The 109,359-nt window shown below is 71.5% G+C and carries 113 protein-coding genes, 1 tRNA gene, 3 pseudogenes and 1 riboswitch (1 of these 118 only partly in view); of the genes and pseudogenes, 59 read left to right on the top strand and 58 right to left on the bottom strand.

Annotated features, from left to right (window positions below):
- Positions 1–874, bottom strand: the 5' portion of a protein-coding gene (locus tag IF28_RS0122790) for an NAD(P)-dependent oxidoreductase (RefSeq protein ID WP_030223527.1). 14 nt of this gene lie to the left of the window's left edge; 874 of the gene's 888 nt are visible here — the first part of the coding sequence; its start codon is at positions 872–874; the stop codon falls past the left edge of the window.
- 50 nt (positions 875–924) lie between these two features.
- Here IF28_RS0122790 and IF28_RS0122785 point away from each other — a divergent pair, with 50 nt between their 5' ends.
- Both IF28_RS0122785 and IF28_RS0122780 read left to right on the top strand, forming a co-directional pair.
- Positions 925–1,269 (top strand): winged helix-turn-helix transcriptional regulator, encoded by a 345-nt coding sequence (locus IF28_RS0122785; RefSeq protein ID WP_030223526.1) that lies wholly within the window; start codon positions 925–927, stop codon positions 1,267–1,269.
- Positions 1,270–1,420: 151 nt separating this feature from the next.
- Entirely contained in the window at positions 1,421–2,671 is a 1,251-nt protein-coding gene (locus tag IF28_RS0122780; RefSeq protein WP_420713791.1) for an aminotransferase class V-fold PLP-dependent enzyme, read from the top strand.
- Between the two features lie 31 nt (positions 2,672–2,702).
- On the opposite strand, the gene IF28_RS0122775 is transcribed toward IF28_RS0122780, so the two are convergent.
- The 3 genes from IF28_RS0122775 to IF28_RS0122765 all read right to left on the bottom strand — a co-directional run bounded on the left by IF28_RS0122775 (position 2,703) and on the right by IF28_RS0122765 (position 4,397).
- The gene (locus tag IF28_RS0122775) at positions 2,703–3,290 is read right to left on the bottom strand and encodes a DinB family protein (protein ID WP_030223522.1); all 588 of its coding nucleotides are present in this window, start codon (positions 3,288–3,290) and stop codon (positions 2,703–2,705) included.
- A 78-nt stretch (positions 3,291–3,368) separates the two neighbouring features.
- Positions 3,369–3,836 (bottom strand): hypothetical protein, encoded by a 468-nt coding sequence (locus tag IF28_RS0122770; RefSeq protein WP_158713708.1) that lies wholly within the window; start codon positions 3,834–3,836, stop codon positions 3,369–3,371.
- Between the two features lie 36 nt (positions 3,837–3,872).
- Positions 3,873–4,397, bottom strand: coding sequence for an AAA family ATPase (locus IF28_RS0122765; protein WP_030223518.1), 525 nt, complete (start codon positions 4,395–4,397; stop codon positions 3,873–3,875).
- 96 nt (positions 4,398–4,493) lie between these two features.
- Here IF28_RS0122765 and IF28_RS36500 point away from each other — a divergent pair, with 96 nt between their 5' ends.
- From IF28_RS36500 to IF28_RS0122750, 3 genes are all read left to right on the top strand, one after another.
- Positions 4,494–4,970, top strand: a complete 477-nt coding sequence (locus IF28_RS36500) for a helix-turn-helix domain-containing protein (protein WP_051713837.1) — start codon at positions 4,494–4,496, stop codon at positions 4,968–4,970.
- 40 nt (positions 4,971–5,010) lie between these two features.
- A complete protein-coding gene (locus IF28_RS0122755) occupies positions 5,011–5,628 on the top strand; it encodes a hypothetical protein (RefSeq protein WP_030223514.1) in 618 nt (205 codons plus the stop codon).
- 123 nt (positions 5,629–5,751) lie between these two features.
- Positions 5,752–6,084 (top strand): DUF2516 family protein, encoded by a 333-nt coding sequence (locus IF28_RS0122750; RefSeq protein WP_030223512.1) that lies wholly within the window; start codon positions 5,752–5,754, stop codon positions 6,082–6,084.
- A gap of 10 nt (positions 6,085–6,094) precedes the next feature.
- Here the strand turns inward: IF28_RS0122750 and IF28_RS0122745 are convergent, their stop codons facing one another.
- From IF28_RS0122745 to IF28_RS0122735, 3 genes are all read right to left on the bottom strand, one after another.
- On the bottom strand, positions 6,095–7,465 hold the full coding sequence (locus IF28_RS0122745) for a PP2C family protein-serine/threonine phosphatase (protein ID WP_030223509.1): 1,371 nt from the start codon (positions 7,463–7,465) through the stop codon (positions 6,095–6,097).
- 366 nt (positions 7,466–7,831) lie between these two features.
- A complete protein-coding gene (locus IF28_RS0122740; protein WP_030223507.1) occupies positions 7,832–8,917 on the bottom strand; it encodes a C40 family peptidase in 1,086 nt (361 codons plus the stop codon).
- Between the two features lie 215 nt (positions 8,918–9,132).
- On the bottom strand, positions 9,133–9,930 hold the full coding sequence (locus tag IF28_RS0122735) for a class I SAM-dependent methyltransferase (RefSeq protein WP_030223505.1): 798 nt from the start codon (positions 9,928–9,930) through the stop codon (positions 9,133–9,135).
- A gap of 207 nt (positions 9,931–10,137) precedes the next feature.
- Between IF28_RS0122735 and mshA the strand changes: the two genes are divergently transcribed.
- Both mshA and IF28_RS0122725 read left to right on the top strand, forming a co-directional pair.
- Positions 10,138–11,475, top strand: coding sequence for a D-inositol-3-phosphate glycosyltransferase (mshA, locus tag IF28_RS0122730; protein ID WP_030223502.1), 1,338 nt, complete (start codon positions 10,138–10,140; stop codon positions 11,473–11,475).
- On the top strand, positions 11,468–11,986 hold the full coding sequence (locus IF28_RS0122725) for a YbjN domain-containing protein (RefSeq protein ID WP_030223500.1): 519 nt from the start codon (positions 11,468–11,470) through the stop codon (positions 11,984–11,986). Before mshA ends, IF28_RS0122725 begins: the two co-directional genes overlap by 8 nt.
- Here IF28_RS0122725 and IF28_RS0122720 read toward each other — a convergent pair.
- Positions 11,940–12,749 carry a helix-turn-helix transcriptional regulator gene (locus IF28_RS0122720; protein ID WP_030223497.1) on the bottom strand — a complete coding sequence of 270 codons (810 nt, stop codon included), beginning with the start codon at positions 12,747–12,749 and terminating at the stop codon, positions 11,940–11,942. The two genes, IF28_RS0122725 and IF28_RS0122720, sit on opposite strands and share 47 nt — an antisense overlap.
- On the opposite strand from IF28_RS0122720, the gene IF28_RS0122715 reads away from it, so the two are divergent.
- Together IF28_RS0122715 and IF28_RS0122710 are read left to right on the top strand one after the other, a co-directional pair.
- On the top strand, positions 12,748–13,215 hold the full coding sequence (locus IF28_RS0122715; protein WP_078621341.1) for a DUF2000 domain-containing protein: 468 nt from the start codon (positions 12,748–12,750) through the stop codon (positions 13,213–13,215). The genes IF28_RS0122720 and IF28_RS0122715 overlap by 2 nt on opposite strands.
- 148 nt (positions 13,216–13,363) lie before the next feature.
- Positions 13,364–14,815, top strand: a complete 1,452-nt coding sequence (locus IF28_RS0122710) for an FG-GAP and VCBS repeat-containing protein (protein WP_030223492.1) — start codon at positions 13,364–13,366, stop codon at positions 14,813–14,815.
- A gap of 315 nt (positions 14,816–15,130) precedes the next feature.
- Here the strand turns inward: IF28_RS0122710 and IF28_RS0122705 are convergent, their stop codons facing one another.
- Positions 15,131–16,105, bottom strand: a complete 975-nt coding sequence (locus tag IF28_RS0122705) for an alpha/beta fold hydrolase (RefSeq protein WP_030223491.1) — start codon at positions 16,103–16,105, stop codon at positions 15,131–15,133.
- Between the two features lie 206 nt (positions 16,106–16,311).
- On the opposite strand from IF28_RS0122705, the gene IF28_RS0122700 reads away from it, so the two are divergent.
- A complete protein-coding gene (locus IF28_RS0122700; RefSeq protein WP_030223488.1) occupies positions 16,312–17,703 on the top strand; it encodes a hypothetical protein in 1,392 nt (463 codons plus the stop codon).
- Between the two features lie 31 nt (positions 17,704–17,734).
- Entirely contained in the window at positions 17,735–18,337 is a 603-nt protein-coding gene (locus tag IF28_RS0122695) for a hypothetical protein (RefSeq protein ID WP_030223486.1), read from the top strand.
- A gap of 52 nt (positions 18,338–18,389) precedes the next feature.
- On the opposite strand, the gene IF28_RS0122690 is transcribed toward IF28_RS0122695, so the two are convergent.
- Entirely contained in the window at positions 18,390–19,214 is an 825-nt protein-coding gene (locus IF28_RS0122690; protein WP_030223485.1) for a hypothetical protein, read from the bottom strand.
- Positions 19,215–19,725: 511 nt separating this feature from the next.
- On the opposite strand from IF28_RS0122690, the gene IF28_RS39935 reads away from it, so the two are divergent.
- The 4 genes from IF28_RS39935 to IF28_RS0122670 all read left to right on the top strand — a co-directional run bounded on the left by IF28_RS39935 (position 19,726) and on the right by IF28_RS0122670 (position 22,251).
- Positions 19,726–20,223: a DUF6928 family protein gene (locus IF28_RS39935; protein ID WP_234325325.1), complete on the top strand. Its 498-nt coding sequence runs from the start codon at positions 19,726–19,728 to the stop codon at positions 20,221–20,223.
- A gap of 732 nt (positions 20,224–20,955) precedes the next feature.
- Positions 20,956–21,204, top strand: a complete 249-nt coding sequence (locus IF28_RS0122680) for a hypothetical protein (RefSeq protein ID WP_199809028.1) — start codon at positions 20,956–20,958, stop codon at positions 21,202–21,204.
- Between the two features lie 320 nt (positions 21,205–21,524).
- A complete protein-coding gene (locus IF28_RS0122675; protein ID WP_030223479.1) occupies positions 21,525–21,794 on the top strand; it encodes a type II toxin-antitoxin system Phd/YefM family antitoxin in 270 nt (89 codons plus the stop codon).
- Complete coding sequence (locus IF28_RS0122670; protein WP_030223477.1) at positions 21,784–22,251, top strand: type II toxin-antitoxin system VapC family toxin; 468 nt, start codon at positions 21,784–21,786, stop codon at positions 22,249–22,251. The genes IF28_RS0122675 and IF28_RS0122670 overlap by 11 nt, the downstream gene beginning before the upstream one ends.
- Positions 22,252–22,864: 613 nt before the next feature.
- Here the strand turns inward: IF28_RS0122670 and IF28_RS39930 are convergent.
- Positions 22,865–23,053, bottom strand: coding sequence for a hypothetical protein (locus tag IF28_RS39930; RefSeq protein ID WP_078621339.1), 189 nt, complete (start codon positions 23,051–23,053; stop codon positions 22,865–22,867).
- A 155-nt stretch (positions 23,054–23,208) separates the two neighbouring features.
- Between IF28_RS39930 and IF28_RS0122665 the strand changes: the two genes are divergently transcribed.
- Positions 23,209–23,481 (top strand): DUF6928 family protein, encoded by a 273-nt coding sequence (locus tag IF28_RS0122665; RefSeq protein WP_199809027.1) that lies wholly within the window; start codon positions 23,209–23,211, stop codon positions 23,479–23,481.
- Here IF28_RS0122665 and IF28_RS0122660 read toward each other — a convergent pair whose 3' ends face one another.
- Entirely contained in the window at positions 23,482–24,711 is a 1,230-nt protein-coding gene (locus IF28_RS0122660; RefSeq protein ID WP_030223473.1) for an MFS transporter, read from the bottom strand. It abuts the gene before it with no gap.
- Positions 24,712–24,851: 140 nt separating this feature from the next.
- Positions 24,852–24,986 (bottom strand): annotated as a pseudogene (locus tag IF28_RS37970) (IS5/IS1182 family transposase); the annotation flags it as partial.
- On the opposite strand from IF28_RS37970, the pseudogene IF28_RS0122655 reads away from it, so the two are divergent.
- Both IF28_RS0122655 and IF28_RS0122650 read left to right on the top strand, forming a co-directional pair.
- Positions 24,975–25,760, top strand: a pseudogene (locus IF28_RS0122655) (tyrosine-type recombinase/integrase); the annotation flags it as partial. The pseudogenes IF28_RS37970 and IF28_RS0122655 overlap by 12 nt on opposite strands.
- 492 nt (positions 25,761–26,252) lie before the next feature.
- Positions 26,253–26,414 (top strand): hypothetical protein, encoded by a 162-nt coding sequence (locus IF28_RS0122650; RefSeq protein ID WP_234325324.1) that lies wholly within the window; start codon positions 26,253–26,255, stop codon positions 26,412–26,414.
- Positions 26,415–26,513: 99 nt separating this feature from the next.
- Here the strand turns inward: IF28_RS0122650 and IF28_RS0122645 are convergent, their stop codons facing one another.
- Entirely contained in the window at positions 26,514–27,275 is a 762-nt protein-coding gene (locus IF28_RS0122645) for a phosphoglyceromutase (RefSeq protein WP_030223465.1), read from the bottom strand.
- Positions 27,276–27,422: 147 nt separating this feature from the next.
- Between IF28_RS0122645 and IF28_RS0122640 the strand changes: the two genes are divergently transcribed.
- Positions 27,423–28,694, top strand: coding sequence for an MDR family MFS transporter (locus IF28_RS0122640; protein ID WP_030223461.1), 1,272 nt, complete (start codon positions 27,423–27,425; stop codon positions 28,692–28,694).
- 67 nt (positions 28,695–28,761) lie between these two features.
- On the opposite strand, the gene IF28_RS39490 is transcribed toward IF28_RS0122640, so the two are convergent.
- Positions 28,762–28,917 (bottom strand): hypothetical protein, encoded by a 156-nt coding sequence (locus IF28_RS39490; RefSeq protein WP_199809026.1) that lies wholly within the window; start codon positions 28,915–28,917, stop codon positions 28,762–28,764.
- Positions 28,918–29,048: 131 nt separating this feature from the next.
- Positions 29,049–29,738 carry a phosphate signaling complex protein PhoU gene (gene phoU, locus IF28_RS0122630; protein WP_030223459.1) on the bottom strand — a complete coding sequence of 230 codons (690 nt, stop codon included), beginning with the start codon at positions 29,736–29,738 and terminating at the stop codon, positions 29,049–29,051.
- A gap of 201 nt (positions 29,739–29,939) precedes the next feature.
- Here phoU and IF28_RS0122625 point away from each other — a divergent pair, with 201 nt between their 5' ends.
- A complete protein-coding gene (locus IF28_RS0122625; protein WP_030223457.1) occupies positions 29,940–31,232 on the top strand; it encodes a sensor histidine kinase in 1,293 nt (430 codons plus the stop codon).
- Positions 31,229–31,909 carry a response regulator transcription factor gene (locus tag IF28_RS0122620; RefSeq protein ID WP_030223454.1) on the top strand — a complete coding sequence of 227 codons (681 nt, stop codon included), beginning with the start codon at positions 31,229–31,231 and terminating at the stop codon, positions 31,907–31,909. The genes IF28_RS0122625 and IF28_RS0122620 overlap by 4 nt, the downstream gene beginning before the upstream one ends.
- A 245-nt stretch (positions 31,910–32,154) precedes the next feature.
- On the opposite strand, the gene IF28_RS0122615 is transcribed toward IF28_RS0122620, so the two are convergent.
- On the bottom strand, positions 32,155–32,841 hold the full coding sequence (locus IF28_RS0122615) for a hypothetical protein (RefSeq protein WP_030223451.1): 687 nt from the start codon (positions 32,839–32,841) through the stop codon (positions 32,155–32,157).
- Between the two features lie 608 nt (positions 32,842–33,449).
- Between IF28_RS0122615 and IF28_RS0122610 the strand changes: the two genes are divergently transcribed.
- From IF28_RS0122610 to IF28_RS0122585, 6 genes are all read left to right on the top strand, one after another.
- Positions 33,450–33,932, top strand: coding sequence for a CarD family transcriptional regulator (locus tag IF28_RS0122610; protein WP_003953493.1), 483 nt, complete (start codon positions 33,450–33,452; stop codon positions 33,930–33,932).
- A gap of 323 nt (positions 33,933–34,255) precedes the next feature.
- Positions 34,256–35,041 (top strand): 2-C-methyl-D-erythritol 4-phosphate cytidylyltransferase, encoded by a 786-nt coding sequence (gene ispD / locus IF28_RS0122605; protein ID WP_030223449.1) that lies wholly within the window; start codon positions 34,256–34,258, stop codon positions 35,039–35,041.
- The gene (ispF, locus tag IF28_RS0122600; protein ID WP_030223446.1) at positions 35,031–35,528 is read left to right on the top strand and encodes a 2-C-methyl-D-erythritol 2,4-cyclodiphosphate synthase; all 498 of its coding nucleotides are present in this window, start codon (positions 35,031–35,033) and stop codon (positions 35,526–35,528) included. Before ispD ends, ispF begins: the two co-directional genes overlap by 11 nt.
- Before the next feature lie 180 nt (positions 35,529–35,708).
- A complete protein-coding gene (gene cysS / locus IF28_RS0122595; RefSeq protein ID WP_030223443.1) occupies positions 35,709–37,109 on the top strand; it encodes a cysteine--tRNA ligase in 1,401 nt (466 codons plus the stop codon).
- 127 nt (positions 37,110–37,236) lie between these two features.
- The gene (gene rlmB, locus IF28_RS0122590) at positions 37,237–38,181 is read left to right on the top strand and encodes a 23S rRNA (guanosine(2251)-2'-O)-methyltransferase RlmB (RefSeq protein ID WP_030223441.1); all 945 of its coding nucleotides are present in this window, start codon (positions 37,237–37,239) and stop codon (positions 38,179–38,181) included.
- A gap of 260 nt (positions 38,182–38,441) precedes the next feature.
- Positions 38,442–40,082 (top strand): DoxX family protein, encoded by a 1,641-nt coding sequence (locus IF28_RS0122585; protein ID WP_030223439.1) that lies wholly within the window; start codon positions 38,442–38,444, stop codon positions 40,080–40,082.
- Between the two features lie 104 nt (positions 40,083–40,186).
- Here IF28_RS0122585 and IF28_RS0122580 read toward each other — a convergent pair whose 3' ends face one another.
- From IF28_RS0122580 to IF28_RS0122570, 3 genes are all read right to left on the bottom strand, one after another.
- Entirely contained in the window at positions 40,187–40,918 is a 732-nt protein-coding gene (locus tag IF28_RS0122580) for a nucleotidyltransferase family protein (protein ID WP_030223435.1), read from the bottom strand.
- Between the two features lie 389 nt (positions 40,919–41,307).
- Entirely contained in the window at positions 41,308–41,763 is a 456-nt protein-coding gene (locus tag IF28_RS0122575) for a hypothetical protein (protein ID WP_030223434.1), read from the bottom strand.
- Between the two features lie 183 nt (positions 41,764–41,946).
- Positions 41,947–43,035 (bottom strand): ABC transporter ATP-binding protein, encoded by a 1,089-nt coding sequence (locus tag IF28_RS0122570; RefSeq protein WP_030223433.1) that lies wholly within the window; start codon positions 43,033–43,035, stop codon positions 41,947–41,949.
- A 290-nt stretch (positions 43,036–43,325) separates the two neighbouring features.
- Here IF28_RS0122570 and IF28_RS0122565 point away from each other — a divergent pair.
- Positions 43,326–43,399 (top strand) — tRNA-Thr (locus IF28_RS0122565).
- A gap of 42 nt (positions 43,400–43,441) precedes the next feature.
- Here IF28_RS0122565 and IF28_RS0122560 read toward each other — a convergent pair.
- The 3 genes from IF28_RS0122560 to IF28_RS0122550 are packed head-to-tail and all read right to left on the bottom strand — an operon-like array spanning position 43,442 to position 46,544.
- Positions 43,442–44,338: an aminoglycoside phosphotransferase family protein gene (locus IF28_RS0122560; protein ID WP_030223431.1), complete on the bottom strand. Its 897-nt coding sequence runs from the start codon at positions 44,336–44,338 to the stop codon at positions 43,442–43,444.
- Between the two features lie 14 nt (positions 44,339–44,352).
- On the bottom strand, positions 44,353–45,327 hold the full coding sequence (locus tag IF28_RS0122555; protein WP_030223428.1) for a zinc-binding dehydrogenase: 975 nt from the start codon (positions 45,325–45,327) through the stop codon (positions 44,353–44,355).
- Between the two features lie 56 nt (positions 45,328–45,383).
- Entirely contained in the window at positions 45,384–46,544 is a 1,161-nt protein-coding gene (locus IF28_RS0122550) for an FAD-dependent oxidoreductase (RefSeq protein WP_030223425.1), read from the bottom strand.
- Positions 46,545–46,675: 131 nt separating this feature from the next.
- On the opposite strand from IF28_RS0122550, the gene IF28_RS0122545 reads away from it, so the two are divergent.
- A complete protein-coding gene (locus IF28_RS0122545) occupies positions 46,676–47,353 on the top strand; it encodes a pentapeptide repeat-containing protein (protein WP_078621362.1) in 678 nt (225 codons plus the stop codon).
- 12 nt (positions 47,354–47,365) lie between these two features.
- Here IF28_RS0122545 and IF28_RS0122540 read toward each other — a convergent pair whose 3' ends face one another.
- The gene (locus IF28_RS0122540) at positions 47,366–47,866 is read right to left on the bottom strand and encodes a hypothetical protein (RefSeq protein ID WP_030223421.1); all 501 of its coding nucleotides are present in this window, start codon (positions 47,864–47,866) and stop codon (positions 47,366–47,368) included.
- Between the two features lie 50 nt (positions 47,867–47,916).
- On the opposite strand from IF28_RS0122540, the gene IF28_RS0122535 reads away from it, so the two are divergent.
- On the top strand, positions 47,917–49,329 hold the full coding sequence (locus IF28_RS0122535; RefSeq protein ID WP_030223418.1) for a M1 family metallopeptidase: 1,413 nt from the start codon (positions 47,917–47,919) through the stop codon (positions 49,327–49,329).
- 66 nt (positions 49,330–49,395) lie between these two features.
- Here IF28_RS0122535 and IF28_RS0122530 read toward each other — a convergent pair whose 3' ends face one another.
- On the bottom strand, positions 49,396–49,971 hold the full coding sequence (locus IF28_RS0122530) for a TerD family protein (protein WP_030223415.1): 576 nt from the start codon (positions 49,969–49,971) through the stop codon (positions 49,396–49,398).
- Positions 49,972–50,141: 170 nt separating this feature from the next.
- Here IF28_RS0122530 and arfB point away from each other — a divergent pair, with 170 nt between their 5' ends.
- Positions 50,142–50,570 carry an alternative ribosome rescue aminoacyl-tRNA hydrolase ArfB gene (gene arfB, locus IF28_RS0122525; RefSeq protein WP_030223412.1) on the top strand — a complete coding sequence of 143 codons (429 nt, stop codon included), beginning with the start codon at positions 50,142–50,144 and terminating at the stop codon, positions 50,568–50,570.
- Positions 50,571–50,834: 264 nt separating this feature from the next.
- On the opposite strand, the gene IF28_RS0122520 is transcribed toward arfB, so the two are convergent.
- Positions 50,835–51,416 carry a flavin reductase family protein gene (locus tag IF28_RS0122520; protein WP_078621337.1) on the bottom strand — a complete coding sequence of 194 codons (582 nt, stop codon included), beginning with the start codon at positions 51,414–51,416 and terminating at the stop codon, positions 50,835–50,837.
- 316 nt (positions 51,417–51,732) lie between these two features.
- Here IF28_RS0122520 and cdgB point away from each other — a divergent pair, with 316 nt between their 5' ends.
- Together cdgB and IF28_RS0122510 are read left to right on the top strand one after the other, a co-directional pair.
- On the top strand, positions 51,733–53,430 hold the full coding sequence (gene cdgB, locus IF28_RS0122515; protein WP_030223407.1) for a diguanylate cyclase CdgB: 1,698 nt from the start codon (positions 51,733–51,735) through the stop codon (positions 53,428–53,430).
- A gap of 117 nt (positions 53,431–53,547) precedes the next feature.
- The gene (locus IF28_RS0122510) at positions 53,548–54,486 is read left to right on the top strand and encodes a carbohydrate-binding protein (RefSeq protein ID WP_030223405.1); all 939 of its coding nucleotides are present in this window, start codon (positions 53,548–53,550) and stop codon (positions 54,484–54,486) included.
- A gap of 7 nt (positions 54,487–54,493) precedes the next feature.
- On the opposite strand, the gene IF28_RS0122505 is transcribed toward IF28_RS0122510, so the two are convergent.
- The 3 genes from IF28_RS0122505 to IF28_RS0122495 form a co-directional block, all read right to left on the bottom strand.
- On the bottom strand, positions 54,494–55,423 hold the full coding sequence (locus IF28_RS0122505; protein WP_030223403.1) for a 1-phosphofructokinase family hexose kinase: 930 nt from the start codon (positions 55,421–55,423) through the stop codon (positions 54,494–54,496).
- A gap of 119 nt (positions 55,424–55,542) precedes the next feature.
- Positions 55,543–56,727, bottom strand: coding sequence for an N-acetylglucosamine-6-phosphate deacetylase (nagA, locus tag IF28_RS0122500; RefSeq protein WP_030223401.1), 1,185 nt, complete (start codon positions 56,725–56,727; stop codon positions 55,543–55,545).
- Positions 56,727–57,680, bottom strand: a complete 954-nt coding sequence (locus tag IF28_RS0122495) for an ROK family protein (RefSeq protein ID WP_030223398.1) — start codon at positions 57,678–57,680, stop codon at positions 56,727–56,729. Before IF28_RS0122495 ends, nagA begins: the two co-directional genes overlap by 1 nt.
- A 156-nt stretch (positions 57,681–57,836) precedes the next feature.
- Here IF28_RS0122495 and IF28_RS0122490 point away from each other — a divergent pair, with 156 nt between their 5' ends.
- Both IF28_RS0122490 and IF28_RS0122485 read left to right on the top strand, forming a co-directional pair.
- A complete protein-coding gene (locus IF28_RS0122490) occupies positions 57,837–59,069 on the top strand; it encodes an extracellular solute-binding protein (RefSeq protein ID WP_420713792.1) in 1,233 nt (410 codons plus the stop codon).
- Between the two features lie 10 nt (positions 59,070–59,079).
- Complete coding sequence (locus tag IF28_RS0122485; protein WP_030223394.1) at positions 59,080–59,319, top strand: DUF3263 domain-containing protein; 240 nt, start codon at positions 59,080–59,082, stop codon at positions 59,317–59,319.
- 162 nt (positions 59,320–59,481) lie between these two features.
- On the opposite strand, the gene otsB is transcribed toward IF28_RS0122485, so the two are convergent.
- The 3 genes from otsB to IF28_RS0122470 are packed head-to-tail and all read right to left on the bottom strand — an operon-like array spanning position 59,482 to position 62,771.
- Positions 59,482–60,321, bottom strand: a complete 840-nt coding sequence (gene otsB / locus IF28_RS0122480; RefSeq protein WP_030223391.1) for a trehalose-phosphatase — start codon at positions 60,319–60,321, stop codon at positions 59,482–59,484.
- Between the two features lie 10 nt (positions 60,322–60,331).
- Complete coding sequence (locus IF28_RS0122475; protein ID WP_030223387.1) at positions 60,332–61,741, bottom strand: alpha,alpha-trehalose-phosphate synthase (UDP-forming); 1,410 nt, start codon at positions 61,739–61,741, stop codon at positions 60,332–60,334.
- Between the two features lie 58 nt (positions 61,742–61,799).
- Complete coding sequence (locus tag IF28_RS0122470) at positions 61,800–62,771, bottom strand: glucosyl-3-phosphoglycerate synthase (RefSeq protein WP_030223384.1); 972 nt, start codon at positions 62,769–62,771, stop codon at positions 61,800–61,802.
- Positions 62,772–62,912: 141 nt separating this feature from the next.
- A riboswitch (SAM riboswitch) is annotated at positions 62,913–63,060 on the top strand.
- A 17-nt stretch (positions 63,061–63,077) separates the two neighbouring features.
- On the opposite strand from IF28_RS0122470, the gene thrC reads away from it, so the two are divergent.
- From thrC to groL, 4 genes are all read left to right on the top strand, one after another.
- Complete coding sequence (gene thrC / locus IF28_RS0122465; protein ID WP_030223382.1) at positions 63,078–64,364, top strand: threonine synthase; 1,287 nt, start codon at positions 63,078–63,080, stop codon at positions 64,362–64,364.
- An 81-nt stretch (positions 64,365–64,445) separates the two neighbouring features.
- Positions 64,446–64,721 (top strand): MoaD/ThiS family protein, encoded by a 276-nt coding sequence (locus IF28_RS0122460; RefSeq protein ID WP_030223379.1) that lies wholly within the window; start codon positions 64,446–64,448, stop codon positions 64,719–64,721.
- Between the two features lie 430 nt (positions 64,722–65,151).
- Positions 65,152–65,355, top strand: a complete 204-nt coding sequence (locus tag IF28_RS0122455; protein WP_004929928.1) for a cold-shock protein — start codon at positions 65,152–65,154, stop codon at positions 65,353–65,355.
- Positions 65,356–65,748: 393 nt separating this feature from the next.
- Positions 65,749–67,371: a chaperonin GroEL gene (groL, locus tag IF28_RS0122450; RefSeq protein WP_030223375.1), complete on the top strand. Its 1,623-nt coding sequence runs from the start codon at positions 65,749–65,751 to the stop codon at positions 67,369–67,371.
- Positions 67,372–67,460: 89 nt separating this feature from the next.
- Here the strand turns inward: groL and IF28_RS0122445 are convergent, their stop codons facing one another.
- The 4 genes from IF28_RS0122445 to IF28_RS0122430 form a co-directional block, all read right to left on the bottom strand.
- Entirely contained in the window at positions 67,461–68,141 is a 681-nt protein-coding gene (locus IF28_RS0122445; protein ID WP_234325323.1) for a Uma2 family endonuclease, read from the bottom strand.
- A 59-nt stretch (positions 68,142–68,200) separates the two neighbouring features.
- Positions 68,201–69,034: a hypothetical protein gene (locus tag IF28_RS0122440; protein WP_030223370.1), complete on the bottom strand. Its 834-nt coding sequence runs from the start codon at positions 69,032–69,034 to the stop codon at positions 68,201–68,203.
- A gap of 277 nt (positions 69,035–69,311) precedes the next feature.
- Positions 69,312–70,760 carry a serine/threonine-protein kinase gene (locus IF28_RS37960; protein ID WP_267883064.1) on the bottom strand — a complete coding sequence of 483 codons (1,449 nt, stop codon included), beginning with the start codon at positions 70,758–70,760 and terminating at the stop codon, positions 69,312–69,314.
- Between the two features lie 136 nt (positions 70,761–70,896).
- Complete coding sequence (locus IF28_RS0122430) at positions 70,897–71,253, bottom strand: hypothetical protein (protein ID WP_030223364.1); 357 nt, start codon at positions 71,251–71,253, stop codon at positions 70,897–70,899.
- A gap of 157 nt (positions 71,254–71,410) precedes the next feature.
- Between IF28_RS0122430 and IF28_RS0122425 the strand changes: the two genes are divergently transcribed.
- Together IF28_RS0122425 and IF28_RS0122420 are read left to right on the top strand one after the other, a co-directional pair.
- Positions 71,411–72,541, top strand: coding sequence for an NADH:flavin oxidoreductase (locus tag IF28_RS0122425; protein WP_030223361.1), 1,131 nt, complete (start codon positions 71,411–71,413; stop codon positions 72,539–72,541).
- Between the two features lie 136 nt (positions 72,542–72,677).
- Entirely contained in the window at positions 72,678–74,147 is a 1,470-nt protein-coding gene (locus tag IF28_RS0122420; RefSeq protein WP_030223359.1) for an MFS transporter, read from the top strand.
- Positions 74,148–74,260: 113 nt separating this feature from the next.
- On the opposite strand, the gene IF28_RS0122415 is transcribed toward IF28_RS0122420, so the two are convergent.
- The 3 genes from IF28_RS0122415 to IF28_RS0122405 form a co-directional block, all read right to left on the bottom strand.
- Positions 74,261–74,821 carry a hypothetical protein gene (locus IF28_RS0122415; RefSeq protein ID WP_030223356.1) on the bottom strand — a complete coding sequence of 187 codons (561 nt, stop codon included), beginning with the start codon at positions 74,819–74,821 and terminating at the stop codon, positions 74,261–74,263.
- 49 nt (positions 74,822–74,870) lie between these two features.
- Complete coding sequence (gene murQ, locus IF28_RS0122410) at positions 74,871–75,800, bottom strand: N-acetylmuramic acid 6-phosphate etherase (protein ID WP_030223354.1); 930 nt, start codon at positions 75,798–75,800, stop codon at positions 74,871–74,873.
- A 124-nt stretch (positions 75,801–75,924) separates the two neighbouring features.
- Positions 75,925–76,863 carry a MurR/RpiR family transcriptional regulator gene (locus IF28_RS0122405; RefSeq protein ID WP_030223349.1) on the bottom strand — a complete coding sequence of 313 codons (939 nt, stop codon included), beginning with the start codon at positions 76,861–76,863 and terminating at the stop codon, positions 75,925–75,927.
- Between the two features lie 56 nt (positions 76,864–76,919).
- On the opposite strand from IF28_RS0122405, the gene IF28_RS0122395 reads away from it, so the two are divergent.
- Complete coding sequence (locus tag IF28_RS0122395; protein ID WP_037893770.1) at positions 76,920–77,324, top strand: hypothetical protein; 405 nt, start codon at positions 76,920–76,922, stop codon at positions 77,322–77,324.
- Positions 77,321–77,599, top strand: a complete 279-nt coding sequence (locus IF28_RS0122390; RefSeq protein ID WP_030223342.1) for a DUF4031 domain-containing protein — start codon at positions 77,321–77,323, stop codon at positions 77,597–77,599. Before IF28_RS0122395 ends, IF28_RS0122390 begins: the two co-directional genes overlap by 4 nt.
- Here the strand turns inward: IF28_RS0122390 and IF28_RS0122385 are convergent.
- Positions 77,581–78,666, bottom strand: a complete 1,086-nt coding sequence (locus tag IF28_RS0122385; protein ID WP_234325322.1) for a GNAT family N-acetyltransferase — start codon at positions 78,664–78,666, stop codon at positions 77,581–77,583. The genes IF28_RS0122390 and IF28_RS0122385 overlap by 19 nt on opposite strands.
- Positions 78,667–78,676: 10 nt before the next feature.
- Positions 78,677–79,339, bottom strand: coding sequence for a hypothetical protein (locus tag IF28_RS0122380; RefSeq protein ID WP_030223340.1), 663 nt, complete (start codon positions 79,337–79,339; stop codon positions 78,677–78,679).
- Between the two features lie 47 nt (positions 79,340–79,386).
- On the opposite strand from IF28_RS0122380, the gene IF28_RS0122375 reads away from it, so the two are divergent.
- Positions 79,387–80,067, top strand: coding sequence for a maleylpyruvate isomerase family mycothiol-dependent enzyme (locus IF28_RS0122375; RefSeq protein WP_030223338.1), 681 nt, complete (start codon positions 79,387–79,389; stop codon positions 80,065–80,067).
- A 116-nt stretch (positions 80,068–80,183) separates the two neighbouring features.
- Positions 80,184–80,873, top strand: a complete 690-nt coding sequence (locus IF28_RS0122370; protein WP_030223337.1) for a copper homeostasis protein CutC — start codon at positions 80,184–80,186, stop codon at positions 80,871–80,873.
- 230 nt (positions 80,874–81,103) lie between these two features.
- On the opposite strand, the gene IF28_RS0122365 is transcribed toward IF28_RS0122370, so the two are convergent.
- Together IF28_RS0122365 and IF28_RS0122360 are read right to left on the bottom strand one after the other, a co-directional pair.
- Entirely contained in the window at positions 81,104–83,191 is a 2,088-nt protein-coding gene (locus IF28_RS0122365; RefSeq protein WP_030223335.1) for a HelD family protein, read from the bottom strand.
- 180 nt (positions 83,192–83,371) lie between these two features.
- Complete coding sequence (locus IF28_RS0122360; protein ID WP_030223333.1) at positions 83,372–84,259, bottom strand: helix-turn-helix domain-containing protein; 888 nt, start codon at positions 84,257–84,259, stop codon at positions 83,372–83,374.
- Positions 84,260–84,352: 93 nt separating this feature from the next.
- Between IF28_RS0122360 and IF28_RS0122355 the strand changes: the two genes are divergently transcribed.
- Positions 84,353–85,225 (top strand): aldo/keto reductase family oxidoreductase, encoded by an 873-nt coding sequence (locus tag IF28_RS0122355; protein WP_030223331.1) that lies wholly within the window; start codon positions 84,353–84,355, stop codon positions 85,223–85,225.
- A gap of 165 nt (positions 85,226–85,390) precedes the next feature.
- Positions 85,391–85,573 (top strand): hypothetical protein, encoded by a 183-nt coding sequence (locus IF28_RS0122350; protein ID WP_030223330.1) that lies wholly within the window; start codon positions 85,391–85,393, stop codon positions 85,571–85,573.
- Between the two features lie 13 nt (positions 85,574–85,586).
- On the opposite strand, the gene IF28_RS0122345 is transcribed toward IF28_RS0122350, so the two are convergent.
- The gene (locus tag IF28_RS0122345) at positions 85,587–86,321 is read right to left on the bottom strand and encodes a helix-turn-helix domain-containing protein (protein ID WP_030223326.1); all 735 of its coding nucleotides are present in this window, start codon (positions 86,319–86,321) and stop codon (positions 85,587–85,589) included.
- A 224-nt stretch (positions 86,322–86,545) separates the two neighbouring features.
- Here IF28_RS0122345 and IF28_RS0122340 point away from each other — a divergent pair, with 224 nt between their 5' ends.
- The 4 genes from IF28_RS0122340 (at position 86,546) to IF28_RS0122325 (ending at position 89,456) form a co-directional block, all read left to right on the top strand.
- Positions 86,546–87,208 carry a DUF4097 family beta strand repeat-containing protein gene (locus tag IF28_RS0122340; protein ID WP_030223322.1) on the top strand — a complete coding sequence of 221 codons (663 nt, stop codon included), beginning with the start codon at positions 86,546–86,548 and terminating at the stop codon, positions 87,206–87,208.
- A 20-nt stretch (positions 87,209–87,228) separates the two neighbouring features.
- Positions 87,229–88,185, top strand: a complete 957-nt coding sequence (locus IF28_RS0122335) for an ATP-binding cassette domain-containing protein (protein ID WP_030223321.1) — start codon at positions 87,229–87,231, stop codon at positions 88,183–88,185.
- Positions 88,182–88,976, top strand: a complete 795-nt coding sequence (locus tag IF28_RS0122330; protein WP_030223318.1) for an ABC transporter permease — start codon at positions 88,182–88,184, stop codon at positions 88,974–88,976. The genes IF28_RS0122335 and IF28_RS0122330 overlap by 4 nt, the downstream gene beginning before the upstream one ends.
- A 123-nt stretch (positions 88,977–89,099) precedes the next feature.
- A complete protein-coding gene (locus IF28_RS0122325; RefSeq protein WP_051713832.1) occupies positions 89,100–89,456 on the top strand; it encodes a hypothetical protein in 357 nt (118 codons plus the stop codon).
- A gap of 4 nt (positions 89,457–89,460) precedes the next feature.
- On the opposite strand, the gene IF28_RS0122320 is transcribed toward IF28_RS0122325, so the two are convergent.
- Together IF28_RS0122320 and IF28_RS0122315 are read right to left on the bottom strand one after the other, a co-directional pair.
- Entirely contained in the window at positions 89,461–91,104 is a 1,644-nt protein-coding gene (locus IF28_RS0122320; protein ID WP_030223313.1) for a DNA repair helicase XPB, read from the bottom strand.
- Positions 91,105–91,261: 157 nt separating this feature from the next.
- Positions 91,262–93,787 carry a helicase-associated domain-containing protein gene (locus IF28_RS0122315; RefSeq protein WP_030223310.1) on the bottom strand — a complete coding sequence of 842 codons (2,526 nt, stop codon included), beginning with the start codon at positions 93,785–93,787 and terminating at the stop codon, positions 91,262–91,264.
- A 96-nt stretch (positions 93,788–93,883) separates the two neighbouring features.
- On the opposite strand from IF28_RS0122315, the gene IF28_RS0122310 reads away from it, so the two are divergent.
- The gene (locus tag IF28_RS0122310; protein WP_030223307.1) at positions 93,884–94,771 is read left to right on the top strand and encodes a hypothetical protein; all 888 of its coding nucleotides are present in this window, start codon (positions 93,884–93,886) and stop codon (positions 94,769–94,771) included.
- A 377-nt stretch (positions 94,772–95,148) separates the two neighbouring features.
- The gene (locus IF28_RS0122305; RefSeq protein WP_030223304.1) at positions 95,149–95,772 is read left to right on the top strand and encodes an HAD family hydrolase; all 624 of its coding nucleotides are present in this window, start codon (positions 95,149–95,151) and stop codon (positions 95,770–95,772) included.
- Here the strand turns inward: IF28_RS0122305 and IF28_RS0122300 are convergent.
- Complete coding sequence (locus IF28_RS0122300) at positions 95,757–96,026, bottom strand: hypothetical protein (RefSeq protein WP_030223302.1); 270 nt, start codon at positions 96,024–96,026, stop codon at positions 95,757–95,759. The genes IF28_RS0122305 and IF28_RS0122300 overlap by 16 nt on opposite strands.
- A 164-nt stretch (positions 96,027–96,190) precedes the next feature.
- On the opposite strand from IF28_RS0122300, the gene IF28_RS40280 reads away from it, so the two are divergent.
- Positions 96,191–96,574 carry a cold-shock protein gene (locus tag IF28_RS40280; protein WP_030223300.1) on the top strand — a complete coding sequence of 128 codons (384 nt, stop codon included), beginning with the start codon at positions 96,191–96,193 and terminating at the stop codon, positions 96,572–96,574.
- A 4-nt stretch (positions 96,575–96,578) separates the two neighbouring features.
- Here the strand turns inward: IF28_RS40280 and IF28_RS0122290 are convergent, their stop codons facing one another.
- From IF28_RS0122290 to IF28_RS0122275, 4 genes are all read right to left on the bottom strand, one after another.
- Entirely contained in the window at positions 96,579–97,436 is an 858-nt protein-coding gene (locus tag IF28_RS0122290; protein WP_030223297.1) for a 1,4-dihydroxy-6-naphthoate synthase, read from the bottom strand.
- Positions 97,423–98,133, bottom strand: coding sequence for a futalosine hydrolase (locus IF28_RS0122285; RefSeq protein WP_078621333.1), 711 nt, complete (start codon positions 98,131–98,133; stop codon positions 97,423–97,425). Before IF28_RS0122285 ends, IF28_RS0122290 begins: the two co-directional genes overlap by 14 nt.
- A gap of 23 nt (positions 98,134–98,156) precedes the next feature.
- The gene (locus IF28_RS0122280) at positions 98,157–98,657 is read right to left on the bottom strand and encodes a DUF2771 domain-containing protein (protein ID WP_234325321.1); all 501 of its coding nucleotides are present in this window, start codon (positions 98,655–98,657) and stop codon (positions 98,157–98,159) included.
- 153 nt (positions 98,658–98,810) lie between these two features.
- Entirely contained in the window at positions 98,811–100,247 is a 1,437-nt protein-coding gene (locus tag IF28_RS0122275; protein ID WP_030223288.1) for an MFS transporter, read from the bottom strand.
- Positions 100,248–100,600: 353 nt separating this feature from the next.
- Between IF28_RS0122275 and IF28_RS0122270 the strand changes: the two genes are divergently transcribed.
- Positions 100,601–101,506 (top strand): DUF3027 domain-containing protein, encoded by a 906-nt coding sequence (locus tag IF28_RS0122270; protein WP_030223286.1) that lies wholly within the window; start codon positions 100,601–100,603, stop codon positions 101,504–101,506.
- Positions 101,507–101,560: 54 nt separating this feature from the next.
- On the opposite strand, the gene IF28_RS37955 is transcribed toward IF28_RS0122270, so the two are convergent.
- The 3 genes from IF28_RS37955 to IF28_RS0122255 all read right to left on the bottom strand — a co-directional run bounded on the left by IF28_RS37955 (position 101,561) and on the right by IF28_RS0122255 (position 103,536).
- Complete coding sequence (locus IF28_RS37955) at positions 101,561–101,818, bottom strand: hypothetical protein (protein ID WP_030223284.1); 258 nt, start codon at positions 101,816–101,818, stop codon at positions 101,561–101,563.
- 174 nt (positions 101,819–101,992) lie between these two features.
- The gene (locus IF28_RS0122260) at positions 101,993–102,862 is read right to left on the bottom strand and encodes a helix-turn-helix domain-containing protein (protein WP_030223282.1); all 870 of its coding nucleotides are present in this window, start codon (positions 102,860–102,862) and stop codon (positions 101,993–101,995) included.
- 242 nt (positions 102,863–103,104) lie between these two features.
- Entirely contained in the window at positions 103,105–103,536 is a 432-nt protein-coding gene (locus IF28_RS0122255) for an ATP-binding protein (protein WP_078621331.1), read from the bottom strand.
- Positions 103,537–103,696: 160 nt separating this feature from the next.
- On the opposite strand from IF28_RS0122255, the gene IF28_RS0122250 reads away from it, so the two are divergent.
- The 3 genes from IF28_RS0122250 to IF28_RS37945 are packed head-to-tail and all read left to right on the top strand — an operon-like array spanning position 103,697 to position 104,993.
- Positions 103,697–104,581 (top strand): helix-turn-helix domain-containing protein, encoded by an 885-nt coding sequence (locus tag IF28_RS0122250; protein ID WP_030223277.1) that lies wholly within the window; start codon positions 103,697–103,699, stop codon positions 104,579–104,581.
- Positions 104,578–104,787: a DUF397 domain-containing protein gene (locus tag IF28_RS37950; protein ID WP_078621329.1), complete on the top strand. Its 210-nt coding sequence runs from the start codon at positions 104,578–104,580 to the stop codon at positions 104,785–104,787. The genes IF28_RS0122250 and IF28_RS37950 overlap by 4 nt, the downstream gene beginning before the upstream one ends.
- The gene (locus IF28_RS37945) at positions 104,784–104,993 is read left to right on the top strand and encodes a DUF397 domain-containing protein (protein WP_078621327.1); all 210 of its coding nucleotides are present in this window, start codon (positions 104,784–104,786) and stop codon (positions 104,991–104,993) included. Before IF28_RS37950 ends, IF28_RS37945 begins: the two co-directional genes overlap by 4 nt.
- Here the strand turns inward: IF28_RS37945 and IF28_RS0122245 are convergent.
- From IF28_RS0122245 to IF28_RS0122235, 3 genes are all read right to left on the bottom strand, one after another.
- Positions 104,937–105,968 carry a fatty acid desaturase gene (locus IF28_RS0122245; RefSeq protein ID WP_063829349.1) on the bottom strand — a complete coding sequence of 344 codons (1,032 nt, stop codon included), beginning with the start codon at positions 105,966–105,968 and terminating at the stop codon, positions 104,937–104,939. The genes IF28_RS37945 and IF28_RS0122245 overlap by 57 nt on opposite strands.
- 197 nt (positions 105,969–106,165) lie before the next feature.
- On the bottom strand, positions 106,166–107,173 hold the full coding sequence (dapF, locus tag IF28_RS0122240; RefSeq protein WP_030223270.1) for a diaminopimelate epimerase: 1,008 nt from the start codon (positions 107,171–107,173) through the stop codon (positions 106,166–106,168).
- 203 nt (positions 107,174–107,376) lie between these two features.
- Positions 107,377–108,864 carry a Fic family protein gene (locus tag IF28_RS0122235; RefSeq protein ID WP_078621321.1) on the bottom strand — a complete coding sequence of 496 codons (1,488 nt, stop codon included), beginning with the start codon at positions 108,862–108,864 and terminating at the stop codon, positions 107,377–107,379.
- 80 nt (positions 108,865–108,944) lie between these two features.
- On the opposite strand from IF28_RS0122235, the pseudogene IF28_RS40275 reads away from it, so the two are divergent.
- A pseudogene (locus IF28_RS40275) lies at positions 108,945–109,140 on the top strand (DUF397 domain-containing protein).
- 75 nt (positions 109,141–109,215) lie between these two features.
- Here IF28_RS40275 and IF28_RS0122225 read toward each other — a convergent pair.
- The coding region (locus IF28_RS0122225) for a M23 family metallopeptidase (RefSeq protein ID WP_030223264.1) at positions 109,216–109,359 on the bottom strand (144 nt) is incomplete at its 5' end.

Below are 109,359 nucleotides of genomic sequence, written 5' to 3'. Positions count from 1 at the left end.
GGAGTTCGGTGACGCGGGTGAAGCCGTCCGCGCCGTGGCCGAGGGCGATGACCCGGCGGGCCTGGCCCTCGATCACGCGCATCACGCCCGCGTCGATGCCGTGGGACTCGGCGGCGTGGACGACGTGGGCCATCGTCGAAGCGGCCGAGGTGACCGGGTTCAGCTCGCCCGAGTACGTGCCCGCATCGGCGTCGGCCGCGAACTCGGTGAACAGCGGCGGCAGGATCGCGGCGATCCCCTGGGCGAAGGGGGCGAGTTCCGTCGCGGCGACGCCCTCCGCGCGGGCCAGGGCGAGGGCGTGCGTGTAGCCGGCCATCGCCGTCCAGAAGACGTCGAGCAGCGCGATGTCGTAGGCCGCCGCCCGGCCGATGTCCTCCCCGAGATGGGTGTGGGTGCCGCCGAGCGCCGCGAGGACGGGCCGGTGCTCCCGGTACAGCTCCTCGGGGCCGCTGAGGAGGAGGACCGCGTCGTCCGTACCGATGGACGGGGTCGGGGTCATGATCGCGCCGTCCAGGTAGCGGATGCCGTGCCCGGCGGCCCAGTCGGCGGTGTCGCGGGCCCGGCCGGGGACGTCGGCGCTCAGATTCACCACCGTACGGCCCTTGAGCGCGGCGGCGACGGCGTCCCCGCGCAGGACGGCGTCCGAGGCGTCGTAGTTCACCACGCAGACGACGGTGAGCGAGGAGGCGGCGACCGCCTCCTGCGGCGACGGCGCCGGGACCGCGCCCCGGGCGCTCAGCTCGGCGTCCCGGCCGGGCGTGCGGTTCCAGACGGTGGTGCGCACGCCCGCGTCCAGGAAGGCGCCGGCCAGCGCCCGGCCCATCGGGCCGAGCCCGAGGACGGTGACGGACGGCTGCCGCGGATGTTCGGTCATGGTGTGACTCCCTTAATATTCAAGGCAATTGATCGGGAAAGGGGCATGGCATGGTGCACCGGCGCCACGATCCGGACGTCTGCGGGGTGACCGCCGCGATCGCCGTGATCGAGGGCAAGTGGAAGACCACGCTGCTGTGGCTGCTGGAGTCCGGGCCGCACCGGCCGGCCGCGCTGCGCCGGCAGGTGCCCGGCCTCACCGAGAAGGTGCTGACGCAGGCGCTGCGGGAGATGGAGGCGGACGGACTCGTGCACCGGGAGGTGTACGACGTGCTGCCGCCGAAGACGGTCTACTCCCTGACCGCGTTCGGCCGTGAGCTCGCCGAGGCGCTCGGACCGCTGTCCGACTGGGGCCACCGCCGCCTGTCCCGGCTCACCGGGGCCCCGGCCTCCTGACGGCCGGGTCGTCTCCGCTCCCTCCCTGTCCCCGCGTCCAGGTTCGCCGCACGCGGCCGCACTGCCAAGTACGCACTTTTTTGTGCGTACGGCTGTGACCTGTGCCCCGGAAGCGGGGCGGCCGGGCGGGTGGTGTCGAATGGGTGCCCCGATGTTCCTCGCGGATGGGAGTCATGTGAGCGAGTCCGAGGTCACCGCCGTCCCGCCCCGCCCCCTGCTGCTGCCCGACGGCCGGCCTGCCGCACGGGCGTGGACGCTGGACCCCGCGCTGCGCCATCTCAACCACGGCTCCTTCGGCGCCGTACCGCTGGCCGCCCAGGAGCGGCAGCGGGAGGCGCGGGAGCGGATGGAGAGCGCCCCGGTGGTGTGGTTCCCCGAACTGCCGGGACGGCTCGCGGCGGCCCGCGCCGAACTCGCCGCCTTCCTCGGCACCGACGCCGGTGACCTCGCCCTGGTGCCGAACGCGAGCGCCGGCGCGAGCGTCGTGTACGCCAACCTGGAGCGCCGGGGCGGCGGGGAGATCGTCGTCACCGACCACGGCTACGGCGCCGTCACGATGGGCGCCGAACGGCTGGCCCGCCGCTGGGGCGGCCGGGTGCGCACGGCCGGGGTGCCGCTGGACGCCGGCGAGGAGGAGGCGTACGAGGCGGTGCTGGCCGAGGTCGGCGCGGACACCGGGCTCGTCGTCCTCGACCAGATCACCTCGGCGACCGCCCGCCGGCTGCCGGTGCGGCGGATCGGCGCGGAACTGCGGCGGCGCGGCATCCCGCTGCTCGTGGACGGCGCGCACGCGCCCGGTCTGATCGCCGCGCCGCTCGAGGGGCTGGCCTGCGACTTCTGGACGGGCAATCTGCACAAGTGGGGCTGCGCCCCGCGCGGTACCGCGGCCCTGGTGGCGCGCGGCCCGCTGCGGGACGGGCTGTACCCGCTGATCGACTCGTGGGGCGCCGGTGATCCGTACCCCGAACGCTTCGACCAGCAGGGCACGGTCGACGCGACCGGCCCGCTGGCCGCACCCGCGGCCCTCGACTTCATCGACGCGGCCTGGGGGTGGGCGGCCGCCCGCCGCTACATGGACGAGCTGGTCGCCTACGGTGCGCGGGTCGTGGGCGACGCGCTCGCCGCACTGACCGGCACGGACGCCTCCGTCGACGTCGGCATGCCCGTCCCCGGCATGCGGCTGGTGCGCCTGCCCGACGGCCTGGCCGGCACCCGCCTCGCCGCCGACGCCCTGCGTGACCGGGCACCCGCGGAACTGGGCGTGGAGACGGCGTTCACCAGCTTCGGCGGCGTGGGCTACGTACGGCTGTCCGCGCACGTCTACAACACGGCGGAGGATTACGAGTACTTCGCCGAGAAGTGCGTTCCGGTGCTGGGGGAGTGGGCTCGCGCGGCGGGATGAAGGGCCTCGGCCGGTTCTTGGAGCGGGCCGGTCACGCCTCCCGGGCGACGCGCTCCAGCCGGTCCCGGTAGGCCGCCCACCACGCCGGATCGTGCGACGGCAGGCTGGTGTCGGTCTCGCTCATCCCCGCCGCGCCGTCCATGAGTTCGCGCAGGACGTCGGCCTGCCCGGCGTGCCGCTGGGTGTCGGCGACGACCCGGACCACGGCGTGGTGCAGCGTCAGTTCGTCCTTTCCGTCCGGCCACCACGGCACCCGGCCGGTCGTGTCCAGCGGCAGCGCCTCGATCGTCGCGTCCGCGTGCGCCCACGCCCGCCGGTACAGGCCGGTGATGTCGTCCCGGGACTCCTCGGCGGTGGCCCACATGTCCCCGTTGGTCTCGGTGGCGTCCGCGAGCCAGGGCATCGCCTCACCGGACGGCCGGCCGAAGGTGTCGCCCAGATACCCCAGTTCGATACCCGCCACATGCTTCACCAGCCCGAGCAGATTGGTCCCGGTCGGCGTCATCGGCCGCCGGACGTCGTACTCGGACAGCCCGTCGAGCTTCCAGAGCAGGGCGTCACGGGCGGACTGGAGGTAGAGGCGGAGGTCGCTCCCGGCGGCACCGGTCGGTGAAGTCATACGCCCCAGTCTCCCGCCCGCGCCCGCACCCTCACCACAGTTCGCGAGGCCCGAAGGACGGTCGCGGTCCCGGGGCGGTCATCGCGCACGGGCTCGACGGCGCCACCGTGCGCGGGGGCGGGCCGGCTGCAGGCCCAGGCCCATCGCGTAGCCGATGAGGCTGTCCTCGTAGCCGTGCTGGAAGCGTTTGAGTATGCGCTGGACGGGCCAGATGACCGAGCCGTCGGGGAGACGGAGTCTGATGTCGGCCTCGCCGGGCGGGGCGTCGTCGTCCGCCTCCCAGCTCCCGCCGGCGCTGCGCCGGACCGTCTCCCCGAGATAGGCGCCGAGGGCGAACAGGCGGGGTCCGAGGCCGGTCGCGAGGAGGCCTCCCTCCACCGCGATCCCGTGGTCGCTGTGTTCGGCCATGAAGCGCTCGACGTCCCGCAGGCTCATCGGCGTGAAGTCCGCCCGGTATCCGGAGCTTTCCAGCACGCGGGCGATCCGGACGGCGCTGGTGCGCACCTCGTCCGCGAGGCGTGGTGCGTCGGCGGTGGTCGCAGTCATGCCCGGGATCATCGCCGACGCCACTGACAACGGGGGTCAGTCCTTGACGGCCTCCGCGATCCGCAGCGCGGTCTCGGCGGGGGTGAGGCGGGTGGTGTCGACGACCTCGGCCTCGGCGTGCAGCCAGGTACGGGCCGCCTGCGCGTACGGCTCCAGGTGGGCGAGGCGGAACGGGGAGTCGGGGCCGAGGACGGTGTCACCCGCGATACGGCCGCGCAGGGTCTCCTGGTCGGCGTGCAGGACGAAGTGGCGTACGGGGATGCCGTACCGGTCGAGACCCGCGCCGATCTCCCGCCAGTACTCCTCGACGAGCACGGTCATGGGCATCACCAGGGTGCCGCCGGTGTAGTCGAGCACATGCCGCGCGGTCTCGACGACGAGCGGCCGCCAGGGCGGCCAGTGCTGGAAGTTCCCGGTCTCGGGCAGCGACGGCGAGATGTCCATCAACGCCTCGCCGACCTTCTCGGCGTCGAACACCCGGGAGTCCGGAAGCAACCGTTGCACCAGCGCGGCGGTCGTCGTCTTCCCCGCGCCATGAGTCCCGTTGATCCATACGATCATGCGCCCACGCTAGCGTCACGCGTGTGTGCGTGTGCCGTGGCGCACTATTGCAAGCAGGTGCTTGCAATAGTTAGCGGGGTGCGGCAGGGTGGGGGCATGGCCTCGCTCAACGTCGGGAATCTCGGTGAGTATCTGCGCGAGCAGCGGCGCAACGCGCAGTTGTCGTTGCGGCAGCTCGCCGATGCCGCCGGGGTGTCGAATCCGTATCTCAGCCAGATCGAGCGCGGGCTGCGCAAGCCGAGCGCGGAGGTGCTGCAGCAGGTCGCCAAGGCGCTGCGGATCTCCGCCGAGACGCTGTACGTCCGCGCGGGCATCCTCGACGCCGAGCGTGACCGCGACGAGGTCGAGACGCGGGCCGTCGTCCTCGCCGACCCCACGCTGACCGAGCGGCAGAAGAACGTACTGCTCCAGATCTACGAGTCGTTCCGCAAGGAGAACGGGTTTGCGGGAGACGAGGACGGTGAGGCGACGCCCGTCCCGGCCGACGACGCCGACGACAGTGACAGCGATCCGCGGCGGACGCGGCCGGCTGAGCCGGACCGGGGCACCGGCCGCCCGCCGCGGATCACATAAAACCCTCAGCCGAAAGAAACGATCCGGGAGGACCATCACCATGGCCATCACCGACGACCTGCGCAAGACCTTCAGCGACCCGACCCCGCTGTACTTCGCCGCCGGCACCGCCGACCTGGCGCTGCAGCAGGCCAAGAAGGTGCCCGCCCTGGTGGAGCAGCTGCGCACCGAGGCCCCGGCCCGTATCGAGGCCGTGCGCAACACCGACCCCAAGGTGGTCCAGGAGCGGGCGACCGTCCGGGTCCGGGAGACGCAGGAGAACCTGCAGAGCAAGGTCGGCGAGCTCATCGGCTCGCTCGACACGGACCTGAAGAAGCTCGGTGAGAACGCCCAGGACCTCGCGCTGCGCGGCGTCGGCATCGCCGCCGAGTACGCGGTCAAGGCCCGGGAGGCCTACGAGAAGGTCGCCGAGCACGGCGAGCAGGCCGTGAAGACCTGGCGCGGCGACGCCGCCGAGGGCATCGAGGACATCGCCGTGGCCGTCGAGCCCGCGGCCGAGCCGAAGCCCGCCCCCCGTCCGGAGCCGGTCAGGCCGGTCGAGCCCGTCGAGGTCAAGGACGGCAGGCCCGCCGAGGCCGCGGTGAAGAAGCCCGCCGCCGCCAAGAAGGCCCCGGTGCGCAAGAACACCGCGAAGAAGCCGACTCCGCCCGCGAAGTAGAAGCGGGCCGACGGGCCGGGCACTCTCGTGGTGCCCGGCCCGTTGTCCGGGTAGCCGACCGGGGTATGCGGGTACGGTGACGGCGTAGAGGACGAGCCTAGTCGGGTGGTGGACGTAGTGCTGATGCAGGGTTTCGCCGGGTTCATGTGGCTGCTGAGCCTGGCCCTGATCGTGTTCAGCGGCTTCGCGCTGCTCGACGCCGCGACGCGCCGCGAGGACGCCTACCGCGCGGCCGACAAGCAGACCAAGCCGTTCTGGCTGATCATTCTGGCCATCGCCTTCGTGGTGAACCTGATCTTCAACATCCTGTCGTTCCTGCCGATCATCGGACTGATCGCGACCATCGTGTACATGGTCGACGTCCGCCCCGCGCTGCGCGGCCTCTCCGGCGGCGGGCGCCCCCGCAGGGGCTCCAGCAGCGACGGCCCCTACGGCCCGTACAACGGCGGCCGCTGAGGCGGGGGCGTCACACCGCCCGGTCCAGCAGCAGTACCGCCACGTCGTCCGTCAGCTCGCCGCCGTTGAGGTCCCGGACCTCGTTGACGGCGGTGCGCAGCAGTTCCTCCCCGCGCAGCCCCTCGGAGAGCTGGCGGCGGATCATCTCCACCATGCCGTCCTGGCCGAGCCGCTCCCCGGTGTCGCCGACCCGGCCCTCGATCAGACCGTCGGTGTAGAGCATCAGGCTCCACTCGCCGCCCAGCTCCACCTGCGTCCGCGGCCAGCGGGCCCCCGGCAGCAGGCCGAGCGCCGGGCCGTTGTTGTCGTACGGCAGCAGTCGCGCGGGCAGGCCCGGGCGGACGAGCAGCGGTGACGGGTGGCCGGCCAGGCACAGGCCGGCCCGGCGCCCGTCCGGCGCGATGTCCACCGCGCACAGCGTCGCGAAGATCTCGTCGTCGGACCGCTCGTGCTCCAGCACCTCCTGCAGCGTGCCGAGGAGCTGGTCCCCGCAGAGGCCCGCGAGGGTCAGCGCGCGCCAGGCGATGCGCAGCTCCACCCCGAGGGCGGCCTCGTCCGGGCCGTGCCCGCAGACGTCGCCGATCATGGCGTGCACGGTGCCGTCCGGGGTGCGGACGACGTCGTAGAAGTCACCGCCGAGCAGGGCGCGGGAGCGGCCGGGGCGGTAGCGGGCGGCGAACCGCAGCGGGGAGCCGTCCAGCAGCGGCGTCGGCAGCAGGCCGCGCTCCAGCCGGCGGTTCTCCTGGGCGCGCACGCGGCCCTCCGCGAGGCGCCGCTCGGCCGAGTCGGAGCGCTTGCGCTCCACCGCGTACCGGATCGCCCGGCTCAGCAGCCGGCCGTCGAGCTCGTCGCGGACGAGATAGTCCTGGGCGCCCACCCGGACCGCCTCCGCGCCGCGCTCGGCGTCGTCGGCTCCGGTGAGGGCGAGCACGGCGTGCCGGGGCGCGAGCTCCAGGACGTGCTTGAGCACGGCCAGCTCGTCACCGCCGTCGCCCGCCCGGCCCGGCGCGGGCAGCGCCAGGTCCAGCAGGATGCAGTGCACGTCGTCGGTCAGCAGCCGCTCGGCCTCGGTGAGGTTGCGGGCGGTGCGGACGCGGATCGGCCTGCCGGACTGGTCGACCGGCTCCGGCACGATCGACGACCCGCCGGGGTCGTCCTCGATCAGCAGCAGGGTGAGGGCGGTGGGCGTGGCGGCCGTCCCGGACCCGCCCGGCGCGATGCCGGCCCGGTCCGTGGTGTGCTCGGACGGGTCCGCCGCGCGGGGGGCCGGCGCCCTGGTCTCCGAGGAGTCCTGGGCGGAGCCGCCGTTCGGTGAAGCGGCCGGCGCCTGACCACTTTCCGCGGCCGGGATCGCTCTCTGCCGCGGTACGGGTGCGGGCATTGTTCCGGGTTCCTTCCCTCCCCCCGAGGGCACGGTGGGGGCGACGGCCATGGGCCCTGTGCCCCGCTCCCACCTCCGTGTGCGAGCGAAGGACGCCCCCTTCGAACGGGGACCATAGCGGGTGACGGCGCCGCAGCGGAATGGCGTGAGCCACCCGGCTGCGCCATCGACCGCTGTCATATGCCGCGTTTGCTGCCGCAGTTGGACAGGCCGCGGACGCGGGGGGAATGACGAACGTCACGTCCGCACGGGATTTGACGCCAAGATCGACGTGCGATGGGTCACGTGGGCCAGGTCACCGGGCAGTTGAGGGGCCGGCCAGAGGACCGACCGGCGGCGACCAGGGGGGCGAACCCTCCCCTTCGCCTACGCGTCCGGCCGTACCACCCCGAGGATCGGCATCGATCCGGCCCCCGCGAGCGTCACCGTCCGCCCCGGGCGCGGGGCGTGGACGATGGTGCCGTCGCCGACGTACATCCCCACATGGCTGGCGTCGTCGAAGTAGATGACCAGGTCACCGGGGCGCATGTCCTCGACGGCGACGCGCGTCAGCTGCTTCCACTGCTCCTGCGACGTCCGCGGGATGCCCTGGCCGGCCGATATCCAGGCCTGCGAGGTCAGTCCGGAGCAGTCGTACGTCTTCGGGCCCTCGGCGCCCCACTGGTACGGCTTGCCGATCTGGGCGGTGGCGTAGGCGACGGCCTTCTTGCCCCGGGGCGTCGCCTCGCCCTTGATGTCGTCGAGGATGCCGGAGCTCAGCCAGGAGGCCTGCGCGGCGTCGGCGGCCCGGCGCTCCAGCCGGGCCAGGCGCTCCTTCTCCTCCTTCGCCAGCGCGGACTCGAGCTTCTCGGCTTCCTCGATCCGCTTCTCGATCTTCTTCTGTGCCGTGGCCTTGGCCTTGCGGCCCGCCTCCAGCTTCTTCATCTGCCCTTCGGCGTCCTGCGCGTACTGCTCCAAGTCCTCCTGTGTACGCGTCAGTTCTCCGAGCAGTCCATTGGTCGCGCGCTCCCCCTGGAGGACCCGGCCGGCGCCGTCGAGGAAGTCCTGCGGGTCGTCGCTCAGCATCAGATGCGCCTCGGGCGGAAGCCCGCCCCCGCGGTACTGGGCGGCTGCCGCGGCGCCCGCGCGGCTCTTCAGCTCGTCGAGTCTCTCCCGGCCCTCGACGATCTTCTTCGCCAGCGCGACGATCTGGGCGGACTGCTGCCGCGCCTTCTCATCGGCGGCGTTGTACTCGTCGGTGGCGACGGCCGCCTCGCGGTAGAGCTTCTCCAGCTTCTCGCGTACGGCCTCGAGCGCCGTGTCCTCCTCGTCGACCACGGTGACGCTCGCGGCCGTACCGGGGGGTGGCGGGGGAGTGGGAGCCGCGAACGCCGTGCCGGGCAGTGCCAGTACGGTGACCGCGCAGACCACGGTCACGGCCGCTGTGAGCAACCCGTGCTTGCCCGGTCCCATGATTCACTCCCCCGTTGATTAACCGTCAGTAACATCCTGTCACCCGGGGGATGCTGCCATGCCCGCGCGCGAAACGACAGGGGGAGTACTTCCCTTCCGTCCCTTCCCGGCATTCCCCGGCACAGCGATCATCCCGTACGTGTGACGAACGACTCAGGGAGATCGTTCCCGATGTCTCCGCCTGGCGGGAGATCCACCGGCAGGCATCCACCGCGTCACCCCCGAGGCGCCAACGCCTCCCACCTCACCGTCACTTCCCCCTGCCGCCACCGCGCCGGCCCGTCCGTCACCGGCCAGCCCGCGGTCACGAGATCCCGTACCGCCCGGATCCACCGCTGCCGTGCGCCGTACGAGGCATAGGGCGCCGCGCTCGCCCACGCGCGGTCGAAGTCACGCAGGAAGGCGTGCACCGGCTCACCCGGGACGTTGCGGTGGATGAGCGCCTTCGGCAGGCGTTCCGCCAGGTCGGAGGGGCGTTCCAGCGAGCCCAGCCGGGTCGCGAAGGTGACGGTGCGCGGACCTCGCGGACCGAGGGCGACCCACACGTGCCGGCGCCCGATCTCGTCGCAGGTCCCCTCGACCAGCAGCCCGCCGGGGGCGAGCCGCCCGCACAGCCGCGCCCATACGGCGGCCACCTCGGCCTCGTCGTACTGGCGCAGCACGTTCGCCGCGCGCACCAGCACCGGCCGCCCGGCCACCGGGAGCTCGAAGCCGCCGTGCCGGAAGGTCAGCCCGTCGCGCTCGTACGGCCGTGCCGCCGCGACCCGGGCCGGTTCGATCTCGACGCCCGTCACGCGCGTGCGGGGTGCGACGGTCCGCAGCCGGTGCAGCAGCTCGACCGCCGTCCAGGGCGCCGCCCCGTAGCCGAGGTCGACCGCGACGGGGTCGGCCGCGCGGCGCAGCTCCGCGCCGTGCGTGGCCGCGATCCAGCGGTCCATGCGGCGCAGCCGGTTGGGATTCGTGGTCCCGCGTGTCACCGTGCCGACGGGGCTGGAGGCGGTGCGGGCGGTCATAGGGACGAGTATGCGGGTACCCGGAACCGTCACCGACGGGGGTGACGCGGCCCACACTCGAACGGTTGAGCGACCCCCGGTAATGATTTGGCAAAAAGCCGGAACCGGGGACGTCGTCCGGAAATGGGAACGGACGCTTCCGGCGTTGACCCCGCCGAGGGTCGGACACCCTCCGTCAGCCATGCCCGCAGCGAGGAGGAACGCCACGTGAGCCAGTACATCGCGAGGCTCGGACGGCGTTCCCCCGCCGCGCCCGCGCGGCTGCGGCTGCACCGCAAACCCCGCCGCGTGGCGATGCTCTCCGTGCACACCTCCCCGCTCCACCAGCCGGGCACCGGCGACGCGGGCGGCATGAACGTCTACATCGTCGAACTCGCGCAGCGCCTCGCCGCGATCAACATCGAGGTCGAGATCTTCACGCGCGCGACCACCGCCGCCCTCCCGCCCGCCGTCGAGCTCGCCCCCGGCGTCCTCGTCCGGCACGTCGACGCGGGCCCCTACGAAGGCCTCGCCAAGGAGGAGCTGCCCGCCCAGCTGTGCGCCTTCACCCACGGCGTGATGCAGGCCTGGGCCGGCCACCGCCCCGGCCACTACGACCTGGTCCACTCGCACTACTGGCTCTCCGGCCACGTCGGCTGGCTCGCCGCCCAGCGCTGGGGCGTCCCCCTCGTCCACGCCATGCACACCATGGCCAAGGTCAAGAATGCCAACCTCGCCGTCGGCGACACCCCCGAGCCCGCCGCCCGCGTCATCGGCGAGACCCAGATCGTCAACGCCGCCGACCGGCTCATCGCCAACACCGCCGAAGAGGCCGACGAGCTCGTACGGCACTACGCCGCCGACCCCGGCAAGGTCGCCGTCGTCCACCCCGGCGTGAACCTGTCCCGCTTCCGCCCGGCCGACGGCCGCGCCGCCGCGCGGGCCCGCCTCGGCCTGCCCCCCGACGCGCTGATCCCCCTCTTCGCCGGCCGCATCCAGCCCCTCAAGGCCCCCGACGTGCTGCTGCGCGCGGTGGCCGCCCTCCTCGGCGAACGCCCCGAGCTGCGCTCCCGCCTCTGCGTCCCCGTCGTCGGCGGCCCCAGCGGCAGCGGCCTCGCCAAGCCGGAGGGGCTGCAGAAGCTCGCCGCGCGGCTCGGCATCGCCGACGTCGTACGGTTCCGGCCGCCCGTCGGGCAGGAACAGCTCGCGGACTGGTTCCGCGCGGCGTCCGTGCTCGTCATGCCGTCCTACAGCGAGTCCTTCGGCCTGGTCGCCATAGAGGCGCAGGCCGCCGGCACCCCCGTCCTCGCGGCCGCGGTCGGCGGCCTCCCCGTCGCCGTACGGGACGGGCACACCGGTTTCCTCGTCCAGGGACACGACCCCGACGCGTACGCGCGCGTGCTGCGCGACTTCGCCGACCACCCGCACCTCGCCGACCGCATGGGCGAGGCCGCCGCCCGGCACGCCCAGTCCTTCGGCTGGGACACCGCCGCCGGCGCCACGGCCGACGTCTACGCGGCCGCGACCCAGGCCCACCGCCGTCACGTACGCTCGCACCATGGCTGACAGGGCGACGGAGGCGGAGCGGGTCATCGAGGGCGTCCTGAAGGACGCCGAGCTGGAGTGGGAGAGTCCCGCGCCCGGCAGCTACGTCGTGAAACTCCCCGGCACCCGCAAGCTCTCCACCACCGTGTCCCTGATCGCAGGCCGGCACACGCTCTCCCTGAACGCCTTCGTCGTCCGCCACCCCGACGAGAACGAGGCGGGCGTCCACCGCTGGCTCCTCGAGCGCAACCTCAAGCTCTTCGGCGTGAGTTACGCCGTCGACCCGCTCGGCGACATCTACGTCACCGGCCGCCTGCCCCTCTCCGCCGTCACCGCCGACGAACTCGACCGCCTCCTCGGCCAGGTCCTGGAGGCCGCCGACGGCAGCTTCAACACCCTCCTGGAGCTGGGCTTCGCCTCGGCGATCCGCAAGGAGTACGACTGGCGCGTCTCACGCGGCGAGTCCACCCGCAACCTGGACGCCTTCACCCACCTGCTGCGGCGCCCGTCGCCCGGTAACGACCCGGAGTGACCCCCACCAGCCTGCGGAAGTGCCGGGTGAGATGCGCCTGGTCGTAGAACCCGGCGGCGACGGCGACCTCGCTCGGTGAGCGTCCCTCCAGCAGCAGCCGCCGGGCCCTGCCGACCCGCCGCGACATCAGGTACTGGTGCGGCGCGATGCCGTACGCCCCGCTGAACGCCCGTACGAGATGCGCCGGATGGGCCGACAGCGTCCCGCCCGCCTCCGCCAGGGCGACGCCCTCCACGATCCGCTCGTCGAGCAACTCCCGCAGCCGCCGCGCCAGTACGGGATCCCGCCGGGGTACGCCGACGGCCTCCCGGGACCGCAGATGCTCCCGCAGCCGCTCCCCGACCAGCGTCAGCCTGCTCTCCGCCTCCAGCTCGTCCCCCGGCCGTACGAGCGCGGAGTGCACCTGTCCGACTCGCCGCCGCAGCAGCGGATCGCGCAGATCGGGCCGGTCGACCGCGGCCCCGATGAGCCCCTCGGCGAGATGACTCCCGTCGAGATACAGCACCCGCTTGCGGAAACCGCCGGCGGTGGCGGGAGCCCCGTTGTGCGGGACGTGCGGCGGCAGCAGGGACACGGTGTCGTGCGGGGTGCCGTGCTCATGCCGGTCGAGGTCGTACCGTACGGCGCCGTCGTCCACGATGAGCAGCGTCCACGCGTCGTGGACGTGCATCGGATAGGCGTACTCGGTGAAGCGGGCGTGGAACACCTCGACGACACCCGGAACACGGGGCCGCCAGGCGGAGACGCTCGCCTGTGAGGCCATGCAAACAACGTACAAGACGCGGCCCCGGCCCGATCGGCAGTCTCATCCCATGAGCACTCGCTTCGACACGAAGATCGCCGTACTGCTGCGTGAGGACCTGGAACCCTGGCAGCGCCTCAACGTCACCGCGTTCCTGGTCAGCGGCCTGGGCACCGAGCTCCCCGAGCTGATCGGGGAGCCCTACGCGGACGCGGACGCGGTGCCGTACCTGCCGATGTTCCGCCAGCCCGTCCTGGTCTTCCAGGGCCCGAAGGAAGTCCTGCGGTCGGCCCACACCCGCACCCTCACCCGCTCCCTCCCCCGAGCGGTCTTCACCTCCGACCTCTTCACCACGGGCCACGACGAGGCCAACCGAGCGGCGGTCCGCGCCGTACCCACGACGGACCTGGACCTGGTGGGCCTCGCGGTCCACGGCCCGAAGAACGCGGTGGACAAGATCCTCAAGGGCGCGCGGATGCACCCGTGAGCGCCGGCCGGGCCGGGGCGTCCCGCCGTGATGCCGAAGAGGACGGAAAGACGGGAGCGTCGGCGTACAACCATTGAGGCTCCGCGGGCGTCCAAGGTCCCAGTTCAAGCGTCCCGTCCACAGGACGCTTCCGGGACCTCGGAGAACCATGCGATCCTCACGCACCGTCCTCGCCGCCTCGGCGGCACTCGCGACGGCCCTGTGCACCCCGCTCCTCATGGCCCCCACGGCGTCCGCGGCGCCCTCCGGGCTCGCCGACGACTTCAACGGCGACGGCTACCGCGATCTGGTCATGCTGGGCGGGACGCACGGCAAGGACGGCCGCGTCACGGTCGTGTACGGAACGTCGAGCGGCCCGGGCACGCGCGTCCAGGTCATCCACCAGGACTCGGCGGGCATCCCGGGCGCGGTGGAGGAGGGTGACCAGTGGGGCTTCGCCGCGACGAGCGCCGACCTCGACCGTGACGGTTACGCCGATCTGGTCGTCGCCTCGCCGGGTGAGGCCGTCGGCGACATCCAGATGCGCGGCGGACTGACCGTCGTGTGGGGCGGGTCGAAGGGCCTGGGCTCCGGCACCGTCTTCCACTCGCCCATCGCGCCGGAGTACGCGGGCTCGGGCGACTCGTTCGGTGAGGACGTCGTGGCGGGTGACTTCGACGGCGACGGCGACCAGGACCTCGCGGCGGTCAGCCACAGCCGGGCCGGAGCGATCCTGTTCGAAGGCCCGTTCACCCGCAGCGGAGGCAAGGCCGGCTGGCAGAGCCTCGGCGAGGACTATGAGTACCTGCACGCCTCCCAGCTCGCCACGGGCCGGGTCACGGCGGACGCCGCCACGGACCTGTACGTCCTCGGCTCCGACCTCGGGGACGACGACGGTGCCATGGGTGCCTTCTTCCACCGCGGAGGCGCGGGCTTCGCCCGGCTGGCCGGTCAGCTGCGCGTACCGGACGACCTCGGCCATCAGGTCGGCGGCGGTACCGTCACCACCGTCGGCGACTTCGACAAGGACGGGTACGGCGACCTCGCCATCGGACGCGGCTACGAGAACCCGGACAACGGGCGGGGATACGTCACGGTCCACTACGGCGGCCCCTCCGGCCCGAACACCGCGCGCAAGCCCGTGAAGTTCACGCAGAACACCGCGGGCGTGCCCGGCGGTTCGGAGGACGACGACCACTTCGGCGCCTCCGTCTCGGCGGGCGACGTCAACGGCGACGGCTACGCCGACCTCGCCGTCGGCGCCCCCGGCGAGGACCTCGTGGGCAAGCGCGACGCGGGCATGGTCACCGTGCTGCTGGGCCGCGCGGGAGGCCTGTCCGGCACCGGAGCCAAGGCGTACGACCAGAACACCTCCGGAGTCGCGGGCGGCATCGAGGACGACGACTACGTCGGCTGGAGCGTCAAGCTCGCGGACTACACCCGCGACGGCCGCTCCGACCTGCTCATCGACACCAACGACTGGCTGGACAGCAGCCGCCACGGCATGATCCACCTGCTGAAGGGCACGGCCTCCGGTACCACCGGCTCGGGCTCGAAGACCTTCACGGTGAACACCCTCAAGATGACGTACAAGTCGCTGTCCGGCCCCTTCACGCACTGACGGACCCCGGCGCGGCGCGGTGACGGACCCCGGCGCGGTGACGGACCCCGGCGCGGTGACGGACCCCGCGCGGTGACGGCCGGTGAAACGGCCTGGCGGAGGCGGACTCCCCACGACCGGTGGTGTCGCGCTCTTCGCCAGGCCCCCTGCGCGGGGTTGTGCGGCAGGCCGGCATGTCCGCGCCCGATCCGTATCCCTGCCGCGCCACGCGCTCGCCGAGGCCGACCGCGTCCTCGCTTCCGCGGCGCGGTGAGCGCGGTCCTCTCATGGCGTCCTCCCCGCAGGGGGATACCCGGTGCACGGGACGCGAGGCCGTCAGAGCGCGGCCAGCCAGTCGACGAGGATGCGGTTGACGTCGTCGGGGCGCTCCTGCTGGATCCAGTGGCCGCAGCCGTCGAGGAGGTGGGAGGAGACCAGTCCCGGCAGGGTGACCGGGTACGCCTCGATCGCGTCGGCCAGCCAGGTCGTGGAGGCGTCCAGGCCGCCGCCGATGAACAGGGACGGCAGGCTGATCGGGGCACCGTCGAAGCCGGCGAGGTCCTCCCAGTCGCGGTCCATGCTGCGATAGCGGTTGAGCGCCCCCGTGAGCCCCGTCCGCTCGAACTCCCCGGCGTACACGTCGAGATCGTGCTCGCTCAGCCAGCCGGGCAGCCCTCCCTTCGGGAACCGGTCGCGCAGTGTCCCGCCCTTGCCGACGAAGTGCGGATCCGGGGCGCCGGGCGCGGGCATGGTGCCGGCGGACAGCGCCGCGTAGAACCCCGCGAGCCAGCCCCGTACATCCGGCTCGATCTCCGCCTCGGCACGGCCCGGCTCCTGGAAGTACGAGACGTAGAACTCCTCGTCCCCGCCCATCCGGGCGAAGATGTCCGTGGGCCGGGGGCCGCCGCGCGGGGTGTACGGAACGCTCAGCAGCCCCACCGCGCGGAACACGTCCGGCCGGACCAGCGCGGAGTTCGCGGCGATGTTCGCCCCCCAGTCGTGCCCGACGACGACCGCGGACTCCTCGCCGAGGGCGCGCACGACGGCGACGTTGTCCTCCACGAGGTCGAGCATCCGGTACGCCTCCGTCGCGGCGGGCCGGGACGAGCGGCCGTATCCGCGCACATCGATCGCGACCGCGCGGTACCCCGCCGCCGCGAGTACCGGCAGCTGATGCCGCCACGAGTACCAGGACTCCGGAAACCCGTGCACGAGCAGCACGAGCGGCCCGGCCCCCTGCTCCACGAGATGGACCCGCCCGGCGGCCGAGGGCACCAGCCGGTGCGTGATCTCCGTGGCGTTGCTGTTCATGCGCCCTCCTCCGGGTGCGGTGGTCGTACGCCGATGATGCGGACGCCGGCGTCGAAAGCCCGAGCGGGCTTGCCGACTCGGCAAACCGTTCTTCGGGGAGCCATGGCATGCGTGATGCGTTCACAACAGCCATGGGTTGCCTCGAGCGCCTATCCTGAGCCGCGAGCGGCCGAGGCCAAGGCCGGTTGTCGAGGGACGGGGCGGTCATGTCGTTTCGGGGGGCGAATCCCGAGGATCTGGAGCAGTTGGCGAAACTCCTGGACGGGCGCGGTGGTGTGGAGGACCGCCTCGACGAGGCATTCACGCGAGCGGCCGGGCTGGGAGTGAGCGGGCATCTGGCACCGCTGAAGCCGATGCGCCCCTGGACCCGCGACGAGGCGAAGGACCTGCGTAAACGCGCGGTCCTCCTGCGGCTGGAGAACGGCGACCCGCTGGCGGGGCTGCTGTGGGCCGGCTTCACGGCGAAGGACCTGGAGACGTACCAGGGCGAGGGGATCAAACCGGAGACCCTGCTGCTCGCCAACTCGGTGGCGGCGAGCGGCGACCCGAACGCGAAGGACCTGGCGCGACAGCCGGGCGAGAAGCTCGGCGACTGGGTCGCACGGCTCGAGGCGCACGCGCTGTCGAAGATCCCGGGCCTGGAGCCGCACGAAGAGACCCTCACCGAGATGATCAAGTTCGGCAGCGACGCGTTCAACGTGGTGGCCGCGGGCCAGGTCTCACTGGCGAGCGGCTTCTCGGGGACCAAGATCCTGCTGGGCAACGCGGTGAAGACGGGCAGACTCGGCCCGATGAAGGACGCCCTCGCGGCACGCTGGACCGCGGCCGGCAGCAACCCCATCATGCGCTGGGCCGGCACCAAACTCGGCAGCTACAACCCGCCGATCCGCTCGCTGTCCGCCCCCGGCAGCTGGCTCCCCGGCCAGCTCGGCAACATGGCCTCCCGGAGCCCGCGGTACCAGCGGGTCGCCAACGTGCCCTTCAGCTCGGGCTTCCTGGGCGACCGCTGGGGCGGCGGCTGGGACGCGCTGCGCGGACGCGGCTTCATGAACGCCAAGATCCTGGGCTTCACCCCCAACCAGGCCATCAACTTCTTCGCCGGCTCCGACGACATGGCCCGCATGTACGGCGGACTGACCCACTCCGGCCAGGCGGTCACCCGCGCGGGTCAGGCCAGCCTGTTGACGGTCGGCAAGGCCGGCGGGTTCAGCGCGGCGGCGAAGACCGCCGGACTCTGGCGCGGAGCCGGCATCGTCGGCTCCGCGGGCGCGACGGCGTTCTCCGTCGCCAACATCGCCACCATGGACCACGCCAAGGAGTGGGAGAAGAGCAAGGCCGGCTACCTGGCCAACTACGCCGAGGTCGGCTTCAACGCCTCCCTCACCGCGGCGATGGTCGCCCCCAACCCGGTCACCATCGGCCTCGCCGTCGGTACCGGCCTCGTCTACGGCGGCCTGAAGGTCGTCGAGCACTGGGACGACATCACGGAGGGCGCCGACAAGGCCGCCGAGTGGGTGGGCGACAAGGCGAGCGACCTCGGCAACGAGATCGCCGACGGCGCCAAAAAACTGGGCAGCGCGCTCAACCCGTTCGACTAGCACCACGCGAGAGAGGAGGGGCTTGGCCACCATGGGAACGAGTACCGAGTCCTTGGAATTCGAGCTGCTGCCGTACAAGCACACCCCCAAGAAGGAGCTGCCGACGGCCGGACTCAAGGGGGAGGTCGGACACTTCGGCTCCGTCACCGTCGAGCGCTGCCCGCTCCACCGGCCGCTCGCCAAGGGAATGGACACCGCCCGGCTGAGCGGTCCCGCCTTCCCGGAGACGGTCTTCCGCGGCAAGCGCCGGTCGGGACAGCCGTCGCTGTTCAAGGCCGAACTCACCCTCGACGGCCGGAACGCGAAGCTGCGCTTCAACGCCAAGGCCCTGAAGCGCGATGACCGGGTCCTGCGCATCGCCTACGACGGCCGGGAGTACGTCTACTCCTCCGAGGGCCTGGGCAAGGCGAACGTCCTGGAGCGAGAGGGCGTCCGGATCTCGGTCGCCCTCGGCCGGCAGATCCCCCCGGCCGATCTCGCCAGAGCCTGCACGGCCACCGGCCCGGTGGACGCCGTGGACCTCGCCATCGCCATCGTGCTGGAGGAGGTGGACACCGACGTCCTCACCCTGACCGGCGCGGCGCTGTCGTCCCCCTTCGCCCTGATGCAGCACTTCTCGGACCGGGCGGAGTAGCGGCGACCCCTCTCAGGCCCTCTCAGGCCCTCTCAGGCTCGCCCAGGCCCTCTCAGGCCCGCGAACCCAGCTCCGCCTTCTCCGGAATGAGGCCGGTCAGCTTCCGCCAGACCTCCCCGGCGTCCGACCGCACCAGCTCCAGCGGACTGTCGGGTGTGACCTGGCCGGGCAGGATCGGCTCCTCCGGCTGCTCACGGATCCAGTAGCCCCGGGAGCCGCAGTCCCAGACCGCGAGGCTGCGGAACATCGGCGCGTGGCCGCCGTCGTGCTCCCCGTCCCAGGCGACGGTGACACGCCAGTACGAGTTCAGGGCGAGGATCAGCTCCGTCAGGGTGTCCGCCGACTCCCCGGAGGTACCGGCGTCGGTGACGGCCTTGTGCACCGTGTCCCGGTCCTGCCCGGCATCGCCGGACGGAGCGTCCAGCCCCGCGAAGGCGGCGTCCAGCGCTTTCACGGTCGACACGACACGGTCCGCCGCCGGCTGCTCCTCACCGCCGCGCCGCAGAGACACCATGCGGGCGAGTTCGAAGACAAGGGTGCTGGGCTCGACGGGGATGTACTCCGACTCCTCGTCACCCGGCCAGCCCTCGTGCGCGATCACCGTGTTCGCCCCGACGACGACACCGTGGTGCACGGGACCGGCCTCGCCGGTGATCTCGACGCTGATGTTGAGCACGGGAGCGGCAAGAGTCTCCACCAACTCCCGCAGCAGCGGCGAGAGTTCCCCCTCCTCACCGACCAGCCCGAGCTCCTGCAGCTCCCCGAGCGAGGGGAACAGCTCAGGGCTCGGCGTCTCCCTCTCGGCGAGCCGGGCGATCACCCGCACATGACGATCGGCCAACCGCAGCCGGGACCTCGAACTGTCGTAACCGGGCATGAACACATCCTCCACGACTGACCTCCCCCGAGGCTAGCCCAGACCCACCCCACCAAAAAGCGCCCCCCACCAGCGCGGAACGCGGACGGGGGGCGCTGTGGAGCAAGCTACTTCTTCTTGCCGGGGGTCTTGGGGGAGCAGGGTTTTTGCTGGTCAGGGGCGATGGGAGCGTGCGCCTGGTGGCCGTCATTGGTCGTCGTCGGCCATTGTCGAGCAGCCTCGGCCGGCCCAGAGACGGCCCAGTCGGGCAGGTGGGTTGAGCCGGCTTGTCAGTGCGGGTGGCTAGGGTGCGCCCACTGTCAGGCGTAACGCTCTGGGGAGGGGCTTTGGGAGCCAAGACGGGGCTGCTGGTGTACGCGGACGGCGACGTGCCTGGGTTGCCGCTGCGCGTGAGGTAGGCGGGCCTAGACCGGACAGTCACCATGATGCGGCGGCTCTACCCGGGCCGGAAGATCGAGCAGTGCGGGGGCACGAACCTCTGGGACGGCGTGTACCCGCCGGAGGGGACGGTGTGCGCACCAGCTGGCCGGGCGTGGAGGTCATCGGTGATCAGGAAGTGATGATCGACGCCCCTTCCCAGCTTCCGGAACACCTCGTGGCGGCAAGCGCCGGCCGACGGCTCGTCCTGCACGCCATGCACAGCGTCGTCGACTGGCTGGCGTTCGCCGTGTGGGAGGACGGGCGCCTTGTCCGCTCCCTGAGCCTGTCGCCGGACAGCGGCATCATCGAGAACATCGGCGAACCGCTTCCCTTCGAACTGAACTACTGGGCCGGAGACCGCCCGCCGTACGTCATTGCCTGGCCGGACAAGGACGAAGAACCGTACCCACTGCCGTTCCACCCTCCCTCCCGTACGGAGCCGCGGAGCGCGCGCAGGGCGTCTTCGCCCAGTTCCAAGGGAGGTGCGGGGAGACGTTGTCACAGGCGATCGCGATACGGACTTCGGGTGGGTGCTGATTCAGGGCGCATGCTTTCCAACTGTGGTGGTGTGGTCGTGGGGTTTGTATAGGGGCGTTCACTAGCGTCCATAGGCGGCCGGCTGTCGACGTGGGGACGGCTGAGGGTCTCACCTGAACGGCCGCCTGTGGTCCTAGAGCTGACCTTGCCACCACGGCACGTCCAGGCTGTCAGCCGGGATGACCTTGGCCCTTGCCAGAATTTTCCCGTCGAGGGCCCACACGAGAGCGCGCAACTCACGCGCGCTCTTCCTGGGCAGTGCGTGAAGCACGGCTTCGAGGTGCTCACGGAAGCCGGCGCCGTAACACCCGCACTCCGGGATGCCGCAATCGGTACCTATGAGTGGGTCTACAAGTTGTCTGAGGGGGCCATGGGCATAGGCCTGCCAGTGCCAGAACGCTTCTTCTGTGGCTTCGGGCCAGAAGCGGCTCCGCTCTAGCCGACGCAGGTCAGCTATGCAAGATCCTGAAAGGCGATCAATGAACGGGTACCGTCGCCGCCTCCAGGGGCGGATAGGGAGTTCGGCCCGCAGGGCTGACGGGCGCCTACGCGGCATTGCCCCTTTGGTTGTCGGTCATGGGGGGCAAGCTACAGAACCATGCGTCAGGTGGCCACTGCGTATCCGGTGGCGGCCGAAGCCCTGAGCTTGGGAAGCTCGGGTCTTCTGACGGTGGTCGCACCGGCAGCACACAGTTCTGATCAAGCGGAGGGGTGCCGATGACCACAGCTCCTGGCGGTGCGCCTCACCCACCGCCCTTGTCGCCGCACCCGCTGCGGACCATCCGTGACATCCGGGATTCCCTGCCGGAGGAACAGCGTCGGCATTTTGATGCCGATCGGTGAACAGGAAGCGGCTGCCTACCTGACCATCCACAAGGCGCTCAAGGCCGCAGGCACCAGCATCGACCCACCGGCCGCACTGATCGCCGCCACCGCTCTGGCCAACGGGTGGACAGTCGCCACCCGCAACATCAAACACATGGCCCGAACCGGCGGGGCCCTGGTGGTCAATCCATGGGAAGAGAAGCTGTAGGCGGTGCTCAGGGCACGAGCCACCCTGCGGACACCGCCCCGGAGTTGGCGCTGATTCTCTTCTTGTCTTCAACCGCCTTCGATCCGAGCCCGCTCCGGCTGCTGTCGGCGACTGGAGGGACGGGCTGACGGAGTCGCTGGCGTGTGTCCCCGTCCGACGTCGTTGATGTCAGCTGTGGATGTCAGACGCCTTCTCTCACCCGTAGTCCAGCCGTATCGACCAGCGAAGGCCATACCCGGCCGTTACGGCCGAAGGATTGTCGGCGCAAGCCTTCAGTCGTCATGTGTCACCTGGTAGCACCGGGTGCTACCTTGGTCGGTATGAGCGTTCAGCCCGAAATTACCCAGCGGGATCTGCGCAGCCGGTCCCGAGAGATCATGGATGCCATACAGGGCGGTCAGTCGTTCACCGTCACCCGCGACGGACATCCGATCGGCCAGCTCGTCCCGCTGCGTCGACGCCGTCGGTTCGTCTCCCGCCAGGAGTTTGCCGCGATGTCCAGGACCGCCCCCGGCATCGACCTCGACACGTTCCGCGCCGACCAGGACGCCACGGCCGACACCTACCTCGACGATCCCTATGACCGCTGACCGCTCGACGCATCAGCAGGGCCTCCTCGACACCAACATCATGATTCTGCGCCGGTGGGTGGCTCCCGAGGAGCTGCCGGACGAAATGGCGATCACCGCCATCACCCTGGCCGAGTTGTCCGCCGGTCCGCACGAGGTTCGTCGCAACGACGAACAGAGCAGCTACGACGAACACGCCGAACGCGCCCGCAGGCTCGACGTCCTGCAACGCGCCGAGAACGAGTTCGACCCCATCCCCTTCGATGCCGACGCGGCCCGCATCTACGGCCGTATCTGCGCCGCAGTGATCAGCGCCGGCCGCAAGCCACGCCGCCGGGTGGCCGACCTGATGATCGCTGCCATCGCCGTGGCTGAGAACCTTCCCCTCTTCACCACCAACCCCGACGACTTCAAAGGGCTGGACGACCTCCTCACCGTCGTGCCGGTCACCCGCCCGAGGGTGCCCCACGAAGGCTGACGGCAGGGCACTGGTGCGGTGGGAGCGCGCAGGACTCCATGATCCGCGCGTGGCACGGGTGTGGGCATGCAGCAAAGCCGGTTCGAAGGATCAACCCCTTCGAACCGTCCCGTGTGGTGTGCCCCCGGCAGGATTCGAACCTGCGACACCCGCTTTAGGAGGGAGGCGGGGGAGTGGGGGCGCTGACCTGTAGCTTCGATACCTGGCCGGGCCACCGAGAACTCGACCACGAGACGCCCCCGTTGACCGTGACTGACCCCTGGATCTGGCACGGCAGTGGCACGAACCTCAGCCGACGACAGTCAGCCACGACGGCGAGCGCGCCGAACGACCACGCACGCGTGTGCCTCGCTGTACCCCCCAGCGGCCTCAGCCACGCTATCGGGGTTTGTCTGTCGTCGACCAGAGCAAGCGGCCATGGCCGGCCGTGACGACGGCCGGAGCCCTCAGCCTGGGAAGCTGCGATCATTCGCGGCCGACTCGGTCGCTGACCTGCGCGAACGGTCCGGGCGCCGCCTCGTCGGCCTCGGCGGCTTTCACCGTGGTTCCCCGCTGTTCCCCGCTCGATCTGGTGCGCTTGTGGTGCGCGCCGTCATCGAGTACTCGACGGTGTCTATCGTTTCTGCGCTCTGTAGCGCTTCATCAGCGCGACGATCCGCGCTTGGTCCGCCTGACCGTTGAGCTCGGTCAGGAGATCGTCAGGGCACAACTCGTAGAGGTCGCCCCACCAGCGGCGTCCTCGGTTGTCCCAGATTCGGTAACCACCTGGCACACCCCTGGCAACGTAGCGCCTCCTGCTCACCGTCCCCCTGCCCTGGTACGTCCGGTGCCCTTGTTCAACCGAGTCGTCTCCGGCGAGGAACCATACGCGGGCGGTGGCCGTCCAGCGAGGTGCTGGGCAGCCTGCCGGCTACCTGGGAGACTGCCGACGGAGCTGTGATCGGCCCAAGGCGGCGCGTGGGGGCGGCGGACCTTGACTGGACGGTCACCATGATGCGGCGGCTCTATCCGGGCTGGGAGATCGAACAGTGCAAGGGCTCGAACCTCGGGGACGGTGTCTACCCCCCGAAGGGGACGGTCTACGCAGCGAGCTGGCCGGGCGTGAAGGTCATCGGTGATCAGGAAGTGGTGATCGACGCCCCTTCCCGGCTCCCGGAACACCTTGTGGCGGCAAGCGCTCGGCGTGGGGACGTCGGCGTGGTTGTGTCGGCTGGGACCGTGCTCGCCTAGCTACTCGTGCGCGTCTGCGCTTCCTGGCCAGGTGAGACGCCTGGTGAAGTGGGCTCCCGCTGTCAGGGTCATGATTACCGCAGTGCAGCCGCCGAGCACCATGACCGCGGATGGAGAGGTGCGGTCCAGGACCATTCCCCCCAGTAGCGCGCCGATGGAGATCGTGGCTTGGAAGGAAGCCGTGAACAGAACCGATGCCGCTTCGGGGGCAGACGGTGCCGCCTTGGAAAACCAGGTCTGCGAGGCGACCGGCACAGCGCCATAGCCGATGCCCCACACGATCAGCAGGGCAATAGCACCAGCCTCCCAGCGGCCCACCATGGGAAGCAGAAGGGTCGCCGCTGCAATGAGTCCGGCCGCAAGTCCGAAGACGGTCCGCGGATACTGTGCCACCCGAGCACCCCCGAGAAAGTTGCCGAGGATACCGGCAGTGCCGTAGATCAACAAGAACATGGTGATCAGGCCGTCGCCGGCATGGGTGACCCGTTCCAGGAACGGCGTCACATAGGTGTAGGTCCCGAAGTGGGCGAGCACGATCAGGAACGTCAGCAGGAGCGCGAAGCGGGTATTGCTACTGCGGAACATGCCCCTGAGATCGCTCAGCCGGGTGGCCTGGACGGGAGGTAACGGGGGCACGACCAGGAGCAGCATGATCAGTACCCCCACCGTCAGCGCACCCATGACCGCGAATGCCGTACGCCACCCGGCGAGATCCCCGAGGAGGGTGCCGGTCGGTACCCCGAGGACGGATCCCAACGGAACAGCGGAGAAAATTACGGGGGTTGCCCTGCTGACCGAGGTCGGCGGCACCAACCGTTCTGCCAGCCCAGCGCCTATCGACCAGAACCCACCGATCGTGATCCCCACCATGACCCTGGAGACCAGCACGAGCCAGTAGTCGGGTGCTGCAGCAGCGAGGAAATTCGCCAGGGCCAGCAGGAGCATGAAGGCGCACAGCATCAGGCGACGGTCGATGCGTGCCGTGGCCACAGTGACCAGAGGAGCAGAGACCGCCGCGAGAAAACCCGGCATGGTCATCATCAGCCCGGCCATCCCATCCGAGATGGTGAAACTGGAGCCGATCGAGGTCAGCAGACCGATAGGCAGGATCTCGGTGGTGACCATGGCGAAGATTCCCAGCATCACCGAGACCACGGCCAGCCAGCCGGTCAGCGGCGATGGGGTCGGCAGAGCTGCGGCGTCGACTGGGTTGGTAGTGGTGGGGGACATGAGCTCCGTCCTGCGATGGGCAGTGCATTGGCTAACAGCTCATCAGGCGGTGTCCCCGGTCGGCTGGCAGAACTACGACAGCACCCTCGTGCTCCGAGGTTGATGTCGCATTCTTGCCAGGGCAACGGCACTTGCAACGGTCAACGCCGCGAGTTGAGTTGTCGGTGGGTGATGAGGCAGCAAGCGAGTTTGAGGAACGCTTCGTGGCTACCGGCCCGCCGTTCCCATCGGATGCGCGGACGGTGGAAGCCGTGCAGCCACGCAACGTGCGCGCGGCGCTCAGCGCGGCCGTGGACGACGGGCACCTTCCCCGGAACCCTTGTGCAGCTCGGTCCGTCCGTCCGCCGACCGTCGACAACATGCGTGTCGGGCCCTGGACGCCCGAGCGGGTCTTCGTCGTCCGGGCTGCCATGCCCGAGCGCTACCAAGCCATGGTTGACCTGGGCGGCGGCTGCGGGCTCCGCCAGGGCGAGATCCTGGGCGTGGCCGTCGACGCGATCGACTTCGACTCGGACACGCTCCACGTGGTCCAGCAGCTGAAACTAAGCCGTAGCAAGGCCGTGTTCGCGCCGCCGAAGGGCGGCAAGCTGCGGGACGTGCCGCTTCCCGGCCCCGTCGCCGATGCGCTCCGGGCGCACGTGAAGCGGTTCCCGCCGGTCGAGATCACCTTGCCGTGGAAGGTGGCCGACGGTCCTCCGGTGACCAAGCGGCTCATCTTCACCGGGCCGCGCGGCGGGCACGTCTGGCGCACGTCGCTCAACGAAGAGGCGTGGAAGCCGGCGCTGGCCGCGGCGGGCGTCATCCCTGTGCCTGATCGCGGCCAGCCATACGCGGAGTCCAGGGAGAACGGCATGCATGCGCTGCGGCACTTCTACGCGTCGGTGCTTCTTGACGCTGGAGAGAACATCAAGGCTCTCGCCGAGTATCTGGGGCACTCAGATCCGGGACTGACCCTTCGCGTTTACGCACATCTCATGCCGTCCAGCCAGGAGCGTACACGGAAGGCAATCGCAAGCGCTTACGGGAATCGTGTTCCGATCACGGAATAAAAAAGGGGGATGGAACGCGTAATTCAGAAAACGTAATCACTGGCCGAATCCCCTTCCCTTATGAGGGAGGGGATTTTTCACTGGTTAGCAACAACGGTGATGCCCCAGAGGGCAGGGTGGCGACGCGAGGTGACACAGGGCGTCACCTGACAGCATGAGGCGACACGGGGCAGCACGGGACGAGGTGGGGCGGCACCGGACGGCACAGGGTGACACGAGGTGACTCCTGGAAAGATTGGAAGAACTTAGAAGTCTTCCAGGAAGTTTGGAAGGCTCTAGCTGTCCACGATCGTGGACAATCCGTCTACGCGAACACGCGGGGTGGCATTTAGCTGCACGTTTGTCTGGTGCGTGATGACTATGGGAAAGTTCCCGCGGCATGCGAATGCCGCCCGGCCAGGGGCGGCATTCGCTTCCGTTGCCGCGCCCAAGAAATCACGATGCCAAGTGAACCGAGCACAGCTGGAGGGCCCTATGGTCCCACGCGTTGGCGTGACCGTCGACATCCATCCCCGCGATCTGCCGACCGCACTCATCGGCATGGCCGGCGGTGCACTCGCCCTCTGGGCCGACGCCCCCGCCGGGGTCGTCATCCCCACGGCCCTGCTGATCGTCCTCGACATCCGCATTCGCCGCTGGCCTCGTCGCACCTGACGGCCCAATCAGCACCTGACGGCCCAGAGGCGGCCCCAGGGCAGCAGAGAGCCCCCTACCCGCAGGAAAACCGCAGGCAGGGGGCTTGCTCGTGCGGGCTTACTTCTTCTTGCCCTGGTTCTTGACTGCCTCGATGGCCGCTGCCGCGGCGTCCGGGTCGAGGTACTTGCCGCCGGGGGTGACCGGCTTGAAGTCTGCGTCGAGCTCGTAGGAGAGGGGGATGCCCGTGGGGATGTTCAGGCCCGCGATGTCGGCGTCCGAGATGCCGTCGAGGTGCTTGACCAGGGCGCGCAGGCTGTTGCCGTGGGCGGCGACCAGGACCGTGCGGCCGGTGAGGAGGTCGGGGACGATCGCGTCGAACCAGTACGGGAGCATGCGGACGACGACGTCCTTCAGGCACTCCGTCCGCGGGCGCACCTCCGGGGGGAGGGTCGCGTAGCGCGGGTCGGTGAACTGGGAGTACTCGGAGTCGTTGTCGAGCGGGGGCGGCGGGGTGTCGTAGGAGCGGCGCCACAGCATGAACTGCTCCTCGCCGAACTCCGCGAGGGTCTGCGCCTTGTCCTTGCCCTGCAGCGCGCCGTAGTGACGCTCGTTCAGGCGCCAGCTGCGGTTCACCGGGATCCACAGACGGTCGGCGGACTCCAGCGCGAGCTGCGCGGTGCGGATCGCGCGCTTCTGGAGGGAGGTGTGGAGTACGTCGGGCAGCAGGCCGGCGTCCTTGAGCAGCTCGCCGCCGCGCGTCGCCTCCTTCTCGCCCTTCGCGGTGAGGTTGACGTCCACCCAGCCGGTGAACAGGTTCTTCTCGTTCCACTCGCTCTCGCCGTGGCGGAGGAGGATCAGCTTGTACGGTGCGTCGGCCATGGTCCCGAGCGTAATCCACGGCCCGCGAGGGCCGCGCGCCCTGCCCGGCTGGCGGACGGTTGACGGGATCTGTTAATTGAGTGGCCCCCCGATGGCGGCGTTTGTAAGTTGTGCCTGCCGCTTCAGACGCTTACATACGGGGGTTCCATGTCGGTCGCCGGAGTGCGACGTGCCGCGCGCGAGTCCGTGTCGGGGCTTCCCCGCGAGTTCTGGTGGCTGTGGACCAGCACCCTCGTCAACCGGCTCGGGGGCTTCGTCGCCACCTTCATGGCGCTGTACCTGACCATCGACCGCGGCTACTCCGCCTCGTACGCCGGTCTCGTCGCCGCGCTGCACGGGCTCGGCGGGGTGATCGCGTCGCTGGGCGCAGGGGTGATGACCGACCGGCTGGGGCGGCGGCCCACGATGCTGATCGCGCAGACGGCCACCGCCTTCTCCGTGGCCCTGCTCGGGTTCATGCAGCATCCGGTGGCAATCGCCGCCGTCGCCTTCCTCGTCGGCATGGCCTCCAACGCCTCCCGGCCGGCCGTGCAGGCGATGATGGCCGACATCGTGCGGCCCGAGGACCGTATCCGGGCCTTCTCCCTCAACTACTGGGCCATCAACCTCGGCTTCGCCGTCTCCGCCGCGGGGGCCGGGTTCATCGCCGAGTACAGCTATCTCGCCGGGTTCCTGATCGAGGCGGTCATGACCCTGGTCTGCGCGGTGCTCGTCTATGTGAAGCTGCCCGAGTCCCGGCCGGGGGAGGACACTTCGGGCGCCGCCGCCGACAGCGCGGCCGTCTCCCTCGGGACCGTGCTGCGCGACGGCCGGTACATGGTCGTCGTCGGGCTGTCCTTCCTCATCGCCCTCGTCTTCCAGCAGGGCTATCTCGCGCTGCCGGTCGCCATGGGGGAGGCCGGGTTCACGCCCGCGGACTTCGGTACGGCCATCGCCGTCAACGGCGTACTCATCGTCGTCCTGCAGATTCCCGTCACCCGGTTCATCGAGCACCGCGATCCCGGCCGGCTGCTGGTGCTCTCCTCCCTGCTCGCCGGCTACGGCTTCGGCCTCACCGCGTTCGCCGGGTCGGTGGGCGTCTTCGCCCTCACCGTGTGCGTGTGGACGCTGGCCGAGATCGTCAACGCGCCGACCCAGACCGGGCTCGTGGTCCGGCTCTCCCCGGTGCACGGGCGCGGGCGCTACCAGGGGATGTACACCATGTCCTGGGCCGTCGCCTCCCTCGTCGCCCCGCTGATGTCCGGCTTCGTCATCGACCACTGGGGCGCCGAGTGGCTGTGGGGGATGTGCGCCGTCGTCGGCACCGTCGCCGGCCTCGGCTACGGGCTGCTGATGCGGCGGCTTCCGGAGGAGGAGAAGAAGGAGACGGTGGGCGAGGCCGTGGTGGGGGAGAAGGCCCGGGCCGCCGTTCAGCCGTAGGCCGAGGATCCCGGCGCCCGTCGTGGGCACCGGGATCCCCGGCCGGTCGCGGGCCGCGCGTACGGCGTCAGCCGCACTGGCAGGCGCTGCCCGACTGGCAGCCGCAGCCGCAGCCCGAGCCGCAGCCGCAGGCGGCGATCAGCGTGAGGTTCCTGATCTCCGCCGGCTGCTCGGTCTCGCGCTCCGCCGCGGGGTCGGGAGTCGTGCTCGGGGAATCGGCCATGGGTCCCTCCTCGGGGCTGTGCCTGTGCACACCTCCGACCATTGGACGCCCGGCCCGCCGGGCGCATCAACGGCGCATTGAGGCTCGTACGCGCCCTGACCGACTTCCCCGCGCGGGGGCACGCCCCCTGGTCAGGCCCCCTCCGCCCCCGGCACCGTCTGGATCTCCGGCTGGATCTCGTCCGCGTGCTCACCCGTGACCAGGTACACCACCCGCTTCGCGACCGAGACCGCGTGGTCGGCGAAGCGCTCGTAGTAACGGCCCAGCAGCGTGACATCGACGGCCGTCTCGATGCCGTGCTTCCAGCGGTCGTCCATCAGGTGCTGGAACAGGGTGCGGTGCAGCAGGTCCATCGCGTCGTCGTCCTGCTCCAGCTGCAGCGCCAGATCGACGTCCTTGGTGATGATCACCTCGGCCGCCTTCGCCATCAGGCGCTGCGCGAGCTGGCCCATCTCCAGGATCGTGGCGTGCAGATCGTGCGGCACCCCGCGATCGGGGTAGCGCAGCCGGGCCAGCTTCGCCACATGCTGGGCCAGGTCGCCCGAGCGCTCCAGGTCGGCCGACATCCGCAGCGACGTCACGACTATGCGCAGGTCGGTCGCCACCGGCTGCTGGCGCGCCAGCAGGGCGATGGCCCGTGCCTCCAGGTCGTGCTGCAGCTCGTCGACCCTCTGGTCGGCCTCGATGACGGCCTCCGCCAGCTTCAGATCGGCGTCGAGGATGGCCGTCGTGGCGCGTCCGATCGCCGACCCGACCAGCCGGGCCATCTCCACCAGACCGTCGCCGATCGAATCAAGTTCCTCGTGGTACGCGTCCCGCATCAGGGTTCCTCTCGTGCGTCACTGTCCGGGCTTCAGGGGCCGGGTCTCCTCCCCACGCTCCCACGGTGCGACCCGTACGCGTCCGGATCCGACCCCTCAAATGAACCATCCCTGGCTCCAAGGTGAACTCTGGGCGACGAGTGTTCGAGCTCGCACTCCGACGGCTGTGGGCACCGCCCGCGTCATGCCTAACCTGGACGCATGGACGTGAACGCGGCGGTCGCCGCAGTGGCAGCGATCGCCGGAGTGCTCACCGGCGTCATCGCCATGCTGGCGTTCCGCTTCAGCGAGCGCGAACAGCGGCGCCCCACGCGCACCTCCCTGCACACGGACCCGGTGCTTCCGCCGGGTGTGGACACCGTCCTGTCCGTGCTGCGCTCGTCCGCCGTCGTCCTCGACGAGGCCGACGGCGTGGTCAAGGCCAGCTCCGCCGCGTACGCCCTCGGACTGGTCCGCGGCGGCAAGCTCGCCGTGGAACCCATGATGCAGATGGCACGTGACACCCGGCGCGACGGCGAGATACGGCAGGTCGAGCTGGACCTGCCCCGCCGGGGGACCGGACGCGGCGAGGCCCTCGCGGTGTCCGCGCGGGTGGCGCCGCTCGGCTCCCGGCTCGTCCTGCTGCTCGTCGAGGACCTCACCGAGGCCCGCCGCATAGAGGCCGTACGACGCGACTTCGTCGCCAATGTCAGCCATGAGCTCAAGACCCCCGTCGGCGCCCTCTCCCTGCTCTCCGAGGCCGTGATGGACGCCGCCGACGACCCGGAGGCGGTGGAGCGGTTCGCCGGACGGATGCAGATCGAGGCGACCCGCCTGACCAACCTCGTGCAGGAGCTCATCGACCTCTCCCGGGTGCAGAACGACGACCCGCTGGAGGACGCCGAACCCGTCCGCGTCGACGAACTCGTCGCCGAGGCCATCGACCGCTGCCGGCACCAGGCCGGCGCCAAGGAGATCACCATGGCCGCGGGAGGCACCGCCGACCTGCACGTATGGGGAAACCGTGGCCAGCTCGCCGCCGCGCTCGGCAATCTCGTCGAGAACGCGGTCAACTACTCACCCGCCCGTACCCGCGTCGGCATCGCGGCCCGTACGGTCGTACAGCCCGGCGGGGACCTGATCGAGATTGCGGTGACCGACCAGGGCATCGGCATCTCGGAGAAGGACAAGGAGCGCGTCTTCGAGCGCTTCTACCGGGTCGACCCGGCCCGCTCCCGCGCCACCGGCGGTACGGGGCTCGGCCTCGCCATCGTGAAGCACGTGGCCGCCTCGCACGGCGGGGAGGTCACGGTGTGGAGCGCCGAGAACCAGGGTTCCACCTTCACCCTGCGGCTGCCGGAGGCCGGCGCGGCCCGCGGCCGCGCCCACCAGATGTCCCACCGGGACGACACCGAGGGCTTCGACGATGAGGCCGGAGGGGCGTCCCACACATCCCCCCACTCTCCCGATCCATCCGCGTACGAAACGCTTCCCTCCCCGGAGGTCCTTCCGTGACCCGAGTGCTCGTCGTCGAGGACGAGGAGTCCTTCTCCGACGCCCTGTCGTACATGCTCCGCAAGGAGGGCTTCGAGGTCGCGGTCGCGACCACCGGGCCCGACGGACTCGACGAGTTCGAGCGCAACGGCGCCGACCTCGTCCTCCTCGACCTGATGCTGCCCGGGCTGCCGGGCACGGAGGTCTGCCGCCAGCTGCGCGGCCGTTCCAACGTCCCCGTCATCATGGTGACCGCCAAGGACAGCGAGATCGACAAGGTTGTCGGGCTGGAGATAGGGGCCGACGACTACGTCACCAAGCCGTTCTCCTCACGGGAGCTGGTCGCCCGTATCCGCGCGGTGCTGCGGCGGCGCGGGGAGCCGGAGGAGGTCACTCCGGCCGCGCTCGAGGCGGGGCCGGTGCGGATGGATGTCGACCGGCATGTGGTGACCGTGAGCGGGACGAAGGTCGATCTGCCGCTGAAGGAGTTCGATCTGCTGGAGATGCTGCTGCGGAACGCGGGGCGGGTGCTTACGCGTATGCAGCTGATCGACCGGGTGTGGGGGGCCGATTATGTCGGTGACACCAAGACGCTGGATGTGCATGTGAAGCGGCTGCGGGCGAAGATCGAGCCGGATCCGGGGGCTCCGCGGTATCTGGTGACCGTGCGGGGGCTGGGGTACAAGTTCGAGCCCTAGGCCTGCGGCGGCTGGCTGCGGCTGTAGTGCCGGTGCTTGTGGGTGTGGCGGCGTTGGGCTGGGCGGGGGGTGTCGCGCAGCCCGGCGATTGCGGGGTGCCGTCGCGCCCACCCGTGCCGCCCCAGCGGCACGATTGCCCGCGGTTACGCGGCGGGTTGGCCGCCGTTACGCGGCGGGTTGCCCGCGGTTGCGCAGCAGGTGAAGGGCGGGACCCCTTGGGTTCCGCCCTTCAGGTCGTGCGGGGGTCAGCCGTTGGACTGGGTGCTGGCCGAGGCCGCGTCCGTCGGGGTGGTCGACTCCGGGTCGGTCTCCGTCGAGGGGTCGGTTTCCGGGGTGTCCGCGGGCTTGTCCGCCGAGGTGTCCGCCGGCTCGTCCGAGGACTCCGCCGACGGCTCCGTGGAGGCGCCGGGGGCGGCCGGGACGTCGCTCGGGCCCCACTTCTCGAAGAAGTGCTCGGCCGGGACGACGAACGCGCGCAGGCTCACGTCACCGGTCTCGCTGAACGCGAAGGTCACCTTCTGCGCGTTGCCGTCCTGGACGGACTCACGGCTGCTGGGCAGCACGGCGGCCGCGTTGCCCTCGCCGCCGAGGATCAGCGAGCCGCCGGCCGGGACGGTGAGGCTGCCGCCCTCCGCGGGGGTCAGCTCGGCGGTCTTGCCGGTGCCGGGGAGGGTGATCGAGTCCAGGGTCTGGTCGGTGTCACCCGTGTTGAACAGCGTGGCGGAGACGACGGCCGGGCCGGTCGACTCCAGGTCCGGCTGGGTGATGACCGTAGCGTTCTGGACCTTGATGTCGCCGACGGTCGTCGACGCGTTGTCCGGCTGGACCTGCAGGGTCTGGGCGTTGTGGCCGGCCGCGCACGCGGAGAGCGAGGCGATCGAGAACGCGATGGCGGCGGCGGCAAGAGCACCGCGTCGAAGGCTGCTGCTCACGGCGGCGGCAACTCCTCTTGACTCGAGCGTTTGGCGACCGGTTAAAGCCGCCCTAAGTGTCTGTCAGCGGCCTCAGGTTACCGAGCCGTTCCCACGCCGCCGCACCCGACCCTCCCGAGACGCCCCGCGATGCCCCTGGACGGCGTGACCGGCGCACCCCGGTCACAAGTGACTCACCGGTCACTTGAGTCACTTTGGCATCGCGGTCCCACGCCATTCCCATAGTGATCGGGTATTTCCCGTGAAGGAATGAGCGGAGGGCCACGGAATTGATCACCGGGCGCTCATCCTCACACCCCGTGATCAATTCCGGATTCGGCCGGAACCCGGCTCCGCGCACCGAACGGAGTAGCGGAACTCGAGCACGTGGAACCGGACATTTGGGGATGTTCAACCGCTCGTGTCGCGCTCCGGATGCGTGTAACGTACGCGTTTCGCTCGCGCCGAAGAGCCGCTCCGACCTGCGAATACCTGCTTCCGCTACCCGTCCGAAGCACGTTCCTGTTGCTGTTGTCAAGCCCCGAGAATGGCCCTGACCTGCGAAAACGCCATTCAGAACACGCCGTATCCGTGTTACTCTGGATAGCCACGGAAGGGGTACCTGTCACATGACGTTCAAGGTTGGCGACACCGTGGTCTATCCCCATCACGGGGCCGCGCTGATCGAGGCTATCGAAACTCGCCAGATCAAAGGCGTGGACAAGACCTACTTGGTGCTGAAGGTCGCCCAGGGTGACCTGACGGTACGTGTGCCAGCGGACAATGCGGAGTTCGTCGGCGTACGTGATGTGGTCGGTCAGGACGGGCTGGACCGGGTCTTCGAGGTGCTGCGCGCTCCCTATGCCGAGGAGCCCACGAACTGGTCCCGTCGTTACAAGGCAAACCTGGAGAAGCTCGCTTCGGGTGACGTCATCAAGGTCGCGGAAGTCGTGCGTGACCTGTGGCGTCGTGAGCGCGAGCGCGGACTCTCCGCAGGTGAGAAGCGCATGCTCGCCAAGGCGCGTCAGATCCTGGTCAGCGAGCTCGCCCTCGCGGAGAACACCAACGAGGACAAGGCGGAGGCCCTGCTCGACGAGGTCCTCGCCTCCTGAGATTCCTGAGTCGCTCAGCACTCAGTGCGCTCAGCGCTCAGCACATCGAAATGCCGCGGTGCCCGATGACATCATGGATGTCGCCGGGCGCTGCGGCATCTTCGTACCCGGACACCTTTCGTAGGCTGCACCTGCGCCTCACCGGGGACCGTGTCACGACTCACGTCCCCGATCCGGCGTGCCGGGCCCGGGCGGTCGACTCGACCAGAATCACGGAAGGGGCTGGTCAAGGCGGAACGCCCGGCACTCCCCCCGCTCCGGGAGCAGGGGGTACGCCCAGGCCATACCCACGTAGGCCGAGCACACAAACCTGACAGGAACCGATGTCTGCCGATCCGCTTCCCCCGCCGTCGCCGACCCCCGCGTCCGGCCCCACGACCGGCCCCACGACCAGCCGCACGGCGGCCGTGATCCCGGCCGCCGGCCGTGGTGTACGCCTCGGCCCGGGCGCCCCCAAGGCACTCCGCGCGCTGGGCGGCATGCCCATGCTGATCCACGCCGTCCACGCCATGGCCGACTCCCGTGCCGTCTCCCTGGTCGTCGTCGTGGCCCCGCCCGACGGCGCACCCGAGGTCAAGTCGCTGCTCGACGCGCACGTCCTGCCCGACCGCACCGACATCCTCGTGGTCCCCGGCGGTGAGAGCCGCCAGGAGTCCGTGAAACTCGGCCTGGACGCGCTCCCGCCCGGCTACGACATCGTCCTGGTCCACGACGCCGCCCGCCCGCTCGTCCCCGTGGACACCGTCGACGCCGTCATCGAGGCCGTACGCCACGGCGCACCGGCCGTCGTCCCCGCGCTGCCCCTCGCCGACACCGTCAAGCAGGTCGAGCCCGCCGCCCCCGGCGAACCGGAGCCCGTGGTCGCCACCCCCGACCGCTCACTGCTGCGCGCCGTGCAGACCCCGCAGGGCTTCGACCGGGCAACCCTCGTACGCGCCCACGAGACCGTGACGGACGACGTCACCGACGACGCGAGCATGGTCGAACAGCTCGGCCTCACCGTCGTCACCGTCCCCGGACACGAGGAGGCCTTCAAGGTCACCCGCCCCCTCGACCTCGTACTCGCCGAGGCGGTCCTCGCCCGCAGGAGGCTCAACGATGGCTTCTGAGCAGCCGTACCCCCTGCCCCGCGTCGGCATCGGCACCGACATCCACGCCTTCGAGGACGGCCGCGAACTGTGGTGCGCCGGCCTGAAGTGGGAGGGCGAGGGCCCCGGCCTCGCCGGACACTCCGACGCGGACGTCGTCGCCCACGCCGCCTGCAACGCCCTCTTCTCCGCCGCCGGCCTCGGCGACCTCGGACAGCACTTCGGCACCGGCCGCCCCGAATGGTCCGGCGCGTCCGGCATCACCCTCCTGACCGAGGCCGCGAGCATCGTCCGCGCCGCGGGCTTCCGCATCGGCAACATCGCCGTCCAGGTGGTGGGCCCCCGCCCGAAGATCGGCAGACGCAGGGAGGAAGCACAGAAACTCCTCTCGGAGGCGGCGGGCGCCCCGGTCTCGGTGTCGGGCGCGACAACGGACGGCCTGGGCTTCCCGGGAAGGGACGAGGGGCTGATGGCAGTGGCGACAGCCCTGGTCGTACAGGACGGGTGAGTGTCCCGGCCCAAGGGGCTCGTACCGTGTCGATCTGCGGCTCCGCCGCGTGAGCGCGACCGGCCCCCACCGGCCCGCGCGTGACGTACGCGCGACCGGCCCCACCGGCCCGCGCGTGACATACGACGTCGAAACCGCCAGAGGCGCACCGCACACCCCGGGGCCTACTACCCTGGTCCCGTGACTATTCGCCTGTACGACACCAGCGCCCGGCAGATCCGTGACTTCACCCCGCTCCAGCCGGGCTGTGTCTCGATCTACCTCTGCGGTGCCACCGTGCAGGCCGCCCCGCACATCGGCCACATCCGCTCGGGCCTGAACTTCGACATCATGCGCCGCTGGTTCGAGTACCGCGGACTGTCGGTGACGTTCATCCGCAACGTCACCGACATCGACGACAAGATCATCGCCAAGTCCGCCGAGCAGCACCGCCCCTGGTGGTCCATCGGCTACGACAACGAGCGCGCCTTCACCGACGGCTACCACGCCCTCGGCTGCCTGCCCCCGACCTACGAGCCGCGCGCCACCGGCCACATCACCGAGATGGTCGAGATGATGCGCGGCCTCATCGAGCGCGGCCACGCCTACGAGGCCGACGGCAACGTGTACTTCGCCGTCACCTCGTTCCCCGAGTACCTGAGCCTGTCCAACCAGGAACTCGACAACCTGCTCCAGCCGTCCGCCGACGGCGAGACCGGCAAGCGGGACCCGCGCGACTTCGCGATGTGGAAGTCGGCCAAGCCCGGCGAGCCCAGCTGGGAGACCCCGTGGGGCCGCGGCCGCCCCGGCTGGCACCTCGAGTGCTCGGCGATGGCGCACAAGTACCTCGGCAGCGCCTTCGACATCCACGGCGGCGGCCTCGACCTGATCTTCCCGCACCACGAGAACGAGATCGCCCAGGCCAAGGCGTACGGCGACGAGTTCGCCCGCTACTGGGTGCACAACGCGTGGGTCACCATGAGCGGCGAGAAGATGTCGAAGTCGCTCGGCAACAGCGTCCTGGTCTCCGAGATGGTCAAGCGCTGGCGTCCCATCGTGCTCCGCTACTACCTCGGCACCCCGCACTACCGGTCGATGATCGAGTACAGCGAGGAGGCCCTGCGCGAGGCCGAGTCCGCGTTCGCGCGGATCGAGGGCTTCGTGCAGCGTGTGATGGAGAAGGCCGGCGGAGTCGTCGAGCCCGCCCCCGAGGTGCCGCCCGCGTTCGCCGAGGCGATGGACGACGACCTGGGTGTCCCGCAGGCGCTCGCGATCGTGCACACCACCGTCCGGCAGGGCAACAGCGCGCTGGCCGCCGACGACAAGGAGGAGGCCGTCGCCCGCCTCGCGGAGGTCCGCGCCATGCTCGGCGTGCTCGGCCTCGACCCGCTGGACCCGCACTGGGCCGGCGAGAGCGACCGCGGCGACGACCTCCACGGCGTGGTCGACACCCTCGTACGCATGGTCCTCGACCAGCGCGAGGCCGCCCGGGTCCGCAAGGACTGGCCCACCGCGGACGCCATCCGCGACCAGCTGGGCCAGTCCGGCCTGGTCATCGAGGACAGCCCGCAGGGACCGCGCTGGAGTCTCGGCCCCCGCTGAGGCCTCCGGCCACGGTGCCTGAAGATCGATTGTGCCGTCCGGGCCTCCGGGCGGCACACTTCTTGGGCACACCTCACAGACCCAGACACCCAAGCACCACCCACGACACAACGGAGACGGATACCTCATGGCCGCGAACAACCGCCGCATGTCCGGCAAGAAGGGCGCGCAGGTCGGCAGTGGCGGCCAGCGACGCCGGGGCCTGGAAGGCAAGGGCCCGACGCCGCCCGCCGAGATGCGCAAGGGGCACGCCAAGCAGCGCGCCGCCCAGGCGAAGGTCCGCCGCGCCCAGGGCGGCCGCCCGCAGCAGCGGCGCGGTGGCGGCCGCTCGACCTCGGAACTCGTCGTCGGCCGCAACCCGGTCGTCGAGGCGCTGCGCGAGGGCGTACCCGCGACCATGCTGTACGTCCAGCAGTTCATCGACAACGACGAGCGGGTGCGCGAGGCGCTCCAGCTCGCGGCCGAGCGCGGCGGCATCAACCTCATGGAGGCCCCGCGTCCCGAGCTCGACCGGATGACCAACGGGCTGAACCACCAGGGCCTGGTGCTCCAGGTCCCGCCGTACGAGTACGCGCACCCCGAGGACCTCGTCGCCGGCGCCCACGACGAGGGTGAGGACCCGCTGATCGTCGCCCTCGACGGGGTCACCGACCCGCGCAACCTCGGCGCGGTCGTCCGCTCCGTCTCCGCGTTCGGCGGCCACGGCGTCGTCGTGCCCGAGCGGCGGGCCGCCGGCATGACCGCCGGCGCCTGGAAGACCTCCGCCGGCGCGGCCGCCCGTACGCCCGTCGCACGCGCCACCAATCTGACGCGTGCGCTGGAGGCGTACAAGAAGGCCGGGATCACGGTCGTCGGCCTGGCCGCCGACGGTGAGGCCGAGATCGGCGAGCTGGCCGCGCTCGACGGCCCGGTCGTCATCGTCGTCGGCAGCGAGGGCAAGGGACTCTCCCGGCTGGTCGGCGAGACCTGCGACCACCGGGTGCGGATCCCGATGCCGGGCGGCGCCGAATCGCTCAACGCCGGTGTGGCGGCGGGCATCGTGCTGTACGAGGCGGCACGCCGGCGGGGCTGACCTTTCAGGTCCGGTGGGGGACGCCGGTCGGAGGCCGGCGCGGCCGTGCGATGCCGCGCAGCGTGCGAGTGCGGCAGACGGAGGTGCCGCCGGTGTGGCGGCGGGCATCGTGCTGTACGAGGCGGCACGCCGGCGAGCCTGAACGGGTGTTCTGTCGGGTCACCCACATGGAGTGTTGCGGGTGGTCCGGACCGGCTTGACGCGGTCCGGACACATCCGCCGGGTCAAGGCAGTGTCCTAACGGCATGTCACTCGGTTAGATGAGTGTGGACACCAGAACACCCCGCACACCCACGGGGGACCGCTCGTCGGCACTCGACGACGTTCCCGCGCTGAGCATGGTGAAGGTGCCGAGCGATCCGGCGCAGGTCATCGTCAATCACGCCAGCTTCCGCGTGCAGCTGGGCGTCTCGGCGCGGCGGGCCTCGTCACCGCGGATCGCACGGCACATGAGCGCCGCCGAGGACACCGCCCGCATCCCCGTCGTCACCACCGTGGGCACGCCCGGCCAGGCCGCCCGCCGACGGCCCGTCGTCTGGAGCGGCCGGTCCGCGCCCGACGACACCGGCGCCCACCGGCTCCTCCAGGCCGTACGGCACGAAGGCGTCCGCCCCGCCGACGAGCGGCTCACCGACTCCGGCGCCACCCGGCTCGTCCCGCGCCCCGGCACCGGCTACGACGACCCCGTCACCCAGACCCTCGAGACCCCGCTCGTCGGCGCCCAGCGCGGCCCGGCCGACGGACCGCTGCTGCCCCCGATGCGGCCGGTCGGCAGCGCCTACGACGAGCCGGCGTACGCCGGGCCGGACGATCCCGCGTACGACTCCTACGGGTCCTACGACTCCTACGACGAGGCGGAGGGGGCCGGCCGACGCGGCAGACGGCACGGCGGCGACGACCCGGCCCGCCACGCCTACTACCCCGGCCGCCGGATGAACCTCGGCGTCGTCCTGCTCCCCCTCCGTGTCTTCCTCGGCGGTATCTCCGTCTACGCCGGCATGGGCAAACTGTGCGACCCGCTCTACTTCGACGGCGGTCAGCGCGGCTCCATGGTCAAGTGGCTGCACACCCTGCACCCGTGGGAAGTCGCCGAGCCGCTGCGCCAGTTCGCCCTCGAACACCCCATCGGCTCCGGACTGGCCATCGCCTTCGCCCAGATCGTCGTCGGCGTCCTCACCGTCCTCGGCTGCTGGCAGCGCGTCGCCGCCGTCGTCGGGGCGACCCTCTCCGCGGCCCTGCTGGTCACCGTCAGCTGGAAGAGCGTCCCCGCCTACGAGACGCCCGACATCATCTACCTCGCCGCCTGGTCACCGCTGATCATCGCGGGCGCCCCCGTCTACTCCGTCGACGGCCGCCTCGCCGGCGGGGCCTGGCGCCGGCTCGGCCCCCGCGCCGACATCTGGGACCTGCGCCGCTACGTCCTGCGGCGCGGCGCCCTCGTCGCGTTCGTCGTCTGCGGATTCAGCATGCTCGCCGGCTCACTCCTCGGCGGCGCCGTCCGCGACACCGACCGGGTCGTCGTCCCCGGGCCCGGCGAGGCCCCGCGCAACGAACTGCCCGGCTCCCCGCTGCCGGACGACTCCGGCGAACGCCCGAAGGAGAAGCGGACCCCGTCCGCCTCCACCTCGCCCACCCAGGGCGCCACCTCCGGTACGACGAGCCCGTCCGCCGGCACCACCAGCCCCGGCGCGACCCAGGGCGCCGGAGCGGCCACCACCGGCGCGCCCGGCCAGACCCAGGGCAGCACCGGCCAGGCCCCGCCCCAGCAGTCCACCCCGGCCGGCCAGGCCCCGAGCACCACCTCCGGGCCCACCTCGGGCGGCGGCGCCTCCGGCAGCCCGAGCGGCGGCAGCGGCGGCACGCCGGGCGAGCCGGGGCTGGTGGGCGGGCTTCTGGGCTAGCTCGCATACGACGACGGGGGTCCCGCACGGATGTCGTGCGGGACCCCCGTCGTCGTACGGCGGTGTGCGGTGGCGCTGCGCGGGCCCGGTGGCCCCGCGGCGCTCTAGCGGCCCTGGGCCGAGAGTTCCTTCGCGGCCTCCGTCAGGTCCTTCGCGGTGTCGATCGCCCGCCAGTAGGAGCCCTGCGGGATCGGGAAACCGGCCAGTCGCCGCTCGCGCGCGAGATGCGGGAACGTGGTGCGCTCGTGGTCGCCGCGCTCCGGGAGGAGGCCGGCGAACTCGGGGGAGAAGACGTACACGCCCGCGTTGATCTCGAAGGTCGACGGGGGCGCCTCGATGAAGTCCGTGATGTGCCCGAAGCCGTCGGTGCGCACCGCGCCCCACGGGATGCGCGGGCGGGCCAGGGCGAGCGTCGCGACGGCGTCCCGCTCGGTGTGGAAGTCGGCCATGTCGCGCAGCGAGAAACGGGTCCAGATGTCGCCGTTGGTGGCGTACCAGGGGCGGTCCGGGTGCGGAAGGCGGGCTGCGGCGTACTTCAGGCCGCCGCCGCGGCCGAGGGGTTCCGTCTCGACGACCGTGGTGACCGAGAGGGGGAGGTCCGCGGTCTCCAGCCACTTCTGCAGCACCTCGGCGAGGTGGCCGCAGGAGACCACGACATCGGTCACGCCCTCCTCGGCGAGCCAGGTGAGCTGGTGGCCGATGATCGGGGTTCCCGTGCCGGGGATCTCGACCATCGGCTTGGGGCGGTCGTCGGTGTACGGGCGCAGCCGGGATCCCTGGCCTCCGGCCAGGACTACGGCTTGGGTGGGGCGGGCGACGGCGCGCGGATCGGTCATGCCCGCACTTTACGCGGCGCTTGCGGGGGGTTGGGGGGTGGTGTGCGGGTGCCTCGCGTGTGGGGGGTGGGGGGTGTGGGCCGGCGGCTGTGCGGGCTCCCCGCGCCGGTTCCGGGCGGGGTGGGAGCGCGGCCCGGCGCTTGCGGGGTGCTCCGCGGTGGGGTGGCCGGGGGGTGTTCGCGCAGCCCGGCGCCGGCGGGGTGCCGTCGCGCCCACCCGTGCCGCCCTGCGGCACGATTGCCCGCGGCTGCGGGGCACCGTGCCCGCGGCTGCGGGGGATCAGCTCGCCGCGTGCCGTCGCGCCCACCCGTGCCGCCCCAGCGGCACGACTGCCCGCGCAGGGCGGAGGGTGGAGGGTGGAGGCGTGGTGGTCGTGCCGGCGGTGGGGGTCAGCGGTTGGCTGTGGTGATGCCGGAGGCGAAGGAGGTGTCGCAGACCGGGCGGGCGTAGGACTGGGCCTCGGTGGGGCCGTAGACACGGACCGCCGCCTTGCCGAGGGCGCGGGCGATGGACGTGCAGTGCTTCGCCAGCGACGGGCGGTCGTTCACGGCCTGCTGGAGGTGGGTGAGTGCCACACCCGGGTCCTTCTCCCGCATCTCCACCAGCAGCATGTCCCGCAGCACATGCTGCGGCGCACGCTCACCGGCGCGCGAGGACGCACCGGAGGCGGAGGTGTCCGAGGCGGCGAGCACGGGGCTCGACGGGCTCCCCGACCAGTTGACCCGCGCGACCGCGAGTGTCCCGGAGAGCACCAGGACGACGGGCAGGACGAAGGCGAGGGAGCGGCCGATCCGGCGGGCGGGGCCCCGGCCGCGACGCGTCTGACGGTTAGTGGAGTGCTTCACGCGTGTGAGGGTAGCGCCCGGTAGCGGTGAGAAAACATTCCGTCACCGTTACGGGTGACACGGAGCCCCGTACTCCGGCCGACGTGTTGACGTACGGGGTCGAAATGCCCGTTGTGCCGGGGTATTTGTCGACAACGCGAAGGGCCCCGCAGCGCACTGCGGGGCCCTTCGCGAAAAACGGCGTCAGTCGGACAGGCGCGCACCGGTCGACGTCGAGAACACGTGGGTCTCACCCGCGCGCGGCACGACGTGCAGCTGGCTGCCCTTCTCCGGGACCTCACGGCCGCCGACGCGGACGACGATGTCCTTGGACTCGCCGCCGACCTGGGCGGTGCCGTACACGAACGCGTCGGAGCCGAGCTCCTCGACGACGTTCACGGTGACCGCGAGACCCTTGTCGGCCTCGGCGCCGGCCACGTCGAAGTGCTCGGGGCGCACGCCCACGGTGACGGTCTTGTCGCTGGTGGCGGAGAGCGCGTCACGCTGCACCGGCACCACCGTGTTGCCGAACTTCACACCGCCGTCGGCGACCGGGACCTCGACCAGGTTCATGGCCGGGGAGCCGATGAAGCCGGCGACGAACAGGTTCGCGGGCTTGTCGTACATGTTGCGCGGGGTGTCGACCTGCTGGAGCAGACCGTCCTTGAGGACCGCGACACGGTCACCCATGGTGAGGGCCTCGACCTGGTCGTGGGTGACGTAGACCGTGGTGATGCCGAGACGGCGCTGCAGCGAGGCGATCTGCGTACGCGTGGACACACGGAGCTTGGCGTCCAGGTTGGACAGCGGCTCGTCCATGAGGAACACCTGCGGCTCACGCACGATCGCGCGGCCCATCGCGACACGCTGGCGCTGACCGCCGGAGAGCGCCTTCGGCTTGCGGTCCAGGTACTCGGTGAGGTCGAGGATCTTCGCGGCCTCCTCGACCTTCTGCCGGATCTCCGCCTTGTTGACGCCGGCGATCTTGAGCGCGAAGCCCATGTTGTCGGCGACCGACATGTGCGGGTAGAGCGCGTAGTTCTGGAACACCATGGCGATGTCCCGGTCCTTCGGCGGCAGGTGCGTGACGTCGCGGTCACCGATGCGGATGGCACCGCCGTTGACGTCCTCGAGCCCCGCGAGCATGCGGAGCGAGGTGGACTTGCCGCAACCGGACGGGCCGACCAGGACGAGGAACTCGCCGTCCGCGATGTCGATCTCGAGGGCGTCGACGGCGGGCTTGGTGGAGCCGGGGTAGATCCGGGTCGCCTTGTCGAACGTGACAGTGGCCATGGTGAATGGTCCCCTTCTACCGGCAGGAACGTGCCGGACGATCCGAGTAGGAAGGTGGTGCCACGACGGATGTCCCGTTGTGGTGTTGGTCCACATGAGTGAACTGGCTCAGGACGGTACCTGCCGTTCACCTGCTTGTCAGTAGTTCCAGGGCTGTGAATTTCGCGGAAACTTTCGACCATGGGGATGTCTGTTCGGTTTCGTGCGTGATCATCGCACTGCCGGAAGTGCGTGGCTGGGCGAAACCCGCTCTGTGTACAGTGGACCAGCCTTCGCGCGCGCAGCGCGGCGCCTCCTTAGCTCAGTTGGCCAGAGCAACGCACTTGTAATGCGTAGGTCGTCGGTTCGAATCCGACAGGGGGCTCTGTCGAGATCCCGGGTCGGACCCCTTCCGGCCTGGGATCTCTCATGTCGTACGGCCGCGTAGCCGGCGGGCGGTCTCCAGGTCCGCCTCGTCCAGGGGGCGGCCGTCCTCGGTTTCCCACAGGCAGTTCTGCAGGAGGCGGCCGTAGGTCCACGCGCGCGCACGCGTGCGGTCGAGGGCGAGGACGTCGGTCATGGCGTCGAAGCGCCAGGTGATGTCGGCCGGGTCGAAGCGGTTGTTCAGGGCGGGCCAGAGGTCGAAGGCGGGGTCGCCGGCGAGGGGTTTGGGGTCGATGGCGAGCCAGGGGGCGCGGTCGGCGGCCAGGACGTTGTCGAAGTGCAGGTCCCAGTGGAGGAGCCGGTCGCCGGGTTCGTCGGCGACCTCGCGTACGGCGGCGGCGCAGTCGGCGACGAGGCGGCGGGCGGCCGGGTCGGGGATGCGGGCCAGGGCGGCGGGGGTGCGTTCCAGCATGGCGCGTGTGATGTCGCCGAGGCGGCGCATGTCCGCGGGGGCGGGGGTGGTGTGGAGGTGGGCGAGAAGGCGGGCGATGACCAGGACGGCTTCGTGGGTGTCGTCCTGATGGGAGAGCATCCGGGAGGCGTCCAGGCGTTCCAGGAGCATGGTGCCGGTGGGTTCGTCGTGGTCGAGGAGGCGGACGGCGCCGTCGCCGTTCCACAGGCGCAGGGCGATCGGTTCGCCCTCGCTCTCGTGGTCGCGGATCTGGAGTTTGAGCACCGCGTGTGTGCCGTCCGCGCGGGTGACGGGGAGGACCAGGGCGCTCACGCCGTGCATGGGCGCCCCGGTGACGCGCAGCCGCCAGCGGTTCAGGAAGGCCGTGGTCAGGTCGGGGAGGGCGGCGATGAAGGCGCGGCCGGCCTCTTTGTTGTACTTCTCCTGGGCGGCGGCGAGTTCCGCCGGGATGTCGATCACTTCTCGCACGGTAGTGGTGTCGGCTACGGCTCCAGTACGACTTTTCCGGTCGTGGCCCTGTTCTCCAGGGCGCGGTGGGCCGCGGCGGCCCGGGCGAGGGGGAAGCGGTGGACGGCCGGGGTGAGGCGTCCTTCGGCGGCCTGGGCGAGGGCGCGCAGTTCGAGGGTGCGGACGGGGTCGGGGCCGCCCGCTCTGCGCATCATCTCGGGGCCGAGGACGTTGACGGTGGTGCCTTCGACGACGTACGGGCTGTCGCTGCTGATGCCCTGGGAGGTCCAGCCGAAGACGACGTGCCGGCCGTGCGGGGCGAGCAGGGCGACCGTCGCGCGGGCGACGTCCCCGCCGACGCCGTCGTAGACGATGGTGACCTTGCCCTGGTGGGCGGCGAGGTGTCCGGGCCAGTCGGGGGCGGTGTAGTCGATGGCGTGGTCGGCGCCGTTCGCCGTCACGCGTGCGGTCTTCCGAGGGCCGCCGGCGAGGCCGATGACGGTGGCGCCGGCGTTCTTGGCGTACTGCACGAGCAGGGTGCCGATGCCGCCGGCGGCCGCCGGGACGACGACCACGTCACCGGGGCCGGGTTCGGCGAACTGGACGATCCCCATCGTCGTACGGCCGGTGCCGATCATGGCGACGGCTTCGGCGAAGTCGAGGCGTTCGGGGATCTCGTGCAGGCGGTCGGTGTCGGTGACGGCGAGTTCGGCGTAGCCGCCGGGGACGAAGCCGAGGTGGGCGACGACGCGGGTGCCGAGCAGGTCTTCGGGGGCGCCGTCGCCGAGTGCGTCGACGACTCCGGCGACTTCGCGGCCGGGGACGGTCGGGAGGGTGGCGGGGGCCGGGCCGGGGCCTTGTGCGCCCTCTCGCAGGGCCGCGTCGAGGAGGTGGACGCCCGCCGCGCGGACGGCGATCCGGACCTGGCCGGGGCCCGGCCGCGGGTCGTCGGTCTCCTCGTAGGTGAGGTGGTCGGCGGGGCCGAAGGCGTGGAGGCGGATGGCGTGCATGTGGAATCCCCCAGGGGTGTGGTGTCCGGTGTCGCTGCGGCTCCCACCCTTCGACCTCAAGCGTGCTTGAGGTCAAGCGCGTTCCGGCCGAGGGCGAGGGAGACGGCGGTCAGCGCGCTGTTGAAGGAGACCTCGGAGAGGACGCCGGGCGCGGCGACCTGGTCGCCGGCGAGGTACAGGCCGTCGCCGCGGTCGATGGCGGGGCGGTCGCGCCAGGTGGTGCCGGGCAGGTCGACGGCGCCGGTGCGGCCGTTCGCCACGGCGTCCCGTCGCCAGGTGACGCGTGAGCGCCAGCCCTCGAAGGCGAGGTCGAGGAGTTCCTCCGCGCGGGCGGTGCCGTCGGCCTTGGACCGGCCGGGGGCGATGGGGATCTGGCCCTGGATCAGCTGTTCGCCGGCGGGGGCGAGGGTGCGGTCCTGGGCGGTGAACCGTTCCAGCCAGCCGGGGGCGTCCAGGTCGGACACGGCGAAGGCGTCCTTGCGCCGGGTGCGTACGGCGAGGTCGACCAGGACGGTGCGGCCGCTGGGCCAGGTGAGGGTGGGGTCGCCGAGGAGGCGGCGGGCGGAGTCGAGGGACGTGGCCACGACGACGGGGGTGCCGGTGGGCAGGGTGTCCACGCGGGAGAGGGTTTCCATGCGTACGCCGAGGTTCCACGCGCGGGCGGCCATCCGGTCGATGAGTCCGCCCCAGCCGCCGCGCGGGTAGTGCGCCTCCGGGGGCAGCTTGGTGGCGCGGCGCAGGCGCTCCTGGACGAACGCGGCGGACAGCGAACCCGGATCGTGGTGGAAGACGGCGACGGCCGCGTAGTGGGCGGCGGCCCGTGCGCCGTCCTCGCCGGCGATCCGGGTGGCCCAGGTGAGGAAGTCGGTGTCGGCGGGTGCCTCGGCGACGCTCCGGCGCAGCAGTCTCAGCATGGCGAGGGGCGGGGTGCGGCGCAGCGTGCCGCGGTGGCGGAGGCGGAGCCGGGCGGCTTCCAGGGGCGGGAGCGGGGCGAGGGGGCCGATGAGGCCGCGCTGCCGGAGCCAGGTCCAGTGGGGGCCGCCGTTGTAGAGGGCGTGCGGTCCCTCGTTGGTGCGGTAGGTCTGCTCGGCGGTGCGGGCGCGGCCGCCGAGGGTGTGGTGGGCCTCGTGGACGGTGACCTTGGCGCCCGCCTCGGCGGCGGTGATGGCGGCGGTGAGGCCGGCGAAGCCGCCGCCGACGACGGTGATGCGGTGCATGGCTGGGGTCTCCCTCGGTCGGGGTCGCCTTCCGGCTTTGGGGATACGACGAGGGGGTGCGCGGGAATGTGACATGCGGGGCGTTTTCGCAGGTCGGGGGGATTGTCAGTGGGCGGGTGCAGCATGGGGTCATGGCGAGGAGAGCGGTGGGTGGTCCGGGAGTGAAGGGGGCGCGGCGCCCCGAGCTGCGGCTGCCCGCGTTGGAGCGGTTCGAGGGGGGTGGGCTGGAGCCGGACGGGGATTACGACGGGCTGGAGTTCCTGGAGGCGGATTTCGCGGGGCAGGACGGCGGCGGGGCGCGTTTCATGGACTGCGCGCTGACGGGGTGTGCGCTGGACGAGGCGCGGCTGTCCCGGGTGCGGGTGCTGGACTCGGTGCTGGCCGGTGTCCGGGGGGTGGGCACCGATCTCGCGGAGGCGACGCTGCGGGATGTGGAGCTGACGGAGGCGCGGCTGGGCGGGGCGCAGTTGCACGGGGCGGTGCTGGAGCGGGTGCTGGTCCGCGGCGGCAAGCTCGACTTCCTGAACCTGCGGTCGGCCCGTCTGAAGGACGTCGTCTTCGAGGGCTGTGTGCTGGTCGAGCCGGACTTCGGCGGTGCCCGGCTGGAGCGGGTGGAGTTCGTGGACTGCGCCCTGAAGGGGGCGGACCTGTCGGGGGCGACGCTGAAGGACGTGGATCTGCGGGGCGCCGCCTCGCTGGAGATCGCGAGGGGGGTGGACCGGCTGTCGGGTGCGGTGATCAGCACGTCCCAGCTCCTGGACCTGGCCCCGGTGCTGGCGGGGGAGCTGGGGATCAGGGTCGAGGGCTGAGGGAGGAGGGGGTTACGGCAGCCGGGGGAAGCGGGCCTGGAGGGTCCAGACGGCGGGGTTCTCGGCGAGGTCCTCGTGGAGGTCCGTGAGGTCGGCGAGGAGGTCGTGGAGGAAGTCGCGGGCTTCGCGGCGGAGTTCGGTGTGGGAGAAGGTCAGCGGGGGTTCGTCGGCCGGCTGCCAGTCGGCCTCGATGTCCACCCAGCCGAAGCGGCGCTCGAAGAGCAGGCGGTCGGTGGATTCGGTGAAGTCCAGTTCCGCGTGCTGGGGGCGGGAGGCGCGGGAGCCGGCGGGGTCCCGGTCGACGTGCTCGACGATGTCGCACAGGGCCCAGGCGAAGTCGAGCACCGGCACCCATCCCCAGGCTGTGGACAGTTCGCGGTCCGAGGCGGTGTCGGCGAGGTAGACGTCTCCGCAGAACAGGTCGTGGCGCAGGGCGTGGACGTCCGCGCGGCGGTAGTCGGTCTGCGGAGGGTCGGGGAAGCGGTTGGAGAGGGCATAGCCGATGTCGAGCACGGGGGTGATGGTGTCACGCCCCGACGGGGCGGTCCTCATAGGATCCGGGGGTGCGCTTTTCTCGCCCCTGGTCCCGTGGTGCCGTCGCCGCCCTGCTCGCGGTCTCCGTGGCCGCCTGCGACGGCGGATCCGGGGATGTCGCCGGGGGTGCCGGGGGTGCCGGGCTGGGGGATCCGTATTTCCCGAAGGCCGGTAACGGCGGCTACGACGTCCGGCACTACGCCCTCGACCTCGCCTACGACCCCGGCGCGCACCGTCTCACCGGCACCGCGACGATCACCGCCCGGGCGACGCGGAGTCTGCCCGCGCTGAACCTCGACCTCGAGGGCCTCGACGTCGAGGAGGTCACGGTCGACGGTGCGGCCGCGCGCTGGAGCCGTGACGGGCAGGAGCTGACCGTCCGCCCGCGCGAGGCCGTGGACGGCGTCTTCCGGGTGGCGGTCCGCTACGGCGGCGCCCCGGTGACCCTCACCGACCCGGACGGCTCCGAGGAGGGGTGGCTGCGTACGGCGGACGGGGCGCTGGCGCTGGGGGAGCCGGTGGGGTCCATGACGTGGTTCCCGGGCAACCACCACCCCTCCGACAAGGCGACGTACGCCGTGGCGGTGACCGTGCCGAAGGGCTTGCGGGTGGTGTCCAACGGGGAGCCGGCCGGTGAGGAGCGCGCGGGGAGCCGTACGACGTACCGCTGGCGCACCGGTGAGCCGATGGCGAGCTATCTCGCGACGCTGGCCATCGGCGGATACGAGGTCGGGCGCACGGTGACCGCGGGCGGGCTGCCGGTGTACACGGCCGTCGATCCGGAGCAGGCGGAGGCGAGCCGTGCGGTCCTGGCGCGGATTCCCGAGGTGGTGTCCTGGGCGGAGAAGGTCTTCGGGCCGTACCCGTTCTCCTCCACCGGCGCGATCGTCGAGCGCCCCGAGGACGCCGGATACGCGCTGGAGACGCAGAACCGGCCGGTCTTCCCCGGCGCGCCGGACCTCCCGCTGCTGGTCCATGAGCTCGCCCACCAGTGGTACGGCGACTCGGTCACCCCGGCGTCCTGGCGGGACATGTGGCTCAACGAGGGGTTCGCGACCTACGCGGAGTGGCTGTGGCGGGAGGACCACGGCGGAGACAGCGCTCAGCGGACCTTCGACGCGCTGTACGCGGGGGAGTACTTCCCGGACGCCGGGTCCAACCGGGAGCTGTGGTCCTTCGCGCCCGCCCGGCCGCCGGGGGCGGAGCAGATCTCCGGTGTCCCGGTCTACTGGCGTGGCGCGATGGTGCTGCACAAGGTGCGGCAGACGGTCGGTGACGACGCGTTCCGCGCGCTGCTGCGGGGCTGGGCGCGCGAGCACCGGCACGGCAACGCGGACACCGGCGACTTCACGGCGTACGTCGAGGGGGCGGCGCCGGACAAGGACTTCGCCGGGATCTGGGAGGAGTGGCTGTACGGCGCGGGGCGGCCGCGGCGGCCCTGAGCGGGCGCGCCGGAGCCCCCTCGCCCTGACGGGTCCGGGGGCTCCGGTACGGGTGCGGGGTGACCGTCAGACGCTCACGCCGAAGTCCTGGGCGATGCCCACGAGGCCCGAGGCGTAGCCCTGGCCGACGGCGCGGAACTTCCACTCGGCGCCGTTGCGGTACAGCTCGCCGAAGACCATGGCGGTCTCGGTGGCGGCGTCCTCCGACAGGTCGTAGCGGGCGATCTCGGCGCCGCCGGCCTGGTTGACGATACGGATGTACGCGTTGCGCACCTGGCCGAAGTTCTGGCTGCGGTTCTCGGCGTCGTAGATCGACACCGGGAAGACGATCTTGTCGATGTCGGCGGGGAGGGCGGCGAGGTTGACGTTGATCGCCTCGTCGTCGCCGGCGCCCTCACCCGTGCGGTTGTCACCGGTGTGGACGATGGTGTTGTCCGGGGTCTGCTTGTTGTTGAAGAACACGAAGTGGCCGTCCGAGTAGACCCGGCCCTGCGTGTTGACCGCGATCGCCGAGGCGTCGAGGTCGAAGTCCGTGCCGGTGGTGGTGCGGACGTCCCAGCCGAGGCCCACGGTGACGGCGGTCAGGCCCGGAGCCTCCTTGGTGAGCGAGACGTTGCCACCCTTGGACAGGCTTACAGCCATTGTTGGGAGTCCCTTCCCTCGTTTGCGTACGGCTACGTACGGCCTAGAAGCTACAGCTACCACCTTGAACGCGGAGAGGGGTGCGTGAGGTTCCAGGTCGCTTTACTTTCTTTACCGGGATCCGAATATTCGGATGACGTGACCGGGTCAGGAGCGGGAACCTGTACGTCATGTCCGGTCCCTATGTCATCCGCGGCTCCGTCTCCCTGCCCGAGGCCGAGCTCATGTGGCGATTCTCGCGGTCGTCCGGGCCGGGCGGGCAGCATGTGAACACGAGCGACTCGCAGGTCGAACTGCGTTTCGATCTCGCGCGTACGGAAGCGCTGCCGGAGGTGTGGAAGGAGCGGGCGCTGGAGCGGCTGGCGGGGCGGCTGAACGGCGGGGTGATCACTGTTCGCGCTTCGGAGCACCGGTCGCAGTGGCGCAATCGTGAGACGGCGGCGGTGCGGATGGCCGCGCTGCTCGCGGAGGCGAGTGCGCCGCCGCCGAAGCCGCGGCGGGCCACGCGGATTCCGCGGGGGATCAACGAGCGGCGGCTGCGGGAGAAGAAGCAGCGGTCGGAGACGAAGCGGGGGCGCTCCGCGCGGGACTGGGGGTGACCCCGCCGGTCCCCCCGGGGGTTACCCCGGGCCCCGGCGCCCCCCGTGGGGGTGGGTTCGCGCCTTCGGCGGGTGCGGGTGCGTCGTGGCTGGTCGCGCAGTTCCCCGCGCCCCTTCAGGGCGTGCGGCGTCCGTCGGCTGCCGAGCTTGACGGCGCCCCGTGGGCGCCGGGCTGCGCCCGGTGCGGTCGCGCGCGGTGAATTTATGGACCGAGGGGGGAAATCCCGTTAGGGAAACGGGATTTCGACTGCCCGCGCATTGCGGTCAGCCCAACTGGCGGTAACGGCCGCGGAAATAGGTCAGGGGGCCGCCCTCCGCGCTCGGGATGTGGGCCGTCAGGACGTGCCCGATGACCAGGGTGTGGTCCCCGGCCGGGACGCGCCGTTCCGTGCGGCATTCCATCGTCGCCAGCGCCCCGCCGACCAGCGGTGAGCCGCTGTGTTCGCCGCGCCGGTACGGAATGTCCGCGAAGAGCAGCCGGTCGCTGACCCGCCCCTTCATCGCGAAACGACCCGCGACATGGCGCTGGCTCTCGGAGAGGACGGACACCGCCCACAGGGGCTGTTCGTCGAGGAGTTCGTCCATGCGGGAGCCGTTGCGCAGACTGACCAGCACCAGCGGCGGGTCCAGCGAGACCGACATGAACGCGGTGGCCGTCATGCCGACGTCCTCGCCGGCCGGCGCCGAGGGGTCGTCGGGGTCCAGCGGCGGCTCCTGCGCGGTCACCAGGACCACGCCGGCGGCCAGCCGGGACAGGGCGGCACGGAACTCGTCGTTGCTCACCCCCTCAGCATGCCGGGCGGCGGGCACAACGGTGATCGTGGACGGGGCGGAAGTGTTCGGCACGCCGGAAACGCTAATGTCCGCTCCACAGGCACCGCATCGGGCCCCGGCCCGAGACGGGACCTAGGACCAACGCCCGAGACGGGCACAGTCCATGCACAAGCACCACAAAAACTGCGTTCCGTAAGCACACCCGTAAAGCGCGGAAAGAACACGCAATTGTTCACGTTTAGTTGTGACTTGAGTCACAAGGGGCAATAATTGTTGACCCTGTGTACCGAGTGAGCAGCGCGCTGTGATTCAGTGGCGGGGAAACTGCTGGGACGATACGCCGAAGAGAACGCTTGATTCGCTGCGAGGTCTCGGGAGGAGGGCGAGGATGGAGACCGAGTCGGAACCCTACGTCCGCCTTGCGTCGCTGCGGCAACTCCACTCGGCCATGGCCGACATGAACACGGCCCGCAGCCTCGCGGACACCCTGCAGACCGTCGCCGACGGCGTCGTGGACGCCCTCAACTACGAACTCGCGTGTGTCAATCTCGTACGCCCCGACGGTGATCTCGTCGTCGCCGCCCTGGCCGGGAACTCCGCGGCCGAGGCCCTCATCACCGGCCGGACCGGCTCCCGCGAGTCCTGGGACCGCCGGCTGCACATGGGCGAGCGCTGGGGCGACCTGGTGTTCATACCGCACACCGAGGGCTGGGTCCTCGACGACGACGACGTACCGCAGTGGTACACCGACGGGCCCGCGCCCCGCTTCGAGGACGAGTGGCACCCCTCCGACCGGCTCTTCGCCCCGATGTACGCCCCCGGCCCGCAGGGCGGCGGCACCTCCGGCGAACTGGTCGGCATCCTGTCCGTGGACCGCCCGCGCAACGGCCGCCGGCCCGGAGCCTGGGGCCGCGAGGCCCTGCAGATGTACGCCTTCCAGGCCGCCATCGCCATCAGCAACGCGCGTCTGCGTGCCAACATGCAGCGCGCCCTGGTCCGTCTGGAGCGCGAGCAGCAGGCGCTGCGGGCCAGCGAGGAGAGCTTCCGGCAGGCCTTCGAGTACGCGCCCTCCGGCATGGCCATCGCCGAGATGGGCGGTGACCAGCACGGCCGCATCCTGCGCACCAACGACGCCCTGTGCCGCCTCCTCGGCCGCCCCGCCTCCGCGATGCGCCGCTACTCCTTCTCCGACCTGGTCCACCCCGAGGACATAGGCACCCTGCTCCGCACCTCCGCCGAGGGCGGCCGGGCCGAGCTGCGCCTGTGCCGCCGCGACAGCACCTACGTCTGGGTGTCCCTGCGCAACAGCGTGGTCGCCGACGCCGCCGACGGGCCGCGCTTCCTCCTCACCCACGTCGAGGACATAGAGGAGCGCAAGCGCCGCGAGCTCCAGCTCGCCCACCGCGCCTCCCACGACTCGCTCACCGGGCTGCCGAACTCCGCCGAGCTGCGCGCCCGGCTGTCGTCCCGGCTGTGCCGGCAGTCGCCGCAGCACGTGCTGCCCGCCACCGTCGACTCCATGGAACCCTTCGAGTCCTTCGACTCCGTGGACGGCTTCGACGCCGCCTACGGCCCGCCCGCCTTCGACCGGGGCCACGACTTCGACTTCCCGCCGGGCGCCGAGAAGTACGACGGCTTCGACCACCATGTGCACCTGGTCGCGCCCGCCGCCGAGTTCGACGACGGCGCCAAGGGGCTCGCGGTGCTCTTCTGCGACCTCGACGGCTTCAAGTCGATCAACGACCGGTTCGGGCACAACGCGGGCGACGCCGTGCTCATCGAGGTCGCCCGCCGGCTCGGCAACGGCGTGCGGGACGGCGACACCGTCGCCCGGCTCGGCGGCGACGAGTTCGTGATCCTCGCCGACGGTCTCGGCCGGGCCGACGCCCAGGACCTCGCCGTACGGCTGCGCAACGAGATCATCCAGCCCATCCGGGCCGAGGGGCGGGCCGTCAGGGTCGGCGCCAGCTTCGGCATCGGGTGGGCGCACTGCGGGATGACGGCGGACGAAGTGCTGAAGTCCGCTGACGAACGGATGTACGTCGAGAAACGATCTCGTCCCAAACAGCATCGCCGTGCCGGATGAACCGCAGGTCAGTCGAGCGATGCGGTCGGAGTCACCCGTTCGGGTCATGAGAAGCAGGTAGGCTCGCTAGCTCCACCCCTCACTCTGCACCCGATCCGCAGCTAGGAGCACCAAGGGATGACGGCCGGCAACAACGGCGCGAGCACGCCGGAGGACGACGACCCGTTCGGCTACCTCTACGCCGACGGGCAGGCCAACGGCGCCCAGCCGCCGTCCGGGGGCTACGGCTACCCGAACTCGGTCAACCGGGTGCGGCCGGTCGGGACCCGCCAGTACGGCGCACCGGGCGCCGGCGCCCCGCAGGCACCGCAGCAGCAGGGCGTCTACGGCCAGCCGAGCGCGCACTACGCCGCCCCGGAGACACTGCCCGGCGGGGCGCCCAGCGCCCATGCGTCGCACGGCGGCGGAGGCGGCCGGGGCCGCGGCCCGAACACCAAGGGCCTGCTCATCGGGGCGATCGCGGTCGTCGCCGCGGTCGTCATCGGCATCGGCATCGCCATGATCGGCGGCGATGACGACGACAAGGGCGACAACCAGGCGGACTCCACCCCGACCCAGTCCCAGGACAGCGGCGAGCCGACCCCGTCGGCGAGCGAGGGCGACGACGGCGACAAGGAGACGGCGGAGCTGCCCACCATCGACGCGAAGGCGCTGCGGCTCGGCGGTACGGCCGCCACCGCGTCGGACGTCGAGGGCGCGCAGTCCGACGGCGGCGTCTACGTGGCCGGCCTCAACCAGCCGGGGAACTCGGTCACCTGGACCGTCGACGGCATCCCGGAGGACGGCGCCTACACCGTCTTCGTGCGCTACAGCACCGCCGACGAGGACCAGTCGATGACGCTCACGGTCAACGGCAAGGAGTTCGGCTCCAAGGTCAACATGGGCAACTTCGCCCATGCCAAGGACGGCGACTTCTCCAAGGGCTGGACCAAGACCTACTCCTGGCCCACCCTCAACAAGGGCACCAACACCATCTCGGTCTCCTGCGCCGACGGCGACAAGTGCAACGTCCTGCTGGACCAGATGTGGCTGAAGAAGGGCCAGGTCAAGGACTGACCCGGTCCTAGGCCGCGCCGCTCTCCCGCGTCACCGTGACCCCCGTCAGCAGCTCCTCATAGGCCGTCCGGTCGAAGTCGCCGGCCGTCGGGGACAGGACCGTCGCCGTGGACAGGGCGACCGCGCGGGCCAGGCGGTCCGGCCAGGGGCGGTGTTCGACCAGGGCGGACAGCAGGCCCGCGACCGCCGAGTCGCCGGCGCCCGTCGGGTTGCCGGCCAGGCGGGTCGGCGGCGTCGCGCGCCAGCGGCCCTCCGGGGTGAGGGCGAGGAGGCCCTTGGGGCCCAGGGAGGCGACCACCGTGCCCGCGCCGCGCCGGCGGGCGTCCTGGGTGGCGCGCGACGGCTCGTGTGAGCCGGTGAGTTCGGCCAGCTCCTCGGCGTTCGGCTTGAGGATGTCGGGACGGCCCGCCACCCCGCGGCGCAGCGCCGCACCGCTGGTGTCGAGCAGGGTCGGCACCCCCGCCGCGCGTGCCGTGCGGAGCAGGCCCGCGTACGCGCCCACGGGGACGCCCGGGGGCAGGCTGCCGCACAGGGCCACCGCCGAGGCGGAGGCGAGGAGGTCCTCGTAGACCTCCTGGAAGGCGGCCCATTCGGCGTGGGTGATCGTCGGGCCGGGTTCGTTGAGCTGGGTGGTGTCGCCGGCGCGTGCGTCGACGACGGCGACGGTGCGGCGGGTCGTGCCGGAGACCGGGACGAGCGCGTCCGTCAGGCGCGGGACCTCGGTGAGCCGGTCGCGCAGGATCCGGCCCGTCGTGCCGCCCGAGAAGCCGGTGACCGTCACCTCGTGGCCGAGGGCGGTGAGCACCCTGGCGACGTTGACGCCCTTGCCGCCGGGGCTCTCCGTCACCTCGGAGATCCGGTGGGAGGCGCCGGACCGCAGGGACGGTACGCGATAGGTGATGTCGAGAGCGGTGTTCAGCGTGACCGTGAGTATCACCGGGCCGACCTCCCCTTTTACCTGCGCATGTCCGTAGGACCCGTGGTCACGATCATGCCAAAGGGACGGCGGTCGGCCCAGCCCCCGGACCGGCCGCCGTCCCCCGGGGGCGGGACGGATCAGCCCAGTTGGGGACGGACCACCCATTCGCCCCGGCGCATCACGCCGACCAGGTCGAACCCGGCGTCGAGCACCACCAGGTCGGCGTCCTTCCCGGGCTCCAGGGAGCCGATGCGGTCGTCCAGGCCGAGCAGCCGGGCCGGGTTGACGGAGATCGCCCGTACGACGTCCTCGACGGGCAGCCCGTCCACCGTGACCGCCCGCTTGAAGGCACGGTCCAGGGTGAGCGTGGAGCCGGCGATCGAGCCGCCCTCCACCAGCCGGGCCACCCCGTCCGCGACCTCGACCTCCAGCGGGCCGAGCATGTAGCGGCCGTCGCCGAAGCCGGCCGCGTCCATCGCGTCGGTGATGAAGGCGACCCGGCCCGCGCCCGCGTGGTGGAAGGCCAGCTGGAGGGCGGCCGGGTGCAGATGGGTGCCGTCGTTGATCAGCTCGACGGTGACCCGCTCGTCCTCCAGCAGCGCGGTGATCGGGCCGGGGGAGCGGTGGCCGAGCGGCGGCATGGCGTTGAACAGGTGCGTGGCGACCGTCGCCCCCGCGTCGACGGCCTGCAGCGTCTGCTCGTACGTGGCGTCCGTGTGCCCGACGGCGGCGATCACGCCGTGCTCCGCGAGCAGCCGTACGGAGTCCAGGCCGCCGGGCAGTTCGGTCGCCAGGGTCATCATCCGCGCGTGTCCGTGCGCCGCGTCGACCAGCTTGCGGACCTCGGCCGGGTCGGGGTCGCGCAGCAGTCCCTCGTCGTGCGCGCCCTTGCGGCAGGGGGAGATGAAGGGGCCCTCGAAGTGGATGCCGGCGATCTCGCCCTGCTGGGCCAGCTCGGCCAGCATCCCGGCGTGCCGGGCGAGGAAGTCCAGGTCGCCGGTGACGGCGGAGGCGACCACCGTGGTGGTGCCGTGCAGCCGGTGGGTGTGGACGCCCTTGAGGACGTCCTCGGCGGTGCCGCCGGCGAAGGAGGCGCCGCCGCCGCCGTGGTTGTGGAGGTCGACGAAGCCGGGGACCACCCAGTGGCCGCCGAGATCGACCGTCTCCGTCCCTCCAGGAGCCTTCGCCGAACCTCCGACGGGCTCCGGCCCGGGGGGACCCCCATCCGCGATCCGCGTGCCCTCGACGATCACGCGGCCGTCGTCCACGGTCCCGGTGGGAAGTACCAACCGGGCACCGGTCAGAACCTTGGTGGGGGCCATCAGGTGGTTACCTCCGAAGGAGACGAGGGGTCAGTGGTGTCGGCGAGCAGGTCCCAGGCGAGGAGCCCCGCGCCCAGGCATCCGGCGGTGTCCCCGAGGGCCGCGGGGACCAGGGACGGCAGCTTCTGGAAGGTGACCCGCCGCCGGACGGCCTCCCGCAGTGGTGTGAACAAGGTTTCCCCCGCCTCGGCGAGCCCGCCACCGATGATCAGCGTCCTGGGGTCCAGCAGGGTGAGCGCCGTGACCAGCCCGTCGGCGAGCGCGTCCACCGTGTCCTGCCACACCCGCCGGGCCCGTACGTCACCGGACTCGACGGCCTTGGCGCAGTCCGCCGCGTCCGCGCCCGGGTCGCCGCAGGCGGCGGCCCAGGCCTCGCCGACCGCGGCGGCGGACGCGTACCGCTCCAGACAGCCGCGCTGGCCGCAGGGACAGACGGCGCCCTGCTGCCGTACGACGATATGGCCGATCTCGCCCGCGAAGCCGTGCGCGCCCGCCTCCACCCGGCCGTCGATGCCGATGGCGCCCGCGATGCCGGTGCCCAGCGGCACGAACAGGAACCGGTCCGCGCCCCGGCCCGCGCCGATCCGGCCCTCGGCGAGACCGCCGGTGCGGACGTCGTGGCCGAGGGCGACGGGGACGCCGAGCCGTTCGGTGAGCAGTGCGCGCAGCGGGACGTCGCGCCAGCCGAGGTTGGCCGCGTAGACGGCGACGCCCCCGGACTCGTCGACGATGCCGGGGACGGCGACTCCGGCGGCGGACGCGGGTTCGCCGTACCGCCGTACGCCGTGGGCGCGCAGGTCGGCGGCGAAGCCGAGGATGTCCGCGACGACCGCGTCCGGGCCGCGTTCGCGGCCGGTGGCCCGGCGGTCCTGGTGCAGCAGCTCGCCGTCCGCCCCGACCAGCGCGGCCTTCATCCCGGTGCCGCCCACATCGAGGGCGATGACGTGTCTCACGGGTGACAGTGTGGACCGGCTACCCTCAAGAGGTCTAGTCCACTCACGTGGTGTAGACCTTATTCCGATTATCGAAATGTTTTCCGATGGCGCGTCAGCGCCGGGGCAGGGGTAAGGCACGTGCAGCGGCGGGTCAGGACAAGGGCGATCGCGGTGGTGTCCGCACTGGGGCTGACGGGGGTCCTCGGCGGATGCGGTCTCGGCGGCGGATCATCCGACGTGACGCTGAAGCTGGTCGCCGCCGACTACGGCGACAGCGAGTCCAACAGCTCCGAGAAGTACTGGCAGGACCTGGTCGACCGGTACGAGGCCGAGCACCCCGATGTGAAGATCGACGTGGACGTCTACTCCTGGAACGACGTCGACCGCAAGGTCAAGGAGATGGTCGACGCGGGCGAGGCGCCCGACCTGGCGCAGATCGGCGCGTACGCCGACTACGCGGCCGAGGGGCAGCTCTACAAGGCCGGCGACCTGCTGTCCATCCCCGTCCAGGCGGACTTCCTCTCCCAGCTGACCACCGCGGGCGAGGTCAACAGCGTCCAGTACGGCATGCCGTTCGCCTCCTCCACGCGCGTGCTGTTCTACAACAGGACCCTGTTCGACGAGGCCGGCATCACCCCGCCGAAGACCTGGGACGAGCTCGCCGCGGACGCCGAGGCGCTCAAGGCGGAGGGCGTGAAGTACCCGTACGCGCTGCCGCTCGGCCCGGAGGAGGCCCAGGCCGAGAGCATGCAGTGGATGCTCGGCGGTGAAGGCGGCTACACCGACATCACCGGCACCTACAGCATCGACTCCGCGGCGAACGTCGAGACCTTCGGCTGGCTCAAGAGCGAACTGGTCGGCAAGGGCCTGACGGGTCCGGTCGCACCCGGCAAGCTCGACCGGGCCGACGCGTTCGAGGCGTTCGCCGCCGGGCAGGTCGGCATGCTCAACGGCCATCCCTCGCTGATGGAGACGGCGAAGGCGAAGGGCGTGAAGTTCGGCATGGTGCCGACACCGGGCGCCGAGGGCGAGAGCAAGGCCACGCTCGGCGTCGCCGACTGGATGATGGCCTTCAAGGAGAACGGCCACCGCGACGAGATCGGCGACTTCCTCGACTTCGTCTACAGCGAGGACAACGTGCTCGCGTTCTCCCGCGAGTACAACCTGCTGCCGGTCACCGTCTCCGCGTCCCGGACGATGGCCGCGTCCGAGCAGGACAAGGACCTCAAGCCGTTCCTCGACCAGTTGGCGACCTCGGAACTCTACCCGGTCGGCAACACCTCCTGGGCGGCGGTCAACGCGGCGGTGAAGAAGGAGATCGGCAAGGCGGTCGCCCCGAACGGCAGCCCCGCGGGCGTCCTCGGCGGCCTCCAGGCGGCGGCGACGCGCGCGGAGGTGGCGGGGTAGCCTGCGGGGCATGGACACGGGAGACGGGGGACTCGCCCAGCGCGAGCAGGACATCCTGGCCCTGGAACGCCGGGGCTTCTCGGGCCCCGGCGTCAAGGAACGCGCCATCCGCGAGGAGCTGGGCCTGGCCCCCGTCCGCTACTACCAACTCCTCAACGCCCTCCTGGACAACCCCCGGGCCCTCGCCCACGACCCGGTGACGGTCAACCGCCTCCGCCGAGTCCGCGACTCCCGCCGCGACGAGCGCTGATCCGCCCCCACGGGGGCGCTGCCCCCGGACCCCCGCTCCTCAAACGCCGGAGAGGCTGATTTCAGCCCCTCTGGGGGTACCCCCTTTGGGGGAGTTTGAGGAGCGGGGTCCGGGGCGGAGCCCCAGGGTCGGGACGGGAAAGGGCGGCGGGGGCGAAACCCGTCAGGGCAGACGCCCCGCCAGCGCCCGCAGCAGCGCCACCACCCCCGCCGGTCCGTCGACCACCAGGTCCGAGCGGTCTCTCAGCTCCGGGACCTCGTCGCTGCCGCTGCACACCAGCAGCCCCGGGACGCCGGAGGCACGGAGTCGCTCGACCGCCCCATACGCCGGCAGGTCGCCCAGGTCGTCGCCCGCGTACACCACCGACCCCGCGCCGATGGACCGGGCGTGGTCCAGAAGGGCGACGCCCTTGTCCATGCCGGGAGGGCGGAGTTCCAGGACCATGCGGCCGGGCTCGACGATCAGACCGTGCCGCGCCGCCAGCTCGGTCAGCGGCGGGCGCAGGGCGTCGAACGCGGCCTGCGGATCGGCGGCCCGGCGGGTGTGGACCGCCACCGCGCGGCCGCCCTTCTCCTCGACCCAGGTGCCCGGCCACGCCCCGGCCCGGTCCAGCAGCTCCGCGCGGACCGCGGCGATCCCGGGGTGCGGGGCGGGCGCGGTGACCGTATCCGTGACCGCGTCCCAGCGTTCGGCGCCGTAATGGCCGAGGACGACCAGGTGCTCCAGACCCGGCACGCCCGCGAAGCCGCCGTGGCGGACCGCGACGTCCGCCGGCCGCCCGGTGACGACCGCGACCGAAGCCACCTTCGGCGCCAGCGCGGCGAGCGCCGGCACCGCGTCCGGGTGCGCGCGGGCCCGCTCCGGGTCGGCCACGATCGGCGCGAGCGTCCCGTCGAAGTCGAGCCCGATCAGCGCCCTGTCCGGCCGGGAGAGAAGCGCGTCCAGTCCGTCCCGCCCCGCCCGCGTGGCCGGCACCGGCGTGGAATCCGTATCGCTGCCCATGCGTCCCAACCTATCCACGCCCGCCGGTCTCCCGCAGCGCCTCCAGCTGCTCCAGGAACCAGCGCGCCGGGGGCAGTGCGGTCGCCGCCGCCGTCAGGCGCTTGGCGCGCTCGGCCCGTTCCTCCGGACCCATCGTCAGCGCCTCGTGCAGGGCGCCGGCGGTCTCGACGATGTCGTACGGATTGACCGTGAGCGCGTCCTCACCCAGCTCCTCGTGCGCGCCCGCCTCCCGTGACAGCACCAGCGCGCACCCCGCGTCGGAGACCACCGGGACCTCCTTGGCGACCAGGTTCATGCCGTCGCGCACGGGGTTGACCAGCGCCACGTCCGCCAGCCGGTACGCCGCCAGCGAGCGCGCGAAGTCGTCCTTGAGGTGCAGCAGGACCGGCCGCCAGCCCTCGGTGCCGTACCGCTCGTTGATCTCCTCCGCGACCCGGGCCACCTCGGCGGTGTAGTCGCGGTACACGGCGAGATCCTGCCGGGAGGGGTAGGCGAAGGCGATGTGCACGACCCGTTCGCGCCACTCGGGGTGGTCGTCCAGCAGCTGCCGGTAGGCCAGCAGACCGCGCACGATGTTCTTCGAGAGCTCGGTCCGGTCGACCCGTACGATCGTCCGGCGGCCCTCCCCGATCTCCTCCCGGAGCGCCACGATCCGCTCCTCGACGTCCGCCTCGTGGGACCGGGCCCGCAGGAAGTCCGCGTCGGCGCCGAGGCCGTGCACCCCGATCCTGGTGTCCCCGAGCCCGCCCGCGAACCGCTCGCAGCACGCCGTGAACGCGTCCGCCCAGCGGTGGGTGAGGAAGCCGAGCCGGTCCGCGCCCAGCATGCCGCGCAGCACCTGTCCGGCGATGTCGTCGGGCAGCATGCGGAAGTACTCCGGCGGCGCCCACGGCGTGTGCGAGAAGTGCGCGATGCGCAGGTCCGGGCGGAGCTCGCGGAGCATTCCGGGGACCAGCGTCAGGTGGTAGTCCTGGACCAGGACCGCCGCGCCCGGCGCCGACTCCTCGGCCAGCGCCTCGGCGAACGCCCGGTTGTAGGCCTCGTACGACGCCCACTGCCTGCGGAACTCCGCGTCGAAGACCGGCTCCAGCGGCGTCTGGTACAGCATGTGGTGGACGAACCACAGCACCGAGTTCGCGATCCCGTTGTACGCGTCCGCGTGCACGTCCGCCGGGATGTCCAGCATCCGTACGCCGTCCTCGCCGGCCCCGCGCCGCACCGCCTCCCGGTCGCCGTCGGACAGCGCCGAGCACACCCACAGCGCGCCCGCGTCCGGCCCGATCGCCGAGAGCCCCGACACCAGCCCCCCGCCGCCCCGTTTGGCGCGCAGCGACCCGTCGTCCTCCACCGTGTACGAGACGGGCCCGCGATTCGACGCGACCAGCACCTGAGCACCCTGAGCAGCCTGCGTGACAGCCATAAGCCTCAACCTAGCCCGGCCCCAGGGGCCTCAAACGCACACGTCGGCCGTATACGGATCAGGCGACCCTGCGTGCCTGGTACTCCGCGATCTCCGTCATCGGCGGCCGTTCCTCCGTGTCGACCGAGTACGTGCGCGGCTCGAAGTTGTCGCCCGCCCGCTCGAACTGGGTCAGGGACGGCCGGATCAGATGGCCGCGGGCCAGGCGCAGCTGGGCGGTGCGGTAGATCGCGGCGGCCATCCGGCCGAGGGCCTGGCCGTCCTGGTGGCGGTGCTTGCGGACGCCGACGTCGACCTGGGCCAGCGCGTCCAGGCCCACCAGGTGCAGCGCGTCGACCAGCATGCCCAGCTCGACGCCGTACCCGACCGGGAACGGCAGCTGTTCGAGGAGGCTCCGGCGGGCCGCGTACTCGCCGCCGAGCGGCTGGACGAAACCGGCGAGCTGGGGCCAGTGCATGTTCAGCAGCGGGCGCGCCATCAGCTCGGTGACCCGGCCGCCCTGACCGGCCGCCATCGTGCCGGAGGCGGGTCCGTCGGGCACCGTGAGCGGACGGTCGTACATCGCCTTGACCAGGTGCACGTCGGGCTCGGTGAGCAGCGGGCCGACGATGCCGGAGACGAAGTCGGAGGAGAACTCCCGCAGGTCCGCGTCGACGAAGCACACGATGTCGCCCCGGGTGACGAGCAGCGACCGCCACAGCACCTCGCCCTTGCCGGGCACCGCGGGGATGCGGGGCAGGATCGCGTCCCGGTGCACCACGGTCGCGCCCGCCGCGGCCGCCGCCTCGGCCGTACGGTCGGTCGACCCCGAGTCGACCACCACGATCTCGTCGACCAGCGGAACCCGCAGCACCAGGTCGCGGCGGAGCACCGACACGATGTCGCCGACCGTCGCCTCCTCGTTGAGCGCGGGCAGCACCACGCTCACCGTCTGCCCCGTGGCGCGCTTCGCCGCCAGGATCCGGTGGAGCGGCCGGTCGCCCACGGACCAGGAGCGGTCGACCAGCCAGCGTCCGACTTCTTCCAGCACGCTCCCGGGCTCCTCACTGGCCTGTGATCCATCTCGCGGTTCGGACGGGCACTCTCCACCCTGCAGGCCGTCGGTTACAGTCTTGAACAACGCCCGTGACCACCGCATGCCGGGGTCACCGCGTGGACAACAACTGAACACCGCTCATCCAGAGGGGCAGAGGGATACGGCCCGATGAAGCCCCGGCAACCCTCCAGCCGGCTCTTGTCACACAGACGTGGCGAGGCTCCCGGCTAGGGAAGGTGCCAAATCCGTCTCACGGCGAGATGCGTCGTGAGGAAGATGAGGAGAAAGGGCCTCGCCTCCATGGCTGTGCAGACTGTTGCAAGCACCACCGATTCCGCGGTCGACCTCGGCCCCGCAGCGGCGCTCTCCTGCCGCGAGTGCGGCCACCGCGTCCCGCTCGGCCCCGTCTTCGCCTGCGAGGAGTGTTTCGGCCCGCTGGAGATCGCCTACGACTTCTCGGCCCACGACACCGAGGAACTGCGCAAGCGGATCGAAGCGGGACCCGCGAACATCTGGCGCTACGCGCCGCTGCTGCCCGTCCCGGCGGACGTGGCGACCAAGCCCAACATCAACCCCGGCTGGACCAAGCTCGTCCAGGCCGACAACCTCGCCCGTGAGCTGGGTGTCGACCCCGGCAGGCTGTTCGTCAAGGACGACTCCGGCAACCCGACGCACTCCTTCAAGGACCGCGTCGTCGCCCAGGCCATCGAGGCCGCCCGCGCCTTCGGCTTCACCACCCTGTCCTGCTCGTCCACCGGCAACCTCGCCGGCGCCGTCGGTGCCGCCGCGGCCCGCGCCGGCTTCCGGTCCTGTGTGTTCATCCCGCACGACCTGGAACAGGGCAAGGTCGTCATGGCCGCCGTCTACGGCGGTGAACTCGTCGGCATCGAGGGCAACTACGACGACGTGAACCGTTTCTGCTCCGAGCTGATCGGCGACCCGGCCGGCGAGGGCTGGGGCTTCGTCAACGTCAACCTGCGGCCGTACTACGCGGAGGGCTCCAAGACCCTCGCGTACGAGATCTGCGAGCAGCTGGGCTGGGAGCTGCCCGACCAGCTCGTCGTCCCGATCGCGTCCGGCTCGCAGCTCACGAAGATCGACAAGGGGCTGCAGGAGCTGATCGGGCTCGGTCTGGTCGAGGACAAGCCGTACAGGATCTTCGGCGCGCAGGCCGAGGGGTGCTCACCGGTCTCCACCGCGTACAAGGCGGGGCACGACGTCGTACGTCCGCAGAAGCCGGACACGATCGCCAAGTCGCTGGCGATCGGCAACCCGGCGGACGGGCCGTACGTCCTGGACATCGCACGCCGCACGGGCGGGGCGGTGGAGGACGTGAACGACGAGCAGATCGTCGAGGCGATCAAGTTGCTCGCCCGGAGCGAGGGGATCTTCGCGGAGACCGCGGGGGGCGTGACCGTGGGAGTCACCAGGAAGCTGCTCGAGAGCGGTGCGCTCGATCCTTCTCTGACCACTGTGGTGCTCAACACGGGTGATGGCCTCAAGACGCTGGACGCGGTGGCCGGTACGGGCATGACCGCGACGATCCGTCCCAGCCTCGAGTCGTTCCGTGCAGCCGGGCTTGCCTGAGTCGTCAGTCTGCGGGTCAGCCGTGGCTGGTCGCGCAGTTCCCCGCGCCCCCAGGGTGCTGTTCCTTCCGGAGGTTTTGTCGTGAGCGTTACCGTACGGATTCCTACCATTCTGCGCACGTACACCGGTGGGCAGGCCGAAGTGAGCGCCGAGGGGGCCACCCTCGGCGAGGTCATCTCGGATCTGGAGAAGAGCCACACCGGGATCGCCGCCCGGGTGCTGGACGACCAGGGCAAGCTGCGGCGGTTCGTGAACGTGTACGTCAACGACGACGACGTGCGGTTCGAGCAGGGACTGGAGACGGCCACCCCGGACGGGGCCGGCATCTCGATCATTCCGGCGGTGGCCGGAGGCTGATCATTACCTTCGGTAATGACGGTTACCGAGCGTTTGGGACTTTGCCCCCTCCGTGAGAGAAGCGGAGGGGGCAATTCCATGGGATTGAGCGCGGTAGAGTTGGGGAACGCGCTCCCGATCCACTGATCGGGACCCCTTGATTTCTGCCGCGAGCCCGACTGGATGTAGCCAAAGTGCGGGCACCTTGCGCGGCATTTGCGCCGATTGCCCGGCCCGACTTGCCCTGAATTCAGGCGAATTCTCGCCACATTCCGGACCGGTGTCGTCCAGATTTCTCGTCCGATTGACCTGTTGCAGACGGCAGTTGGACAGATACATTCAGCCGCGGTCGACGCGTTCCGGCGCACGCCCCCAACCGTTGGGGGGTGAGGTCTGACCCGGATCCGCGAAGTGCGGATCCGTGCAAGGGCCAGTAATAGGGGAGTTAGGCATGGCTCAGGGCACCGTCAAGTGGTTCAACGCGGAGAAGGGGTACGGCTTCATCGCGGTCGACGGTGGTGCGGATGTTTTCGTCCACTACAGCGCGATCCAGATGGACGGCTACCGCACCCTCGAAGAAGGCCAGCGGGTCGAGTTCGAGATCTCGCAGGGTCAGAAGGGCCCGCAGGCCGACATGGTTCGTCTCAGCGCCTGAACGCGCTATCAGCCGAAAGAATCTTCTGCCGGTGAAGGGCCCGCATCCTCCGGGGTGCGGGCCCTTCGCCGTGCCCGCGCCCTGCCCATGCCCTGCCCGCGCCCTGTCCGCGGCGGGCCGCGATGGGTCCGTCGCGTGCCCGCGCGGGGCGCGCGCCGGTGTTCGCGGGCGGCTGAGCGCGTCCCTGTACTACCCATAGGCGCTTGCACTCGCATGGGTCGAGTGCTAATCATTGGCGTTAGCACTCTGAAGGTGAGAGTGACAACGTAAGGACCGGGTCGGTGAGGCCCGCAGGCCGTGTGGGGCAAGGAACCACAGGGCCGGCGAGCCGTCCGTCGCGGGCGCGGGCGCGGTCCGAAGGAATCACCCCCAGTCCTGGAGGGACCACTTCACATGGCCAAGATCATCGCGTTCGACGAGGAGGCGCGGCGCGGCCTCGAGCGCGGCATGAACCAGCTCGCGGACGCCGTCAAGGTGACGCTCGGCCCCAAGGGCCGCAACGTCGTCCTCGAGAAGAAGTGGGGCGCCCCCACGATCACCAACGATGGTGTGTCCATCGCCAAGGAGATCGAGCTCGAGGACCCGTACGAGAAGATCGGCGCCGAGCTGGTCAAGGAAGTCGCCAAGAAGACGGACGACGTCGCCGGTGACGGTACGACCACCGCGACCGTTCTCGCCCAGGCCCTGGTCAAGGAGGGCCTGCGCAACGTGGCCGCGGGTGCCAACCCGATGGCCCTGAAGCGCGGTATCGAGAAGGCCGTCGAGGCCGTCTCCGGCGCGCTCCTCGAGCAGGCGAAGGATGTCGAGACCAAGGAGCAGATCGCCTCCACGGCCTCCATCTCCGCCGCCGACACCCAGATCGGCGAGCTCATCGCCGAGGCCATGGACAAGGTCGGCAAGGAAGGCGTCATCACCGTCGAGGAGTCCCAGACCTTCGGTCTGGAGCTCGAGCTCACCGAGGGTATGCGCTTCGACAAGGGCTACATCTCGGCGTACTTCGCCACCGACATGGAGCGTATGGAGGCCGTCCTCGACGACCCGTACATCCTGATCGCGAACTCCAAGATCGCCAACGTCAAGGACCTGCTCCCGCTCCTGGAGAAGGTCATGCAGGGCGGCAAGCCGCTGCTGATCATCGCCGAGGACGTCGAGGGCGAGGCCCTGTCGACCCTGGTGGTCAACAAGATCCGCGGCACCTTCAAGTCCGTCGCCGTCAAGGCCCCGGGCTTCGGCGACCGCCGCAAGGCCATGCTCGGCGACATCGCCATCCTCACGGGCGGCGAGGTCATCTCCGAGGAGGTCGGCCTCAAGCTGGAGAACGCGACGCTCGACCTGCTGGGCAAGGCCCGCAAGGTCGTCATCACCAAGGACGAGACCACCATCGTCGACGGTGCCGGCTCGGCCGACCAGGTCCAGGGCCGCGTGAACCAGATCCGCGCCGAGATCGAGAACAGCGACTCGGACTACGACCGCGAGAAGCTGCAGGAGCGCCTGGCGAAGCTCGCCGGCGGTGTCGCGGTCATCAAGGCCGGTGCCGCCACCGAGGTGGAGCTCAAGGAGCGCAAGCACCGCATCGAGGACGCCGTGCGCAACGCCAAGGCGGCCGTCGAGGAGGGCATCGTCGCCGGTGGCGGCGTGGCCCTGCTGCAGGCCTCCCAGGTCTTCGAGAAGCTGGAGCTCGAGGGTGACGAGGCGACCGGCGCCCAGGCCGTGAAGCTGGCGCTCGAGGCCCCGCTGAAGCAGATCGCCGTGAACGCCGGCCTCGAGGGCGGTGTCGTGGTGGAGAAGGTGCGCAACCTGACCCCGGGCCACGGCCTGAACGCCGCGACCGGCGAGTACGTCGACCTGGTCAAGGAAGGCATCATCGACCCGGCGAAGGTGACCCGTTCCGCGCTGCAGAACGCCGCCTCCATCGCCGCGCTCTTCCTCACCACCGAGGCCGTCATCGCCGACAAGCCGGAGAAGTCCGCGGCCCCGGCCGGCGGCGGCATGCCGGGCGGTGACATGGACTTCTGATCCTCCCGAGGATCGGACCCGTCCGCCGTACGACCGAGGGCGGCATCCCCTGTTCCGACAGGGGATGCCGCCCTCGGGCGTGGGCGGGGTCAGTCCGCGTACTCCTTGAGCTCCTCGGTGTCGAGGGTGATGTCCACGGGGGAGGGGAGTACGACGACGGTCCCCCAGGGGTAGGACGGCGACTGCTGATAGCGGCCGTTCTTGGGCTCGCTGTAGACCCTGACCGTGTAGTTGTCGCGGTCGATGAGGAGGTAGACGGGGATCTCGGCCGCCGCGTAGCCGATGGGCTTGTCGACGCGGTCGCGTCGGTCGGTGTCCCGGTCGTACGAGGTGATCTCCACGGCCATCAGGATGCCGTCCGTCGGGGACCATTCGCGGCGTCCCTTGAAATGGCCCTTCGGCGCGAGCGTGGCGTCCGTGCGTGCGCGACCGTTGCGGTACGCCTCCGCCAGGACGCCGGACTCGGGATAGAGGCGGAGGTCGGGACGCTGTTGCATGCACTGCTGCAGCAGCCACATGTAGATTTCGTTGTGGTTGCCGTCCGGCACTGCCTTGACCTCTACTTTTCCGTTGATGTACTCCAGTCGCACCGTTTCGGGAGCGGCCTCGGCCAGCTCCTCGAACTCCTCGACGTCGAGCGGCCCGTGCCGGATGCCCAGCCGTCCGCCGAGAAACTCCAGCCGGCTGCGGATCTCCCTCGGGGCCCTCCGGACGAGTTCCTCGAAGTCCTCGACGGACATCTGGGGGCGGTCAGCGGTGTCAGGGGTCATGGCGTCGCCTCCTTTCTCCCATCGTGCCCCGGGGTGGTGCCGTCGGACCGTGGGAGCGGTCATGAGGGTGTCCTCTCTCGTCGTCGTAGTGACATCGCAGCGCGGATCTCGCCGGCGCGGACACGGACCGAGGGAGCTGGCAGGGGCGCGTCGGGGCCAATGGGGGCGCGTTCGCCCCGGCACGCGCCGCAGATGCCGCCGGGCAACGCCTCCGGACGGCCCGGCGTACGGCACTTCGCGCACTCCAGGAGGCGGAGCGGCGGGCGCGGGGCGGGAGGCGGCTCCGGCGGGAGCTTGTCGGTCAGGCGGCGGTGGAGCAGGGCGGCCGGGTGGTGCACGGGTGTGGGCAGGCCGGCGGTGAGGGCGGCCCGTACGGCCTCGTCGGTGGCGCCGCGCGCGAACCACTCCTCCACCAGCGGGGCGAGCCGCGCGCAGTCGGCCCGGGAGAGGGACAGCACGGGGGTCTCACGGCCGAGGGCGGCGAGGAGGATGTGGGCGCGGGAGCGGCTGGGGCGGGCGGATTCCGGCGCGGCCTCGCCGTCCGGTACGTCGCCACGGGTGAACGCCGCCCACCAGTCGTCGTCGCGGGCGGTGGACGACCACCACGATCGGGTGATCCAGCGTGTGCCACCGCCGGTGTTCCCCGTCGCCACGGTTTCCCGGCCGCGGCGCAAGTGGCCTGTGCGCTGAAGGTTGTTGAGGGCGGTCCGCAGTGCGCACTGCCCGTACGGAAGCGTCCTGGCCAGCGTCTTCACGGAGATGTCGGCGCCGTCGGTGAGCCGGTCGATGAACGCGGCGACGGCCGCCTCCCGGGGCGGAAGGTGCGTGAAGTCGTGGTGTGTGCGCCGGTGTTGGCCCGGTGCGGTCCGTTTGCCGTAACCCGGATTGGCCATCGGGTGCGGGGAGCCGTGCGCGTGCGGGGAGGCGGGACTAGGCTGGGCGGCAGCCATGGGATCGACTTTCTCTCGATCTTGTAGGTCAGGCCCCCGCAGGTGTTGTGTGCACCGAGCGGGGGCTGTTCGTTATGCGGGCACGCTAGACGTTCGTGACTGTGCGTGGCAAGCCGAACGCGTCAAGTCAACATGCAGGGGTGGGAGGGCGGGTGGGGCCCTCCCACCCGTTCCTTGAAAAGAGGGCTCGGAGCTCGGTGCTTGAGCTTCGGGAGTCCGGTCAGCCGGCCCGGGTCTCCGTCAGGGGGACGTGCCGGTGTGCGGCGAAGGCGCGCAAGGCGTCCGGGAGCGGAGGTGTGTCGCCGATGGGCCGCAGCCATCGGGTGCGGATGTGAATGGTTCCGTTCCGTTTGTTGCGGACCCATAGCGGGCGGTGGAGGGACAGAGGGAAGTACTGTCGCTCGCCGCATCGGACGGTCAGCCACATCTCCCGGGCGCCGTCGTCCAGTTCCATGGACTTCATGTGCGTCCATTGCAGCAGGGCCGGATTGTTCGGGGAGCCCATGACGATGCCCAACTCGTCGATCACGATTCCGTCGTTGGTGCTGCCGTACAGGAAGACCAGCCGGATGGCCATGAAGAAGGCGCCGAGGAACCCTGTCCCGGGGACCGCGTCGGGCAGGTCGTACATGGAGCCCAGGACGGTCGCCATGATGAACCCGGCCATGATGAGCAGGTTTCGCGTGAGCCGGATCGCCCAACTGAGGCGGTTACGCCGATAGAGGGCGAGGGGTGGAGCGGTTCTCGCGGGTTGGCGGGGAGCGGCCGAGGCTCGGGTGTTCGCCGCGCGGCGCGTGGGCATGCTCTCGGAGCGGGGACGTACGGCCCTCACGGTGGGAACTGCGTCCAGGGGAGCGTCCGGCGCGTCGACCACGGTGGCTGGGTGATCGGTGCCGACTGCGCACAGGTCCAATAACCGTCTTGGTGACGGCCGTTGTTCGGGCTCCTTGTGGAGGCAGGCCTCGACGAGGGGGCGCAGGGCGGCGGGCAGCGCGGTCACATCCGGGGTGTCGTGCACCGCCCGGTACATCAGCCCGTACGGCGACCCCTCCCCGAACGCGCTGCCGCCGGCCGCGGCGACCAGTACGGCGCCGAGGGCGAAGACGTCGCACGCCCCGGTGATCGCGTGGCCCAGGACCTGCTCGGGTGCGATGAACCCCGGGGTTCCGACAGCCGCGCCGTCGACGGTCAGCCGGGTGCCCTCCAGCGCCTGGGCGATCCCGAAGTCCAGGACGCGGGGGCCGTCCTCGGCCAGGATGATGTTGCCCGGTTTGAGGTCGCGGTGCACCAGCCCGCAGCCGTGGATCGCTTCCAGTGCCTCGGCCAGCGCGGCGGCGAGGGACCGGAGTCCGGTTTCGTCGAGGGGGCCGCGCCGGGCGACGGCTTCGGCCAGTGTCGGTCCTTTGACGTACGCGCTCGCCATCCATGGCTGTGCTGCGTCGGGGTCGGCGTCCACCACCGCCGCCGTATGGAAGCCGCCGACCCTGCGGGCGGCCTCGACCTCCTTGCGGAATCGGTCCCTGAAGCGTGGGTCGGCCGCGTACTCGGGCCGGATCACCTTGATGGCGACGGCCCGACCGGAACGCGAACGCCCCAGATAGACGGATCCCATGCCTCCGCTGCCCAGCTTGCGTTCGATCGAGTAGTCCCCGATGCGTGCCCCCGTCACGGCAGCCCCTCATGTGGTCAGCGGTGGGCGTTGTCCCCCATGCGGGTAATCCTGCGCTCACAAGGCGCCGGCCTCCCGCGGTACGGCGGGGTGTGGCCGCTTTGTGACATTGCCCGGGCTTCGGGCGTGCGGCGTGTCAGGCGGCGCACCACGGCACGCGGCAGACGTGCGGCGCCGCGCCCCGCGGGCACAGGCCCCGCAGCACCGCCTTGCGGACCGCCCGCCAGGTCCGCAGCGAGCACACCAGGCGGACGCGCAGCTCGACCGGCTCTCGCGCGCCGCTGCTTCGGCCCGGGTGCTCCCAGGCCCACTGCTGCGCCAGGTGGTCGTAGAGGTCGGCGGTCGTCGTCCCGCTGCCGGGGAGCGTGCGGACGACGTCCCGGCCGACAGTCCGGGCGTTGTGGAGCGCTGTGGCCCGGTCGACGACCGAGCCGGCCCACGCCAGTCCTTCCTCGTCCGCGTACAGGCCGAAGCGCAGGAGGCGTGTTCTCATCGGGCGACCGTACCCCGGTGCGCGGGAGGGCGTCCCGTGACCGGCGTCACGTCCTGGGGGTGAGGGGAATGCCTCTTCCCGCTTTCCCGTTGGTGCCGTAGATGCATTTAATGCATGTACACATACTGACCGGTATTCGAAGCAGAGGAGCCCCCACGTGACCGTCACCTCCCCCAGCGTCACCGCGCGAGCCGCCGGGATTCTGTCCCGGCCCGTCACCATCAACGGTCTGACGGTTCCCAACCGCATCGCCATGGCGCCGATGACCCGGATGTTCTCGCCGGGCGGGGTGCCCGGGGAGGACGTGGTGTCGTACTACGCGCGCCGGGCCGCCGCCGGTGTCGGGCTGATCGTCACCGAGGGCACGTACGTCGGGCACGAGTCGGCCGGGCAGAGCGACCGGGTGCCGCGGTTCCACGGGGAGGAGCAGCTCGCGGGGTGGGCGAAGGTCGCCGAGGCGGTGCACGCGGCCGGCGGCACGATCGTGCCGCAGCTCTGGCACATCGGCATGGTCCGCGAGCAGGGGCAGGCGCCGTACCCGCAGGCTCCGGCGGTCGGTCCGTCCGGGGTGCGCACGGACGGCACCGAGGGCACGGGCCGGGCGATGACGCAGGCGGACATCGACGCCGTGATCGGCGCGTTCGCGCAGGCCGCCGCCGACGCCGAGCGGATCGGCTTCGACGGCGTGGAGCTGCACGGCGCCCACGGCTACCTCGTCGACCAGTTCCTGTGGTCCGGCACCAACCGCCGTACCGACGCCTACGGCGGCGACCCGGTCGCCCGCGCCCGGTTCGCGGCGGAGATCGTGGCCGCGGTGCGCGACGCCGTGTCGCCGGAGTTCCCGGTCGTCTTCCGCTACTCGCAGTGGAAGCAGGACGCCTACGACGCCCGGCTCGCCGAGACGCCCCAGGAGCTGGAGGCCATCCTCGCCCCGCTCGCCGAGGCCGGTGTCGACGCCTTCCACGCGTCCACGCGCCGCTACTGGCTCCCGGAGTTCGCGGACTCCGACCTCAACCTGGCCGGCTGGACGAAGAAGCTGACCGGGAGGCCCAGCATCACCGTCGGCTCCGTCGGACTGGACGGCGAGTTCCTCAAGGCCTTCCAGGGGCAGGGTGCCGAGCTCGGCAGCATCGACAACCTGCTCGACCGGATGGAGCGGGACGAGTTCGACCTCGTCGCCGTGGGCCGTGCGCTGCTCCACGACCCGAACTGGGCGGCCAAGGTGCTGGCCGGGCGCTTCGACGAACTGACGCCGTACGAGGGGTCGGCGCTCAAGACGCTGAGCTGAGCCGGTCAACGGCGGGTGGCGCTTCCGGACGCGGGGGCGCCATCCGTCTGTCATCCGGTATTAATTTGCTTAAGTCAATCAATCGCCTTAAAGTTGCTTGAGTCAAGTATTGCCCTGAGTCCCGGAGACCTCCCTCATGTCCGACGCACTCGACCGTTCGCCCACGCCCGGTACCGCCGCGCCGCCCAGGACCGGCGCCGTGGTGCCCGTACTGGCCTTCGGCGGCATCGTCGTCTCGCTGATGCAGACCCTGGTCATCCCGATCGTGGGGCAACTGCCGCAGTACCTGAACGCCTCCGCTGCGGACGCCGCCTGGGCCATCACCGCCACCCTGCTCGCCGCCGCCGTCGCGACGCCCGTCATGGGCCGGCTCGGCGACATGTACGGCAAGCGCCGCATGCTGCTGGTCAGCATGGGCATGCTGGTCGTCGGCTCCGTCGTCGCCGGACTCAGCGACTCCCTCGTCCCGATGATCGTCGGGCGTGCCCTCCAGGGCCTGTCCTCCGGCGTGATCCCGCTCGGCATCAGCATCCTGCGCGACGAACTGCCCGCCGAGAAGCTGGGCTCCGCCACCGCGATGATCAGCGCCTCGCTCGGTGTCGGCGGAGCGCTCGGACTGCCCATCGCCGCGCTCATCGCCGACAACTTCGACTGGCACATGCTGTTCTGGATCTCGGCCGGACTGGGCGTCGTCGCGCTGGTCGCGGTGGCCTTGCTCGTCCCGGAGTCCAAGGTGCGGACCGGGGGACGGTTCGATCTGCCCGGATCGGTGGGGATGGCGGCCGGGCTGATCTGTCTGCTGCTGGCGATCTCCAAGGGCGGTGACTGGGGGTGGTCCAGCGGGACCACGCTCGGTCTGTTCGCGGCGGCCGTCGTGATCCTGGTGGGCTGGGGCTTCTTCGAGCTGCGCACCGATCAGCCGCTGGTGGACCTGCGGACCACCGTCCGGCCGCAGGTGCTGATCACCAACCTCGCCTCGATCGCCATCGGGTTCGCGATGTTCTCCATGTCCCTGGTCATCCCGCAGGTGCTGCAGCTGCCGGAGGAGACCGGATACGGGCTGGGGCAGTCGCTGCTCATGGCGGGTCTCGTGATGGCACCGTCCGGTCTGGTGATGATGGCGCTGGCGCCGGTGTCCGCACTGGTCTCGCGGGCCAAGGGGCCCAAGGTGACCCTGATGATCGGTGCGCTGATCGTGGCCGCGGGGTATGGGCTGAACGTCGTGCTGATGAGCGAGGTCTGGCACTTCGTGCTGGCGTCGTGTGTCATCGGGGCGGGGATCGGGTTCACCTACGGGGCGATGCCCACGCTGATCATGGGGGCGGTGCCGGCGTCGGAGACGGGTGCGGCGAATGCGCTCAACACGCTGATGCGGTCCATCGGTACGTCTGTCGCCAGTGCCGTGGCCGGTGTGGTGCTGGCTCAGATGACCACCGCGTTCGGGGCGTTCGCGCTGCCGTCGGAGGACGCGTTCCGGACGGTGCTGGCCCTCGGGGCCGGGGCGGCGTTGCTCGGGTTCGTCATCGCCGCGTTCATTCCGCGGCGGCGGGGTGAGGCGGTGGAGGCCGCGGGTGCGGCGCCGGCTGTGGGGGCGGCCAAGGTGTAGGGCGGTGGGGGTGGCGTGGTGGGTTTCGCCCCCGCCGCCCCTTCCCGTTCCCGTCCCTGGGGGCTGCGCCCCCAGACCCGCCTTTTTTGCGCAGTTCCCCGCGCCCCTGTCTCCTAGGGGGTTTCCGGGTCCGTCCTTATCGGGGCTCCCCAGACTCGTAGTACCTCGTAGTCCGTGAACTCGTGGACCAGGCGGTAGGCCATCGCCGCCCGGGGGCTGCGGCGTTGGGCCGCGATGAAGAGTTCCGCCTCCCGGCGGTCCCGGCGGGGGGTGCCGCAGAGCTGCCACGACTGGCCGTTCCAGAGTTCCGGGAGCCAGCGTTGCTGGGGTTGCGGGCGGTCCGCCCGAACTCCGTAGCGGGACGGGGCGGGGTCGGCCGGGCGGTGCTGGGGGGCCGGGCCGTTGAACTCGGCGCGGCGGGCCGTGCGGCGCCGGGTCTCACAGAGCAGACACAGGTCGGGGGCGCTCTTGTCGACCGGGCCCGTCGGGTGCTCGGCGCAACGCGTGGTGGGCGCCGCCGTGTTGACGCTCTCCTCCAGCAGGTCGAGCGCCCGCCGCAGATCGTCCTTCACCTCGTGCAGCCGGGCGTCCGGCACATCGGCGGACAGCGCCTCGCCGTGCTCCCCGAGCACACGCAGGGCGCGGCCCAGGGCGGTGAGCTGCGCGTGGTTCATGGTTCGTCTCCGGGTCGGGTGCTCTCCAGTATCCGCCCACGGATCCCTTCTACTCCCGCGCCCTGGCGAGCGCCGCCCGCAGATGGCCGTCCGTCTCCGTGAGCAGGCGGGCGGCCGTGGGGCCGTCGACGTCCGCCAGGATGACCAGGATCGCGTGCTTGACCTCGCCGTCCGTCGCGGTCAGGGCCCGCTCGACGACGTCGTCGTCCGCGCCCGTCGCCTGGGCGACGATACGGCGGGAGCGGGCGCGCAGCTTCTCGTTGGAGGCCCGTACGTCGACCATCAGGTTCCCGTACGTCTTCCCCAGCCGGATCATCGTGATCGTCGACAGCATGTTCAGCACCAGCTTCTGTGCCGTACCGGCCTTCAGACGGGTGGAGCCGGTGAGGAACTCCGGACCGACCACCACCTCGATGCCGTGCTCGGCCGCCGCCGCCAGCGCGCTGCCCCGGTTGCAGGCCAGGCCCACGGTGAGGGCGCCGCGCGCACGGGCGTACGCGACCGCGCCGACCGCGTACGGTGTGCGGCCGGACGCCGAGACGCCGACCACCGTGTCGTCGGCGGTCAGCGCCAGCGCCGCCAGGTCGGACTCGGCCAGCTCCCGCGAGTCCTCGGCACCCTCCACCGACGTGACCATGGCGCTCGGGCCGCCCGCGATCAGCCCGACCACCCTCGCCGGGTCCGTGTTGAACGTCGGCGGGCACTCGGAGGCGTCCAGCACCCCCAGCCGCCCGGCCGTACCCGCACCGGCGTAGATCAGCCGCCCGCCCCGCGCCATCCGCTCGGCCACGGCGTCGACGGCGGCGGCGATCGCGGGTACCTGCTCGGCGACGGCCCCGGCCACCCCGGCATCCTCGCCGTTCATCAGCCGGGCGATGTCGAGCGTGGGCAACCGGTCGACATCGGCCAGCTCGGGCCGGTACGCCTCGGTGGTCAGCGTCTCCAGCTGGGCGCGGAGGTCGTGGTGAGAAGTAGACATGAGGGTGACTTTCCAGTTCGGGGTGGGAAGGTTTCCCAGGGGCGCGGGGCTGTGACGTGTGCGGCTCCGCCGCGTGGGCGCGACCAGCCCCAAACCAGCCGCGGTCGAAGCGGGAGACCAGCCCCTAGGGGCTCTTGCGGGGCACCCGGTGCCTGTGCGCCAACGCCTCGTAGGAGGCCGCGAGCGCCGGCGCCGCCGCCTCGTACGTCTGCTGCGCCACCCCCACGAACAGACAGTCCACCACCAGCAACTGCCCCGTACGGGACGACATCGCAGCTGGCCGCAGCTCGCTCTCGCGGGCCGTGGACGTGGTCAGCACATGGTCGGCGTACTGCGTGACGGGGCCGTCCGGGCGGCCGGTGACCGCCACCGTCGTCGCCCCGCGCTCGAACGCCGCCCGGAGCGGTTCGATGACGTCGCCGGTCGAGCCGGAGTGCGTGATGGCGATCGCCACGTCGCCCGGCCGCAGTTGCACCGCGTTGGTGACGGCGAGGTGCGGGTCGCTGTGGGCGTGTGCCAGCAGGCCTATCCGCAGCAGCTTCTGCGTGAGGTCCTGGGCGACCAGCCCGGACGCGCCGACGCCGTACACATCCGTGCGGCGGGCGCCGACCAGGGCGGTCACGGCCGCCGCGAGCTGGACGGTGTCCAGCCCGGCCGCCGTGTCCGCCAGGGTCTGCTGCTCGTCGTAGGCGAGCTTGGCCACCACGTCGGCTATCGGGTCGTCCACCGCGATGTCCGTGGTGATGGCGGGCGCGCGCCCCGACTGCTGCTGGGCGGCGAGCCCGGCCAGGGCCAGGCGCAGATCCCGGTAGCCGGGATAGCCGAGCAGCCGGGCCGTGCGTACGACGGTGGCCTCGCTGGTGCCGGTGAGCTCGGCGAGTCCGGTGACCGTGAGGGCCGCGCAGCCGGCCGGGTCGTCGGCGACGGCCTCGGCGACCCGCTGCATGGAACGGGTCATCGACGGAGCCAGCGTACGGACCTTCGCCGCCAGGGCGGCGGGCGCGGGAGGGGCGGGGGGCGTGGCCGCACCGCTCCCGAAAATTTCCTTCACATCACGGGTCACATCATGAAAGATATTTTCGGCACGGTCGTCCGGTCAAGAGTGCGCACAATAGGGGCATGGACCCCCATGGCGAACCCGGCGCCCCCGGACCTCACCCGGTCAGCCCCCTGGAACAAGCCTTGCACGCCGCGCGCGCCCTCGTGCTCGCGGATCTGGTCGCGCGCGAGGTCGCCGAGGCGGACGTGGTGTCCCTGGTCGAGGAGTCCGTCACGCACCGGCGCTGGTGGGTGGAGCAGTGGCCGGACGGCGTGGGCTTCCTCGCCGGTCTGGTCGCCCAGGACGTACAGGACGCCCTGCTGGAGCGGTACGGGCGCTGGCCGCTGTGCCCGGTGTGCGGCACCGGCGACCCGCACGCGCTGGAGGTCGAGCCGGAACTCGGCCCCGAGCCGCACTGGGTGTGCCACAAGGCGGGCGTGAAGGTCGCCGCGGTCGGCGGGCTGGGCGGGGCGGACGCCTCGTGACCGTGTACATCGACCCGCCCACCTGGCCGGGCCACGGACGGCTCTGGTCCCACCTCGTCAGCGACCTCTCCTACGACGAACTGCACGCCTTCGCCGACCGCATGGGCGTCCCCCGCCGCGCCTTCGAACGCGACCACTACGACATCCCCCAGCTCCGCTACGCCGACGCGGTGCACGCCGGGGCGGTCGAGGTCAGCAGCCGCGAGGTGGTGCGGCTGCTGCACGGGGCGGGGCTGCGGCGCCGCAAGGGCGCGGCTCAGCCGCGGAGTTCGTAGGAGATCTGCCCCTCCTGCCGGGACACCTCGGTGAATCCGGCCCGGGTGACCACCTTCTGCGAGGGCACGTTCCCCTCGTCGACGACGGCGCCGACCTTCCGTACGCCGTCCTGGTCGAGCGCCCACGCCGACAGGGTGCGCAGCGCCTCGGTGGCGTAGCCGTTGCCGCGGGCGTCCACGGAGAGGTCGTAGCCGATCTCCACGCCGCCGTCGTCGTCCGGGGCGCCGTGGAAGCCCATCGCGCCCACCGCGCGGTCGTCCTCGCGCCGGACCAGGACGTACATGGCCCACTCGGGGTCGAAGACGCCTTCCTCGTACTGCTTCACCAGCATCCCGGCGCCCTCGCGCGTGCCCTCGAACGGGCCCGAGTCCACCCAGTCGTGGCCGCCGTCGCCGGCGAGGGCCAGTTCGGCCGCGGCCGCGGGGGTGACGCCCTCCAGCAGGAGCCGCTCGGACCGCAGCACCGGGTTGTTGGTCCAGTGCCAGCGGGTGACGGGCTCCCGGCCCGGCAGATCGCCGCGCCCGGTGGCCCACAGCAGGGTCTCCCACGGGGTGGGGCCCGGTTTCACGTGCGGGAAGATCCGGGTGAGCACGAAGGACGCCAGCTCGTCCCGGGGTGTGTGGGCGACGCCCATGCCCTCGGCGATGTCGTGCGTGTGCAGCAGCACCTCGGCCACGCCCATCGCGGCGAACCCCTCCCGGCTCGCGTGCCGGAAGGGGAACGGGTGGAAGGCGCGGACCGCGCGCGGGGTGGTGCGGACGGCGGCGGCGAGCAGGGCGCCGGTCGCGGTGACCACCTGGAGACAGCCGGCGTTGTCGGCGGGGTCCATGCCGCCCTCCCGGCCGTCGAGGTTGATCTCGAAGGGCGTGTACGCGTCCTGCGTGCGCCCGGCGATCTGTCCCGCGTACGCGATGAGATCGCTCGCGATGTGCGCCACCGTCCTGCGGCAGTCCCACTCCAGCCGCCCGGCCCTCACCTGCCTCCAGTCCCGGTCGGTGACCGCCCCCAGCACCGCCACGCAGTCCGCGACGGCTTCCTCCACCTGTACCGCTCCGAAGTCATGCATGCCCGGCAGGCTAGGCGGGCGGCACCGCCGGGGTCGACAGCATTTCCAGCTCGCCGCGCATGTTGTAGCGGGCCGTGGCCTCCCAGTGCTCCCGCCCGTACGGCGTACGGAACAGGCGGGGGAGGGCGAGGAGTTGGCGCAGTACGTCGGCGCGGCCCGCCCGGAACGCGTCGTTCGGCACGAAGTGGTACTCCTCGCGGACGGCCGCGGTGTAGGCGGCGTACGACGACGGGGGCGCGGCGAGGACCGCCAGGTCGGCGTCGCACAGCACCTGACCGTCCCGGTCGTCGTCGGCCGGATCGTGCGTGACGGTGAGCCGCACCAGCCGGGCCACCTCGGCGGTCCTCTCCGCGGACACCCCGGCCTCGGGGAGGGCGCGCTCGGCGAGGCGGGCGGAGCGTTCCTCGTTCTCCGACCGGTCCGGCAGGTACACGGCGTCGTGGAACCAGGCGGCCAGCCGTACGGCGTCCGGGTCGTCCGCGTGTTCCGCGAGCGCGTCGATGTGGTCGAGGACGGCGGTGAGGTGGGTGAGCGTGTGGTAGTGGCGCTGGGGCTCCTGCCAGCGGCTGATGAGGTGGTCGGCGTACGGCAGCGGATCCGGCCCGCCCCCGGGCCCGCGGGCCCCTTCCAGAGCGCGGACGAAACGGGAACGCAGGGCGTCGGTGTCGGCCATGCTCCCATTCTCCTCACCCGGTGCCGTCCGCCACTAGCGTGGGCGGCATGACGACTCCTGCGGATGTGCGCAACGTACGAGACCCCGAGTTGCCCGGCCGGTTGCTGGCCGTCGAGCGGGACGCGCTGATCCCGCTGCTGCGGGGGAGGCCCGAGGAGGACTTCGCGCTGCCGGTCCCGGCGTGTCCGGGGTGGAGCGTGCGGGATGTGCTGGCGCACTGTTCGGCGGCGTTCGCCCGGGTCCTGGAGCGGCGGTACGAGGACGGGGTGTTCTCGCCCGAGAGCAATGAGCGGGACATCGCCGAGCGGGCCGGGTGGACGAACGCCCGGGTCATCGACGAGCTGGAGCACGGGATGACCGAGGCCGGGCCGCTGATCGCCGGGGCGGGCGGGGCGCTGGACGGGCTCGCGCTGGGTGAGTGGGTGCACGCCGGGGATGTACGGGACGCGCTCGGGGAGCCTGGGGCGTACGCGGGCGCGGGGCTGCCGTACGCGCTCGCCCTGCTGGGGCAGGTGACCGGCCGGAACGGGCGTCCGCCGCTGCACGCCGACCTCGACGACGCCGACGAGCCGCTGCGGTTCGGCGACCACTCCGGGGAGCGGCCCCCGGCGCGCTACATCGGTGACGGGCCGACGCTCGTACGGCTGTACGCGGGCCGTTCGGTGGACGGGGCCGCGTACGAGCTGGCCGGGGTCGAGGCGGCGGAGCTGAACATCTTCGGGGGCTGACCGCGGGGTCGGGGAAGCTGCGGTGCGGGGGGCGGGCGTAGTCTGGGATTGGACTAGACCTGTAGTGGACAGACCTGTTCTGTCCGAAGCCGCCCGAGCCCGACGAATGGGGTCCCATGAGCAAGCGTGCAGTCCTGGAGGTGATCGCCCTCGACGTCGAGGACGCGGTCGCCGCCCAGGCCGGAGGTGCGGACCGCCTCGAGCTGGTCACTGACATGGCGGCGGACGGGCTGACGCCTGCCGTGTCCACGGTCGTGGGCATCCGTGCGGCCGTGGACATTCCGGTGCGGGTGATGCTGCGGCTGGCGGACGGGTTCGCGGCGGGCGACGTCGAACGGCTGGCCGGCGCGGCGCGCGCGATGCGTGAGGCCGGGGCGGAGGAGTTCGTGCTCGGGTTCCTCGGGCCGGACGGCGGGGTGGACCTGGGGGCGGTGGAGCGGGTCGCGGGCGAGCTGGAGGGGTGCCGGTGGACGTTCCACCGGGCGGTCGACCGGGCCGCCGACCGGGATGCCCTGCGCAAGCAGCTCGCGGACTTCCCCGGCCTGGACACGTACCTCACGGCCGGGGCGGCGGGCGGGGTGGACGCGGGTCTGCCGACGTTGCTCGCGGAGGCGGGGCGGCGGGGGGAGCCCGGATATGAGCAGCAGCTGCTGGTGGGGGGTGGGCTGCGGCTGGAGCATGTGCCGGGGTTGCTGGATGCGGGGATCGACGCGTTCCACATCGGTGGAGCGGCCCGTCCCGGGGGGTGGGGCGGGCCGGTGTCGGCGGACGCCGTCGCGGAGTGGCGGTGCGTGCTGGGGTTGTGAGCGGGGCTCCTGTCCGGCGGGGTTCGTGGCTGGGCGGGGGGTGTTCGCGCGGCCCGGCGCGGGCTGCTCCGCGTAGGGGTGACGAGGTGGGGCGGGGGGTGTTCGCGCGGCCCGGCGCTTGCGGGGTGCCGTCGCGCCCACCCGTGCCGCCCTGCGGCACGATTGCCCGCAGAATGCGGGGCGTGCCTGCGGAGTGCGGGGAGTGCTCGCGGATTGCGGGGAGTTCGCGGTTACGTCAGTTGGTTGGGCAGGGGGTTGTTGTGTGTGACGATCAGGCCGGAGACCGCTCGGGTCAGGGAGACGTAGAGGCGGCGTAGGCCGGTGCGTTCGTCGGGTTCGGCGTCGACCAGGGCTCGGGGTTCGTCTAGGACCACGTAGTCGTACTCCAGGCCCTTGGCCAGGGAGGCCGGGACCAGGGTGAGACGGTCCGACAGGGTCGTCTCCTCGCCGGGGGCGATGTAGGTGATGCCCGCCGCCGTCAGTGCCTTCGCCAGTTCCGGGATGCGGGTGTCCGCCGCGATCAGGGCCACCGAGCCCTCGTTGCACAGGAGTTCGCGGCACGCGGCGAGCACGTCGTACGTCCCCCCGGCCCCGCGGACCTCGAAGAAGCCCGGGTTCTCACGGATGGACGCGACCGGCGTCAGGCCCGGCGCGATGTGCGGGAGGAGCCGGGAGGCGTAGGTGATCACGTCCGTCGGGACGCGGAAACCGGCCGTCAACTCCTCGATCACCGCGTCCTGTTTGCCCAGGTGGGTCAGCGCCTCCTCCCAACTGCGGGTCGCCCACGGGGTGGTGCCCTGCGCCAGGTCGCCGAGGACGGTCGCCGAACCGGTCGTGCAGCGCCGGCCCACCGCCCGGTACTGCATGGGGGACAGGTCCTGCGCCTCGTCGAGCACCACATGCCCGAGGGAGTGCGTGCGCTGGATCAGGTCCGTCGCCTCGTCGATCAGCACCGCGTCCGCCGCCGACCACTTCACCGACTTCACCGAGCGGGCGGGCTTCGCCCACAGGATCGTCTTCTGCTCCTGCTCGTCGAGTAGCCCCTCCGCGTGCTCGGCCAGGAACTCCGGGTCGCCCAGCAGCCGCAGCACCAGTTTCGCCGGGTCGACGGCCGGCCAGACCGTCTTCACCGCCGCCTTCACCGCGCTGTTGCGGGCCACCGCGTCCTGCACCCGGTCGTCCGGCGCCTCCCCGGCCCGCTCCATCTGCACCAGCACGGCATGCGCGACGCGCTGCGGGAGGGCGTCGCGGGCGGCGCCGTAGCGGATGTCGCGGTCGAGCAACTGCCGGACGAGCTCCTCCAGTTCGTACGCCGGAACCCGCCAGCGGCGTGAACCGCGTACGACGACGACCGGCTCGGTGGGCATCGTGACGTGGGCGTACAGGGCCCTGCGCAGCACCTGAGCCATCCGGGCGTCGCCCTTGACCACCGCCGCCGGCGCGTCGTCCGTTCCGCGCACCTCGACATGCGCCACCAGGTCGTCCACCGTGGCCTGCGCCACCGCCAGCTCGCCCAGCGCGGGCAGCACCTGCTCGATGTAGTGCAGGAACGAACGGTTCGGCCCGACGACCAGAGTGCCCGTGCGGGCCAGCCGGTCACGGTGGGCGTAGAGGAGATAGGCCACCCGGTGCAGACCGACGGCCGTCTTCCCGGTCCCCGGACCTCCCTGCACGCACACGCTGCCGGACAGCCCCGACCGTACGATCTCGTCCTGCTCGGGCTGGATCGTGGCGACGATGTCCCGCATCGGGCCGACACGCGGACGCTCGATCTCCCGCTGGAGCAGCTTGCTCGTGGTCGCTGCCTCGGCCGGGTCGGAGAGGTGCTCGTCCTCGTACGCGGTGAGGTCACCGCCCGTGTAGCCGAAGCGGCGGCGCAGCCCGATGTCCAGCGGGTCCTTCTTGGACGCCCGGTAGAACGGCTGCGACACCGGCGCACGCCAGTCGATCACCATCGGATCGCCGTCCGCGTCGTGCACATGCCGGCGCCCGATGTAGAAGCGCTCGCGCTCCCCCTCGGCACCTTCGGCCTGTGCCGCGCCGGGAGCGTGCAGATAGTCGAGGCGGCCGAAGAACAGCGGGGTGTCGCTGAGGTCGGCCAGCGCCTTGATCCGTTCCTCGATCTGATGCCCGAGTACGGCCGCGTTGACCCAGTTCGCGGTGACGTCGCTGATGTCGAGGGCCTCGACGTCCTCGCGCATGCCGCGCAGTGCGGAACGGGACGCGGCGAGGTGGGAGCGCTCGCGGGCCAGCGGGTCGTCCGTGAGGGTGTTCGCCGGACCGTCTACGGGCCCGTCTGCCGGGGTGGACGCGGACAAGGGGGTGCCTCCGGGGGAGCTGCGGCTGAGGATGCTGCGGACATACCGTCCGGTTTCCGTCCGGACGGCGGCGCTCCATGAGGGGAGGCGGGCAAGAGCGGAGATTCTAGGACGCGGGACCGGCACGGTCCAAACGGTTTCCGCGCCGGACGGGATGGACCGGGCTTGTGGCCGCGCCGCTCAGTCGGCGCGGGGCGGCCCGTCCGCCGTCCGCACGCCGGGCGCGTCCGCCGTCCGTCGCGCCGGTCCCGTGGTCAGCGAGGCAAGCAGCGCGAGCCGCTCGGCGTCCCCGGTCCCCGGCTCGGCGTGGTAGACCGCGAGCATGATGCCGTCGGGGCCGTCGACGTCCAGTTTGGACATGGTGAGGTTGAGCTCGCCGACCTGCGGATGGTTCATCCCGATCGGCCCGGTGCCCAGCGGCCGCACATCGTGACGTGCCCATACCTGCCGGAACTCCTCGCTGGCCAGGGAGAGTTCGCCGACGAGCTGGACCACCCGCGGGTCGTCGACATCCGACCCGAGCCGCCGGCGGAAGGCGGCGACGCACCGGGACGCCGTGTCGGCCCAGTCCGTGTGCAGGGCCTGCTCGGCGGGGTCGAGGAAGAACGACCGGAGCCGGTTCTCCCCCACGCGGATGCTCGGGGCCAGCGCGGTGGCGAGCGGGTTGGCCGCGATGACGTCGAGGGACCTGTCCGTGACGAAGGCCGGCAGGCCCATCGCCTCGATCAGCTGTGTCGTGGCCGGCGGTACGGCCGGCCGTGGGAACCGGCGGTGGGTGCGGGGGCGCGGCGCGGTGAGCTGGTGGAGGTAGCCCGTGGCGGTGTCGTCGAGCCGGAGCACCCGGGCCAGCGCGTCGAGGACCTGCGCCGACGGGTTGCGGTCACGGCCCTGCTCGAGCCGCAGGTAGTAGTCGGAGCTGATGCCGGCGAGCATCGCGACTTCCTCACGGCGCAGCCCCGGTACCCGCCGGATTCCGTGGGCCGGCAGTCCGAAGTCCTCGGGTGTCACCAGTTCGCGGCGCGCCCGGAGGTAGTCGCCGAGCAGATTCTCCTCAGGCATGCGCTCCATCGTAGGCGCGCGGGGCCGCTCGTCCCTGTCCCTGTCACTCCCAGGATCACCAGGGACCTGGGCCGGGAGACCGGTGGCGTGGACGGTGGGGTCATGAGCACTTCGACCACATCCCTCCCCGGCGGCACCTGGACGATGGGCGATCTGACCGTCGCCCGCTTCGGCTACGGGGCCATGCGGCTGACCGGCCCCGGCGTCATGGGGCCTCCGGCCGATCACGAAGGCGCGCTCGCGGTCCTGCGCGAAGCCGTACGTCTCGGCATCACCCACATCGACACCGCCGACGCCTACGGGCCGCACGTCACCAACCGGCTGATCCACGAGGCGTTGCACCCCTACCCGGACGCGCTGCACATCGTGACCAAGGTGGGCGCGGTGCGCGACGAGCAGGGCGGCTGGCCCACGGCCCGGGAGCCGGACGACCTGCGGCGGGCCGTCCACGGCAACCTCGAGAACCTCGGTGTCGAGCGGCTGGACCTCGTCAATCTGCGGCTCGGCGACGCCGAGGGCCCGCAGCCCGGCTCGCTCGCCACGGCGTACGAGACCCTCGTCGAGCTCCAGCGGCAGGGCCTGATCCGGCATCTCGGCCTGAGCAACGCGACCGCCGGTCAGATCGCCGAGGCGCAGACCATCGCCCCGTTCGTCTGCGTCCAGAACCTCTACAACCTCGCCGTCCGCCACGACGACGACCTGGTCGACCGCCTCGCCGAACAGGGCATCGCGTACGTGCCGTTCTTCCCGCTCGGCGGCTTCAGCCCCCTGCAGTCCGCGGCGCTGTCCGCCGTGGCCGACCGGCTCGGGACCCGTCCCATGTCCGTCGCCCTGGCGTGGCTGCTGCAGCGGTCGCCCAACATCCTGCTGATCCCCGGGACCTCGTCGGTGGCACATCTGCGGGAGAACATCACCGGCGCGGGCATCACCCTGTCCGAGAGGGACGTCGCCGAGCTCGACACCATCGGCCGCTGATCCGCCCGGAGCGATCGCGGCACCACCGGGGCTCGGGCCGTTCCCCTAGGGGACGGCCCGTCCTGCCTGAGGGCTACGGGTCGTTCCGCAGGCGTACCCGGGGGGACCGGGAATCGGTCCCCTGGACCGATGCCCGTACCGGGGCCGAAGCGCGACCATGGATACATGAGCGCAGCAACCATCCACCCCACACCGCCGGCCCGCCCGGCCGGCGCGACCCCGGTGCAGGGCAGCCATCCGCACCGTCTCGGAGACGCCCTGCGCGCCGTCAAGGTGTTCTTCGGCGCCGCCTTCGACGTGGTCCTGCTCGGCGAGTACGGCGAGGCGGCGGGCGTCCGCCGCAGGTAGGCGGCACCCCCCGCTAGAGCTGTTCGGTGTCCGGGACCTCCGGCTTGGTGTGCAGGACCTCGCGGGCCTGCTCGGCCGCGCGGGTGATCGCCTCCGAGATGAAGTCGAGGTAGCGGGCGACGTTCTCCAGCCGTGTCGCGGCCGGTGTGCCCCGCCCCATGACGTCGACGCCCTGCCGTGAGGTCTCGGCGACCTGGGCGGTGGACAGGGCGCTGGCCATCATCGACTGGTGCCAGATGTCGTCGTCGACGACGTAGCGCTCACGGCGTCCTTCCCGGCGTTCCCGGCGGATGAGCCCCTGGCCCTCCAGGAACGCGACCGCCTTGGAGACCGACGCCGGGCTGACATCGAGGCGCTGGGCGAGTTCGGCGGCGGTGAGGCTCCCGCTGTCGGTGAGGGTCAGACAGGCCATGACCCTGGCCATCATCTTGGGCGTGCCCGACGCTATGAAGACGGTGGTGAGCGTCTCCTCGTACTCCCGCACGGCCTCCGGGTCACGTCCGTGCCGCTCCACCGGCGCCTTCGCGCCGCGGGGTGCCGACTGCCTGCGCCGGTGCGCCCGGCGTTCGGTGGCGCGGTGGGCGAGGTCCGCCCGGTAGGCGGTGGGGCCGCCGTTGCGCATCACCTCCCGCGTGACCGTCGAGGTCGGGCGGTCGAGACGCCGGGCGATCTCCGCGTAGGCGAGCCCGTCGGCCAGTCCCAGGGCGATCTGCTGACGTTCCTGCTGAGTGAGCCTGCCTCCGGGCAACGCGGTCTCCTTCAGGGTGCGTGAAGCCGCCAGCATAGCGTTCATTCTCAATCCATTGCAACGTATGCGCCTGGCGTGTTGCGTTGCCTTTTGAACTGTTGCAACGATATTGCTGCCGTGAGCTGCAAGAACAACTTTCCTATGCAATGAATACGTTGCTCTCATCATGAACGCAACGTAGCGTTTCCGGTGTCAGAAACAACGGCACCTCAAGGGAGCGCACCATGCGATTCGACACCCCCACCCCCGTCTCGGTCACCCTCGACATCCCCGCCGGCCGTATCCGCCTCATCGCCGCCGACCGGGCCGACACCGTCGTCGAGGTCCTGCCCGTGGACGCCACGAAGAGCCGCGACACCAAGGCGGCGGAGCGCACCAGGGTCGAGTACGGCGGAGGAGTCCTGCGGATCGGGGGACCGCCCGCGAAGAACCAGCTCCTCGGCCCGTCCGGATCCGTCGAGATCACCGTCCGGCTGCCCACCGGCTCCCACGTCGAGGCGAAGACCGGCGGCGCCGAGTTCCGGGGCGTCGGCCGGCTCGGCGACATCGCCTTCGAGGGCGCGCTCGGTCCGGTCAAGGTCGACGAGGCGGCGAGCGCCCGCCTCGCCGTCCTCGCCGGCGACGTCACGGTCGGCCGGCTGGCCGGCCCGGCGGAGATCAGCACCCAGAAGGGCGACATCCACGTCACCGAGGCCGTACGCGGCACGGTCACCCTGCGCACCGAGCACGGCGACATCTCCGTCGGCGCCGCCCGCGGAGTCTCCGCCGCCCTCGACACCGGCACCGGCCACGGCCGGGTCCACAACGCGCTCGAGAACACCGGCACCGCCGACCTGACCGTGCACGCGACCACCGCCTACGGCGACATCACCGCCCGCAGCCTGTGACCCTCCGAAGGAGAACTCCCATGACCGGCTTGGCCATCGCGGCGAACGGGCTGCGCAAGTCATACGGCGACAAGGCCGTGCTCGACGGCATCGACCTGGCCGTCCCCGAAGGCACGATCTTCTCCCTGCTCGGCCCGAACGGCGCGGGCAAGACCACCGTCGTCAAGATCCTCTCCACGCTCGTCACCGCGGACGCCGGTGAACTGCGGGTCGGCGGGCACGACCTCGCCGCCGACCCCCAGGCCGTACGCGCCACGATCGGCGTCACCGGCCAGTTCTCCGCCGTCGACGGACTGATCACCGGCGAGGAGAACATGCTCCTGATGGCGGACCTGCACCACCTCTCCAAGCGGGAGGGCAGGCGGGTGAGCGCCGAACTGCTGGAGCGGTTCGACCTGGCGGAGGCCGCGAGCAAGCCCGCATCCACCTACTCCGGCGGTATGAAGCGCCGCCTCGACATCGCCATGACCCTGGTCGGCGGCCCGCGGATCATCTTCCTCGACGAGCCGACCACCGGCCTCGACCCCCGCTCCCGTCACACCATGTGGCAGATCATCCGGGAACTGGTCACGGGCGGCGTCACCGTCTTCCTCACCACCCAGTACCTGGAGGAGGCCGACGAACTCGCCCACCGCATCGCCGTACTGCACGACGGCACGATCGCCGCCGAGGGCACCGCCGACGAGCTCAAGCGGATCGTCCCCGGCGGACACGTCCGGCTCCGCTTCACCGACCCGGCCGCGTACCGGAAGGCCGCCTCCGCCCTGCGCGAGGTCACGCGGGACGACGACGCCCTCACCCTGCGGATCCCCGGCGACGGCAGCCAGCGCGAACTGCGAGCCGTCCTCGACGCCCTCGACTCCGCCGGCGTGGAGGCGGACGAACTGACCGTGCACACCCCCGACCTCGACGACGTCTTCTTCGCCCTGACCGGCGGCGCCGCCGTCCCCGCCCAGCCCAAGGAGGCCGTCCGATGAGCAACCTCGCCCTCGCCGTGCGCGACTCGTCCACGATGCTGCGCCGCAATCTCCTGCACGCCCGGCGCTACCCGTCGCTCACCCTGAACCTGCTGCTCACGCCGGTCATGCTGCTCCTGCTCTTCGTCTACATCTTCGGCGACGTGATGAGCGCCGGCCTCGGTGACGGGGCGGGCGGCCGGTCCGCCTACATCGCCTACATCGTGCCGGGCCTGCTGCTGATGACCATCGGCTCCACCACGATCGGCACCGCCGTCTCCGTCTCCATGGACATGAACGAGGGCATCATCGCCCGCTTCCGCACCATGGCGATCCACCGGGGCTCCGTGCTCGTCGGACACGTCATCGGCAGCGTGCTGCAGTCGGTCGCCAGCGTGATCCTCGTCGGCGCCGTCGGCGTCGCCATCGGCTTCCGCTCCACGGACGCCACCGCCCTGGAGTGGCTCGCGGCGTTCGGACTGCTCGTCCTGTTCGCCCTGGCGCTCACCTGGATCGCCGTCGGCATGGGCCTGATCAGCCCGAACGCCGAAGCAGCCAGCAACAACGCGCTGCCGCTGATCCTGCTCCCGCTGCTGTCCAGCGCCTTCGTCCCGGTCGACGGGATGCCGGGCTGGTTCCGGCCCGTCGCCGAGTACCAGCCCTTCACCCCCGCCATCGAGACCCTGCGCGGGCTGCTGCTCGGCACGGAGATCGGCCACAACGGCTGGCTGGCCGTGGCCTGGTGCGTGGGCCTCGCGGTCCTCGGCTACTTCTGGGCCACCGCCAAGTTCCAGCAGGACCCCAAGCGGTAACCCCCACGACGAGGGCGGCGCACTCCGGCACGGAGTGCGCCGCCCTCGTCTGAGTACACGCACGCCCCCGGTTGAGTACCCGCACCGGTGCGCCGGCCGCCGCCGGCCCGCTTCACTGGCCGTATGAGCCAGCACCTCCCGTACCGGACCGAGCAGGACCCCCGCGCCTGGTTGGCGCCCCTGCTCGTGACCGTGCTCGGAGCGGTACTGGTCCCCCTGGCCTGGCTGTTCGGCACGATGTCCGTCATGGCCACGGACAGCTGCGGCCCCGACGACTGCTCGCAGGCCCTGGAGACCGCCCTCCGCGTGATCTACGGAACCCTGTTCTACGGCCAGCTCCTCGCGGCCGCCGCCTGGCTCGCCTCCTGGCTGCTGCCGTGGAGGCGCCGCTGGTCCGTTCCGCGGATCTGGCTGGCGGGCCTGTCCCTGCTGCCCTCGCTGGTCGTCCTCGTGATGACGTTCAACCTGCCCGCCGGATGACCCCTCAGCCGTCCGTCAGCAGCTCGTCCGCGTCCATGATCCGGTAGGCGTACCCCTGCTCCGCCAGGAACCGCTGGCGGTGCGCCGCGAAGTCCTGGTCGATGGTGTCCCGGGCGACCACGGAGTAGAAGTGGGCCTTGTGCCCGTCCGCCTTCGGCCGCAGCACCCGGCCGAGCCGCTGCGCCTCCTCCTGCCGGGACCCGAAGGTGCCCGACACCTGGACGGCGACCGTCGCCTCCGGCAGGTCGATGGAGAAGTTCGCGACCTTGGACACCACGAGCACGCTGATCTCGCCCTGCCGGAACGCGTCGAACAGCTTCTCCCGCTGGGCGTTCGACGTCTCGCCCTTGATCACCGGCGCGTCCAGATGCTCGCCCAGCTCGTCCAGCTGGTCGATGTACTGCCCGATGACGAGGATCTGCTGCCCCGCGAACCGCCGGACGATCGCCTCCGTCACCTTCTGCTTGGTCGCCGTCGTCGAACAGAAGCGGTACTTCTCCTCCTGCTCGGCCGTCGCGTACGCCAGCCGCTCCGAGTCGGTGAGGCTGACCCGGACCTCCACACAGTCGGCCGGGGCGATGTAGCCCTGCGCCTCGATCTCCTTCCACGGAGCGTCGAACCGCTTCGGGCCGATCAGCGAGAACACGTCCGACTCCCGCCCGTCCTCCCGCACGAGGGTCGCGGTCAGGCCGAGCCGCCGCCGGGCCTGGAGATCGGCGGTGAACTTGAAGACGGGCGCGGGCAGCAGATGCACCTCGTCGTAGAGGATCAGACCCCAGTCCCGGGAGTCGAACAGCTCCAGATGCGGGTAGACACCCTTCCGCTTCGTCGTCAGCACCTGGTAGGTGGCGATGGTGACGGGACGGATCTCCTTGCGCGTCCCGCTGTACTCGCCGATCTCGTCCTCGGTCAGCGTCGTCCGCTTCACCAGTTCGTGCTTCCACTGCCGGGCCGAGACGGTGTTGGTGACCAGGATCAGCGTCGTCGACTTCGCCTGCGCCATCGAACCGGCGCCGACCAGCGTCTTGCCCGCGCCGCACGGCAGGACGACCACACCGGAGCCGCCGTGCCAGAAGTTCTCCACGGCCTGCTTCTGGTACGGGCGCAGCGCCCAGCCGTCCTCGACCAGCTCGATGGGGTGCGCCTCACCGTCCACATACCCGGCGAGGTCCTCGGCCGGCCAGCCCAGCTTCAGCAGCGTCTGCTTGATCTGCCCGCGCTCCGAGGGGTGCACGATCACCGTGTCCGGGTCGATCCGGGCGCCGACGAGCGGGGCGATCCGCTTGGAGCGCAGCACCTCCTCCAGCACGGGCCGGTCGGTGCTGGTGAGGACGAGTCCGTGCGCCGGGTGCTTGACCAGGCTGAGCCGGCCGTAGCGGTCCATGGTGTCGGCGATGTCGACGAGCAGCGCGTGCGGCACCGGATAGCGGCTGTACTGCACCAGGGCGTCGACGACCTGCTCGGCGTCGTGTCCGGCGGCCCGCGCGTTCCACAGGCCGAGCGGGGTCACCCGGTAGGTGTGGATGTGCTCGGGTGCCCGCTCCAGCTCGGCGAACGGCGCGATGACACGACGGCAGTCGTCGGCCTGCTCGTGATCGACCTCGAGAAGCAGGGTTTTGTCGGACTGGACGATGAGCGGACCATTCACGCGCGGCTGCCTTTCTGCGACGGGCTCGGCACGGCACGGCACTGCACGGCCAAACGTCCAGTTTGCCTGATCGCGCGCGCCCGCGGTCCCGAGCGGGCCGGACCGCTTCGGCGCGGGCGGCGTGAGGTTGTTCACCGGGCCGCCCGCCCGGACGGGGTCAGCCCCCGTCGTCCGCCAGCTCCGCGACCCCCGTGATCCGGTGCAGCGGATACGTCCGTACCTCGTCCGCCGTGTGGTCGTACACCGTGACGAAGCCGCCCTCGACCCGCACCGGGGCGATGACGCGCTGGCTGGCGCCGCCCTCGGCGTTGACGTAGCCGATCCACAGCGCCTCGCCCGTGAGCACGGCGGCCTGCATGGTGGCCAGCGTCTCCGCCGCGGACGTACGGGGCAGCTCCCCGCCGGGGCCCTCCCCGCCGGACGGTTTGCGCGGCGCGGTGGAGGCGAGGTCACCGGCGCGGATGGCGCGCAGCGCCGCCGTGAGCAGGGTGTCGTCGGGCACCGGCGGCCCGTCCGGGACCGGCGCGGGAGGGGTGCGCGGCGGTGTGCGGTGGGCGTCGGCGCGGGCGATCACCACGTCGCCCTCCGCCGACTCGGCGGCCGGCGCGAACCCCATCGCCCGCAGCCCCTCCAGCAGCCCCGCGGGATCGGCCCGCGCCGCCAGCACCGTCGGAGCCAGCCGCCGCAGCCCCAGCCCCGCCGCCCGCCTGTCGGCGAGGATCTCGCTGAGCACGGCGTCGTCGTCGCAGCGCACATACGCCGACGCGGCCCCCACCCGCAGATGCCCGTGCCTGCGGGCGACGTCGTCGATGAGATACGCCAGCGGCTGCGGCACCGGCGTACGGGAGTGCGCGGCGAGGAAGGCATGCAGGTCGGAGGCGGCTCGGCCGGCGTCCAGGGCACGCCGTACCGAACCGGGCGTGAACCGGTAGACGGTCGCGCCACCCTTCGACTCCACGTCCGCGAGAACCCCCAGCATGTCCGCGAGCGGCCGCTCCAGCGGGCCCGGCGCCACCGCCGTCAGATCGGCCTGCAGCAGCACGTGGTCCAGCGGTTCGGGCAGCAGCGGCGCCAGCAGCCGGGCGGCGGCCGCACCGGCCGCGCCCCGCTCGGCGGGGGAGAGCGCGTGCGCCGGCGGGGCCGGCCGGTGGTGCACGGGCAGCTTGTCGCCCGGCCCCTCGGGCGCCGCCTCCGTACGCCGGGCAGGGGGCGCCCCGATCAGCGCCCGCCCCTGCGCGGACAGCGCGCCCCGCCCGGTCACCCCGAGCATCTCCGCCTCGGTGAGCGTCCACCGCGCGATCCGCGCCCGCAGTTCGTCACCGTCCCTCGGCGGCCGCTCCCAGCTCAGCCGGGCCAGGACCGACTCGGTGGACGGGGAGGCCCCCTCCGGCAGACCGGCCAGCAGCGTCAGCACCCGGTGCCGTACCTCCGGGGCCGCCGAACGGTCCAGGCCCGGACCCAGCGCCGACAGCGTGCGGTCCTTCGCGTCCCGTCCGCCCACCAGCCCCGCCGTCCGGGTCGCCGCCAGCCACGCCCCGGCCAGCCGCGCCCACCGCCCGGCCGCCGGCTCCTCGAGCCACTCGTCGTACGCCGGCGTCGCCGCGTACCGCTCGTCGGCCTCCCCGTCGGACGCCATCAGCCCGGCCGCGTAGGCGAGTTCGACCCAGAACGCGGCCAACGGCTCCGACGTGTCCAGGGCGACCGCCGTCCGCTTCAGATCCCGCACGCTCAGGCCGCCCGCCCGCAGCACCGCGGGCCCGCCCTCGTGCCAGTCCTTCAGCAGCTCCTCGACGGTCGCCAGCGCCGTGTACGCCTGCCCGGCCGCCGTCGCGTCCACCACCTGCGGACGGTGCGTGGCGGCGGCCTCCACCGGCGGCGGCGACGGCTCCGGCGCCCGGTGCGCCCGCCCCGCCCGCAGCCGCAGCGCCACCTCACGCGGCAGGACCACCGTCCCCGGCGCCGTCGGCAGCAGCAGCCCCCGGTCCAGCAGCCAGCGCAGCCGGGCCGCCGGATCGGCCGTCACCTGCCCGTACGGCGGCCCCCACACCAGCCGTTCCAGCACCGCCACCGACTCGGCCGGCGCCTCGTCGAGCAGCGCGGACATCCGCTCAGGGTCGCTGAACAGGGCGGACAGCGCCGTCACCGCGGACACCGAGTCGTGCGTGGACGCCAGCCCCGCCGTCGCCACGAGCTCCTGGATCCGCCCCGGCGACATCCCCGCCGTCGCCTCCCGCACCGTCGGGCCCAGCCCGGTCGGCGACGGATGCTGCGGCGACGGCGACAGCAGCTCGCGGGCGGTGCGGACCAGCCGCAGCCGGTCGTCGCCGCCCCACACCAGCGCCTGCTCGCGCAGCACCCCGAGCGCGCGCGGCAGCGCGGCGGCGATCACCGGGTCGCCGTCGTCACCCGCCATCAGCCCGAGCAGCTCCTCGTACGACGCCGGCTCCCCGGCCACGGCCAGCGCCTGCGCCGTCTGCAGCGTGAACCGGTCCAGCCGCTCCAGCGCCCGGACGACCGAGGCGCGGGTGCCGGCGCGGGTGGCGAGCTGGGTGAGGTCGGTGGGCACGGGCGTGATGAGGTCCGGCCGGCTGCGCAGCAGCGCCGCCAGGGCCGCGTCGTCCCGCCCCCGGAGTGCCTCGGCGAGGGATCGGGGGGCCGCCGCGGGCTTCTCCTCGGTGCTCATCCGCCTCACGTTAGCGGGTGGATACGTCCGTGGCGTGCCGGGAGTTGGTAACGTCGGGCGACGGTGTCGAGGCGCATCCGTCCCGGAGGGGACATCGTGGGAATCGAGAGCGACCAGGTCGTCTACGAGTATCTGGGCCGCGTCGGCGACGTGGCCCAGCAGCGGCAGTTGCCGTCGGCGGCGCGGATGCGGCTGGTCGCCGAACTGCGTGACGAGATCGACCGGCGCAGGGCGAAGGCGGTGGTCGACTCGCCCGCGGCGGTCCGCCGCATCATCACCCGCCTCGGCACGCCGACGGAGGTCGTGTCGGCGGCGGAGCCCACGTCGGGGGACGAGCCCGCGCCGCAGGCCGCCGCGGTGCCGGTGCAGCGGGAGAAGCGGGAGCCGCGGCCTCGCCCGGTCGACGTTCCGTCGCCGCCGCACCGGGCCGGGACGGACGAACTCGGGGACAGTTCGGCACAGCCCGACTGGTGGCGGGTGGACAGCAGTCCGTTCGGGGCCGGCGACGAGGTGCCGGGTTTCGTCGGCGGTGTCGAGATCCCCGAACTCCTGAAGCAGCCCCCGGCCGCGAAGCAGGACGCCCCGGTCCCTGCCGCCGAGGAGGAACCCACCGCCTCCCCACGCCGCCGCCTGCTGCGCCTCCCCTCCAGACGCTGGAGCAACCCGCTGCTGCTGCTCGCGGCCGTGCTGCTGATCGTCGGGATCGTGATCGACTGGCGGGCGCTGGTGCTGGGCTGGCTCATCGTCTACGCCTCCCGGCGCCTGACCCGGGCCGAGATCAAATGGGCGGTGGCCGTCATCCCCGGCCTGGCCCTCGCGGGCGGCGGGGTGTGGCTCTGGGGACGGACCCGGGGCCGCTGGGGCGCGGACATCCCCGAGGGCCAGATGAACGCGGCGATGGCGGAAACATGGCCGTGGGTCATCCGCGCGGCGGCACTGGCGACGGCGGCATTCCTGATCTGGCGCTCCCAACGCGACCGCTGACCCCAGCCCCTCCTTTAGCCCCGGCGATTCTCACCCCCTCCGGTCTCTCAGCCCCTCCGGCGTTTGAGGAGCGGGGGTCCGGGGGCAGCGCCCCCGGGGGACGGGAACGGGAAGGGGCGGCGGGGGCGATCAACTCCCCGGGCCGGGCGAACGCTCACGGCGCTGGCCAGGTGCCGCTGCGCCCACCCGTGCCGCCCCAGCGGCACGACTGCCCGCAGCTGCGGGGGAGGGGCCGGCTGCCCGGGGGGCGGTGCCGGCGGCGCTGGCTGGGTGCCGCTGCGCCCACCCGTGCCGCCCCAGCGGCACGACTGCCCGCGGCTGCGGGGGAGGGGGCGGCTGCCCGCAGCTGCGGGAGGGGGTGGGTGACAATGGCCGGTATGGCCATCCGCACCGCGCCCACCGTCGGCTTCGACCTGGACATGACCCTCATCGACTCCCGCCCCGGCATCCGCGCCTGCTACCTCGCCCTGGCGGACCGCACCGGCGCGTACATCGACGCCGACCTCGCCGTCAGCCGCCTCGGCCCCCCGCTCGCGGACGAGCTGATCAACTGGTTCCCGGCCGAGCGGATCGACGAGATGGCGGACCTGTACCGGGAGCTCTACCCGGCGTACGCCATCACCCCCACCCCCGCCCTCCCCGGCGCCCGCGAGGCGATAGCCGCCGTACGCGAGGCCGGCGGGCGCGCGATCGTCGTCACCGCCAAGTACGAGCCCAACGCCAAACTGCACCTCGCCCACCTCGGCATCGAGCCGGACGCGGTCATCGGCGACCTGTGGGCCGAGCAGAAGGCGCTGGCGCTGCGCGAGCACGGCGCCACCGTCTACGTCGGCGACCACCTGGGCGACATCCGCGGCGCGCGGACCGCCGACGCGCTGTCCGTCGCCGTCGCGACGGGCCCGTACGGCACGGAAGCGCTCCGTGAGGCCGGCGCGGATGTGGTCCTCACCGGCCTGACGGAATTCCCGCAGTGGTTTTCGGCCCGTTACCGCGGCGACTGACCGGAAATCTGTCCCGCCCGGGCCCGCCGCCGTCCCTCCGCGACGGAACGCAGTACTCCCGCGCCCGCCACCACGAATCCGACGGCCATGAGCATGCTCAGTCCGAACATGTACGTCGGAAAGGGCGTCGTACCGAGGAACAACGGGGCCACTGTGACCAGTGTGGCCACGGCACCGACGAAGAAGACGATGGCACCCGCACGGACCAGACCGTCACCGGGCGCGCTGGAATTCACTTGGGTTTTGTCACGCACCGGACCAGGGTAGTTCCCTGCGCGAAGGAACAACCGGGTGACGTCTTGTCACCTGCCTGAAGACCATTAGCCTTGGTACCGGCGGGTCATCGGGCCCGCCCGAGTGCTATCACGAGCCGTTTTCCCGAGCAGTTTTCCCGACGAGTACGAGGACGAGGACAGACGTGCCCACCGGCAAGGTCAAGTGGTTCAACAGTGAGAAGGGCTTCGGCTTTCTCTCCCGTGACGACGGCGGCGACGTCTTCGTGCATTCCTCGGTCCTCCCCGCCGGAGTCGAGGCCCTCAAGCCGGGCCAGCGCGTCGAGTTCGGCGTGGTCGCCGGACAGCGCGGCGACCAGGCCCTCTCCCTGACCATCCTCGACCCGACCCCGTCGGTCGCGGCGGCCCAGCGCAAGAAGCCCGACGAGCTGGCCTCCATCGTCCAGGACCTGACGACCCTGCTGGAGGCCACCACGCTCTCGCTCGAGCGGGGCCGCTACCCCGAGCGGGCGGCCGGCAAGAAGATCGCCGGCCTGCTCCGCGCGGTGGCCGACCAGCTGGACGTGTGAGCGGTCAGGGAAACCGCAGCGCGTCCGGGCCGAGGGCCGGCACCAGTCCCTCGGCCGCCGCGCGGGTCAGCAGCCCCCGTACGGCCGCGTAGCCGTCCTCGCCGAGTCCGGCCGTGAACTCGTTGACGTACAGCCCGATGTGCTGGTCGGCGACGGCCGGGTCCATCTCCTGGGCGTGCTCCATGACGTACGGGCGCGACACCTCGGGCTCGTCCCACGCCATCCGTACCGATGTGCGGATGGCGTCGGCGAGCCCGGTCAGGGTCTTCTCGCCCAGCGACCGCTTCGCGATGATCGCGCCCAGCGGGATCGGCAGCCCCGTGGTCCGCTCCCAGTGCTCACCCATGTCGGCGAGCCTGTGCAGCCCGTACTCCCGGTAGGTGAAGCGCGCCTCGTGGATGACGAGCCCCGCGTCCACCTTGCCGTCCCGCACGGCGGGCATGATCTCGTGGAACGGCATCACCACGATCTCGCCCACCCCGCCGGGTACGACGTCGGCCGCCCACAGCCGGAACAGCAGATACGCCGTCGACCGCTCGCTCGGTACGGCGACCGTACGGCCGGTGAGGTCCACCCCGGCCTCGCGGGTCAGCACCAGCGGCCCGCAGCCCCGCCCCAGCGCGCCCCCGCAGGGCAGCAGCGCGTACTCGTCGAGGACGTACGGCAGCACCGCGTACGACACCTTCAGCACATCCAGCTCGCCGCGCTCGGCCATGCCGTTGGTGATGTCGATGTCGGCGAAGGTGACGTCGACGGCGGGCGCGCCGGGGACGCGGCCGTGGGCGAGGGCGTCGAAGACGAAGGTGTCGTTCGGGCAGGGGGAGTAGGCGGTCCGCAGCCGCTGCTGCTCAGGCGTGGTCATCGGGGTGGTCATGCTGAATCCAACTCTCCAGGACGGGTGCGAGCTTCCCGAAGCCCGCGGTGAGGGCGCTCAGGGCGTCGCCGATGCGCCAGGCGGCACGGTCGCGCGGGCCGACGGGGTTCGACACCGCCCGCACCTCCAGCACCGGAAGGCCCTGTGCGACGGCCGCCTCCGCCACACCGAAGCCCTCCATGCCCTCCGCGAGGGCGTCCGGGTGCCGGGCGCGCAGCTCGGCGGCGCGGGCGGCGGTGCCGGTCACGGTGGAGACGGTCAGGACGGTGCCCGGGCGGGCGCCCGTCACCCGGACGGCCTCCCGCACGAGGGACGTCGGCGGGTGGTGTGCGACGTGCCCGAAGCCCAGCTCGGTGACCGGGAGGAAGCCGTCCGCGGTCTCGGCGCCGAGGTCGGCCACGGCGATCGTGCCGGAGACGACGAGCGAGCCGACCGGCGCCCCGGGAAGGAAGCCGCCGCCGATACCGGCGCAGACGACGAGACCGTAAGGGGTGCCGCCGAGCGCGGCGGCGGTCAGCGCGGCGGCGGTCGAGGCGGCGGCCGCGGCGGGGCCGACACCGGCGGCCAGCAGATCGCACCCGCCGCCCGTGCGGACCAGCGTCGCCCCGGGAAGGCGCACCTGTTCGGCGTCCCCGGGGAACGCCTCGGCCACCGCGTCCCGTTCGACGGGGACCGCGGTGGCCACGAGAACGCGTGCCGGTGACGTGATCAGTCGTCCGACTTCTTCAGCCGGAAGGACCACAGACCCGTGGCGGACTCCTCGCCCTCCTTGATCGACACGAGGGTCGAGTCGCCCTGGGCGCCGTACTGGGCGTTGAAGAAGACGCTGCCCGGGATCTCCTGGTAGGTCTTCTTGCTGGACTCGACCAGCGGCTGACCGTTCATCAGGATGGTCCAGCCGTTGTCGGCGATGTCCGGGTCGACGCCGAAGCGGACGGTCTTGGTGGGGTCGACGGTGATCTCGTCGATGTCCTTGTCCTGCAGGCACTTGTTGAGCGACGCGGTGTTCAGGGCCTCGCCCTCGCCACCGCAGGTGGCCTCCGAGCTCACCGAGTCGGAGCCCACCGTGATGGTGGCGATCGGCGTCGGCTTGTCACAGGCGGCCAGGACGAGAAGTCCGGCGGATACGGCGCCGGCGACGGCGACGGCCCGGCGGCGTCGCACAGCTCGGTGACTCGAGGCGGCTGCGCCGCGGGGCAACGTGGTCATGGCGAAAGGTTATCGGGCAGCCCCGCCCCTCTCCCCACGTGGGGGTACGGCGTGGCCGGAGCGTTACGCCACTCGCGCCGGCTGCCCGCGCGGGGGCCAGGGCCCCGTCCGGAGCACATCGCGGCGCTCGGACGCGCGCAGGCCCGTCGACCGCTAGGCCACCCGCGCCCGCCCCGCGTTCCCCTGGCGGGCCGAGCGGATCAGGCCCCGGACCGTGGTCAGCCACCCCGTGGCGACGATCGCCGCGCCCACGGCCAGGCCCAGCGGGCCGATGAGGGGCATCGCGATGCCGACCGCGCCGCCCAGCACCCACGACATCTGCAGCAGCGTCTCCGAGCGCGCGAACGCCGACGTCCGGACCTGTTCGGGCACGTCCCGCTGGATCAGCGCGTCCAGCGACAGCTTGGCCAGCGCCTGCGCGAACCCGGCGATGGCGGCGAGACACGCCACCAGGACCGCCCCGAAGAACGCGGCGGCGACGATCGCCGCACCCGCGACACACGCCACCACCGTCACGATGATGATCTCCGGGGCGCGGGACCTCAGCCACGCCCCGACCGCCGTACCGAGCGCGTTGCCCACGCCCGCCGCCACGCCCACTATGCCGAGCGACACCGCCGCGCTCTGACCGGTCATCGGGTGCTCGCGCAGCAGGAAGGCCAGGAAGAAGATCAGGAAGCCGGTGAGGCAGCGGATGGAGGCGTTGGCGCCGAGCGCGTGGGTGACGGCCGGACCGACCGTACGCAGACCGGGGCGCTTGTCCTGGGACTTGCGGTGCGGGCCGTGCAGATGCCGTTCGTCGGCGGCGAGCAGGGCCACGTCCTCGCCCTTCGCGGAGTCCACCTTCGGCGGCAGCCGGAACGACAGCAGCATCCCCGCCACGAAGATCGTGAACGCCCCGTAGAGCGGCCAGCGCGGCCCGATCTGCTGCAGTCCCGCGCCGATCGGCGCGGCGATCCCGGTCGCGAGGAGCCCGCCGAGGGTGACCCGGGAGTTCGCCTTCACCAGGGAGAACGCGGGTGGCAGCAGCCGTGGCACGACCGCGCTGCGGACCACCCCGTACGCCTTCGACGCGACCAGTACGCCCAAGGCGGCCGGATACAGCTCCAGACCGCCGGTGACGACCGCGCCGGACAGCACCAGGGCGAGCAGCGCGCGGGCCAGCATCGCGCCGGCCATGGCGGCGCGGCGGCCGTGCGGCAGGCGGTCGAGGAGCGGGCCGACGACGGGGGCGAGCAGGGTGAAGGGGGCCATCGTGATGGCGAGGTAGAGGGCGACACGGCCGCGCGCCTCGTCCGTCGGCACGGAGAAGAACACGGTGGACGCCAGCGCGACCGTGATCATGACATCGCCGGCGCCGTTCACGCCGTGCAGTTCGATCAGCTTGCCGAGCCCGGACTCCCCGGCGCCATGGGCGTGCGTCGCCCGGCGGATGCCCCGCGCGGTGCCGGTCACCGGCAGGTGCAGGGCACGCCCGAGCGCGCGGAAACCGCCGCGCGCCCGGTTCGTACCGAAGCGTCGGCCGCTGCCCCTGACCCCTTTCGGCCCACCGGTCCCGGTGGCGCCCTGGGGTGTCCTCGCGGTAGCCACGACGTCATAGTGCCCCGACAAGCCGGTGTGTAGTGCCGTATCGCCGGGGACGCTGCCGCGGTTCCCGCTGTACGGCGCAACGTTTCGGGGGTGTCGTCCGGACCGGGCCTGCTCCCGGACGGTATCCCCGAGGCCCCGAAACCGGCGCGCGGGAGCGGTGGAACAACCGTCGGTGTAGGCCCAGCGCACGGGAACAGGTAGCGTGCGTATCTCAGCCATCCCGCAGAATGGATGGAGGCGCGCCCGAGCACGTCGCGGCGCGGACGTCGACGCGGTCACACTGTCCGCTCCGTCCGCCCCCCGCGCTGGGGAGTGGCGCACTCGTGAGACGGCGTAGGAGAGAAGCGATACCTGTGAGCGCAGCGACAACGCGAAGCCGCACCCCCGACCGTCTGTGCGCCGAGGCAGTCGACCTCGCGCGCACCGCAGCCGAGGAGGCTGCCGCGCCCGGGGTCGTGGGCGAGCACGAGGGACTGATCTCCGAGGGCGACCGCGTCGTCACCCACTTCTTCGGCTGCCGCGAGCCCGGCTACCGCGGCTGGCGCTGGGCCGTCACCGTCGCCCGAGCCTCCCGCGCCAAGATCGTCACGATCGACGAGGCGGTGCTGCTGCCCGGCCCGGACGCGGTCCTGGCACCCGAGTGGGTGCCGTGGAGCGAGCGGCTGCGCCCCGGCGACATGGGACCCGGAGACCTCCTGCCCACCGACGCCGAGGACCTGCGCCTGGAGCCCGGCTTCACCGGCGAGGAGGAGCCGCCGCCGAGCTCAGCCGTGTCCCACGAGATGGCCGACCTGGTGGAGGCGGAGGACGCCGAACTCACGCTCGGCACCCCGGCCCATCTGGCGATGGCCCCGGCCCGCGGCACGATCGCGGCGGTCGCCGAGGAACTCGGCATGCGCCGCGCCCGCGTCCTGTCCCGCTACGGCCTGCACACCGCCGCCGACCGCTGGGAGGACGACTTCGGCGCGAAGACCCCCATGGCGCAGGCGGCCCCCGCCTCCTGCGTGTCGTGCGGCTTCCTCACCCCGATCGGCGGCTCCCTGGGCCAGGCGTTCGGTGTGTGCGCCAACGAGTTCTCCCCGGCCGACGGCCGTGTCGTCTCCCTGGCGTACGGCTGTGGCGGCCACTCGGAGGCCGCGGTCATGCCGAAGCCCCCGCAGCCGCCCCCGCCGGTCGTCGACGAGACCCGCGTCGACCCCTTCCCCCTCCACCCGGCCCCGGAGGACGACACCCCCTCGGCGGAGCCGGGGCACGCGTAACGCGGTCCGGGGGCGGCACGGATCAGCCGCGCACCGCCCCCGCGAACACACTGCTCACTGGTCGTCGAAGATCTCTTCGGCGACCGGGGCGGTGACGGCGCGCCGGAGCCAGCGGCTCAGGGCTTCGGGGTCGGTGCAGCCGGTGATGCGCTCTCGGGCGTCCTCGGAAACGTCGATGCCACGTTCCTCGAGTACCGTCAGGACGTTTTCGGCGAGGGCTGCGACGAGGGCTTCGGCGCGGGCTTCGGCGCGGGCTTCGTCCCGGATCTCTTCGACGAGGTAGGACTTGTAGAAGGAGAGGTCCACGGCCACCAGGTTCCTCCAGAGGTGCTTGGCCGGGTGCTTGCCCAGGCCCTGTGGGCCCTGACGGGCCGGGGGATGTCGACTCCGAGGAAGCGTGAGACGCGGCTGAAGAGTCCGGGGTCGTGCTGGAAGATGCGGTGCATCGCCTCGTGGGGCGGCTTGACCATGGGTTTCCTTGTGGCGTCAGGGGTGGCTGACGGCTGCGGTGCGGCAGGCGCGGCAGTGGGTTTCGGTTCCGGGGGCGCGGAAGGCGTGGTCGCAGCCGTCGCAGTTGCGGAGTGGGTGGCGTACGGGCAGGGGTTCGGCCGGTGTGCGGTACGGGGGCAGGGGCGGGAGGCCGTCGGTGAGGCGGTGGGCGAGGAGGGCCGCGGGGCGGTGGAGGGGTGCGTCGGGGAGGTTGGTGGTCAGGGCGTGGCGTACGGCGGTGGGGGTGACCTCGCGTTCCAGCCAGGCGGCGACTCCCGGGGCCAGGTGTTCGGTGTCCGTCGCGGAGAGCAGGAGGCGGGGGTCGTGGCGGCGGAGGCCGGCGAGGAGGTCGGTGGCCTGCTGGAGGAGCGCGGGGGCGGGGTAGCCGGGCCGGGGGACGGCGGGCAGGGCCTTGCGGGGGCGTTTCGCCGTCGGCCGGGGGCGTGGGGCGGGGCAGTCGACGGGGGTCGTCTCACGCCGGTGGCCGGGCTGGTTGCAGGAGGTGGTGCGGGTGATGATGCGGCCGGTGGGGGTGCGGACGCGTTCGCGGCGGAGGTAGCCGTAGGTCTCCAGCTCGCGCAGGGCGTCGCTGATGCGCTTGGTGCCTTCCTTGAAGCGGGCGGCGAGGCTCTTGATGTCCACGGGGGCGCCGGCGGGCAGCGACTGGATGTGGCAGCCGAGGCCGATCGCGAGCAGCGACAACTCGGTGTGCTGGGTGAGGTGGTTGCCGATCACCACGAAGCGGGTGGTGTGGCGCCTGTTCTCGTGGATGACGCCACCGGTGGTGGTGCGGTGACGCGATCGGGGCGGGTTGCCGCCGGGGGCTGACTGGGAGCGCGGGGGAGCGCTAGGGTTTTGGGTACCCATTTGGGAAGCTCCTCTTCCTGGGTGGTCAGGCCCTCGCACCGGGATGCCAGTCCCGGCGGGGGCCGAAGTCTTTTCGGGGGGTGTGCGCTGAGCGTAAGGGTGCTGGGGGATCGAAAATCCAGCTGAGCCGGTGATGTTCACCCGCCCGAGTGACGACACGCCTCGGGCGGGAAAGGGTGGGGCTTGGTGGGGTGCTTTCCCCCAGAGTTCTTGTTCTGGAAGGCGCCGACGGCACCGGAGCTTCAGAACTCGGGTTCCGGTGTCGTAAGCCGCAGTTCGGCCCAGACGGTCTTGCGCGGGAAGCGGCCCTCGGTCACACCCCAGCGGTCGGCGAGCGCTTCGACCAGCAGCAGGCCCCGGCCGGACTCGGCGTCGGGGGAGGCCGGTTGTAGACCGGGGAGGAGTTCGCCGCGCGTGTCGGTGACCTCGATACGGAGGGTGTCGGCGACGACGTAGAGCGTGAGCCGGAAGTCCCGGCCCGCGACGCGGCCGTGGGTCGCCGCATTGACGGCCAGCTCCGCGATGATCTGGCGGGCCGGGTCCACGGGCAGCCCCCAGGAGCGCAGTTGTGCTGCCCCCAGGCACCGGGCTTGGCGGGCGCCGCATGGCGTGGGGGAGAGCAGCACGCTGAAGTTGCGGACGGGGGTGACGGGTTCGGCGGTTTGCTGATTCACATCACTCAACATGGCCGGATCTGCGTACCTTGAGTGGTGACTTAGCGCATGCGTACGGTCACTGTCCGGTGGTTGTCCGGTGCTGTCGTGGCTGTTCCGGCGGTTGATATGGGCAGGACGCCGGGTGCGTCACGAACCCACGACGAGGGAGAGGTGCGGCATGACGGCGGTCGAGACGGAGACGGAGACGGGGCAGCTCAAGACCGAGGCGGACGAGCCGGGTTGGGAGGTTGACCCGGACGATGAGTGGGGCGTCGCGGTCATCACGACCGTCGGACGCCAGCTGAAACTGCGCCGTGAGGCGATGGGGATGCGGGCCGCCGAGTTCGGCCGGATCGTCGGCTACGGCGAGGACATGGTGTACAAGATCGAGGGCGGCAAGCGCATCCCCCGCGAGGAGTTCCTGGACAAGGCGGACGAGGTCCTGGACGCGGGCGGGCTGATCGCGGCGGCCTGGGAGGACGTGAAGAAGGTCCGGTACCCGAAAAAGGTCCGGGCGCTGGGGAAGTTGGAGGGCAAGGCGGTTGAGATCGGGCTGTACGAATGCAACATCATCCCTGGCCTATTGCAGACGCCAGAGCATGTGCGGGCCTTGATCACAGCAGCACAACCGCCGTACTCGCTCGATGACGTGGAACGCATGGTGGCCGCCCGCCTGGCTCGACAGGGGGTCTTCGAACGCGACCCTGCCCCCTCTGTCCACTTCGTAGTGGAAGAGGCGCCACTGCGCCGACGGATTGCGGGCACAATGGCATGGCGACAGCAACTCGAACACCTACTGGAGGTGGGGCGGTTGAACCACGTCACGCTCCAGATCATGCCGACGGACACTGAGGCCCATCCTGGTCTGGATGGCAGGATCGAGTTGCTGAAGTTCCCGGATGGCACGGCTGTGGGACGTGCCGACGGCTTGTTCAACGGCCGCCCGGTGTCTGACCCTCGGCAGCTTCGTATCCTGGAGCTGCAATATGGCACTATCCGGGCACAGGCCCTCTCGCCGAGGGAGTCGTTCACCTTCATCGAGAATCTGCTGGGAGAGACATGACGCGCAATGCCTCCGCCGGGAAAGACTCCGAACTGGCGTGGTTTAAGAGCAGTTACAGCGGTGGTACCAACGGCGAGTCCTGTGTCGAGATCGCCACCGTCCCCGGCACCGTCCACGTCCGTGACTCCAAGACCCTCGACGGGCCGAGGCTGGCCCTTGCTCCTGGGGCCTGGACACAGTTCGTGGCTTTTGCCTCGGGCTCATGAGCCGCGGCGATGCGGTTGCGGTCGCCTCCGAGCCGGCGTGGTTCAAGAGCAGCTACAGCAGCGGCAATAACGGCGAGTCGTGCGTCGAACTCGCCGTTACCCCCGGCACCGTCCACGTCCGTGACTCCAAGGACACCGCGGGCCCCCGTCTAGCCTTCGCCCCCGGCGCGTGGGCGCGTTTCGTCCCGTACGCCTGCGAAGGCTGAGCACACTGCGCGGTCTGCCCGCAACTTCGGCAGCGGGCGGACCATCTGGCGGGCACGAGCGGCCCCGGAGACCGGGGCCAGCGCCCGGCGGTGACGGCGGAGCACCGCCGACTCGCCCAGGAGCAGGGCGTGCGGTCGGTATGCGGGGCCGCACAGGGCGCGCTCCAGCGCCGGGAGGTAGTTCCAGCGCACCGAAGGATGCGCGGAGTGCGCGAAGTGGTACAGGTCGCCGTAGGGCAGCCAGGTGCCGCGGGCCAGCAGGGCGAGGAGCGCGTTGCGCGGATACAGGCGCAGGCAGCGGCCTGCCTCCACGGCGACGGGCGGCCCGGTCACCGGCTCGGGGTCGAACCAGCGGTGTTCGACGAGCAGCGACATCCAGGCGAGCTGCGGATAGAGGAGCAGCCGGGGCAGTACGAAGGCGAACACTGCCGCCTCCCAGCCAAAGACCACGGCGACAGCCCCCGTCACCGCCACCGGGCCGGCCGCCCGCAGCCGCCCGGCACCCGCTTCCCGCCACAGGCCGCTCAGGCCGCGCACGGTGCCGTGGACACCAGTCGGGGTGAGTGGGTGGATCAGGGCGAGCACGTACCGCACCACCGTTGCTCCCGGGCGTAGTCCGGCCGCGTGCAGTTCGGCCAGGTTCGGATCGGCACCGGCGATTGTCGCGTTCGGATGGTGCTCGCGTACGTGCCGACGTCGGCGTACGGACACGGGGACGAAACCGAGCGGGATGTGCACGGCCGCCTCGGCGAGCAGTGTGTTCAGCCGGCCCCCGCGTACCAGCACGCCGTGCACCGCGAAGTGGCTGACCTCCTGGAGGTGGCGGAATTTCACCGCCCCCGCGAGCGCCGCGACCGCGTACCCCCAAGGGCCGTCGTGCACGGCCACCACGCACCACCCGGCGAACTCCAGCCAGTGGCCCAGCAGCAGGAGCACGGGCGTGACGTCGTTCAGTCGCTCACGCTGGAGCCGCATCACCGGACGGAGAGAGTCCGGGGTGTGCCGCCCCCGAGCCGGACTGAACCACCACCGGTCCGCTTGCCGCAGAGCGATCCCCACCGCGATGGCCACCAGGCCAGCCGACAGCGCCCCCAACGTCATCCCCTCCCCTTCGTCCCCGCCGGAAGCGGCACGGGGCGGAGCCGGCCATCAGGACGGAGCCGGGCCGGCGGTCAGACCTCGGTCGGGTGCACGCCCGCCTCGTGCAGCACCTTCATGTTTTCCCGGCTGAGCTCCGCGAACGCGCTGATTTCCGCCATGTGCGCGGCACCCGCGTACTCCACCGGGCCGTCTCCGAGCAGTACGGCCGGGTCGAGTTCCGCGTCGAACAGGAGAGTGGCGTTGCCCTCCAGCACCGGCTGCCACACATCACCGACCGTCCGGAGGAAGCTGCGCGCGACACCGCCGGGGTTCCGCACGGTCACCGGCCGCTCCGGGTCGACCAGCCCGAGCCGGGACAGGGTGGCGCGGGACGCCGCGATGCCGGAACCGCACGACGGGGTCAGGCCGGCCCCTCGCTCGTAGGTGTGGATGAACACCTCGTCGTCGGACAGCGGCAGGACGAAGGAGAGGTTGGCGCCGATCGGGAAGACGCCCGGTGAACCGGCGACGCGCCGCCCGGTCTCGATCAGTTCGGCCTCGTCGTACGCGTCGATCACCGTGATCAGGTGCGAGTTCGGGACCGCTACCGCCGTCACGTGCCGCGAGGGGTGGAAGGCCGGAAGGAGTCGGTCCACATACTCGCCGCGGGGTCCGGCCTCCGCCACGATCGGGTCGCCCGGCGCGAAATCGACGGCGGGCAGCTCCACCGACACCTGCCGTACACCGTGGGACGTGCGGCCCCGGTCACGCACGGTGAAGGAGTACGGTCCTTGCTCCACGACGACCGAGTCCGCGTGGTGCCGGTCCAGCAGTATCCGGCCCGCGCACCGCATCCCGTTGCCGCAGAGCAGCGCCTCGGACCCGTCCGGGTTGTAGAACCAGGCCCGCGCGGTGCCGTCGCCGTGGTCGGCCACGAAGTACACGCCGTCGCCGCCCAGTCCCCGCTTGCGGTCGCACAGCAGCCCGACGGCCCGGGTCAGCTCGTCCGCCGTGGCGAAGTGGTCGAGCGGCGCACCGTCCACCACGAAGATGTCGTTCCGGGAGCCGTGGGCCTTGAGGATGAGGATGTGCTGATTCACATCACTCAGCGTGGCTGGATCTGCGTGCCCTTCTGGTGACTCGGCGCATGCGTACGGTCATTGTCCGGTGGCTGTCCGGCGCTGTCGGGAGTTGTTCCGGTGACCTGCGAAGTCTGCGAGGGGTGCTTGGGCCTCGTGAGGCACAACGGTGAAGGAGCCACGGATGTCCCGTCGAGGTGCCTGCTGTCTGCGGGGCCCGGCACTCAGGCCAGGTCTTCCGAGAAGCGACTGATGGCCGTGCTGAGCGTGGTGTCCACAACCTGGTGCACTTCTTCCCAGCGCGTCTCCGCGTCATCGGTGTAGATGAGCGTGACGCTGTCCGGTACGTGCGGATGCTCAAACACTCTGTACAGAAGTGCGGGTGCGCCATTCTCCGTGTCCGACGAGAGAACCTCCGCGAAGACGGTCAAGGCCAGAACGCCGGTTTCACCGCGCCCCACCTTCTGGATGGTGGTGATGAAGCGCAGCAGGCTCCCGCGCAGTCTCAGATGGAGACGAACCCACCAGGATCCCTCGCTGAGGTTCGAATAGAAGTCGGCCAGGCGTGCCGCGTGCACCAACTGGCCATGCCAGTACTTCGCTTTCGGGTCCGGCGGGGCCGCGCGGTCCACGCTCGCATATGTGGAGGGGTCGAACTCCCGGTAGGCGTCCTGTACTTGATGAGACGTGGTTTCCAGGAAGCGGGTGAGGCGTTCGTGGAGGGTCGTAGCCAGTGCACTCGCCGCCTGGCCCTTGAGTGCCTGATCGGCTACCTCGCGGGCTTTCAGACGTGAGGCGTAGGCGCGGGCCACGGCGACCGCACCCGACGATTCAGGCACAGGTGTGAGCGGAGCCTGAAGCTCCGAGCGAAGAGCCTTCTCCTCGATACGGGCGAAGAAGCGGACCAGTGCGCGAAGGTCGCCATCGTTCGCCTCGTCCAGAGCGGCGATGTATTCGGCTCGCTGAATCCGGTCCACAGCAATTGGGGCGTATTGCCCACGCTGCAACGCGAGGAGGGTCAAGGCGCGGGCGACCCGGCCATTTCCATCCGGGAACGGGTGGATCTGGATAAAACGGTGGTGCAGCCAGGCTGCGCGTACGAGAGGGTGCTCGTTCGAAGTCTCTGCGTACAACTGCACGAGACGCTGCATTTCGCTGTCCACGTGCAAGGTGGGCGTGCACTCGATCACGGCGCCGTCTGATCGAGTGATCGAGTTGTCCAGTTCCTTCCATGCGCCGGGTGCCAGCGGCAGGCGAACGGTCCTGCCGAACTGGTCCCGCCCCTCGTAATGCGGCTGGTGTCGCACGATGAGGGTGTGCAGCTCGCGGATGAAGTGAATCGAGAGTTCCTGACCCGCCCTTGCCCACTCGACGAGGAATGAGAGTGCCTCGAACTGGTCCTTGATCACGGACAGTGTGCTCTCGGAGACCTCGCCCTCCGCCGAGGCGACCTCGGTGGTGAGTCCCTCGGCCACCAGGGCCTCCGTGACACCCCAGCTCATGTCGTACAGGCGTTCGATGATGCCTGTCTCGATGGCATGCCGCCGCAGTCGGCGCTTCAGGGAGGCCTCCACTTCCTCCGGGGACGCGGAGGCCTGTACCGCCTTCCAGGCAACCTGAAGGGCGTCCACTGAGGCCAGGCGGGCAGCGATTTCCCCATTGAGGTGGGGGAGGGCTTCGATGGGGCGCCATGGGATGCGCTTCTCCGACATGTTCGGAGTTTACGCGTGGCTGTAGGTGTGATGCTTGGTTGATTCCGGGCGGGCGCGACAGGCGGTGCGGTCGTTTGGGGCTGCTTGTTTCGGCAGGCGTCACCGCTGGGGCCGCCTCCGAACGGCGCAGATACAGCGACGGCAATTACTCCTGTGTCGAACTCGCCCACCCCCGGCACCGTCCACGTCCGTGACTCCAAGGACACCGCGGGCCCCCGTCTCGCCTTCGCCCCCGGCGCGTGGGCGCGTTTCGTCCCGTACGCCTCCCGGGGCTGAACGCGCGACGCGACCCCGAGGCGGCGCGGGGCCGCTTCTCGGGGTCGCTCGGGTGGTGCCGTGTGACCGGGTCGGTCAGAGGTTGACGCCGTGGGCGCGCAGGAAGGTCGCCGGGTTGATGGCGGAGCCGTAGTTCGGGGTGGTGCGGATCTCGAAGTGCAGGTGGGGGCCGCTGGAGTTGCCGGTGTTGCCGGACAGGGCGATCTTCTGGCCGGTCTT

The sequence above is a fragment of the Streptomyces sp. NRRL WC-3626 genome (assembly GCF_000718785.1).
GTDB classification, from domain to species: Bacteria; Actinomycetota; Actinomycetes; order Streptomycetales; family Streptomycetaceae; genus Streptomyces; species Streptomyces edwardsiae.
This window is presented reverse-complemented; position numbering and strand designations above follow the sequence as displayed.

Coding starts and splice junctions, on each gene's coding strand:
- nagA (WP_030223401.1), bottom strand. CDS start 56,727: ATGGCCCCCACCAAGGTTCTGACCGGTGCCCGGTTGGTACTTCCCACC.
- phoU (WP_030223459.1), bottom strand. CDS start 29,738: ATGCGGGACGCGTACCACGAGGAACTTGATTCGATCGGCGACGGTCTG.
- IF28_RS0122395 (WP_037893770.1), top strand. CDS start 76,920: ATGGACCCCCATGGCGAACCCGGCGCCCCCGGACCTCACCCGGTCAGC.
- IF28_RS0122250 (WP_030223277.1), top strand. CDS start 103,697: ATGACGGCGGTCGAGACGGAGACGGAGACGGGGCAGCTCAAGACCGAG.
- IF28_RS0122750 (WP_030223512.1), top strand. CDS start 5,752: ATGCAGGGTTTCGCCGGGTTCATGTGGCTGCTGAGCCTGGCCCTGATC.
- IF28_RS0122570 (WP_030223433.1), bottom strand. CDS start 43,035: ATGGCCACTGTCACGTTCGACAAGGCGACCCGGATCTACCCCGGCTCC.
- IF28_RS0122445 (WP_234325323.1), bottom strand. CDS start 68,141: ATGACCCCTGACACCGCTGACCGCCCCCAGATGTCCGTCGAGGACTTC.
- IF28_RS0122340 (WP_030223322.1), top strand. CDS start 86,546: ATGCGATTCGACACCCCCACCCCCGTCTCGGTCACCCTCGACATCCCC.
- groL (WP_030223375.1), top strand. CDS start 65,749: ATGGCCAAGATCATCGCGTTCGACGAGGAGGCGCGGCGCGGCCTCGAG.
- IF28_RS0122720 (WP_030223497.1), bottom strand. CDS start 12,749: ATGGCCTCACAGGCGAGCGTCTCCGCCTGGCGGCCCCGTGTTCCGGGT.
- IF28_RS0122755 (WP_030223514.1), top strand. CDS start 5,011: ATGGCCATCACCGACGACCTGCGCAAGACCTTCAGCGACCCGACCCCG.
- IF28_RS0122705 (WP_030223491.1), bottom strand. CDS start 16,105: ATGAACAGCAACGCCACGGAGATCACGCACCGGCTGGTGCCCTCGGCC.
- IF28_RS0122440 (WP_030223370.1), bottom strand. CDS start 69,034: ATGGCCAATCCGGGTTACGGCAAACGGACCGCACCGGGCCAACACCGG.
- IF28_RS39490 (WP_199809026.1), bottom strand. CDS start 28,917: ATGGCCGATTCCCCGAGCACGACTCCCGACCCCGCGGCGGAGCGCGAG.
- otsB (WP_030223391.1), bottom strand. CDS start 60,321: ATGGGCAGCGATACGGATTCCACGCCGGTGCCGGCCACGCGGGCGGGG.
- IF28_RS0122645 (WP_030223465.1), bottom strand. CDS start 27,275: ATGGCCGACGCACCGTACAAGCTGATCCTCCTCCGCCACGGCGAGAGC.
- IF28_RS0122545 (WP_078621362.1), top strand. CDS start 46,676: ATGGCGAGGAGAGCGGTGGGTGGTCCGGGAGTGAAGGGGGCGCGGCGC.
- IF28_RS0122740 (WP_030223507.1), bottom strand. CDS start 8,917: ATGGGACCGGGCAAGCACGGGTTGCTCACAGCGGCCGTGACCGTGGTC.
- IF28_RS0122510 (WP_030223405.1), top strand. CDS start 53,548: ATGACGGCCGGCAACAACGGCGCGAGCACGCCGGAGGACGACGACCCG.
- IF28_RS0122765 (WP_030223518.1), bottom strand. CDS start 4,397: ATGATCGTATGGATCAACGGGACTCATGGCGCGGGGAAGACGACGACC.
- IF28_RS0122375 (WP_030223338.1), top strand. CDS start 79,387: ATGACGACTCCTGCGGATGTGCGCAACGTACGAGACCCCGAGTTGCCC.
- IF28_RS0122780 (WP_420713791.1), top strand. CDS start 1,421: ATGTTCCTCGCGGATGGGAGTCATGTGAGCGAGTCCGAGGTCACCGCC.
- IF28_RS0122555 (WP_030223428.1), bottom strand. CDS start 45,327: ATGCACGCCATCCGCCTCCACGCCTTCGGCCCCGCCGACCACCTCACC.
- IF28_RS0122770 (WP_158713708.1), bottom strand. CDS start 3,836: ATGACTGCGACCACCGCCGACGCACCACGCCTCGCGGACGAGGTGCGC.
- IF28_RS0122785 (WP_030223526.1), top strand. CDS start 925: ATGGTGCACCGGCGCCACGATCCGGACGTCTGCGGGGTGACCGCCGCG.
- IF28_RS0122580 (WP_030223435.1), bottom strand. CDS start 40,918: ATGACCGATCCGCGCGCCGTCGCCCGCCCCACCCAAGCCGTAGTCCTG.
- IF28_RS0122325 (WP_051713832.1), top strand. CDS start 89,100: ATGAGCCAGCACCTCCCGTACCGGACCGAGCAGGACCCCCGCGCCTGG.
- IF28_RS0122290 (WP_030223297.1), bottom strand. CDS start 97,436: ATGACCACGCCTGAGCAGCAGCGGCTGCGGACCGCCTACTCCCCCTGC.
- IF28_RS37945 (WP_078621327.1), top strand. CDS start 104,784: ATGAGCCGCGGCGATGCGGTTGCGGTCGCCTCCGAGCCGGCGTGGTTC.
- IF28_RS0122530 (WP_030223415.1), bottom strand. CDS start 49,971: ATGGCTGTAAGCCTGTCCAAGGGTGGCAACGTCTCGCTCACCAAGGAG.
- IF28_RS0122690 (WP_030223485.1), bottom strand. CDS start 19,214: ATGCCCGGTTACGACAGTTCGAGGTCCCGGCTGCGGTTGGCCGATCGT.
- IF28_RS0122625 (WP_030223457.1), top strand. CDS start 29,940: ATGGACGTGAACGCGGCGGTCGCCGCAGTGGCAGCGATCGCCGGAGTG.
- arfB (WP_030223412.1), top strand. CDS start 50,142: ATGTCCGGTCCCTATGTCATCCGCGGCTCCGTCTCCCTGCCCGAGGCC.
- IF28_RS0122360 (WP_030223333.1), bottom strand. CDS start 84,259: ATGGAGCGCATGCCTGAGGAGAATCTGCTCGGCGACTACCTCCGGGCG.
- IF28_RS0122715 (WP_078621341.1), top strand. CDS start 12,748: ATGCAAACAACGTACAAGACGCGGCCCCGGCCCGATCGGCAGTCTCAT.
- IF28_RS0122725 (WP_030223500.1), top strand. CDS start 11,468: ATGGCTGACAGGGCGACGGAGGCGGAGCGGGTCATCGAGGGCGTCCTG.
- IF28_RS0122610 (WP_003953493.1), top strand. CDS start 33,450: ATGACGTTCAAGGTTGGCGACACCGTGGTCTATCCCCATCACGGGGCC.
- murQ (WP_030223354.1), bottom strand. CDS start 75,800: ATGTCTACTTCTCACCACGACCTCCGCGCCCAGCTGGAGACGCTGACC.
- ispF (WP_030223446.1), top strand. CDS start 35,031: ATGGCTTCTGAGCAGCCGTACCCCCTGCCCCGCGTCGGCATCGGCACC.
- IF28_RS0122710 (WP_030223492.1), top strand. CDS start 13,364: ATGCGATCCTCACGCACCGTCCTCGCCGCCTCGGCGGCACTCGCGACG.
- IF28_RS0122550 (WP_030223425.1), bottom strand. CDS start 46,544: ATGCACCGCATCACCGTCGTCGGCGGCGGCTTCGCCGGCCTCACCGCC.
- IF28_RS0122775 (WP_030223522.1), bottom strand. CDS start 3,290: ATGACTTCACCGACCGGTGCCGCCGGGAGCGACCTCCGCCTCTACCTC.
- IF28_RS0122330 (WP_030223318.1), top strand. CDS start 88,182: ATGAGCAACCTCGCCCTCGCCGTGCGCGACTCGTCCACGATGCTGCGC.
- IF28_RS0122305 (WP_030223304.1), top strand. CDS start 95,149: ATGGCCATCCGCACCGCGCCCACCGTCGGCTTCGACCTGGACATGACC.
- IF28_RS0122455 (WP_004929928.1), top strand. CDS start 65,152: ATGGCTCAGGGCACCGTCAAGTGGTTCAACGCGGAGAAGGGGTACGGC.
- thrC (WP_030223382.1), top strand. CDS start 63,078: ATGGCTGTGCAGACTGTTGCAAGCACCACCGATTCCGCGGTCGACCTC.
- IF28_RS0122585 (WP_030223439.1), top strand. CDS start 38,442: ATGAGTGTGGACACCAGAACACCCCGCACACCCACGGGGGACCGCTCG.
- IF28_RS0122260 (WP_030223282.1), bottom strand. CDS start 102,862: ATGGGTACCCAAAACCCTAGCGCTCCCCCGCGCTCCCAGTCAGCCCCC.
- IF28_RS0122370 (WP_030223337.1), top strand. CDS start 80,184: ATGAGCAAGCGTGCAGTCCTGGAGGTGATCGCCCTCGACGTCGAGGAC.
- IF28_RS0122430 (WP_030223364.1), bottom strand. CDS start 71,253: ATGAGAACACGCCTCCTGCGCTTCGGCCTGTACGCGGACGAGGAAGGA.
- IF28_RS0122485 (WP_030223394.1), top strand. CDS start 59,080: ATGGACACGGGAGACGGGGGACTCGCCCAGCGCGAGCAGGACATCCTG.
- ispD (WP_030223449.1), top strand. CDS start 34,256: ATGTCTGCCGATCCGCTTCCCCCGCCGTCGCCGACCCCCGCGTCCGGC.
- IF28_RS0122280 (WP_234325321.1), bottom strand. CDS start 98,657: ATGACCACGTTGCCCCGCGGCGCAGCCGCCTCGAGTCACCGAGCTGTG.
- IF28_RS0122315 (WP_030223310.1), bottom strand. CDS start 93,787: ATGAGCACCGAGGAGAAGCCCGCGGCGGCCCCCCGATCCCTCGCCGAG.
- IF28_RS0122660 (WP_030223473.1), bottom strand. CDS start 24,711: ATGTCCCCCACCACTACCAACCCAGTCGACGCCGCAGCTCTGCCGACC.
- IF28_RS0122415 (WP_030223356.1), bottom strand. CDS start 74,821: ATGAACCACGCGCAGCTCACCGCCCTGGGCCGCGCCCTGCGTGTGCTC.
- rlmB (WP_030223441.1), top strand. CDS start 37,237: ATGGCCGCGAACAACCGCCGCATGTCCGGCAAGAAGGGCGCGCAGGTC.
- IF28_RS37950 (WP_078621329.1), top strand. CDS start 104,578: ATGACGCGCAATGCCTCCGCCGGGAAAGACTCCGAACTGGCGTGGTTT.
- IF28_RS0122350 (WP_030223330.1), top strand. CDS start 85,391: ATGAGCGCAGCAACCATCCACCCCACACCGCCGGCCCGCCCGGCCGGC.
- IF28_RS0122735 (WP_030223505.1), bottom strand. CDS start 9,930: ATGACCGCCCGCACCGCCTCCAGCCCCGTCGGCACGGTGACACGCGGG.
- IF28_RS0122380 (WP_030223340.1), bottom strand. CDS start 79,339: ATGGCCGACACCGACGCCCTGCGTTCCCGTTTCGTCCGCGCTCTGGAA.
- cdgB (WP_030223407.1), top strand. CDS start 51,733: ATGGAGACCGAGTCGGAACCCTACGTCCGCCTTGCGTCGCTGCGGCAA.
- IF28_RS0122675 (WP_030223479.1), top strand. CDS start 21,525: ATGAGCGTTCAGCCCGAAATTACCCAGCGGGATCTGCGCAGCCGGTCC.
- IF28_RS0122385 (WP_234325322.1), bottom strand. CDS start 78,666: ATGCATGACTTCGGAGCGGTACAGGTGGAGGAAGCCGTCGCGGACTGC.
- IF28_RS36500 (WP_051713837.1), top strand. CDS start 4,494: ATGGCCTCGCTCAACGTCGGGAATCTCGGTGAGTATCTGCGCGAGCAG.
- IF28_RS0122475 (WP_030223387.1), bottom strand. CDS start 61,741: ATGGCTGTCACGCAGGCTGCTCAGGGTGCTCAGGTGCTGGTCGCGTCG.
- IF28_RS0122640 (WP_030223461.1), top strand. CDS start 27,423: ATGTCGGTCGCCGGAGTGCGACGTGCCGCGCGCGAGTCCGTGTCGGGG.
- IF28_RS0122700 (WP_030223488.1), top strand. CDS start 16,312: ATGTCGTTTCGGGGGGCGAATCCCGAGGATCTGGAGCAGTTGGCGAAA.
- IF28_RS0122335 (WP_030223321.1), top strand. CDS start 87,229: ATGACCGGCTTGGCCATCGCGGCGAACGGGCTGCGCAAGTCATACGGC.
- IF28_RS0122745 (WP_030223509.1), bottom strand. CDS start 7,465: ATGCCCGCACCCGTACCGCGGCAGAGAGCGATCCCGGCCGCGGAAAGT.
- IF28_RS0122245 (WP_063829349.1), bottom strand. CDS start 105,968: ATGCGGCTCCAGCGTGAGCGACTGAACGACGTCACGCCCGTGCTCCTG.
- IF28_RS0122235 (WP_078621321.1), bottom strand. CDS start 108,864: ATGTCGGAGAAGCGCATCCCATGGCGCCCCATCGAAGCCCTCCCCCAC.
- IF28_RS0122670 (WP_030223477.1), top strand. CDS start 21,784: ATGACCGCTGACCGCTCGACGCATCAGCAGGGCCTCCTCGACACCAAC.
- IF28_RS0122355 (WP_030223331.1), top strand. CDS start 84,353: ATGAGCACTTCGACCACATCCCTCCCCGGCGGCACCTGGACGATGGGC.
- IF28_RS0122420 (WP_030223359.1), top strand. CDS start 72,678: ATGTCCGACGCACTCGACCGTTCGCCCACGCCCGGTACCGCCGCGCCG.
- IF28_RS0122695 (WP_030223486.1), top strand. CDS start 17,735: ATGGGAACGAGTACCGAGTCCTTGGAATTCGAGCTGCTGCCGTACAAG.